We start from the raw sequence: 104,351 nt of genomic DNA, 5'->3' as shown, positions 1-104,351 counted from the left end.
CAACCAACTAGCTTAGTTATCTCTCGTTTTTACTGTTTTTGGTTTATTCAACCGTTCTTAAAAATGTAAAGAATTTTCGAGAATCGTATGTGTTTCACTGTTTAGTTATCAAGGTTGTCTGCCTTGCGGCAGCTTGTTTATTTTATCATGTTGTTTTCGACTTGTCAAGAACTTTTTTAAGTTTTTTCAAATCTTTTTTCAACTGATTCATTGTCCGTTGACAGCTTGTTTACTTTATCATAGTTCCAAGCGTTTGTCAATATCTTTTTTTATTTTTTTGAAAAAGTATTTTTTCAAAAAAATAAAGCGGAGAAGGAGGGATTTGAACCCTCGCGCCGCGTTAGCGACCTATACCCTTAGCAGGGGCACCTCTTCGGCCTCTTGAGTACTTCTCCAGACTCCGAACTAATAGTTCAATATTAAATTCGAATGCACTTTGGTATTTCCCGAAGCGCATTTGTAATTATATGTAAAAAAACCTGTTTTGTCAACAGGTTTTTTTACTTTTTTCAATATTTTTTATTTTTACACTATTATATACTATTTTAAAGCATTATGCATACTGTGAAATTGTAGCTTCGATACGTCTTTTCACCTCTGCTGCAATCTCTGTTGTCTTCATATCTTTATACTCTTCATAGTATATAGGTTCCAGGAAATGTACCTGTACTGTAAGTGGTTTGATAGAACCTGTATCAAATGCCTTATAAGAATCGATCAACGCTACTGGTACGATCGGGCATTTTGACTTGGTTGCCGCTTTGAAGCTTCCGCCTTTGAATTCCTGTGGATGATTTCCGTCTTTGCTTCTAGTTCCCTCTGCAAAGATCAGATAGTTTCGTCCTGCCTTTACTTCTTTGATAACATTAATGATCACCTGCATAGACTGCTTGACATCCTCACGGTCGATCATAAAAGCTTTCATAATTGCAAATACCTGTTTCAGGAACGGTACGTTTGTCAGCTCTTTCTTCGCTACTACTGAAAAAGGCACCGGGCACACCTGTATGATCGCAAGTACGTCAAAAAGACCCTGATGATTTGGAAAGAACATAAATCCGTTCTCTTTTGGAATGTTTTCTATTCCATGACCATCGATCACAAGATTACCACCGCGTACTGCTCTGTTATCTACATACTTAAGGAGCTGATATCTCTCCTCTTCGCTGTAACGGTCTGCATGTGATGCATACCAGCATAATTTGAACCATCCATATGGAACAAAAAAGAGATTTCTAAATACCATCAATAATATTCTTTTCATTTATTTTTGTCCTCAATATATCATGATCCTATTTTTTCCGAAATCTTATCTTCATATCCCGGATTTTTCTTGATAAATGTATCGTATGCTTTGGTATAAGTCTTGTAAGCGTCTGTCTTCATAAAGTTGGCATAGTCTGTGGCTGCCTGTGTTCTCATATCATCTGTAATCTGTGATGATGACATAATATAGTAAGTTTTATCCTGTTTTCCTACCATATAGGTTCCTACACATGGATATTCCTGGTCATCCTCAAGGATCAGATTATAGGTTATATATACATATGTATAATTATCATTCTGAGAAAGTACCTGGCAGTCCTGAATAGATACTTTCTTTGGATTATGTGCCTCAAAATACTTCAGCGTTGCTGTGATCTCTGTCTGGAGATCTGCTTCTGTATTATCTTTCTGATTGTAGCAGTCTTTTACTTTGTTTTCTTTTCCGTCAACATAGGACTGAATCAGTTCCTCTGTAACTTTTTCCGGTGATTTGTGGCTTACACCCCCACATCCTGCCACACAGAGTGTCAGTAATACCAACACTCCTGCTGCAAGATATCTGTACCATTTTTTCATGGTTATTCCTCTTCTCCTGTGTTCTCACTCTGTGCATCCTGATCTAAAGTCTGATCAGACTCTTCAGTTACTATCTGTGCATCATCTGCAGTTTCTCCTGCTGCCGACTGCGCATTTGCGTCTTTTTCTTCTTTATCTCTTACCTTGGCTACACTTGCTACAGTGACACCATCTGTAAGATTGATCAGTTTTACACCTGATGTGATTCTTCCAAGAATGGAAATATCAGAGCATGCGATCCTGATAATGATACCTTCCGTTGTGATCAACATGACTTCATTATCTTCATTTACAGCTCTCGCTCCAATTACATCACCGGTTTTCTCTGTGATCTTATAGCACTTCACACCTTTTCCGCCACGGTTCTGGCATGAAAATTCTGCCATTGCAGTGCGTTTACCCATACCATTTGCAGATACGATCAGCAGGCAGTCTCCCTGAGAATTCAGCTGCATTGCTACAACTTCATCACCATCGTCAAGGTTCATACCTCGTACACCCATGGAAGTTCTGCCGGTGCTTCTTACATCTGTCTCTTTGAAACGGATACACATACCGTCTTTTGTTACCAGGATCACGTCTTTCTTATCGTCTGTAAGCTTAACCTCGATCAGCTCGTCATCGTCACGTAAAGTAATCGCTGCCAGTCCGTTCTTACGCACATTTGCATATTCATGGATCGGAGTTTTCTTTACAAGACCGTTCTTTGTCGCCATCATGAGATAATTGCCGTCCTCAAATTTGCGGATTGGAATGACTGCTGTGACAAATTCTCCCGGCATCAGCTGTAAAAGATTGATGATCGCAGTTCCTCTTGCAGTACGTCCTGCTTCCGGGATCTCATATGCTTTCAGGCGGTATACTCGTCCTGTATTTGTAAAGAACATCAGATAATGATGAGTAGTGGTCATCAGAAGTTCTTCGATGTAATCGTCCTCAAGAGTCTGCATGCCCTTGATTCCTCTTCCACCTCTGTTCTGGCTTCTGAAATTGTCTACTGTCATTCTCTTAATGTATCCAAGTTTGGTCATTGTGATTACGGTATTCTCTCTTGGAATCAGATCTTCTGTAGAAATATCGTATACATCATATCCGATGGAAGTCTTTCTTTCATCGCCGTATTTCTCAGCAATCGCAAGGATTTCCTCACGGATCACGCGCAGAAGAAGATTTCTGTCTGCAAGGATTGCTTCATATTTACGGATCTTCTCCATTAAGTCAGCATATTCTGCTTCCAGTTTCTCTCTTTCCAGACCTGTCAGAGCACGCAGACGCATATCTACGATTGCCTGTGCCTGGACATCTGTCAGCTCGAAACGCTCCATTAATTCCTGTTTCGCGATCTGCACGTTCTGGGAAGCTCTGATAATACGGATCACTTCGTCGATATTATCAAGGGCTTTCAGCAGTCCCTCTAAGATATGGGCACGTTCTCTTGCTTTATTCAGGTCATATTTTGTTCTTCTGGTCACTACATCTTCCTGATGTGCCAGATAGTATTCCAGCATCTGTTTCAGATTTAATACCTTCGGCTCAAGGCTTCCGTTATTTGGGATAAGGGAAAGCATATTTACGCCAAAAGTATCCTGAAGCTGGGTATGCTTGTACAGTAAATTCAGAACTACATTTGCATTTGCATCTTTTCGCAGATCAATACAGATTCTCATTCCCTCACGGCTGGAATGATCATTCAGGTCTGTGATTCCATCAATCTTTTTATCTCTTACAAGTTCTGCAATCTTGGAAATCAAACGTGCCTTATTTACCAGATATGGAAGCTCTGTAACGATAATTCTGGACTTTCCGTTTGGAAGTGTCTCGATGTTTGTTACGGCACGTACACGGATCTTTCCACGGCCTGTTCTGTAGGCTTCTTCAATTCCTCTTCTGCCAAGGATCGTGGCACCTGTCGGGAAGTCTGGACCTTTTACAATGTCCAGGATCTCTTCCATTGTGGTTTCACGCTGTTCTTCGATGATGTTATCAATGATCTTGACAACCGCATCTACGACCTCTCCCAGATTATGAGGAGGGATATTTGTTGCCATACCTACTGCTATACCAGAAGTTCCGTTTACCAGAAGATTCGGGTAACGGGACGGCAGTACAACAGGTTCTCTCTCTGTCTCATCAAAGTTTGGCTGGAAGTCAACGGTATCTTTATTGATATCTGCCAACATTTCCATGGAAATCTTGCTCAGACGTGCCTCGGTGTATCGCATGGCTGCTGCCCCGTCACCGTCCACGGAACCAAAGTTTCCATGTCCGTCTACCAGCGGATATCTGGTAGACCATTCCTGTGCCATATTTACAAGTGCGCCATAGATAGAACTGTCACCGTGCGGGTGATATTTACCCATTGTATCACCGACAATACGCGCACATTTACGATGCGGCTTGTCAGGACCATTGTTTAACTCTATCATGGAATACAGTACACGACGCTGAACCGGTTTCAGACCATCTCTTACATCAGGTAATGCTCGGGAAGCGATAACGCTCATAGCATAATCGATGTAGGAGTCCTTCATGGTCTTCTCCAGATCCACCTCGTGGACTTTGTCAAAAATATTATCTTCCATTTATCTATTCTCCCTATTATCAGATATCCAGATTCTTTACAAATCTTGCATTCTCTTCAATAAATTCACGTCTTGGCTCTACCTTATCGCCCATCAGTGTAGTAAATGTCAGGTCAATCTCAGATGTAGCTGCTTCGTCCATGGTAACCTTGAGCAGGATTCGTTTCTCAGGGTCCATTGTTGTCTCCCAGAGCTGGTCTGCATCCATCTCTCCAAGACCTTTGTAGCGCTGGATCTTGTTATTTCCGTCACGGCCGATTTCTGTCAGGATCTGATTCAGTTCATCGTCGTCGTATGCATACCATACTTTCTTGTTCTTCTCAACCTTGTATAACGGAGGCTGCGCAAGGTATACATATCCCTGTTTGATCAGTTCCGGCATGAAACGGTACAGGAAAGTCAGCAGCAGGGTGGCAATGTGCGCACCATCAACATCGGCATCGGTCATGATGATGATCTTGTGATAACGAAGCTTGCTGATATCAAAATCCTCATGGATTCCCGTTCCAAATGCTGTGATCATAGCTTTGATCTCGGCATTTGCATAAATTTTATCCAGACGTGCTTTCTCTACGTTCAGGATCTTACCTCTCAAAGGCAGGATAGCCTGTGTCACACGGTTTCTGGCAGTCTTTGCGGAACCACCGGCGGAATCTCCCTCTACGATGTAGATCTCGCAGTTCTCAGGATTCTTGTCTGAGCAATCTGCAAGTTTTCCAGGAAGAGACATATTGTCAAGGGCTGATTTTCTTCTGGTGAGGTCACGGGCCTTACGGGCTGCCTCACGGGCTCTCTGTGCAAGAACAGATTTCTCTACAGTAGCTTTTGCTACAGTCGGATTCTGTTCAAGAAAGATTTCAAGCTGTTTGCTTACTACACTGTCAACAGCACCTCTTGCTTCGCTGTTTCCGAGTTTCTGTTTAGTCTGTCCCTCAAACTGAGGATTCTCGATCTTAACACTGACAATTGCAGTCAGACCCTCTCGGATATCATCTCCGCTTAAGTTCGGCTCGCTGTCTTTGAGCAGTTTATTCTTTCTTGCATAATCGTTGAAAGTTTTTGTCAGAGCATTTCTGAAACCTACGATATGAGTACCGCCCTCTGGTGTATTGATGTTATTTACAAATCCATAACAGTTCTCTGTATAAGAGTCATTATGCTGCATGGCAACCTCTACAGATACTCCGTTTACCTGTCCCTCGCAGTAAATGATCTCCGGGTAGAGCGCTTCTTTACTTCTGTTAAGGTAAGTTACGAATTCGCGGATACCACCCTCGTAATGGAAAATTTTCTCTCTTTCCATTCCTTCTCTGGTATCTTTGAGACAGATCTTCAGACCTTTTGTCAGGAATGCCATCTCTCTCAGACGCTGTTTCAGGATATCATAGTCGTATACAGTTTCTTCGAAAATATCTTTATCCGGCAGGAATACAACTGTTGTTCCAGACAGTTCCGGGTCGCAGTCGCCTACAACTTTCAGAGGATACATGGTCTTGCCTCGTTCGTATCTCTGCTGATAAATTTTTCCCTCATGATAGATTTTTACTTCAAGCCAGGTAGAAAGTGCGTTTACTACAGATGCACCTACTCCGTGGAGTCCGCCTGATACCTTGTACCCTCCACCACCGAATTTGCCGCCGGCATGAAGAATGGTAAATACAACTTCTACAGCAGGGATTCCTGCTTTATGGTTAATGCCTACCGGAATACCACGTCCGTTATCGACAACTGTGATAGAGTTATCCGAATTGATCACTACCTGAATTTCCGTACAAAATCCAGCAAGAGCTTCATCAACTGCATTGTCTACGATCTCATAAACCAAGTGATGAAGACCTCTGCTGGATGTACTTCCGATATACATACCTGGTCTCTTTCGTACGGCTTCCAAACCTTCCAGAATCTGGATTTGATCCGCTCCGTATTCTGTATTTTCTCCGCCCATTTTATTCCTCCTGTTATCTATTGATCATAACCAGAATATATCTGAAAACCCTTGCGGGTTTACCATAAACAGGTTTTCAAATATATTCTGGTATTTGGACATAATAATACAAATTTATTATAGCACAAAAGCCTATATCTTGCCACATTCATCACCAAAAAAACATTAAATACTATTACATTTTCTTTGGATTATTCCCCAAAAATCATTGTATTTCGTACAATGCAAAAAGAATCCCCGCGCACGGGAATTCTTCTGCCTGTTTCTCTTATTCTTCGCTTTTGTTAATGAGATACTGGTACACATCTCTCTTGGTCATTCCTCGGTCGTTTGCTACCAATTTCATGGCTTCTTTTCTGGAATGGCCCTGGTTTTCGTAGATTTCCATGTGTTCTTCTATGGTGATTTTTTCCCAGGAAGCTTTCTGTTCTTCTTCCATTTCCTTTCTGCTTCTTCCCTCGATCACAAGGACACATTCACCCAGTGGTTTCTCTGTCTGGTAATAGAGAATCAGGTCCTCGATGGTTGTATGGAAAGCTGTCTCGTGTTTCTTTGTCAGCTCTCTGCATAAAGTCATCCTGCGGTTTCCCAGAGTTTCTTTTAACTCCTCCAGAGTTCTTACCAATCTGTGTGGTGCTTCGTAGAGAATAATGGTTCTTGTTTCATTTTTCAGTTCTTCCAGGATTACTTTTCTCTCTTTTTTATCTGCAGGAAGAAAGGCTTCAAATGCGAATCTTCTTGTTGGCAGACCGGAAAGAGTTAAGGCTGTGATACAGGCAGCAGGTCCCGGAAGTGAGGTTACTTCAATCCCAGCTTCATAGCACATTGCTGCCAGTTCTTCACCCGGATCGGAGATTCCCGGAGTTCCGGCATCTGTGATCAGAGCTATGTTCTGACCTTCCTGCATTTTGCTGATCAGGACGTATGCCTTGTCGATCTTATTATACTCATGATAACTGGTCATGGGTGTTTTAATGTCAAAATGGTTCAACAGTTTGATACTGTTTCTGGTATCTTCTGCTGCTATAAGATCTACTTCTTTTAATGTGCGGAGTACCCGGAGTGTAATGTCCTCCAGATTTCCTATGGGTGTTGCGCACAAATACAATTTACCACTCATAATTGATTCCTCTCATAATGCTTTGCAAAAAATTTAGATCATATCATAAATCTTCAATATACTCTCTGTATAAACTCCCGGCTCTTTATATACGATCAGCGGCGGTTCCACGGTCACTCTGGAATTTCCGCCCTTTAATGCTTCGATCAGTACCATATTCGGTTCTCTGTCTATGTATGGATACACAAGCTGCATTCTCTTCGGCTCCAGACGGTATTTTGTCAGAACATTCATGATCTCTGTCAGTCTGAACGGTCTGTGCACCATATAAAATCTGCCCCGTTCTTTCAATACTTTTGCCGCCTGGCTGACCACATCCTCCAGATTACATAGTACCTCATGTCTGGCGATTGCTTTCGGCATGTCCGGATTGCGCAGTCCATGCTGCCCGATCATATAAGGTGGATTGCTCGTCACTACATCAAAAGAGGCTGCCCCAAAAATTTCGGCCGCCTCCTTAATGTCACCCTGTACGATATCAATATCGTTCTCCAGATGATTATACCTGACACTGCGTCCGGCCATGTCTGCGCATTCCTGCTGAATCTCAAGACCTGTAAAATGTTCTCCATTTGTCTTTGCCTTAAGCAGAATCGGAATGATTCCCGTTCCTGTTCCCATGTCCAGAGCAGTCTCACCTTTTTTTACTTTTGCAAAGCCGGAAAGAAGAACCGCGTCCATTCCAAAACAGAATTTCTCAGGATCCTGGATCACATAATATCCATTCTGGAGGTCATCTACTCGTTCTTTATCTCTTACCAGCTGATCAGTCATTTAATTTGGAATCTCCTTTTTTATCTTCCAGATTTCCAAGTTCCTTTAACTCTTTGTCAGAGACTTTAACTTTCTTCTTTCTTGGTCTGAATTTCAGTTCATCCACCGGGAATTCCTGAATTTCTTTTTCGTCATTAATCTCAACAATTACCTTTACACGCTGACGGAGTACATTTACGCTGTGTACCGTTCCCTGAAGTCCGTCCGGAGTTGTAACAGAGTCCCCCAGTCCCGGAAGCTTCTTGTTCAGTTCCTCGTATGTCTCCTGCTCATTCTTCAGACAGCACATCAGTCTTCCGCATACGCCGGAAATCTTTGTCTGGTTCAGAGACAGGTTCTGCTCTTTTGCCATCTTGATGGATACTGGTGCAAATTCAGACAGATAAGTATGGCAGCATAAACATCTGCCGCAGATACCAATTCCGCCGAGGATCTTTGTCTCATCGCGGACACCGATCTGACGGAGTTCAATACGTGTTTTGAAAATCGCTGCCAGGTCTTTTACAAGCTGACGGAAGTCGATTCTGCCGTCTGCTGTAAAATAAAACAGTACTTTGTTATTGTCAAATGTATATTCTGCATCTATCAGCTTCATTTCCAGACCGTGTTCACGGATCTTCTTCTGACAGATTTTGAATGCATCTCTTTCTCTGAGTCTGTTCTGCGCTTCTCTCTCATCGTCCTCCTTTGTTGCTACGCGGAGCACTTCTTTGAGAGGATGCACGACGTCTTCCTCACCTACTTCTCTTGGTGCAAGTACAACTTTCCCGTATTCAATTCCACGGGCAGTCTCTACGATCACATGATCGCCTGTTTTGATCTCGTAATCCTTAGGGCTGAAATAATAAATCTTGCCTACATTACGAAATCTCACGCCTACTACTTTTGTCATTCTATTTCTCCCTGATCGTCAGGAACAGTAATTCAAATGCCAGGTCAAAATTAACATTTGCTTTCAGACGTACCTTGGTCTTCTGGATGGAATCCAGAATGTTCTCCAGATTCTCATAGGAACGCTGTTTCGCCTGCTCTCTGATAAAATTAATTTCCTGCTTAAATACCAGATTGTCGACCTCCTGGGTTGCCTTAAACATCAGGACATCTCTGAACCAGAACTGGAAAATATCCAGATAATCGTTGATATTCTGCTTCTCACCGGAAAGGCTCTTGATCGTATCTGACAGCTCATATACTTCCATAGTATTTGCATATTTGAGAATCTTCAGTGCATTCTGAGTCATCTCTGCAAATTCCTGTGAAGTAGCTGCTTCTTTTGCTCTTCCGATACTGCCCTGTGCAAAGGATGCATCAATCTCTGCCTGATAATCCGGCACGTGGAGATGCTCCATCAGGTATTTCTTTACAAGACCGTCATCTACTACCTTAAGGTCAAGACGAACACATCTTGACAGGATCGTCGGCAGCAGTCCGCCGATATTATTGGTCAGCAAAAGGATCACTGCATATTCCGGCGGCTCTTCGATTGTTTTAAGAAGAGCGTTCTGAGCCTGCGGTGTCATAAGATCTGCATCTGCAATAATATAAATCTTGTAAGGACTGTAATATGGTCTGATATCTACATCATGAATGACCTGATCTCTGATCTCATCAATTGAAATCGTTCCCGGTTTCTCATGTGTAACCATAATAATATCCGGATGATTCTTGCCTATCGCTTTTTTGCAGGAGTCGCATTTCTGGCACGGCTCTGTACCGCCGGCTTCGCACTGAAGTGTTGCCGCAAAAGTTCCTGCAAGAAGTTTCTTACCAGAACCTGGTTCGCCGGTAAAAATATAAGAATGCGATATTTTTCCTGATTCTATTGCATTTTTTAAGTGTCCGATAATCTCGTCATGTCCGATAATGTTGTTAAATCCCATCATAAGAATCACCTCACCAGTCCGTTTTGTAAGATATTATACCATAAAAGCAGATCTATTGCATAGATTTTATATAATTTACGATTTCTTTCACACATTCGTCGAGATCTGTATTCTGAAAACGTTTCCATATCCCTGCATCCAGAATATTCTCCTCTGAGAAGTCTGACTGGTCTGCAATAAATCTCCTGCACATTTCCTCGTATTTCGGATTTGCCTGTTCCCGTTCTCTCTTAAGAGCACGGCTGAGTCTTTCTCCGTCTTCCACCTGGATATAAACAGGACAGACTGCTTCGTCACCGTAATATTTACGCATTTTCTTAAAAGACTCCAGTGTACCGATTCCCAGATAATCAGAATCTGCCAGATCTACCTGTCCGTCATCTGCTGTAAAGTAAGTCCAGATCCCGTGAACTGTATGGTAAGCTCTCGCTTCGATCAGATTTCCATTCTTACGGAATTCTTTCAGTTTGTTATCATCTACAAAGTAGTAATTCTTTCCGTCCTCCTCCCCGGCTCTGATCGGCCGGGTAGTATACAGGACAAGTGTTTTTAAATTCAGTTCTTTATGTGCCGCCAGAAGTGAATAAATCCTGTCTTTCCCTGACGCACTCTTTCCCATAATATAAAAAATCTTTCCCATGTCTGCTATGTTATTCCTTTGCCGGACTGTCTTCTTCCTGACCGGATTCATTCCGGGCAGCTGCGCAGATGGTCTCTGCAGATGTGTCGCTGAGTCCCTGCACTTCCAGTCCCTGTTCCATGTATCTTCTCACATTTCGCACGAATTGTCCAGTAATCTGCTCACCCGGCACAATGATCGGAATTCCTGGCGGATACAGATAGGCAAACTCTGCGCTGACTTTTCCGATGCTCTCTTCCAGAGGGTATCGTCTCTGCTGTGCATCCATTGCCTGAGCAATGGTCATAAGCTGTTTCATTCTTGCATGGGAAGTGTTCTCCTGTGATTCTACTGCTTCAGATACCAGTTCTGTCTCTGCATCAATTTCTTCAATCGCAGCACATAATCTGTCAAATCCCTCTTCCGTATCTCCCACTGCTGCAATTCCAAGAACATATTTCTCTGCTTCCATCTCCATCTCGATATGATATCTGTCGCGAAGCATTTCATGAAGCTGATGTCCATTAATGGAAGTTCCAACTGTGGAAAACAGTAACTTGGATCGGTCAAAATCATAGATTCCTGTTCCCTGAAGCATAGACGCTTCGATCAGCTTTATCTTCTCACATTTTGAAAGGCGCTCTCTGGCTTTTTCCAGATTGTAGGTAAATTCGCGAAACATCTGCTGCCCGTCTTTCTGCAGCTTATCCATACATGCATCCATACTTGCCATCAGAATATAGGACGGACTGCTGGTCTGGTAGATTCCCATGAAGCGTTTGATCTTCCCCACATCTACCCTGTCGCTGCAGATATGAAGTACCGCTGTCTGTGTCATAGACGGCAAAGTCTTGTGAAAACTCTGGATCACGATATCTGCTCCCAGTTCTGCTGCCGAAATCGGAAAATAATCTGAGAACCGGAAATGTGCACCATGTGCTTCGTCCACGATCAGAGGGATTTCATGTCTGTGTACCACCTCTGCTATCTCTTTTATGTCGGATACAACTCCGTCATATGTAGGCGATGTGATCAAAACTGCCTGCACATCCTGATTTTCCTCCAGATATCTTTCCACACTTCTGGCTGAAATGCCGCCGTTTATCCCCAGTCTCTTATCTTCGTGTGGATAAACATAAACCGGCAGCAGGTCACGCAAATAGAGTGCATGATAGACAGCTTTGTGGCAGTTTCTTGCCACCAGGATTCTACCGCCCTTGTTTACTGATGCACTGACTGCTGCCAGCAGCGCTGCTGTACTTCCGTTTACACTGAAAAAGCACTTCTTTGTGCCGTAAATCTGTGCTGCATTCTCCTGTGCTTCTTTCAGGATTCCCTCCGCATGATGGAGATTATCAAATCCGGAAATCTCTGTGATGTCTCTCTCAAACGTGAAGTCCCCTGCTGAAGATGCCTTGTTACGTTTATGTCCCGGCATATGAAACGGATAATAGTCGGACTTGCTGTAGCTTTCTAATTTTTTATATAATCTTTCCATATTTTCCCTTTTTTATACATAGTGAATCATAAACTTGTCGATACACGAGTCTCCAAACATTGCTTATTACTTTTTGCAATTGAAGCATTAGACCTACCTGATCTGGTCAACTCAGGAGACTTACATAATTGAATAAACAATCAGTTTATAAAACATCGGTTATCCTCAAACGTCCTGACAGATAAATTTCTGCCAGGACGCCTGATTCAGTTACACCTTAAATCTGTAGCCTACACCCCAAATTGTTTCAATATACTGCGGCTTGGCTGTATTAAATTCAATTTTCTCACGGATTTTCTTGATATGGACAGTAACCGTAGCAATGTCTCCCACGGATTCCATATCCCAGATTTCTCTGAAAAGTTCTTCTTTGGTAAATACTCTGTTCGGATTCTCTGCAAGGAATGTGAGCAGATCATACTCCTTGGATGTAAAGGTTGTCTCTTCTCCGTTTACCCATACACGACGTGCAGTCTTGTCGATCTTGATTCCTCGGATCTCTACAATATCATTCTTCTGCACGTTGGAACCGATCAGACGATTGTATCTGTCCATATGTGCCTTAACTCTGGCTACCAGTTCACTCGGGCTGAACGGCTTTGTCATGTAATCATCTGCTCCAAGTCCCAGACCTCTGATCTTGTCGATGTCATCTTTCTTTGCAGACACCATGATGATCGGAGTGTTTTTCTCCTGGCGCACCTGTCTGCAGATATCGAAACCGTCCACTTCCGGAAGCATCAGATCCAGAATGATCAGATCAAATTCCTCGTTCATTGCACGTGTCAGTCCTGTATCTCCTCTGTTGCATATCTCAACCTCAAACCCGGAGAGTTCCAGATAGTCCTTCTCCAGATCTGCGATTGCTTCTTCATCTTCTATGATTAAAATTCTACTCATTCATTGGTACCTCCTGATACTTTCTAAGTACAAAATACATGATCGTGCCGATTCCCAGTCTGCTGGTTGCCCAGACCTTTCCTCCGTGATCCTCCAGGATCTTCTTTACGATGGATAGTCCAATTCCGCTTCCTCCCTTGGAAGAATTTCTCGACACATCTGTTCTGTAAAAACGGTCAAAAATGGATGGCAGGTCTTTTGCTGCGATTCCTTTTCCGTTATCTTCGATTTCTACCTGAATAAAATCACCGACATCCTTTACACGGATCTGAATGATTCCTTTTGGCTTGTCCATATATTTGATGGCATTACTGATAATGTTGTGAATAACACGACGAATCTGTTCGCCATCTGCGATTACCTGTACACCGCTCTCTACATAATTGGCATATACCAGCTCGATTCCTCTGGTCTCCAGTTCCAGTCCTACTTCCTCTGCGCAATCGCTGAAATAGTCTTCTACATTCAGTTTACTGAATGTGTATGGAATTCTATTTGTATCAATTTTAGAGTAGAAAGTCAGCTCATTGATCAGGTGATCCATCTCGTTTGTTTTGTTGTAGATGGTCTTTACGTAGCGGTCCATTTTTTCCGGTGTATCTGCCACTCCGTCCATGATTCCCTCTACATATCCTTTTACTGCTGTGATCGGTGTCTTGAGGTCATGAGAAATATTACTGATGAGTTCCTTGTTCTCTTTATCCAGGAGAACTTTCTCTTCTGCCGATTCCTTGAGCCTCTTTCTCATCTCTTCGAAATCCCGGCAGAGTTCCGAGAATTCATCGTCACCCTCTACCTCCAGAACAAAATCCAGATTGCCCTCCTTGATATTCTGCGTAGCTTTCTTCAGCTTTACCAGAGGTGTAGCAATACTTCTGTAGATCCACAAACCAATGGACAGTGCCGTAAATACCAGAATAACCGTTGCCGTAAATAGCACATCTTTTGCAATGAGTCTTACCTGTGTCTGGCTGTTGGCGGATTCCCCGACGGAAATGTCATATACAACTTCTGTCGAATCCTTTACCTGCTGCGCAAGCTTTGTATGGCTTAATCCATATAAGGTTGCCGAAAAAAGAAGCAGCGGAACCAGAATGCTCATGCCGAATCCTATCACGATTCTTGTCTTTAACTTCATTTGAATCATCCTTTATCTTTTATTTTTTGTTTTCCTCTCTATCTCATTCCCTGAACATTACTTTTCGTTTATGTCTTTCAGAAATATTCTCTGAGTTTATCACTCTGTCACCCTCAATGTCTTAGATTTATTATATCATAAAGTTCAATTTCCATATCTAAATTTTCTATAAAATACAATCTCATTGTCACACTTCTGAGTATACAAATACCCATTTTATCACTATAAATCAAATTAAGCGCAATGCAATTATTGGGAATATTCTTATTCCGAGGAATTAAAAAACAGGAACTATCCGTATTTCAATTCCAGATAATTCCTGTTTTCTCTTCACACTGTATATTTCAATTGTAAATTGTTCAGCTGCTCTCCAGCTTCTACAATTCTTTTAATTATGCAAGGTATTTCTTAAGATCTTCAACTTTGTCCAGGTGCTCCCATGGAAGATCTACATCTGTACGTCCGAAGTGTCCGTAAGCTGCTGTCTGTTTGTAGATAGGTCTTCTCAGGTCAAGCATCTTGATGATTCCTGCCGGGCGAAGGTCAAAGTTCTCGCGAATGATCTCAACCAGTTTTGTATCGGAGAGTTTGCCTGTTCCGAAGGTATCAACATGAATAGATGTCGGATGAGCAACACCGATTGCATAGGAAAGCTGGATCTCGCACTTGTCAGCAAGTCCTGCTGCTACGATATTCTTTGCTACATAACGAGCTGCATATGCTGCAGAACGGTCAACCTTTGTGCAGTCTTTTCCGGAGAAAGCTCCGCCGCCGTGACGACCTGCTCCACCGTAAGTATCAACGATGATCTTACGTCCTGTAAGTCCGCTGTCACCGTGAGGTCCACCGATTACGAAACGTCCTGTCGGGTTGATAAAGTACTGTGTATTCTCATCTACCATATCTGCAGGGATGATCTCATCAAATACATATTTCTTGATGTCCTCATGAATCTGCTCCTGAGTTACATCCGGATCATGCTGTGTAGAGCATACAACTGCATCGATACGGCATGGTTTTCCAGCTTCATCATATTCTACAGTAACCTGTGTTTTTCCATCTGGTCTTAAGTATTTTAATGTTCCGTCTTTACGAACTTTTGTTAACTGACGTGCAAGTTTATGTGCCATGTTGATCGCATATGGCATATACTCTTCTGTTTCATTGGAAGCATAACCAAACTGAATTCCCTGGTCACCTGCTCCGATTGCATCGATCTCTTCTTCGCCCATCTTAGCTTCCAGTGCTTTGTCTACACCAAGAGCGATATCTGCAGACTGTTTGTCCAGAGCTGTGATAACTGCACATGTATCTGCATCGAATCCGTATTTGCCACGGTCATATCCGATCTCACGAACAGTATCTCTTACGATCTGCTGAATATCAATGTTTGCTGTTGTTGTAATCTCGCCCATTACCAGTACAAGACCTGTTGTTGTAGCTGTTTCGCATGCAACACGTCCCATTGGATCCTGTTCCATGATCGCGTCAAGAACTGCGTCAGAAATGGCATCACACATTTTGTCAGGATGGCCTTCAGTTACAGATTCGGATGTAAATAAAATTTTCTCCATTGTGTTCTCCTTTATTTGTTGTATATCACTATATGTACCGTACCAGCAGTCCGGCTCCCCCGCCGTCTTTTGTACAATAATCTGCTGATACTTTGCAGTTAACAAAAAGAAACAGCCCGAAGTAATCGGACTGTTTGATTATCTAAACAATCCTCTTATTGTTCGATCACTCGCTCAGGTTGGCACCTTCCTCTACAGACAGGGGTTGCCGTGGCTTCGCAGATCCTTTGTATCTCCACCACTCTGAATAAAAGGCTATTACTAATTATTAACTTTCATTAATATTGCTGCACACCATACAATATACTTAACCCTAAAAAATGTCAAGATATTTTTTGATGTTTTTTTCTCATCCGTTATATCATCCTACTCTTAAGCGGAATTTCTGGATTTCTTTTTCGCTGGATACTCGTTCGATTTCAGCGCCAAGGGATCTGAGTTTCTCCTCGAAATTCTCATATCCTCTCTGGATATATACAATATCATCAACAACAGTGATTCCGTCTGCTGCCAGTCCTGCGATAACCAGGGCTGCACCTGCACGTAAATCCGGTGCACTTACTCTCGCACCAGTGAGCTTCTTCACACCATCAATAATCGCGGAATTGCCCTCAACCTTGATGCTGGCTCCCATACGTGAAAGTTCATCTGCATATTTAAATCTGTTCTCGAAGATACTCTCTGTTACAATACTGGTTCCCTCTGCAAGTGCCAGAGTTACTGCAATCTGTGGCTGCATATCTGTCGGATATCCCGGATACGGGAGAGTCTTTACATGAGTACGGTGAAGCTTTCCTGTAGAACGTACACGGACTGCATCGTCAAACTCTTCAACTTCACATCCAATCTCTTCAAGCTTGGCTGTAGTTGCCTCCAGATGTTTCGGAATTACATTCTTAACTGTAACGTCTCCGCCTGTTGCTGCTGCCGCAAACATAAATGTACCGGCTTCGATCTGATCCGGAATAATGGAATATTCTGTACGGTGAAGTTTCTCTACACCTTTAATACGGATCACATCAGTGCCTGCACCTTTAATGTTAGCTCCCATACTATTCAGGAAGTTGGCTACATCAACTACGTGTGGCTCTCTTGCTGCATTCTCCAGAATTGTACGTCCCGGTGCAAGGGATGCTGCCATCATAATATTAATTGTTGCACCTACAGAAACAACATCAAGGAAAATATGGCTTCCATGAAGTTCATCTGCTTTCGCAACGATCGCACCATGCATAATATCAACATCCGCGCCAAGTGCTCTGAATCCCTTCAGATGCTGGTCGATCGGGCGGCTTCCAATGTTACATCCACCAGGAAGTGGTACTTCTGCATGTTTGTATTTACCAAGAAGTGCTCCCAGCAGATAGTAGGAAGCTCTGATCTTCTTGATATACTCATAATCAACACTTACATCTCCAATTGTAGATCCGTTAATCTTTACAGTAGATTTATCAATACGGTCTACCTGTGCTCCAATACCAGCGATTGCTTCAAGCAATACATTGATATCCCTTACATCCGGCAGATTCTCTATCAGAATCGTCTCATCAGTCATTATGGCTGCTGCAAGAATCGCAAGTGCCGCATTCTTGGCACCGGCAATCTCCACCTCACCGACCAAAGGGTTGCCTCCTTTTATAACATACTGTTCCATATCACACCTCTTATTTATTTTCACTCCATGAGCAGAATTAAAGTACATCCCTTTCAGACTACCGTAAAATCCGGCTTTTCTGTGCGTTTTATAAAGGTGTACCTCTTATTTCAAATGAATATATGATTATACAAATCGGTCATCTTATTTTAAAGTCAGTTGTATATTATAGCATATATTTGTCATTTGTAAACAAAAAGTTATTTACCACGGAACACTTCATGTTCTGTAATAACTACTTTCCCTGCTCTCTGATATGTATTATCTCCAGAATTGCTCTGAGACTTTCATCCAAATCTTTCCCATCTTCATCAATGGTAATATCTGCATATTTTTCGTATAAAGGTACGCGTTCCTCATACAGGTCTTTCAATGTCTGTCCGTCTTTTAACAGAACTCCGCGGCCTTTCAGATCGCCAAGTCTTTTGGATAAAGATTCCAGAGATAATTTAAGATAGATAATATTTCCAATAGACTTCAGATGCTCCATTGCTTCCTCGCAGTAAATAACACTGCCTCCTGGTGCAATGACTGTATCTGTTACACGAATATCTGCATTGACCTGATTCTCGATTTCCTTAAAGCGTTCCGGTCCATCCTGCGCTATGATCTCAGAAAGTTTTCTTTTTTCCTGTTTCTGTATCAGAAGATCAGAATCCAGAAACTCATATCTCAAAGCTTTTGCAAGAATAACTCCAATTGTACTTTTCCCTGAACCGGGCATTCCTATTAATGTCACATTATTCATGTTTATGTCCTTTCATTCTATCACACATTACCTGCATCTGCAAACAATACGCACTTGGTTACTGTTCAATCTGCTTCTATTATGTTGCTGTTACTCCGTCCTGACAACCTGCTTACTTCTTTTTTCCTGAAGCCTTTTTCTTCTTTTTTACGCTATATCCAAAAGTTCCCAGTTTCTTACCAACTCCCAGATACTCACCGTGTGAATATACCAGCGGCTTCGCATCATTGAGATGAAATTTCTTTTTCTCATCCATATACTGTGGATCAGCATGAACTGCAAGCACATCTGCCACAAACATGTGATGTGAACCAAGTTCCAGAACCTGCTTCACTCTGCACTCAATACTTACCGGAGATTCTGCGATCATCGGCACATTGACAAAATCTGCCTTCTCTTTTGTAAGTTTCATTTCTTTGAATTTGTCAACGTCACGTCCAGAACGCACACCACAATAGTCAGTCGCATATGCCAGCTTTTCTGTTGTCAGATTTATTACAAACTCTCCGGTCTTTTTGATCATATCGTAAGAAAAACGGGATGGTCTTACGGAGATGGAGACCATCGGCGGATTGGTGCAGACAGTTCCTGCCCACGCCACTGTAATAATGTTGTCATTTCCCTCTCCGTCCGAAACGCTTACCATTACTGCCGGGAGCGGATACAGCATGTTTCCTGCTTTCCAGGTTTCTTTTGCCATTCTTTGATATCCTTAGCTATTTTATTTTTTAATTTTTCTGCTGCCTATCAGCTGTAATCATTCTGTCCTGCCTGAGCAGCTTCCATAAGTGCCGGAATCAGCTGTTTCTTACGTGAAACCACACCTTTCAGATCAAATACCCCATCTTTCGGCTCCATATGGAACGCAATGCGGGCCATTTCTTCACTTCCCTCACCATAGTAAAGAAGTTCTGTAGACTCCTCAATAATATTGGTAAGCATAAAGAATACACGGGTAACACCGTGACGGCCACACTCGCTGACCATAAACGGAACCAGACGCTCTTTGATTTCTACCAGCTCATCGCTGTCCATAGAACTGATCTGTCCAACACCAAAGTTGACATCATCCTCAGCAATAAATTTCTTGTAATCCTGATAGAAGATTTCTTCCGGTGATTTATCTTTCAGATTACTTCCTGCCTTAAACATCTCTCTGGCAAACTGCTCAATATTAATTCCTGCAATCAGCGCCAGTGCACCTGCTGCCATTTTGTCTGATAAAGTACAAGTCGGTGAACGGAACATTAATGTATCTGAAATGATCGCAGCGCAGAGAAGTCCCGCAATGTTCGGGGAAATCTCAAGTTTCTGCTCACCGTACATTTCATACAGGATTGTTGCAGTACATCCAACCGGCTGATTTCTGAAAGAAATCGGAGCCATGGTTTCCAGAGAACCAAGTTTATGATGGTCAATAATCTCCACAATCTCTGCCTTGTCGATATTATCTACTGCCTGGTCTTTTTCATTGTGGTCCACAAGAGCAACTTTCTTCTTATGCATATCGAGGAAATTTCTTCGGGAAATTGTTCCGATACATTTTCCCTTTTTATTAATTACAGGGAATGCACGATGACGGTGTTTGATCATCTCATTCTGGATATCATCTGTGAAATCCTCTGTGCTGAAAGTAACCAGATTCTCTGTTTTCATAATATATCTGACAGGAATACTCTGGTTGATCAGACGAGCGATCGTAAAGGTATCGTACGGAGACATAATGATAGCGATTTCTTTTTCATGAGCAAGCTTGATAACTTTCTCACTTACTTCAATTCCCATACCAACAATAATACAGCTTACATTTTGTGAGATTGCCTGAAGATGATCCTCTTCTCTGTCTCCCATGATGATCAGATCATCTTCTTCAATATAGGCTTTGAGCATTTCCGGATTTGCAGTTCCTACCAGAACCTTACCCTTTGTGAAATATCCATGCTCATTTCCTTCGATCACTGTACCTGCAATAGTTTCAGCAATTCTTTTATACTGTGTTTTTGCTCTGGAAAGAAGGTAGCTGTCTGTTGTATCCATGTAAGTTTTGGCAATATCTCCGATTGTGATCAGACCCTCAAGCTGTCCTTCTTTATCCCTGATCGGCAGAGAAACAATACTCTTCTCCATCATCAGATCCCATGCATTCTTCAGTGATATACTCTTGTCTGCCTCCGGACTCATACGGATATCCATATCCTTTACCTGTGTTCCGATATTTGACAAATATCCCGGTGGCTGCATACCGAAACGATTTAATACATATTCGGTTTCTTCGTTGATCTGACCTGCACGCTTAGCAACATACTTTACTTTCTGAGAGGTTCTGTTCTTAATGTCCGCATAAGCAATTGCAGAACAGATAGAATCCGTGTCAGGATTCTTGTGACCGATTACAAATATTTTTTCCTGATTTTTCATACAGAATTTAACCTCAATCTATTAGTCTAATTTTATGTTTGCAAAAAGTGATCCAAGAGAAGTAGATGCCTCTTCTTTGGAATCCGGAAGTTCGAAAACTTCTTCCTCAATCTCTTTAGCCATCATATCTGTTGCTTCTTTAATGCTCAGGCTTAATTTTCCATCTTTGACTGCCGTTACTTTGACTTTAACCTTATCGCCCACTGCCAGAACTTCAGATGGCTTCTTGATCCTCTTCTCGCAAATCTGAGAAATATGAACCAGTCCTGATAAACCATTTCCAAGATCTACAAAAGCACCATATGGCTGCAGACTCTCAACTACGCCTTCTATTACAAGACCTACCTGCACATTGGAAATTTTTGTTTTTCTTTCCTCTTCCGCTTTCTCTCTTAATATTTCCTTTGCAGAGAGAATTAATCTGCCTTTTTCTTTATCAATGTCAAAAACCTGAACCTGAACAGGTTTATTCAGATATTCATTTGTATCTTCTACATAATTTAAAGCCAGTTTGGATGCCGGGATAAATCCGCGCACGCCTTCTACATAAGCGATCACGCCGCCATTCACGATTCCCTTTACCACAACATCAAGAACTTCTCCTGACTCTTTTAATTCTTTCAGCTTGTCCCATGCAAGTACATCTGTAGCCTCTACTCTGGACAGAAGAATGTTTCCGTTTCCATCATCTTTTTTCACAACAGTCGCAGATACTTCATCTCCTGCATGTACTTCTTCCTTTAATGAAAATCCCGGTTCTCTGCTGTAGTCCTCTGCCGGGATGATTCCCTCTGCATAATATTTAAGGTCAATCACAACCTCTTTCTCATCTACACTGATCACAGTTCCTGTAAGAATATCGCCTTCTTCAATCTTCTTAAAAGAAGCTTCCAGCTCTTTTTCATAATCTTTCATTGATTCTGCCATTATCTGATCTCCTTTGCCTGGAATAATTATATAATGTCAACTTTTTGCCAACATTATAGCATAATAAATATCAGAATGGAAATCTGAATTTACTTATGATTCTTACACAAATCAGTACTTATATGGTATAATAATTTTATTGTTCATCAAAAAAAACAAATGGAATAATACTATGCTTCTTCATGACATAGATGAAAGGATATTATATATGAATTATGATTCCGTCCCATTAAGGGACTTTAAAGAACTGAACGACTGGGATACTGTTATTTTTGTTTACAAATCTGCCCTAAAGCAGGTTCGAACAAAAATCGATATTCTCAATGATGAGTTTCAGCACAGACATAAATACAACCCGATCGAACATATCAAATACAGGATCAAAACTCCTGAGAGTATTGTTAAAAAACTGAAACGACATGGCTATGACTCCAGCATAGAAAACATGGTCCGCTATGTAAACGATATTGCCGGCATCCGTATCAGTTGTTCTTTTACGTCTGATATTTATCTGATCGCAGATATGCTTTCCAAACAGAATGACCTGACAATCCTTGCCAGACGTGACTATATGAAGAATCCGAAGAGAAGCGGATACCGAAGCTATCATATGCTGGTCACCACACCAGTCTTTCTTTCAGACAGTATTATCGATACAAAAGTAGAGATACAGATCCGTACTGTTGCACAGGATTTCTGGGCAACGCTGGAGCATAAAATGCACTATAAATTCGAGGGCGATGGTCCTGACTATATCACGAAAGAATTACGCGAATGTGCCCGCTATGTGGCAGAACTGGATGCCCGCATGGAAGAATTGAATAATGAAATTCAGAAATATGGAAAATTAACAGACAAAAAAATGCCGCAGTAATAAGCTGCGGCATAATTACTCAAAAATCAAAATCACTACAGAGCTTCCCTAAATATTACATCATCCACAATCTCTGCAAAACATCCCCATAAAACGAGGAGTGCCCCGGCAGTGGTTTACCGGGGCTATTATTATGAAAAAAATTTATGTGTAATGATAACACATTACAACGTCTTTCGTAGGTTCTTTCGAACTGTTTATATAATAGCAATCAGTTATGAACAAAATATGAACTTGCAGTTAACTTTTCGTTTATTTGCACAATTAATTTTGTTTTTTTATACTTTTTTTAGAGAAATAATACATATATTTCATTCTTTCCTCAATCATCACTTGTATATCTTGTATATTTCTGTCACATTCATTTGTCCGTATCAGGCGGAAATATTTTAGTTAAAAAGGCTCTTTGCAAAATCCACCAGTTTATGCAGAATTCCCTTTACTTCTTCTTTTCCAATTCCCATTTCTTCTAACTTATCGTAAACCTTTGTCACTGTACTTCTGAGCTGTTCTTCATCAATATTCGAATCCTTGACCTGTTTCACGATCTTAACCACTTTGTTCTCTTCCTCGTCAGTCAGACTTACTCCCACTGTACTTTCTGCAGTCTGGATCAGTGACTTGATCTGTTCATCAGAAATATCCTGCTGTGCCATTGCATCTTTTACATTCATGATAATCTCTACTACTGCATCTGGATCTGATGCCAGAGAATCAATTGCATTATCTGTGATAACCTCCTGTACTGTAGCAGATGCATCGGATGCCATTGCAGGTATTGCCGGTGTTGTACACATAATTGCTCCAGCAAGAACAAGTGCACCAAATTTCTTTATTCTCATAATTGAATTACCTCCATAATCTCAGACAGCCTGCGGCTGTTGTTTCCATACACAGATACCGGACGTGTATACGATTTAGTCTGTCCATATCTGCGATTCTTTCTCATTTACCGGACCTATTATAGCATTCCTTTCTCTTGTTCTGTAAAATAAATGTTGCTACGTATTTCTCCCATTAGAAGTAATATAAAAAGCATCCGATGGCTAGACGGATGCTTTTTATATTACGTTCAAATTTATTTTTTAAAAGGAAGGAGAGTTAATTGCCTTTCCAGGCAATCAACATATGAAAAAGAAATTTTATAAAAATAATGTTGGCTTTATTATTTTTATGGTCATAGTATATCCTGCAATTATGATAGAATCATGTTTAACTTGTGAAAAATTTTTGAACAAATGTCAAATGATTTATGAAGGCAGTAAATAAATCTCTGATCACATCTGTATATTTAACTGTACTCCTTCTTTACAAACTGCTGAATGCATTTGCCAGCTGTGCAAACTGTTCCAAAGTTAACGCCTCTCCTCTGATATTCAGGGATAATCCACACATTCCCAGTGCTTCCTCAATCTGTTCTTTAGAAAATGGTACCTCAGGAGAATTCTTCAGACCATTAACCAGTGTCTTTCTTCTTTGATTGAAAGAAGCCCGGATAATACGGAACATCAATTTCTCATCCTTCACCTCAACCGGCGGCTCGGCATATCTTTCCAGACGGATCACTGCACTTCCGACTTTTGGTCTCGGCATGAAACAGTTCGGAGGTACATTCGCAACGATTTGAGGCTTTGCATAATACTGTACAGCCAGTGATAATGCACCATAGTCCTTCGTTCCCGGTCCTACCTGCATTCTGTCTGCAACCTCTTTCTGCACCATGATCGTGATCGAATCAATTGGAACCTGATTCTCAAACAGCCCCATGATAATAGGGGTAGTAATGTAATATGGCAAGTTTGCAACAACCTTGATCGGCCGACCCTGATTCTTCTCCAGCGCCAGCTGTCTGATATCCACCTTCAGGATATCGTTATTGATCACAGTTACATTATCCCAGTCCTTCAGTGTATCCTGCAGAATCGGGATCAGTGTTGTATCAATCTCAACAGCAGCCACCTCTCTTGCAGCTTCAGCCAGATACTGAGTCATAGTTCCAATTCCCGGCCCAATCTCCAATACAAAATCATCTTTTGTAATCTGTGCAGAGTCAATAATCTTGTCCAGAACATGGGTATCGATCAGAAAGTTCTGACCAAACCTCTTCTGAAATGCAAAATTATACTTCTGAAGCACTTCTATGGTATACTTTGGATCTCCTAAATACGGTCTGGTCATAATCTTAACTCCCTTTTCTTGTATTATTTACTGAAATCTTTCTCGTACAGAACAATATATCCATCTCTGTCCGTGCGCTTCTTTGATATGTTACGTTTAAACTTGCGAATTCCTCCCTGTGACTTCGCGATTGCTGCATCGATCAACTCTTTTACAGCACCGATATTCATCGGAGAATCCTCTTTCTGGTTGATACCGATCAGGTTATACAGTGCAAGCATTCCCATCTGATCAATGGTATAACCGTTCTCTTTTGTATAAACCCTTGCAAAATTGACAAGTTCATCATTCGTAAATACCGGAATATTGATCATAGATGTAAACTTCTTTGCAAATTTCGGATACCTGGCAATGAGCTTACGCATACCAATTTTCTCATCCTCAATGATCACAGTCAGTCCATCGGTATTTACTTCCATTGCTTTATCAATCATCTCAACTGTTTCCTGGGTCAGCTGGTTTGCATTCTCGATAACCAGGAAACCACCTGCCAGTTTGGCAAAGATTTTATAAATATTTTTACCATTGATCTGCTCAGCAAAGACATAAGCAACCTTAGATGCCTCCAGATTTAATTCCTTACAGATTGCCGGGATCAGACCTGAGATCAGTCGGGTCTTTCCGCATTCTTTGCCACCCATAACGATAATATTTCCTGTTTTGGATGTCTTATCGGCAGCAGCCATCTGTACATCACATAAAGTATCGATCAACTGTTCCTTCATTCCCGGAACTTTTACAAAATATGTAAACAGCTGCTTCTCATCATCTGTCAGTTCTTTCTCTCTTGGTACAATATCTCTTGGATCCCCAGCATCCTTAGTCTGAATAGACTCAATAAAGCGTTCCAACTGTTCTTCTTCTGTCAGTGGTTCTTCCGGCTCGGATGGTTCTGCTAATTCTTCTACTGCCGGCTCCTCAATGTCTTCCAGATTCAAATCTGCATTTCCTGCCGGTCCATGCAGAAATTCTTCTTCAGCTCTTCTGAGGTCTTCCTCTGTAACATTATCCTCATCATCTTCATCAAAAACAGGATTCTCTAAAACTGGTTTCTCTGCTTCAGTAACTAAAGCTTCATCAGATTCTGCAACCCCTGCTTCCTTCTCATCTACAATTGTCTCTTCTGGAATTTCTGCCTCATCTTCTGAGAGATCACCACTGAGAAAATCCGGTTCTACCAGCTCATCTGGAAGCTCCTGTGCTGCCGTTTTAACAACTTCTGTTTCTTCTTTTTCTTCTGTTGGAGATTCTTCTGTTTTTGGTTCTTCCTTCGGAATTTCAATTCCCTGTGCAGTTGCTGCTGCCAGAATTGTATCTTCCAGATTAAATTCTTTACCGTCAACTCCAAAAGAGTCCATAGACAGTTTTGTCTCTGCAACATCTTCTACTCTCGGAGCTTTACTCAGTTCCATATTCTTCATAGATGCCGGAATATTTAATTCTGGCATACGGATTGTTGCACCAAAGTCTGCAGGTTTCTCTTCCTTCTCAGGATTTACTGCTACCGGTGCCTCTCCTGGCTTCTTCGGTTCTTCTTCCAGTTCCGGTGCATCCTCAGGATCTTTTTCTGATGCATCATTCTTTATGATTTCTTCCGGAATCTCGTCCTCTTTCGTGATCCCGGCTTCATTAACCATATCCATGGATTCTTCTGTAAATTCTTCCTTCTCTTCCAGAGACTTGCCTCCGAAGATATCCCGGATGCTCTTAGAAATCTTCTCCTGAATACCTGCCATATTCAACTGAACCTCTGGTTCCTGTTCTGCAAATTCTTCACTCTCTGTACCTTCTTTATCTGCATTACCGGATGTCGGTTCAGTTATTTCCGTTTCCACTGTCTGCTCATGAACCACTTCGTTCTCTTCGCTTACAGTGTCTTCATTCTCTTCTTCCGCCTGTTTCGGAACCTCTTTTTCTGTTTTCTTCAGTTCCAGCTCTTTTGCCTGTTCTGGTGTAAGAAGTTTCGGAACAAACTGTTTTTCATATTTTGCTTTCTCAGCACCTGTCAGTTCTCCCATTCTCATCTTGAGATCATAGGCTTTCATGACATATTTTCCTTCACTGAACCAGAGAATAATCTCATTACATAAGTCCAGACATTTTTGTTTTTCACCGGTCTTATAATACAAAGTTGCCAGTTCATATGACCATTTCTCTGTAAATTCCTGTTCTTTATATTCCTCCAGAATTCTGATCTGTTCATTTAATGAAGAATTCTTTGCTCTGGCAATTTTATATTGCAGAATATACTGTGTACTGTCATTGGAAGCTACCTGTTTATATTCTTCGAAAAACTCTTCAGCTTCATCAATATCTTTCATTCTCAAAGAGATTTCTACTAAACGATACAGAATGTTCTTGCCAATAGATGCTTTGTGATATGCCAGCAGAAAAATCTCTTTACTGTCTTCATATCTGCCATTCGCCGCATAAATTTCACCGACAACACATAAAGTACGAACATTCTTTACACGTCTCCAGTCAATACTGTCTACGATATTCATGGCGCCTTTATAGTCTTTATCCTGAACCAGTTTATTGATCTCTTCCAGTTTTATCCGAAATTCTTCTTTGTCCAATGTATTCACCAACTTTCCATAATTATGTCCAGTGTATCATAAGCCCATATCCTTGTCAAAAGATTACGTTACTGCGCCCTGAACTACCTGAAACACCTTATTTATCTGGAACTGATGACTGATAAAATCATCCAGTCCCGTACACGTGATCAATGTCTGAATATCACTGATACTATCCAGAAGATAATTCTGTCTGCTGCTGTCCAACTCAGAAAGAACATCATCCAGAAACAGGATCGGCGTATCCTTTATTTTTCTTTTTACAATATAAATCTCTGATAATTTAAGTGAAAGCGCAGCGGTTCTCTGCTGTCCCTGGGAACCATATCTGCGAATATCAATTCCATTTGCCATGACACAGAGATCATCCCTGTGTGGTCCCACAGAAGTCAGCTTCATTCTCATATCCCGTTCCCTGCTGTCCCTTATCGCATTCTCCAGATCATCAGCTGCCGCACTTGGTTCATAAATTACTTCAAGTTCTTCCAGACCTCCTGTAAGGTTATGATGAATCTGTCTTACCGTCTCATTTAATTCATCAATAAACTCACTGCGTTTATGAATGATCCGCCGGCCATACTCTGCCATCTGCATATCCCAGATCTCAAGAGTATCTTTCAGAGAAGGCTGGACATAAATATCTTTCAACAGCTTATTTCTCTGGTTAACAATATGATTATAAGATGCAATATCTGTAAGATAAATCTTATCCAGCTGGCATAATTCCAGATCAAGAAACCTTCTTCTCTCTCCTGGCCCGTTTTTTATAATATTCAGATCCTCGGGAGAAAAGAACACCAGATTAACAACTCCGAACAATTCCCCAGCCTTTCTGATAGGTAGCCCGTTGATTGCTACACCTTTTGCTTTATTCTTCCTCAGGTGCATATCAATCTTATAAGAAAGCTCATCTCGGTTCACCATCATTCGGATGTGAGCTTCATCCTCACCAAACCGGATCATATCTTTGTCCTTGCTTCCTTTATGTGACTTAGTTGTTCCACACAAATAAAGTGCTTCCAGAATATTCGTCTTTCCCTGGGCATTATTTCCATAAAAAATATTCGTTCCCGGTGCCAGCTCAAGTTCCAGAGATTCATAATTCCTGAAATTTTTTAACTGAACGGATTCAATATACATTCGCTCACCTGATCACTTTGATTTCTTTTCCATCATAAGAAACAACATCACCTTCGTACACTTTACGTCCGCGACGCTCATCTACTTCACCATTAACTTTTACCAGCCCGTCACTGATCACATATTTCGCTTCTACCCCGTCCTGAACGAGATCTGCAAGTTTCAGCAACTGCCCCAATTTTATAAATTCGTCTCTGATCTTAATTTCTTCCATTGTCATTTACTCCCTTATCTTGTCTGATTCTGGTTGATATTTACAGGCAGAATCAAATATGTGTAATTCTCCTCATCATCTCTGATAAAGCATGGTGCTTTTGGATTTACGAGGTAGATACTGATTGTTTCATCGTCAATTACTTTAAGTGCATCGATCAGGAATCTCGGGTTAAAACCAATCAGAATATCCTTGCCCTCCTTACTGATATCAATATTTTCATTCATGGAACCCATTGCAGAATCAATACGTAATTCCATAGAATTATCAGTAATTTCAATAATGATCGGTTTCTTTTCTCCCTCTCTTACCAACAATGTAGCACGGTCAATACAATCCAGGAATTCTTTCTTATTAATCTCGATCTTAGTTTCATAATCACTGGAAAGCATCTGTTCGATACGGAAATATTCACCGTCGATCAGTCTGGATACAACGATTGTCTGATCAAACTCAAATAAAATATGGTTCTTTGAGAAATAGATATTTACAATATCATCAATTTCACCAGAAAGGATCTTACTGATCTCATTCAGAGTCTTGCCAGGTACGACAACCTTACGGTCAGCATAGTCTTTCTTCAGTTCCATACGTCTGATCGCGATACGATGTCCATCCAGGGATACAATCTTCAGGTAGTTATCTTTAATCTCAAATAATTCACCAGTCATTAATTTGTTTGTTTCATTAGAAGCAATTGAAAAAATTGTCTGTCTAATCATTTCTTTAAGAGTAAACTGTGAGATAGTAAGGCTTTTTTCTCTTTCAATAATTGGGAGATACGCAAAATCTTCTCCAGATTTACCAGGAATTGTGAATTTTGCTTTTTCACAGGTAATGGTGGCAGTAAGTTTCTCATCTGTTTTAATAGTTACCTCATTATCTGGCAGTCGACGAATGATTTCATAGAAGATTTTTGCATCCAATGCAATAATACCCTTTTCTTCAATGACTCCATCAACGATTGTTTCAATACCAAGTTCCATATCATTGGTAGTAAATTTAATCTGGTTAGTAGTGGCATCTATTAAAATGCATTCAAGAATTGGCATGGTAGTTTTTGATGGAACTGCTTTGAGTGAGATACTGACACTTTTGAGCAGGTTATTTTTCTGGCAAATAATTTTCATAATGTGTATAACTTCCTTTCTGGGTGATGTGGTTTTTTTATAGATAAATATATAAAAGGAATCCGTCGTCGCCGCCGTAGGGGGTGTGAATATGTGAAAAACTCTACTCGAGGCTGATTTTTCAAGGGTTTCGAATATGGATAACTTCGTGTAAAGAGGTGCTTAAAGTATGTGTATAACTTGTGTACAAATTTACCGCCAAAAAAGGGGCAGAAAGTTATACACACTTATACACATTCTATCAACATCTTATACACAAGTTATACAGTCAGTTATCCTCATCCCTGTGGATTAATCTTTTTCTTTAAGGTATCAATTGTGTTTTTAAGGTTTTCGTCGTTTGAAATTTCTTTTTCAATCTTGTCAATGCCGTGCATAACTGTAGTATGGTCACGGTTTCCGAGACATTTTCCGATAGATTTCAAAGGAGTTGAGATAATTTCTCTGCACAGATACATAGCAATCTGACGAGGGGTTACGATTTTGGAGTTACGTTTGTTTCCGCAAAGATCGTCTACTGAAACATCAAAATGTTCTGCAACCATGGAAATAATATATTCCGGCGTGATCACTTTCTTTTCATCTGGAGAAATAATATCTTTCAGTGCCTGTTCAGCAAGTTCAAGTGTAACTTCCTTCTTTTCAAGTTTGGCAAAAGCCATAACTTTATTGATCGCACCTTCCAGCTCTCGGATGTTGGATTTGATATTGTTTGCGATATATTTGATTACTTCTTCATTAATATCATAGCCATCCATTTCTTCTTTTTTATGAAGAATTGCCATTCTGGTTTCATAATCAGGCAAAGTGATGTCAGCGATCAGCCCCCATTCGAATCGTGAACGGAAACGTTCTTCCAGGATTTCCATATCTTTTGGCGGTTTATCTGAGGAAATGATGATCTGCTTTTTCGCACTGTGCAGACTGTTGAAAGTATGGAAAAATTCCTCCTGTGTAGATTCCTTTCCTATAATAAACTGAATATCATCGACCAGAAGAACATCAATATTTCTGTATTTTTCACGGAATTTGGTCATTGCTGAGTTATTTCCGTTTCGGATTGTTTCAATCAGCTCGTTTGTAAATTCCTCACTGGTAACATAGAGCACCTTACTGTTCTCATCGTGATCAATGATAAAATGTGCGATAGAATGCATAAGGTGAGTCTTACCCAGACCTGCACCACCGTAGATAAACAGTGGATTATAGGTATCTCCAGGAGATTCGGCAACTGCAAGGGCTGCTGCCTGGGCGAATTTGTTGTTACTTCCGACTACGAAAGTGTCAAAAGTATATTTGGGATTCAGGTGTGCCTCCTCGCAGCGGGCATCCTGAGACTGTGCTTTCTGTGAAACAGTCTCTTTTTTGGGAACATCCTCCGGTAATATGAAATTAATATCACAGTTTTCCATTCCGGTAACCTCACTGATCGTTACCTGGAGCGGAAGTTTGTACTTCTTACTTATATAATTGAGACCAACCTGCTCAGATGGCACGATAATCGTGACTACATTGTCAACAACTTCATAAACTGTCAATGGTTTCAGCCAAGTGTTGAAAGAAACGTCAGACAGATCATGTTCAGTTTTGACGATCTGCAGGATTTCATCCCATTTTTCCACAACTTTGTTCATTTTTTGGTTCTCCCGGTTCGTTTTACTTCTATATTTAAGGGTATTTGGAGCGTGTGAACAGTAATGTTTTCCACAAACTCCGGCCGTATTCTTTAAAAAAGACATAAATATCCTTATATATATTATAATAAAACAGGTGTTTTCGCAATGAATATTTGATGGAAATGTGGAAAAAAAGTTATCCCCATTTTTTATGTGGATTAGTGTGGATAACAGTGGATAAGGATATATTGATTAACATAATTCGGCACCGTATACTTGAAATCCACAAAAATATGTGTATAATTTTATGCACTGTCGAAAATACCGAAATAAAAGTAATTTTTTCTGGATATGTGTAAAATTCAGGGATAGAAAGTGGATAGTTTTCCAGGTATTCCACAAGTTATCCACAAGTTATCCACAAATTGTGGATAATATTACGTAAACCAATTTAGTAATCCACAATTCATAAAAATCCAGACAAAATCTTTGTGTAAATAATACTTGACGAATCCGCCCTTTATGAATATAATTGAAATGATGTTCTAATAAGTGAAGTAAGCAGGGATTTTGGAGTCGAAATTCAGGTTCCCTGACTACTGAGAAGTTACAAAATTTAACATGGATAATAGATAAAGGAGGTGCTTTACCTATGAAAATGACATTTCAGCCGAAAAAAAGATCTAGAGCGAAAGTTCATGGCTTCAGAGCTCGTATGAGCACAAAAGGTGGTCGTAAAGTATTAGCTGCCAGAAGATTAAAAGGAAGAAAGCATTTATCAGCCTAAGAATAAGACCGCAGTTATGTGGTCTTTTCTTCTCTTAAAAAAGAGATTATGAAAGGGGATTCTATGCAAAGATCAGAGTCCTTAAAAAAAAATCACGATTTTCAAAAAGTATACAAAAATGGAACATCAAAAGGTAATCGGTATCTGGTGATGTACGTACTGAAAAATCAGTACATGAAGAATCGTCTGGGAATATCAGTAAGTAAAAAAGTAGGGAATAGTGTGGTCCGCCACAGACTCACCAGATTGATAAGAGAGAGTTATCGGTTAAACGAAGCGGAATTTGAAAATGGTTTGGATATTGTAGTAGTTGCACGTCCGCAGGCAAAGGACAGAACCTATCATGAGATAGAGAGTGCCCTGATGCATCTAGCAGGCAAGCACTGCATAGCAGGTAAGAACAATGATAAAGAAGTTTCTGATCAGAATAATTAAACTCTATCAAAAGTATATATCACCGATGAAGAGAACAAAATGTCCTTATATTCCCACATGTTCTCAATATGGTTTAGAAGCAATCGAAAAATATGGTGCATTAAAGGGCAGTCTTCTTGCGGTATGGAGGATACTTCGCTGTAATCCTTTTTCCCATGGAGGCTATGACCCTGTACCGTAAAGACAGGAATGTACTTGAAAATTGAATATTGATCGATCGAAGGAACCTCCTGTCATTTATGGATTCTAGGAGGAAATGAACTTGGAAATGATTTTAGCGACAAAGAGCAGCACTCCCATCATTGGTCAGCTTGCGACCGTTATGGGGTGGATCATGGATGGTATTTACAAATTGCTGAATATCTTTGGAATTCAGAATATTGGTATTTGTATTATCATCTTCAGTATCCTTATTTATGCTCTTATGACCCCACTGCAGATCAAACAGCAGAAATTCTCTAAGCTGAGTGCGATCATGCAGCCGGAACTTCAGAAAATTCAGAAGAAGTACAAGGGAAAAAACAACGATACTGCTGCAATGCAGAAAATGCAGGAGGAAACACAGGCTGTATATCAGAAATACGGTGTATCTCCTACAGGAAGCTGTGTACAGCTTGCAATCCAGTTCCCTATTTTGATGGCATTATACCAGGTAATTTATAAAATTCCGGCATATGTAGGAAGTGTAAAGGATATCCTTGCATCTGCAGTTACCAGTATTACAGGTGTAAACGGATATACAGATATCCTTCAGCAGTTTATCACAGATAATAAGATGACAAGAGTTCAGCTTATTATGGATGGAAGTAAAGCTACAAGTAATTCAGTCACAGACTTTTTGTATGCATTATCACCTTCTCAGTGGAAAGCACTTGCTGAGACAAGCCAGTTTGCAGGATTTACTGATACACTGAACAGCACTGCAAAAGAGATTTCACATGTACAGAATTTCTTTGGTCTGAATATCGCTGATCAGCCACTGACTTATATTAAAGCAGCTTTTGTAGGTGGATCTGTTCTTCTTGCTATCGTTGCGATTCTTATCCCGATTCTTGCATGGGCTACACAGACACTCAGCATAAAGCTGATGCCTCAGGCAGCACAGCAGGGTGGTGATTCACAGCAGGACGCAATGATGAATTCCATGAAGACAATGAATATGGTAATGCCGCTGATGTCAGCAGTATTCTGTTTCACATTCCCGGTAGGTCTTGGTATTTACTGGGTAGCAAGTGCAGCAGTAAGAAGTGTGCAGCAGTTTGTTATCAATAAAAAGATGGATAAGATCCAGATTGAAGACCTGATCAGTGAGAATATGAAGAAGATGGAAAAGAAGCGTGAGAAAGCGGGACTTCCACCTCAGAAGATTACAAATCAGGCCCATCAGAGCGTCAAGAATATCAATAAGATTGAAAAAGGCAGCAGCAATACAAATGTTGAGACAAGAGCCAAAAAGGTTGAAGAAGCTTACAAAAACGCTGAGAATGCAAAATCTGGCAGCATTACTGCAAAGGCCAATCTGGTAAAAGCATTTGATGAGCGTAATAAGAAGAAGTAGTCAGGAACGGAGGGGTTGGCATGGAGGATTATATCCAGTTTTCAGCGAAAACAAAGAGTGAAGCAATTACAAAAGCATGTATCGAGCTTGGCGTATCCAGTGACCAGCTTGACATTCAGGTAATAACAGAGGGCAGCAACGGATTTTTTGGAATCGGAAGCAAGCCTGCAATTATCAAGGTTCGCAAGGTTGAACCGGTTTCTGAAGAGCAGGAAATGAAAGAAATCGTAGAGACAGTAAAGCTTGATTCTTTCAAAGAAGAAGCACTTGTTTCTGTAAAAGAAGAGAAGAAGCCGGAACCTGTAAAACAGGAAAAGAGAGAAACAAAACCTGTTTCTGAGAAACCAAGACAGCCGAAACCTGCAAAGGAGAAAGCTACAAAAGAAAAACAGCCAAGAGAACCAAAGAAAGATTTCAAAGAGTCAAAACAGATTAGAGAAAAAGCGGCAAAACCTGTAAAACCAGCGAAGCCGGTAGAGATCATCACTGATCCGGAAGAGATCAAAGAAGTAGAGAACAGAGCAAAGGAATTCCTGCGTGATGTATTTGCTTCTATGAATCTCGGAGAAGTAGAGATCACATCTGAATACAACACAACAGACGGAAGTCTGGAAGTTGATTTCGAGGGTGAGGACATGGGTATCCTCATCGGTAAGAGAGGTCAGACTCTTGATTCTCTTCAGTATCTGACAAGTCTTGTAGTAAACAAAGGAAAATCAAATTACATCCGTGTAAAACTTGATACCGAAGATTATCGCAAGCGCCGTAAAGAAACACTGGAGAACCTTGCAAGAGGTATCGCTTATAAAGTAAGAAAGACCCGTAAACCGGTCATTCTTGAGCCAATGAATCCTTATGAGAGAAGAATTATCCATTCAGCTCTTCAGGGAAACAAATTCGTTGAGACAGTAAGCGAGGGCGAAGAGCCATACCGCCATGTAGTGGTTAAATTGAAAAGAAATTAATAAATTAATAGCATAAGAGAAAAAAGAATGTTATTCTAGGTGAAAGCGTGAATAACACGTAGCTTTGCGTGTACACTTTTGCCTGGAGTAACATTTTTATTTTGTGAAAAATTCTAAAGGAAGTCAGGTAGAAATCCCTGGCGGATTGGGTTTTGTATGAATAACAGGGAGATTAATGATAGTTTGTAATGTTCCTGTTATTTATATAAAAAGATATCAGGAGCAAAAGTATTTTAGACCTGATATCATAAAAATATAGAAAAATAATGATGCTGTTTATTCTGTTATCAGTAATATTTTTCGCACTGTATATCTCAGGACAGCAGTGTATGAACAGTAATAAATAATATCTGAAAGTAGCAAGTATTTATCTTATTTGTTGATTTCTCGAATCAGTGAGGAGGAAAAATGGAAACAACAATAGCAGCAATTTCCACAGCCATGAGCGCATCCGGAATCGGGATCGTCCGCATCAGCGGAGAGAACGCCATGGATGTGATTTCCCGCGTTTACAGATCTAAAGGCGGAAAGAAAAATATAAAAGAAGTTCCGACTCATACCATCCACTATGGATACATTTATGATGGAGAGGAACTGATCGATGAAGTTCTGGTCATGATCATGCATGCACCGAGAACTTTTACAGGAGAAGACACCGTAGAGATCGACTGTCACGGTGGTGTTTATGCCATGCGCAGAGTTCTCGAAACTGTATTGAAAAATGGTGCGCAGATAGCAGAACCGGGAGAATTTACCAAGCGTGCATTTCTGAATGGTCGAATGGATCTGTCTCAGGCAGAAGCAGTCATGGATGTCATTCATGCAAAGAGCGAATATGCTCTGCGAAGCTCCATGGACCAGCTCAGAGGTTCCGTACAGAAAGCCATCCGCGAGATTAGGGAGAAACTGATCTACCATATTGCATATATCGAATCAGCGCTTGATGATCCGGAACACATCAGTCTGGACGGATATCCCCAGCAGCTTCTGGAAGTTGTGGATAACGAGCAGAAAGAAGTGAAGCGGCTGTTGAAAACTTCCTCCGACGGAAAGATGATCCAGGAGGGGATTCAGACAGTTATCCTTGGAAAGCCAAATGCCGGAAAATCATCTTTGCTGAATCTTCTGATCGGAGAGAACCGCGCGATTGTAACAGATATCGCCGGAACAACCAGAGATATCCTTGAAGAATATATTACACTTCATGGAATCTCTCTGAAGATCATCGATACAGCCGGAATCCGTGAGACTAAAGACATTGTGGAAAAAATCGGAGTAGACAGAGCCAGAGAAATGGCGCAGAATGCAGATCTGATCCTTTATGTGGTAGATTCTTCCGTGCCACTTGATGAAAATGACGAAGAAATAATGACTATGCTTACTGGAAAAAAAGCAATTATCCTGTATAATAAAACTGATCTTACTCCAGTGATCCAGCCGGAACTCCTGAAAGAAAAAACAGGACACCCTGTTATCCCGATTTCTGCAAAAGAAGAAAAAGGGATAACAGAACTGGAAGAGCAGATCAAAGAAATGTTCTTTGGTGGAGATCTGTCATTTAATGATGAAGTATATATCACAAATGCCCGTCACAAAGCAGCGTTGGAAGAGGCAGATAAGAGCCTTGATCTGGTGAGAAACAGTATTGAAATGGGCATGCCGGAGGATTTCTTCTCCATTGATTTAATGAATGCGTATGAGAATCTGGGTAAGATTCTTGGCGAGTCTGTCGGAGAAGACCTGGTTAATGAGATATTCAGTAAGTTCTGTATGGGTAAATGATAAGAATAATTGTAATTGTTCAGTACCTTCACAGTTATGAATAATTCAACAGGAAAAAATGTACTTTTGAAATATGTTTTCTGAACAGAATAATAAAAAAGATATTTTATGTAGAAAGAAATTTTGCAAAAAAATCGCCTGCGGCGATTTTTAAAGTAAGAGATCGTACCATAAGGTAAAAGGAGAAAAAATGAAAACTTTAGTAGAAGATTATGATATTGTCGTAGTCGGCGCCGGCCACGCCGGATGTGAGGCAGCTCTTGCAGGCGCGCGCCTCGGCCTGAACACGATCATGTTCACTGTAAGTGTAGACAGCATTGCATTAATGCCATGTAACCCAAACGTAGGCGGCAGCTCCAAAGGTCACCTGGTAAGAGAACTGGATGCCCTCGGCGGCGAAATGGGAAAGAATATTGATAAGACCTTTATCCAGTCCAAAATGCTCAACTGTTCTAAAGGTCCTGCAGTTCATTCTCTCCGCGCTCAGGCAGATAAACAGGCCTATAGCACCGAAATGAGAAAAACACTGGAAAATACTCCGAACCTTACTATCAAACAGGGTGAAGTAACAAAACTTCTTGTTGAAGACGGTAAGATCACAGGTGTAAAAACCTATTCCGGAGCTATTTATAACTGTAAAGCCGTAGTTCTCTGTACCGGAACCTACCTGAAAGCAAGATGTATCTACGGTGATGTAAGCAATTATACAGGTCCGAACGGACTTCAGGCAGCCAATTACCTTACAGATTCTCTGAAAGAACTGGGGATCGAAATGTTCCGTTTCAAAACAGGAACTCCGGCACGTATTGCAGGCAATACCATTGATTACAGCAAAATGGAAGAGCAGTTTGGTGATGAGAGAGTCGTACCATTCTCATTTTCAACCAATCCGGAAGACGTTCAGATCGAGCAGAAATCCTGCTGGTTAACTTATACAAATGAAAAAACACACGAAATCATCCGTGCAAACCTCGACCGTTCTCCATTATATTCCGGTATGATCGAGGGAACAGGCCCACGTTACTGTCCATCTATCGAGGATAAAGTAGTCCGTTTCGCAGATAAGAACCGTCATCAGGTATTCATCGAACCAGAGGGACTTTACACAAACGAAATGTATATTGGCGGAATGTCCAGTTCTCTTCCAGAGGATGTACAGGAAGAAATGTATCACTCCGTACCAGGTCTGGAACATGCTAAGATCGTAAAAAATGCCTATGCGATCGAATATGACTGCATCAATCCACGCCAGTTATATCCGACACTGGAATTTAAGAAGATTAAAGGTTTATTCAGCGGCGGACAGTTTAACGGAAGCTCAGGTTATGAAGAGGCAGCAGCACAGGGACTGATCGCAGGAATTAACGCAGCCATGGAAGTAAAAGGTCAGGAACAGCTTATTCTGGACCGTTCAGAGGCATATATCGGTGTTCTTATTGACGACCTTGTAACAAAAGAGAATCATGAGCCATATCGTATGATGACCAGCAGAGCTGAATACAGACTTCTTCTCCGTCAGGACAATGCGGACCTGAGACTTCGCAAGAAAGGTTATCAGGTAGGCCTTATCAGCGAAGAAGAATACCAGAAGATTCTTACCAAAGAGGAAGAGATTAAGAAAGAAATCGAACGAGTAGAACATACAAATATTGGCGCAAACAAAGAGGTTCAGGAACTTCTGGAAAGCTATAACAGCACTCCGTTAAAATCAGGAACTACACTGGCAGAGCTGATCCGTCGTCCGGAGCTGTCTTATGAAGCCATTAAACATCTCGATAAAAACCGCCCGGAACTTCCGTGGGACGTACAGGAACAGGTTGATATCAACATTAAATATGATGGCTATATCCGCAGACAGTTAAAGCAGGTAGAACAGTTTAAAAAGCTTGAAGCAAAGAAAATTCCGGCAGATATTGACTATGAAAAAGTGGGAAGTCTGCGAATAGAAGCACGTCAGAAACTGGAATTATACAGACCAATTTCCATCGGTCAGGCATCCCGAATTTCCGGTGTTTCTCCTGCGGATATTTCAGTTCTTCTGGTGTACCTTTCAAGTGCAAGATAAAGTTCAGCGGATAAAAACATCCGCTTTGCTACTTGCTCATAACAAAATAACTGCTTCTCAGTGATTTGGATAAAATACGAAATAAAATGCTTAAAAACGATATAAAAGTACGTAATATAGAACTCAAAACAATATAAAAGTTTCATTTTATGTACTTTATGTAAAAAAGAACGACAAAGAGAACGTAAAAGAACAGAAAAATATAGTGCAAAAAGTAAACAAAAAAGAGAGTAAGAAATATCCGAATAGAATAAAAGTGGAAGTAAAAATAGTTTAAAAAAACAGCAAAAAAGAACAGTAAAAGAAGCCGAAAAAGTGACAATAAAGTAGTAAAAATTATAGATAAAACTGCAATAAAAACAAACAAAAATCAGTGAAAAGATAACCGAAATTGCAGACAATAAAAACATAAAACAAGCAGAAAAGAGTGAATAAAAAAGTGAATAAAAAAGGAGAAAAACGACATGTCATATAATCTGTCAACACTGGAAAACGGATGCAGAGAACTGGGCATAGAGCTGAACGAAAAGCAGAAAAAACAGTTTATCCAGTTCTACGAATTTCTGGTAGAGAAGAATAAAGTCATGAACCTCACAGGAATCACAGAATTCGAGGAGGTACTCACAAAACATTTCCTGGACAGCCTTGCCTGCGTAAAAGCAGTCGACATGACAAAAGTAAAAACAATCATGGACATCGGTACAGGTGCCGGTTTCCCAGGAGTCCCGTTAAAGATTGCATTCCCACATCTGGAAGCGTGTCTGCTGGATTCCCTGAAGAAGAGAGTGAATTTCCTTGAAGAAAGTTTCCAGCTTCTCGGGTTAGAGGGAATCAAGGCTATCCACGGAAGAGCAGAAGAGTACGCAAAGAATAAAGAATACCGCGAGAAATATGATCTCTGCGTATCCAGAGCAGTATCAAACCTGGCAACTTTGTCAGAATATTGTCTTCCTTATGTAAAGACAGGCGGAACATTTATTTCCTACAAATCAGGAACTGTACAGGAAGAAGCAAAAGAAGCGGAGAAAGCAATTAAGATCCTTGGCGGACAACTGAAAGACATCACATACTTCCAGCTTCCGGATTCCGAGATCGACCGTTCTCTTGTCATTATAGATAAGAAGAAACCCACACCCGGAAAGTACCCGCGTAAAGCAGGAACACCTTTAAAAGAGCCATTATCATAGAAACATCACAGAATAATCACACTTTTATCCTAATTTCATCACAACTTCATCATAAACTCTTCTTATAGAGATGTCCTCGGGTTCCCCCATTCTCTGTTTCACCTGGGGACATTTTCTATTTATTTTTTGGCAAAAATTAAAAGGAGGAGAACACATTGATTGAAGTAAACAATCTGGTCAAACGATATGGTGACCATACGGCAGTTGACCACCTTTCCTTTAAGATAGAGAAAGGCAAAATCTACGGATTCCTTGGACCGAACGGTGCAGGAAAATCCACCACAATGAACATGATAACAGGATACATCGCATCCACGGAAGGGACAGTCAAGATTGACGGACACGATATCCTCGAAGAACCGGAAGCAGCAAAGAAATGTATCGGTTATCTGCCAGAGCAGCCGCCAGTCTATTTCGATATGACTGTCCTGGAATACATGAAATTTGTGGCAGATCTCAAGAAAATCCCAAAAGACAAGAAAGCAAACATGATCGAAGAAGTCATGGACATGGTAAAGATTTCCGATATGCGAAACCGTCTGATCAAGAACCTGTCAAAAGGTTACAGACAGAGAGTCGGTCTTGCAGAGGCAATCATGGGTTACCCGGAAGTGATCATTCTGGATGAGCCGACCGTAGGTCTTGACCCGAAACAGATCATCGAGATCCGAACCTTAATTAAAGAATTAAAAAAGAAACATACTGTTATCCTCAGCTCACATATACTTTCTGAAGTAAGTGCAGTGTGCGATTACGTGCTGATCATTTCTCATGGAAAACTGGTAGCCAGTGATACCCCTGAGAATCTTGGAAAACTGGCAGAGGGTTCCAATACACTGGAAATGCTCATTAAAGGTGAGAAATCACAGATTAAACAGGCTCTTGAAAATATTGAAGGAGTCAATAGCGTAACGATTGAGAAAGATGAGAAACAGAATCTCTGGAGTGCGAAAGTTTCCACAGAAGAGCAGAACGATATCAGAGAAAAAGTATTCTATAAGATGGCTGAGATCAACAGCCCGATTTATGAGATGAAGTCCAAGAAAGTATCGCTTGAGGAAATCTTCCTTGAACTTACTGCATCTGATAAACCGGTTTCTGCAGGAGAAGTTCAGAATACATCCGAAGATACTGATGCCGGTAAAGCAGATGAGACAAACGTGAAACAGACATCAGCAGAAACATCAGAACAACAGAATAATGATAAAGGGGGAGAAAAATAACCATGACAGCTATATATAAAAGAGAGCTGAAAAGTTACCTGACATCCATGGTAGGATATTTATTTATCTTTTTCATCCTTGTACTGGGCGGAATTTATTTTTCAGCATATCAGCTCACGGCAGCATATCCGAAATTTGAATATACTTTAAGTGCGATTACCTTTGTGTTCCTGATCGGAGTACCGATCCTGACTATGCGTGTACTTGCAGAAGAGAGAAAACAGAAAACAGACCAGCTGCTTCTGACAGCACCTGTTTCTGTAGGCGGTATTGTAATTGGTAAATATCTTGCGCTGACAACTGTATTTGCTATTCCAATGGCAGTTATGTGTACTTATCCGCTGATCATGTCCAAGTTTGGTGCGGTAGAGTTTGCATCTGCTTATACAGCTGTTCTGGGCTTTTTCCTTCTTGGATGTGCAAACATTGCAATCGGCGTATTTATGTCCGCTTTAACTGAGAGTCAGGTGATTGCAGCAGTACTTACATTCGTTCTCTTATTTGCATTTTACATGATGAACGGTATTTCCTCATTCTTCTCCCAGACATCCATGTCTACATGTGTGGCATTTGGATTACTGATTCTGGCAGCAGCGATCATTATCTATACAATGATCAAGAATGTTCTGATCTCAGCAGTGATCGGCGTGATCGGGGAAGTGGCACTGGTTATCGTTTATGTAGTAAAATCCAGCATTTTTGAGGGCGGTATTCAGAAAGTTCTGGATGTATTTAACCTGAGTGGACACTTCGATAATTTTACAAGCAACATCTTTGATATAAAAGGAATTGTATATTTTCTTTCCGTGATCGCAGTATGCTTGTTCCTTACAACACAGTCTATTCTGAAGAGACGCTGGAATTAGTGGGGAGGTGAAAGAAAATGAAACTGAAAGAAAAGATGAAAAACAATAATCATAAGAAATTTGACAAAAAGAAACTGGTTGGTACCATCAGTAAGAAGCACATCAAAAACGGTTCTTACACAATGGTCATGTCAGTAATATTTATTGCAGTAGTTGTAGTGATCAACATGATCGTAAGTGCGATTCCAACCAAATATTCAGAAATTGATATCAGCAGCCAGAAACTCTACAGCATTGGCGATGATACCAAAGCAATGCTGAAAGATCTGGACAAAGATGTAACGATCTACCAGATCGCACAGAGCGGATCAGAAGATGAAACCATTGCAAATCTGCTTAAGAAATATGAAGATGAATCCAAACATATAAAAGTAGAGCAGAAAGACCCTGTAGTAAATCCTAAATTTGTAACTGAATATACAAGTGACAATCTTTCCTCAAACAGCCTGATCGTTGTATGCGGAGACAGAAGTAAAGTCATTGACTACAACAATATCTATGAGAGCACAATGGACTATCAGACTTACAGCTATCAGACCACTGGTTTTGACGGCGAAGGTCAGATCACAAGTGCGATTGGATATGTAACATCTGAAGATCTCCCAATCCTCTATACACTTGAAGGACACGGCGAGAAAGAGATGGATTCTACCATCAAAGAAGACATTGAGAAAGCAAACATGGATATTCAGTCCCTGAATCTCCTTACAGAAGGAAGCGTTCCGGATGACGCAGACTGCCTGTTTATTGATTCTCCATCCACAGATATTTCCGAGGATGAAAAGAATGCTATCATCGATTACCTTGAAAATGGTGGAAAGGCAATGATCTTCTCTGATTACGCAACAGAAGATCTGCCAAACTTTGACGCGGTTTTGGAGAACTATGGCGTTCAGAGAGCAGATGGAATCGTATTTGAAGGTGATAATCAGCATTATGCAATGCAGATGCCATATTACCTGGTTCCAACTATAAACAGCACAGATGCAAGCTCTGAGACAGCTTCCGGCGGATATTATGTACTTGCACCATATGCACAGGGAATCAAGAAGATGGATGATGTAAGAGATACCGTAACAATTAACAGTATTCTCACCACATCAGACCAGGCATATTCCAAGACAGACCTCAACAGTGATACTCTGGAGAAAGAGGACGGAGACGAGGATGGCCCGTTTGATCTGGGAGTAAGTATCACAGAGACTCTGGATGATGACAAAGAAACTCAGATTGTTTACTATTCAACTTCCAATCTGATGGAATCACAGGTGAACCAGATGGTATCCGGTGGAAACGAAAAGCTGATCATTGAGTCTCTGAAATGGATGACAGACACAGAAGACAGTGCAACAGTATCCATTCCATCCAAGAGCCTGTCCGTATCTTATCTGACACTTACAGATTATGACGCTGCATTCTGGAAGATCTGCACTATTGGTCTGATCCCTGGATTCTTCCTTGTTGTAGGATTTGTAGTCTGGATGAAGAGGAGAAAAGCTTAAATGAAGAATAAAACTGTAAAAATGATTCTTGCAGTTGCAGTTCTTGGTATCTGCTGCGGGGCTTACGCAGGTGTAAAAACCTACGTAGCCCATCAGGAGCAGAAAGAATCGGAGGAGGAATCCGAAGAAAGTACCACTGTATTTACTGCATCAACAGACGATATCAAATCTCTGGACTTCATGGTTGATGATACAGAGACGACATTTGAAAAAGATGATGACAGCTGGGTAAAAAAAGATGAAACAGATTTCCCGGTAAACCAGAGTACATTGGACAGCGCAGCATCCTCCGTTGCTTCCATCGACTCAGACAGAGTTCTGGAGGATGTAGATGACCTTGCAGAATACGGTCTGGATTCTCCGTCAAACACGATCAAGATCGTGACAAAATCCGATGAGGAAGACGGCGATGATACAACAACTACATTGTATGTGGGAGATGAAAACTCATCCACCAGTCAGTACTATGTAAGAAAAGACGATGATGAGAAAACGGTATATCTGGTAGATTCTTCCTGTGTAGAGCCATTTACCAAATCATTGAATGACTATGCTCAGATGGAAGACTTCCCTGCAATCTCCAGCACAGATACTATTACAAAGATTTCTGTAAAAGGAGATAAGTCCTACGAATTGACGAAAAATGCAGATACAAGCGTATGGTCAGTCAAAGGTGATGGTGATGAGGAAAAAGCGGATTCTGCTACTGCAAGTTCTCTGGTAACTTCATTTGGAAGCATGGCGTATAATTCTCTCGCAGACTATAATTGCAAAGACAAGAGCGAATATGGTTTGGATAAACCATATGCAACAATCACTGTAGACTATCAGGAAGAGGTTGCTGCTGATGACACGGACGAAGATACTCAGGACGATACAACAGACACAACAGATTCTGAGACAGCTGATTCTGGTGAGACAGTAGATGAAGATGTTTCATCTGCCGAAGAGACCAGTGATGATACTGAGCAGGATGCAGAAACTGCCGCAGAAGATGCAGATGAAAGCGTGAATGAAACTACGGATGAAACATCTGGGGAGGAAGATACTGACAGTGAAGATGCAGCAGTTGAAACATCAGAAGATACAGCTTCTGACAGTACAGAAGGCTCAGACAGCGCATCAGGGGACGAGGATTCTTCAGAAGAAAAGACCAAGATGGTAGACAAACAGCTTACAATTTTGGTAGGAAACGAAGCGGACGACAGCGACAGATATGTCATGGTAAATGACAGCAACGAAGTCTACACGATGTCAACAGATACCCTGTCAGCACTCATTGATAAATCAGAAGAAGACTTCTGGGATATGACAGTAAGTTATGTAGCTTTAAATAATCTCGGAAGCCTCAAAGTAAACTATCAGGGTAGCGATTATAAAGTAAATGTTTCACGTGAAACATCTACAGATGATGACGGAAATGATAAAGAAACAGTAATCTATAAACTCAATGGTTCTGATCTGGATGAAACAACATTTACAACATTCTACAACAAACTGATCAACATGACAGCTCAGAAACGTCTTACAGATGAATACGAACCTGACGGTGATGCAGAATTGACAGCTACATTTACAGAAGAAGACGGTGATACACTGGAAGTTTCATATTACAGCTATGACACAAACTATTACGCAGCAGTGGTAGATAAAAAAGCATATCTCGTAAATAAGATGAATGTAAAAGAACTGTTCACAGCATTTGAATCCGTTACCGGAGTAGAAAAAGACAGCTCAGATGAGACAGATTCAGAAGAAGCAACAACAGATGATACGAAATCGGATTCAACAGATACGTCAAGTGAGAGTGTAGAAGAAACAGAGGACAGTACATCTGAAACAACAGACACAACAAATGATTCTGATACATCCGAAGAGGAGAACGCAGATTCTCAGGAAACGGAAACGAACAATACAGAAGAGTAAAAGAAAAAACGAATCTATAAAAAGTGGAGCGACATATGGAAGTAAATTCTGTATGCCGCTCCACTTTTGTTTGATTAGTCTTAAATAATAGTTACATATAAGGATTAAAAGAAGATTTTAACCTGTTCAAGAAATGTCTCCGGTGCTTCCACATGTGGAAGATGCTTGGTTTCTTTAAGAACAGAAACTTCAACAGCCGGATTGGAAGCACAATAATCTTCAGTAATAGTCTTACCATTTGTTTCCGTTTCGCCCTCAACAATATAAATGCTGTTATCCAGTGCCTTGAGTGCGTGACTGATATTAATATTCATATACTTGGACGCAAGACTGGAATACAAAAATCTGGTATAGCATCCGCCCCTGTGAGCTGCCTCATAATAAGCATCTGTCATCTGAGTATCTACATGGAATGGATTATAATACATCTTTTCAATAAACAGATTATTTACGTTATCCCGTGAAACGATCATATGATAGATCAAGGTTCCGAAAATCGGAATTTCCAGGACTGCCTTTAACAGACGGTCTTTTCTGTTCGGCATCTGCTTTAACTGAGTCAGACTTGGTGGATTTACCAGCATAATCTTGTTAAAGAGTTCTTTCTCGTTATGACAGGCCATAATAACAAAAGAGCCTGAGAATCCGCTTGCGATCACATCTGTTTTCTGACCAATTACTTTTTTGATAAAATCACTGATCATCTGAACATGAACAAAATTTGTATAGGTAATGCTGGATTTATCAGAACGTCCGCATCCTAAGAGATCGATAGTATATACCGTATGCTCAGCAGTCAGTTCTTCTTCAATCTTGTTCCATTCATATCCGGAAGCCCCAGGCAAGGTATCATGGATCAAAAGAATTGGTGATCCGGTTCCTTTTTTTGTATAATAAATATTTCCGAAACGCCATTCAAAATAATTGTCATTGGAAATGTGAAGCATCTGTTTTAACTGTGCGGCAGCAGCAATCGTGTGGTTGATAAAATGAACAGCAACAGTTGCGCCTGTCATCAGAGCAGCAAATGTAAGAAATTTGTGCTTGTTTTTACTCATTTTCGGCCTCCTTTATTAAGCATAACAAGTGCGTAGCCTGCTAAAATTATATAAATGTATTATACCTCTATACCGCCTGTTTTACAAGAAAATATGCTGTGAATCTGGTGAAAGATGTTACTGTTCATTAGTAATACGAAATAGAACCGTATGGACTGTAAGGGCAAATAAAATATTAAAGGCTAAAAATTATACAATATTTACTCAAAAAATAATGTGTTTTTTTATGTTTCACGTGAAACATTATGTGGCATGATTAAAATAAAAGTGTTATAATAAATCTGCATATGACCTATTCAATAAAAAAGTACGGTCAAAAAATAAAAAAACTACAATTAAAACCTCATAAAGGAGGAATGAAGTTGGGGAGAATTATAGCAGTCGCTAATCAGAAAGGCGGAGTTGGGAAATCAACAACTGCAATTAATCTTTCAGCATGCCTCGCAGAAAAGGGGAAAAAAGTTCTTGCGATTGATATAGATCCGCAGGGAAATACAACCAGCGGACTTGGCGTTGATAAGAACGGAGTAGAGAATACTCTGTATGAACTTTTACTCGGAGAAGCAGAAGCAAAAGATACAATTGTGAAAGATGTTGTTGAGAACCTTGATCTGATCCCATCTAATATCAATCTTTCCGGCGCAGAAATTGAGCTGATAGGGATTGAAGATAAAGAATTTATCTTAAAAGGGATCACAGATAAACTTCGACGTAAGTATGATTATATAATACTTGACTGTCCGCCGTCACTGAATATGCTGACGATCAATGCACTGACAGCAGCGACATCTGTATTAGTACCGATTCAGTGTGAATATTATGCTCTGGAAGGACTTTCACAGCTGATCCACACCATTGATCTGGTAAAAGAAAGACTGAACAAACGTCTGAAGATGGAGGGCGTGGTGTTCACAATGTATGATGCAAGAACAAATCTGTCCTTGCAGGTAGTGGAGAATGTAAAAGAGAATCTGAATCAGAATATTTACAAAACAATTATTCCACGAAATGTAAGACTGGCAGAAGCTCCAAGTTATGGACAGCCGATAAACATTTATGACCCGAGATCATCAGGAGCCGAAAGTTACAGACTTTTGGCAGAAGAAGTAATCAACAGGGAGGATAATTGATGGCAGGCAGGAAAAACGGTCTTGGCAGAGGCTTAGATGCATTCTTTCCGGACAGAACGTCTGCGGTCAAAGAATCTACCAGAAAGACAACAACCAAAACAGTTAAAGCAGAGAAGAAAACTGGCGAGACGGAAAAAGAAGCAGGTAATACTGTTGCTGCAAAAAGAAAAACTGCAGGATCAAAAAGCGGTGCGATGTTTGTAAAGATTTCAAGCGTAGAGCCGAATATCAATCAGCCACGTAAACAGTTTGATGAAGATGCACTGTTAGAATTATCTGAGTCCGTTAAACAGTATGGAATACTCCAACCGCTGCTTGTGTCCGATAAAAAGGACTATTATGAAATAATTGCAGGTGAAAGACGCTGGAGAGCAGCTAAACTTGCAGGACTGAAAGAAGTTCCTGTAATCGTAAAGGAATTTACAGATCAGGAATTAGTTGAGATTTCCCTGATCGAGAATATTCAGCGGGAAGATCTGAATCCTGTCGAGGAAGCGATGGCGTATAAACGCCTGATCGATGAGTTTCATCTGAAACAGGATGAAGTTGCAGAACGTGTTGGCAAGAGCAGAACTGCAGTAACAAACTCTATGAGATTACTGAAACTCAGCGAGAAAGTACAGCAGATGTTGATCGATGAAATGATCACAGCAGGACATGCAAGGGCAATTCTTGCAATATCAGATAAAGAAAAACAGGAAACTGTTGCAATGAAAGTTTTTGACGAGAAATTAAGCGTCCGTGAGACAGAAGCACTGGTAAAACGTATGCTTGAGCCGCCAAAAACAGAAAAGAAGAGTAAATTTACCACTGCAGAAGATGCAATCTACGAGAGTCTGGAAGAAAAGATGAAGAGCATCATGGGAACCAGAGTCCAGATTCATCGAAAGAAGAATGACAAAGGCAAAATTGAAATTGAGTATTATTCCAAGGATGAATTAGAAAGAATCATAGATCTTTTTGAATCCATTGGTTAGGAGTGACAGTAATATGAGTGGCATTTTTGAAAGTCTTGGGATTGATTCCGGGATCATCATTATTATACTGCTGATTCTTACTATCTTCCTGCTGGTAAGGAATATCAGTATGAACATGCGCCTGAGCCGTCTGGAACGTAAATACAAGACGTTTATGAAAGGCTCGGATGCACAGTCTCTGGAAAAAGTCTTCGTAAGAAAATTTGCTCAGATAGACAAACTCTACGAGGCAAAAGAAGAACATGATCACGATATCCTTTTTATTAAAAAGAATGTTGATAAGATGTTCAACAAGTATGGTATAGAGAAGTATGACGCATTTGACGATGTAGGCGGTAAATTAAGCTTTGCACTGGCTCTGCTGGACAAAGACAATACAGGTCTTATCTTAAACGCCGTACACAGCCGTGACAACTGCTTTCTGTACATGAAAGAAATTGTAAAGGGTGAATCCTACGTTATGCTCAGCCAAGAGGAAGTCGAAGCGCTTCGAAAAGCTGTTAATTTCGGACTCGATAATCTTGAGGAAGAGTAGACAGTTTGTCCAGCTGCTTTCTGTAGGACAATAGAGCGTAAGCAGTTAAAAAGTAAAACTGTTTAAAATTGGCAAAATTGAGCATACTTTTAAAGAAAGAATCTATTTTGCACAGGAATGTGCTTGATATGATAAGGTGTTGCCGGACACGGAGTGAACAGTAACACAAAAAATCTGCCGGACAAAATATGTGTTTTACCTGTTGACTTTTGATGTAAGGCACGATATTTTGAACAGTAGAAGAATATTATAACTGTTGGCAGTCCACAGTGAAGAGACGGAACAGTTATGAAATATTTTACATAATGGTAACAACATTTCAGGAGGAACAAGATGTTAGACATTAAATTTGTGAGAGAAAACCCGGAAGTTGTAAAACAGAACATCCGTAACAAATTTCAGGACAACAAACTGGAATTAGTAGACAAAGTTCTGGAACTGGACAAAGAGAACAGAGAGATCAAACAGGAAGTAGAAGCTCTTCGTGCAGAGAGAAACAAAATTTCCAAACAGATTGGTGCTCTTATGGGACAGGGCAAGAGAGAAGAAGCAGAAGAAGTTAAGAAACAGGTAGCTGCTTCCGGAACTCGCATTGAGGAACTTTCCGCAAGAGAAAAAGAAGTAGAAGAAGAACTTCTCAAGAACATGATGGTTATCCCGAACATCATTGATCCATCTGTACCGATCGGTAAAGATGACAGCGAAAACGTAGAGATCGAGAAATTTGGTGAGCCGGTTGTTCCGGACTTCGAAGTTCCATATCATACAGATATCATGGAAAGCTTTGACGGAATCGACCTCGACAGCGCAAGACGTGTTGCAGGAAACGGTTTCTACTACTTAATGGGCGATATCGCAAGACTTCACTCTGCAGTAATCTCTTATGCACGTGATTTCATGATCAACAGAGGATTTACTTACTGTGTACCTCCTTTCATGATCAGAAGTAACGTTGTAACAGGTGTTATGAGCTTCGCGGAAATGGACGCTATGATGTACAAGATTGAAGGCGAAGACTTATACCTGATCGGTACAAGTGAACACTCCATGATCGGTAAATTTATTGACCAGATCATTCCGGAAGAGGAACTTCCAAAGACTCTCACAAGTTATTCTCCATGTTTCCGTAAGGAAAAAGGAGCTCACGGACTTGAGGAGAGAGGTGTTTATCGTATCCATCAGTTTGAAAAACAGGAAATGATCGTTGTCTGCAAACCGGAAGAGAGCCCAATGTGGTTCGATAAATTATGGCAGAACACAGTAGATCTGTTCCGTTCTCTTGATATTCCGGTTCGTACGCTTGAGTGCTGCTCCGGTGACCTGGCAGATCTGAAAGTAAAATCTCTTGACGTAGAAGCATGGTCTCCACGTCAGAAGAAATATTTCGAAGTAGGAAGCTGCTCCAACCTTGGTGATGCACAGGCTCGTCGTCTGAAAATCCGTGTAAACGGCAAAGATGGCAAATACCTTGCACATACATTAAACAATACTGTTGTAGCACCGCCTAGAATGCTGATCGCATTCCTGGAAAACAACCTGAACGCAGACGGATCCGTAAGCATTCCGAAAGCTCTGCAGCCATACATGGGCGGCATGACAAAGATTGAGAAAAAGCACGCTTAATGGAGAACGGGCTTTTTCAGGGAGGTGTTCTTATGCACAGTTATCTGAGGGCAGTTGGTTTTTCTAAGATCACCAAAAGAAGCAGTATCAGGCAGATCATCACGGATGTGGTGGAAACCTATGACAAGAAGATCGTGATAGAGGATCACCCGGATGGTGTATTTGCTGAATTTTCCAAGAATTATGGATGCGATTGTGGAATCACTGTCTGTGGACAGTATGATGAAAACAACGTATTTTATCCAGACTATTATTTTCCCTTTTTTTGCGGAACAGGTATTACGACTCAGGAGAGAGTCGTGATTGAGAGACATGCAGAGAAGGAATCTTTTGCAGGTGCCTGTGACGATCTGAGAATAGGCGTTACATTAATTTTTTATCTTCAGAATGCTGCTGAATATCTGCAGGAAAGCAGAAAAAGCGGTATGCTTCCAGGCGGCCAGCCCTTAACCCTTTCCGGGCTGGCCAAGGAAGGAAAAATTCTTTTTCCTGTAGAGAAGGATAAAGAAGCAGTAAAAGCAGCACGTGAACTGACCAAGAACAGAAATCATCTCATTGCAGCCGCCAGAAACGGGGATGAGGAGGCAATGGAAAGTCTTACAATGGACGATATGGATACATATTCCATGATTTCTCAACGAATTGTTACAGACGATATTTTATCTATAGTGGATTCCTATTTCATGCCATATGGAATTGAATGTGATCAATATAGTGTCATGGGTGAGATTCTGGATTTTATGACATTCAAGAACATTATTACAGGAGAAGAAATCTGCCAGCTTACATTAGACTGCAATGACATGCAGTTTGATGTCTGTATCAATAAAAATGATATGTTAGGGGAGCCGAAGATCGGACGTAGATTCAAAGGAATCATATGGCTCCAGGGACAGTTACACTATTAGGATATATGATGAGAATGATGGCATGGGCGAATATTTTGCCCATGCCATTTTTTGTAGTTTTACAGAATATGTTTCACGTGAAACATATTCTGTAAAACACATTTCACGCCGGATATCTGCAATTCATTCCATGAATAAAAAAGAGGTTATTTCTTATGATACAATTAAAACAGTTAAGCTGGAAAATGGCAAAAAGGAGGTACTGGTTATATGAAAAATAAATTATGGAAACAGTGGATGATGAGTGGATTGCTGGTTTCTGCAATGGTCGTATCATGTGGAGCATCTGTATGTGTACAGGCAGAGGAAACAACAGATGCAGAGGAAACAGCTTCTTCTGAGAATGGAGATGATCTGCAGATTCTTTTTGATCAGGCAGTAGAAGATGCAATGATTGCCGAGGATGGTGAGATTCTTCCGGTAGTAAGTCTGGACGAGGGAGAGCCTTATGCGGTTTATGATGACGAGGGAAGAGTTCTTCTGTATACTTTCCATAAATATCCGGACAGTTACCCGGATGGTGCTGATGTGAAGCTGGAATGGGGGAATGTATGGACATTTACAGGCGGTGAACTGGAAGACTGGTATCAGGAAAATAAAGAAGGCGTAACAGACTGGCAGGCGAGAATGAAAGAATTGCTTGGTCTGACTCCTGATAATGAATCAAATTATGTTACAGCTATGTGGGCCAAACCGGAAGATGTTTTCCGTCCGGCATACGTTTCAGATATCGGAACTGTAGAAATGACAGATTCTTTTGCTGATGATGTGGATGAAGATTATAAGGCATGGTTTGACGCGAACATCATTTCCAGTTATTATGACGGAGAATATCCATGGACAAGACTTGGATATACCTATGACTGGGCAGATAATGGACAAACATACGGTCTGTCTGAGTTTATCGTTAAACAGGACAGTGATGTAAAAGTAGCATATACCGTTGAGCTGGATGAGATGATCCAGAAACTGGAAGACAATACCTGGAATCCGAAAGCAGAAGAGAATTAAAAGAAGAAAAAACAGATTGCGCTTGTAATTCTCTTTGAAATATAGTAGTATTATAAACGTGGTTTAAATGTCCTCGTAGCTCAGCTGGATAGAGCACTCGCCTCCTAAGCGAGGGGTCGGAGGTTCAAATCCTCTCGGGGACGCCAGGAAATAATGCTGTAAACCTTTTATGAAAAGTAAGAGGTTTACAGCTTTTTTTGCATTTCATGCCAGAAGCGTGTAATTCATTCCATGAGAAAGAAAAAAAGGAAGTCCTTGTGATATACTTCATTCATCTTAAAAGCCAAGAATAAATAGTGGAAAGAAGTCATATAGTAAATTTGGTGATAAAAAGGAGGACTTGCAGATGAAGAGAAAAGTAGCAGCTACTGTTTTAAGCGTATTATTGGCGACATCAATGATGCCAGTATCAGCTTTTGCAGAAAACGATCTGAGCAACGAGAAAAAAGGTGCGACAGAGATTACGAAACAAATAAATGAAAACGTTTATCAGCTTCTGGATTTTGATGATAAACAGGAAGAAGAATTTGCGACAAAAGGATTTATAGCAGCACCGGAAACACTGACAATAAAGGATGATAATGATACTACAATCTTTGATCAGACTGTTTATGATTTCGTAAAAGATACAGATGCACCGGATTCTGCTAATCCAAGTCTCTGGAGAAATACACAGCTTAATGCCAATTATGGATTATTCCAGGTATCAGATGATATTTATCAGGTACGAGGCTATGATATTTCCAATATGACTTTTGTGCGAAGCGATAGCGGATGGATCATTCTGGACTGTATGGCAAGTGAAACAACTGCAAAAGCAGCGTTGGATCTGTTTAAATCTGAGATGGGAGATGTACATGTTTCGGCGGTGATCATCAGTCACGCGCATGTAGATCATTATGGTGGAATTCAGGGAATACTTACTGCAGATGAACTGGCAGATCCGACACTTTCTCTTGAAGAACAGATCGCATCCGGAAAAACTGCAATTATCGTACCTGAGGGATTCAAGGAAGCGGTTATGTCAGAGAATGTTTTTGTGGGAACTGCAATGAAACGCAGATCTATATATCAGTACGGATCAGTGATACCGGCAGGAGAACAGGGCAGACTTTCTGTAGGAATCGGACTTGCGGTAGCACAGACTGGTGTTACATATCTGGAGCCAACGTTTAACGTGACAGAAGAAGTCTTTGAGACAACTATCGACGGTGTAAAAACAATATTCCAGCTTACACCTGATACAGAATCTCCGGCAGAAATGAATACATATTTTCCAGATATGAAAGCACTCTGGATGGCAGAAAACTGTACAGGAACCATGCATAACCTCTATACGCTCCGCGGTGCACAGGTTCGTGATGCCAATGCGTGGGCACGATATATTACAGAAGCACAGAGCCTTTTTGGAAACGATGCGGAGGTGATTTTCCAGTCACATAACTGGCCGCATTGGGGCAATGACGTGATCCAGGAGTATATGACAAATACAGCAGCAGTTTATAAGTTTATACATGACCAGACACTTCTGTATATTAATGAGGGTTATACATCGACAGAGATTGCATCCATGATCGAATTGCCGGAAGCATTAAATAAAGTGTGGTATACACGTCAGTATTATGGAACACTGAAACATAATGTAAAGGCAGTTTATCAGAAATATATGGGATGGTACGACGCAAATCCGGTACATCTGGATGAACTGGAACCGTCCGCATATGCACAGAAACTGGTGGAATATCTGGGAGATACTGATAAAGTTTTGGAAATGGCAAAAGAGGACTATGAGAAAGGCGAATATCAGTGGGTAGCACAGATCACAAATACACTGGTATATGCAGATCCTGAAAATGAGCAGGCAAAATTTCTCTGTGCAGATGCATTGGAACAGCTTGGCTATCAGGCAGAGTCCGGTGCATGGAGAAATGCTTATCTGGTAGCTGCTTTAGAACTTAGAAATGGAACGGACTGGTATCCGGAAGGAACAACAACAGGAGTTGGTTCTACAGCTCAGAATATGGATACGCAGACCATGCTGGATTACATGGGAATCATGCTTGACAGTACGAAGCTGGCAGATAAATCATTTACTGTAAACCTTCAGGTTACAGATGAGCAGAATTATCTTCTGAAAGTACATCATGGTGTATTGCTGTATTACCTGGGAGAAGAAGATGAAAATGCAGATCTGACAATTAAGACAAAGAGAACAGGTATCCTTGCAATAGCGGCGCGTAATGAAGAAGGTATGAGCAAACTTATTGAATCAGTAGAGGGGGATCAGGAACTTTATAAAGCATTCTGTGACAGTATGGCATCCCTGAAGCTGTATTTCAATATTGTGGAACCGTAATATCATTAAGGGTAGGAGTATTTTAAAAGAAGAATGTTTATAAAAGAAAAATATTTACAGAAGCTCAATAATATAACTGTAATAAATACATATTTTATACAGGGGATTGGGTAAGATTCATTCAAAAGAAGCTGTCACATATAGGTGGCGGCTTTTTTTGAAAATAAGAGAACAGTGCGGAGAATATAAAAGAGAAAAGGGGAAAACAATGAAAATAATACTTTATGGTTACAAAACAACTTGTGAGTTATTTCAGATGCTTTTACCAGGGTATGATACAGAAATTCTGACGACACAGGAGGTGTTGATCCCGGCATTAATGGACGATGAGCCATCTGCAGTTTTTGTTCTTATGGATAATGCTGCCGGGATGGAAGGCGTTATTGCAATCAGACGAATTTATCCAGAACTTCCGATTGCATGGTTTTCCAGTGACCGTGATTTTGCACCACAGGCATTCAGACTGAATGTGGAATACTTTACAACTATGCCGATAAGTGTGGATAAAGTCGAGAAAGCTCTCAAAAAATGTGGATTTTAAGTTTGAGTATTGGTAAAATATAATAAATTTATAGCAAATAGAGTATAACAAGAGAAGGTGAAGAAAGTGCAGGAAGTTATAAGAGTTGCGGTCTGTGACGACATAAAAGAAGACAGGAACGCACTCATAAAGATTCTTTCAGACTATCTGGACAAAAATAATCTTTATGTGGAAATAGATGAATTTCCATCCGGCGAAGCTTTTCTCGCATCAGATACAACGAGATATCAGCTTGTTTTCATGGATATATTCATGGACAAACTAAATGGAATGGAGACAGCGAAGAAACTGATACGGGATAATAATAAAGTACAGATTGTTTTTGCAAGTACAAGTATTGATTTTGCAGCGGAAGCATTTACGATAGAGGCACTTCATTACATTGTGAAGCCTATAGAAGAAACACAGGTATATGGTGTTTTGGATAAGTTTTTTGACAGCTTTTATTCTATAAAAACGATAGAAGTAAAGGTAGGACGAATGGAGGAGAGCATCTATATTTCGGATATTTTGTATATAGAGGCAAAAGGCAAAAAAACGATCATACATATGAAATACGGCACTCTGGAGGCATCTCAGTCTCTTTCTGAGATGTCTCAGATCGTTCCTCAGGGAGAATTCTGTATGCCGATCCGCTGGGCACTTGTTTCTATGCGGGAAATTACGTCTATGCCGACAAATGTGCTGAAATTATCGGATCAGACAGAAATTCCTATCAGCCGTGGAAAGCGGGAAGAAATCAAAAGCGTATTTGCTGATTTCAGATGGGCACAGATGAGACGGAGAATGAGGGGCAGGTGAAAATAAATGACAAATATTATGGTGAGCTTGTTATGTATATTGGCTCATATACCGAGTCTTGTTTTACGATGTATTCCATTTAAAGAACTTGTGTCAAAATGGCAGAGAAATTGGATATGGTCAGTTTATGGAGTGGGACTTCTGGCAGATTTTATGTTATGTCTGTGGATGGCTCAGAGAAACTACATATCAATAAGCTTCTACAAGATCAATTTGTTACTGTTCTGTGTGCTCATGGGAGTAGTTAATATTGTAGTTATCCGGGGGCATCTGAAAGAACATCTATTTACGTTCGGGCTTACAGCAGTAATTGTATGGATTGTTCTGGCAATTGCGGCATATATTACCGGAAGGATTGGATATCAGACGATAGAACAGGGACTGATCATTGAGAACATACTTGGAATTCTGATGTATGCAGCACTTTATCCGTGTTTCAGGAAGCTTATGATACATACTGTAAAACCTTTTCTGGGGATTGAAAGTGAGAATTATTGGAATACAGTATGGTTTATTCCGATTGCACTGTTCTTGAGCGGTATTTTGTCTCATGGACCGGAGGAATATACGGCGACTTTTCTGCAGGTGATAAGCAGAATTCTGATAGGGATCGCTGCTCTTTTTATCTGCCATAATATTGCGATGGATTATCGGCGGATCCAGGAAAAGAATCAGATGAACCAGCAGATCGAGATGCAGAAAAAATATTATCAGGCACTGACAACAGCAGTGGAGACAGAACGGGAAGTACGCCATAATTTTAAACACCAGCTTGCTGTGATAAAAAGATTCCAGGAAACCGGAAACAGCGCAGAATTAAAAGAATACTGTGACAGCCTGGAACTTAATCTTGCGGATATTACAGAGATTCCTTACACGGGAAATGTGGCAGCTGACGGCGTATTGTATCATTACGCATGTGTGGCAAAGGAAAGACGGATTTCTTTTACAGTATGCTGTAAATTAAATGGATTACCGATAGCTGATGCAGATTTGTGCTGTATCCTTGGTAATGCGCTGGATAATGCAGTAACTGCCTGTGAAAAATATGATGGAAAACGATATATTTCAATAGCAGCACAGAGAGAAAATAAATTATTGCTGTTGACAATAGATAATTCATTTGACGGAGTTTTACTGCAGAAAGAAGGAAAAATACTGTCGAAGAAACGGAAGGATGAAGAGGGGATTGGTATCCGTTACATGAAGCAGATTTGTGAGAAATATGGAGGAACAAGTCGGTTCCAGGCAGATGGAAGTCGGTTTGAAGCCAGCTTTATGTTGCCGTTATAAAATGGTTTTGTAATTAAAAATAGAATGTACCAGACTAAAACGAGCGAGAGCATCCAATATGCAGGATGCTCTCGCTTTTTTAGACCTTATTTTTTATGAAAAACAATAGCTCTGTCATAGATGATCTCGTAATAAGACGGACCTATATTCGTTTCGTCAAGATAAGCTCTGAATGCCAGCAGAAGATTACTTTCATTATCTACACCATTCCTGCAGCAAGAAAACCGGCTAAAATAGTTGCAAATAATTTTTTTCTCTTCATATAAACGCCTCTTTTCTATCTTGATTTCGAGATAAACTTTTCATTTATCGATCATATTGCCAGTGTAACATATGAAAAATGTAGTTCTGTTTCCGGGGAATGAAATGCAAAAGTCCTATATGGTTGATTTCCCTGCTTTGTGCATATTTGCTGATTTTATGGTCGAAAAAGGACTTGAGTCTGTTTTTGAGAAATAAAAGCATAAAATAATAAACAAAAATAACAAAAAGAAACTGGAAATTTTTTACAAAATAAGTAAAAATCACCAGAAAAGGACTCGAGTCCTGTTTTATGTTTGGGACATATGTCATTATCATTGCATCAAACACGACAAAAATTGTGCAAAAGGAGAAAAAGAAATCATGAAAAAAAGAGTGGCAGCAGCGGTACTTGCAGGTTTAATGGTATTTTCACTTACAGCATGTGGAGGTAGTTCTGACAGCAAGACAGAAACAAACACAGAAAGCAAATCAGAAGAAAAAGCAGACAATGATACGGACAAGAGCGGCGAAGAAGAGACAAGCGACGCATCTGATATGAAAGTAGCGATGGTTACAGACTCCGGTGATATCACAGACCAGAGTTTCAACCAGACAACCTATGAAACATGTAAAGCATGGGGATCCGAAAACAATGTAGAATTCAACTACTACAAACCGGAAAGCGACTCTGATGAAGCAAGAAGCGCAAGTGTGGACCAGGCAGCAGCAGACGGAGCAAACGTAATCGTACTTCCTGGATACATGTTTGCATCTGCAGTAGTAGAACAGTCTGAAATGTATCCGGACATCAAGTTCATAGCACTTGATGTAAGTGCCGGCGATATCTGCGAAAAAGGTGTGGGTGAAGGATACAGCTACAATCCTGATGAATATGATGTGACAGAGTACTATAATACGGACAATGTTTACTGCTGTACTTATCAGGAAGAACTTTCCGGATATATGGCAGGATATGCAGCTGTAAAACTTGGATATCATCACCTTGGATTCCTTGGCGGAATGTCCGTACCGGCAGTTACACGTTTTGGATATGGATACGTTCAGGGTGCAGACGAAGCTGCAAAAGAACTTGATATCGTAGATGACGTAGCAGTTGAGTACGTATGTGGCGGACAGTTCTATGGCGATGCAGACATCACAGCATACATGGATACATGGTATGGAAGTAAAGGTGTAGAAGCTGTATTTGCATGCGGCGGCGGTATCTATACATCAGCAGCAGAAGCAGCTACCAAGACAGGCGGCAAAGTAATCGGTGTTGACTCCGATCAGTCCGGAATCATCGGCGAAGACTTAACTATCACATCTGCAATGAAAGGTCTTGCTCCGACAATTAATGACGTTCTCGATGCGATCAAAGCAGACAACTGGAAAGATTACGCAGGAAAGATCGATAACCTGGGTCTTGTATCAGAGAATCCTGAAGACAATTTCGTTCAGCTCCCTGTAGAAACCACACAGTGGTCTGATGATTTCACAGAAGATGATTACAAAGACCTTGTAAAGAGAATGTATGACGGAGAACTTACAATAAGCGGTGATATCACAGCATTACCGGAAACTGAGATTAAAGTAGAAGACTACGGCAGCATTAAATAATTAAGACTTCGTGCAGACAGAGAATGGCCTGAGAGAGGGGAGTGAACATGCAGATGTTCAGTACTCCCTTTTCTTTAACGCCAAAATCAGTATTTTTTGCTGTTATTCTGCAATATTTCCGGCAAATAGATGCATTGGAAATGCTACAGAATAACAGCAAAAATGGAAGCGTGATTGACAGGATCAGGTATATAAAATCAATTCTTTTGTAGTCTGGTCTGATTCAATACAGAAATAATAGTTTATCTGGAATCCAATAACACGATAACAAAACTCTGCATGAGAAAAAAGGAGAAAGAAAAATGAGTGAATATGCAATTGAAATGCTCGGGATCACCAAACGATTCCCGGGAATCATAGCAAATGACAATATAACACTTCAGTTGAAAAAAGGTGAGATCCACGCGCTTCTGGGAGAAAACGGAGCCGGAAAATCCACACTGATGAGCGTTCTCTTCGGTTTATACCAGCCGGAAGAGGGCGAGATCCACAAAGACGGCAAAAAAGTAGAGATCAACAACCCAAACGATGCCAACGATCTCGGAATCGGAATGGTACATCAGCATTTCAAACTGGTAGAATGCTTCAGTATCCTTGACAACATCATCCTCGGTGTAGAGACAACAAAAGGCGGCTTCCTCCAGAAAGACAGCGCCAGAAAGAAAGTCGTAGAGCTGTCTGAGAAATACGGACTTGCCGTAGATCCGGATGCCATTATCGAAGACACAACGGTAGGCATGCAGCAGAGAACAGAAATCCTGAAAATGCTCTATCGTGACAACGAAATCCTGATCTTCGACGAACCGACTGCAGTTCTTACTCCTCAGGAAATCCAGGAACTAATGCAGATCATGCAGAACCTTGCAGCAGAGGGCAAGAGCATCCTGTTTATCACTCACAAACTTGCAGAGATCATGCAGGTAGCAGACAGATGCAGCGTTCTCAGAAAAGGCAAATACATCGGAACTGTAGACATTAAAGACACTACACCGGAAAAACTTTCCGCCATGATGGTAGGACGAGATGTCAATTTTATAGTAGACAAAGAGCCTGCAAAACCAGGCGAGGTAGTTCTTGATATCCAGAATATGTCTGTTGCATCCAAACGTCACAAAAATAACGCAGTAAACAACGTTTCCATGCAGGTACACAGAGGCGAGATCGTATGTATGGCAGGAATTGACGGAAACGGTCAGACAGAGTTTGTCTATGGACTTTCCGGTCTGGAACCATTAACAGGTGGAAAAATCGTTATGAACGGTCAGGATATCACAGAGATGTCAATCCGTAAACGATTGACATCAGGACTGAGCCATATTCCGGAAGACCGTCATAAACACGGTCTGGTACTTGACTATTCACTGGAAAATAACATTGTTCTCCAGAGATATTTCGAACCACAGTTTACCAATAAATTCGGATTCCTGAAACGAAAAGAGATCAGAAAATATGCAAAAAGACTGATTGAAGAATATGACATCCGTTCCGGACAGGGGCCGATCACAAAGACAAGATCCATGTCAGGAGGAAACCAGCAGAAAGCAATCATTGCACGCGAGATCGACAAAGATCCTGAACTTCTGATTGCAGTACAGCCGACCCGGGGTCTGGACGTAGGTGCGATCGAGAACGTACATAAGCAGCTTGTACAGGCCAGAGATGCCGGAAAAGGTGTTCTTCTCGTAAGTCTGGAGCTGGATGAAGTAATGAATGTATCAGACAGAATCCTTGTAATGTATGAAGGTGAAATCGTAGGAGAATTTGATCCGAAGAAAGTAACTGTAGAAGAACTGGGACTTTACATGGCCGGTTCAAAGAGAAAGGAGACAAAGGGCAATGAATAAAGAAACAAAGAAAAAAGAAAGCATTCTCAGAAATAATGCAGTCCAGACCATCCTTGCGTCTCTGCTCTGCATTGTTGTGGGACTTCTGATCGGATATGTGGTACTTCTGATCATTAATCCAAAAGGTGCATCAGGGGCTATTGTATCGATCTTAAAGAACTATCTGTATTATCCGAGCTCAGTGGCAGTTATGAAATATTGCGGAACAACACTGGTAAAAGCGTCAGCACTTTTATTATGTTCCTTATCCGTTTTATTTGCATACAAAGTAGGCCTCTTTAACATCGGGGCAGCCGGACAGTATGTGATCGGAGCAGGAGCAGCCCTGTACTTTGCACTGAAATTCGGAATGCCGTGGTATGTATGTCTGATCGCAGCAGTTGTACTGGCAGCATTGGTGGGCGGACTTTCCGGATTCCTGAAAGCGTATTTCAACGTAAACGAAGTTATTTCCTGTATCATGCTCAACTGGATCTCCCTGTATGGAGTAAACATGCTCCTTTCACAGGTAAAAGCAGAGTCCACACCATATACCATCGATCTTTCAAGCGGAAATAAAAGCGCACTTATGCCAAATGCAGGACTTGATCAGATTTTCTCAGGAAATAAGTTTGTGACTATCGGATTACCGCTTGCAGTGATCATGGCAGTGGTTGTATGGGGTGTCCTTGAGAAAACCAAATTTGGTTTCGAATTAAAAGCAACCGGTATGAACAAGAATGCCGCAAAATATTGCGGTATGAAAGAGAAGAGAAACACCATTGTAACAATGATGATCGCCGGAGGCCTTTCCGGACTCGGAGCTGCTGTTTTCTATTTAAGTGGCATTGAAACCTGGATGGTCCAGCAGACAACTGTTCCGGGAATGGGATTCAACGGAATCGCAGCAGCATTCCTTGGAGGTCTGAATCCGATCGGCACGATCTTTTCCTCTTATTTTATCCAGCACATTACAAGTGGTGGAAGCTATGTAGACAAAACAATGTACTGTACACAGATCTCTGATCTGATCTCAGCATTTATCATTTACCTTTGCGGATTTGTATTCTTCTTCAAACTCTGGCTTAACCGTTATCTGGACAAAAGAGATGAGAAAAACGCCGCAAAACAGGTGAAAGGAGGAGAAAAATAATGGTTTTATTACTCCAATATACATTAATATTTGCATCTGTTCTGATCCTTGTAGCACTTGGCGGATGTTTCTCCGAACACAGTGGTGTAGTAAATATCGGTCTTGAGGGAATCATGGTTATGGGAGCACTCGGAGGAGCTCTGATGATGAAGTATCTTCCGTCAACAATGGCAGCGCCTCTGGTGATCCTGTTTGTAATTCTTGGCAGTGTGATCGTGGGAATGGTATTTTCCCTTTTCCTTGGTGTTGCGGCAATTCATTTTAACGCAGACCAGACACTTGTAGGAACAGCACTGAATCTGCTGGGACCTGCAGCAGCAGTAGTAATCGTAAGAGCCATCAATATGTCCGAAAGTATTGATAATGTCTCCTCTACAGTTGCTTACAAAGAAGCAAAGAAAGCGTTCCTCGTAAACATCGGAAAATTTGAGTTCAGTTGGTTTATGCTTTTGGCATTGCTGATTCTTATTGCATCATATATCATATTATATAAGACTAAGTTTGGTCTCCGTCTTATGGCATGTGGAGAGCATCCGCAGGCAGCAGACTCCGTGGGAATCAACGTTTACAAAATGCGTTATGCAGGTGTTCTGATTTCCGGAGCATTGGGCGGACTTGGCGGACTGGTTTATATTACAGCCGGTGTCAGTGAATGGAAATTTGAGAACGGCGTTGCCGGATTCGGATTCCTTGCACTTGCAGTTATGATCTTCGGTCAGTGGAAACCGGTAAATATTGGACTTGCAGCACTTTTGTTTGGTCTGTTCCGTGCACTTTCCAATGTTTATACAGGATTTGACGTACTGGTAGCATTAAAGCTTCCAAGTACCTTATATAACATGTTCCCGTATATTATTTCTCTGATCGTTCTTGTATTCGTATCCAAGAACTCCAGAGCACCGAAAGCAGAGGGTATTCCGTACGATAAGGGACAGAGATAAGGCCAGAAACGTATAAAACAATAACATAAGATGTGAAAATGTTTCACGTGAAAAATTCAGGTAAAGGATGGAAAGATCATGAAAAATTATTCAGAAGATGCAAGCAGACAGTATCATATTCAGGTAGCAAAAGGTGAAGTAGGACGTTATGTGATCCTGCCGGGAGATCCAAAAAGATGTGCAAAAATCGCGCAGTATTTCGATGCTCCGGTACTGATCGCAGACAACAGAGAATATGTCACATATACAGGAACACTCGATGGCGTAAAGGTAAGCGTAACCTCAACAGGAATCGGCGGTCCGTCCGCATCCATCGCAATGGAAGAACTATACCGCTGCGGTGCAGACACATTCGTAAGAATCGGTACATGTGGAGGAATGCAGCCGGAAGTAAAGAGTGGTGACGTAGTGATCGCTACAGGTGCGGTTCGTATGGAGGGAACAACCAGAGAATACGCACCGATCGAATATCCAGCAGTAGCAAACCTCGATGTGATCAATGCTCTTGTAAACGTTGCAAAAGAAAAAGGATTCCCGTGCCACACAGGTGTTGTACAGTGTAAAGATGCATTCTACGGTCAGCATGAGCCGGAAGAAATGCCTGTAAGCTATGAACTGCTCAATAAATGGGAAGCATGGAAGAGAATGGGATGCCTTGCATCAGAAATGGAATCCGCAGCTCTCTTTATCGTAGCTGGCAAACTTCGAGTAAGAGCAGGTTCCTGCTTCCTGGTAGTTGCAAATCAGGAAAGAGAGAAACTCGGCCTGGAGAATCCGGTAGTCCACGATACAGATATGGCTATTCGTGTAGCTGTAGAAGCCATCAGAAAAATGATCAGAGAAGATCAGGCTAAACAGTAGTAATAAGCGAAACTGACAGCGGCAGAAAGAAAAGAGGACGAGCAAAAATGGAAATCAAAGAAATCTTAAAACATGTAGATCATACACTTCTTCTTCAGCCATCCACATGGGAAGAAATCAAACAGATCTGCGACGACGCAATGAAATATGGAACTGCATCTGTATGCATCCCTCCATGCTATGTAAAAGAAGCAGCAGAATATATGGATGGGAAAATGGCAGTATGCACAGTTATTGGTTTCCCAAACGGAAACACAACTACAGCAACAAAAGAATTTGAAACAAAAGATGCCATTGCAAACGGTGCATCTGAAATCGATATGGTGATCAATATCGGATGGTTAAAAGATAAGAAATACGATCTGATCGAGAACGAGATCAGAACTCTCAAAGCAGCATGCGGGGAAAAAATTCTCAAAGTTATTATTGAAACCTGTTTCCTTACAACAGAAGAAAAGATTAAAATGTGCGAAATCGTAACAGCAGCAGGAGCTGATTATATCAAAACATCTACAGGTTTCGGTGGCGGTGGCGCAACATTTGAAGATATCGAACTTTTCTCCAAACATATCGGATCAAACGTAAAAATGAAAGCAGCCGGCGGTATTTCTTCTCTGGATGACGCTGAGAAATTCCTTTCTCTGGGTGCAGACAGACTGGGAACAAGCAGAATCATTAAGATTGTAAAGAATGAAGAAGCAAGTGGATATTGATCATCTGTTATTATCGGCAGTCTGAAAATAGTCTGTCAGTAACAGGGATTGCAGTAATGAGCAAAAGGGTGAAAATAACGGAGGTGTAATATTATGCAGAACTTAGACAAAATAATGATTGACAAACTGATCGAGACAGCAATTGAGCAATTGAAATTTTCCTATACACCATATTCTAATTTCAAAGTCGGCGCAGCACTGCTTGCAAAGAACGGAGAAATCTACACAGGGTGTAACATTGAGAATGCAGCATACACACCTACCAACTGTGCCGAAAGAACAGCGTTCTTTAAGGCCGTAAGCGAAGGAATAAAAGAATTTGATGCAATCTGTATCGTAGGCGGAAAAGACGGCGTATTGACCGAATATGCGGCTCCATGCGGCGTGTGCCGTCAGGTAATGATGGAATTCTGTAACCCGGAGACCTTTAAGATCATTCTGGCAGTGGATAAAGATCATTACGATGTTTATACATTAAAAGAGCTCTTACCACAGGGATTCGGACCGCTGAATTTAGCATGAAACCAGTTTACATCAGGCTATATTTCTGGAAAAATCCAGAAGTTTGACTGATAGATAAAGTATTATACGAAGCAAAAAATGGAGAAACATCATGACACAGGAACAACTGATCACATTACCGAAAATAGAACTGCATTGCCACCTGGATGGATCACTCAGTCGTGAATTTATAGAGAAGCGCCTGGGAAGAAAGGTGCTTCAGGAGGAACTGAGTGTATCAGACGACTGTACCAGCCTTGCAGAATATCTGGAAAAATTCACATTGCCTGGACAGTGCATTATGGATGAAAAAGGACTGGAAGAAGCCGGATACGATGTGCTCAGAAGCATGAGCAGAGAGAATGTCTGCTATGCAGAAATCCGCTTTGCACCTCTATTGTCGGTGACAGAAGAGATGAACTGCAAAAAGGTCATCGAAGCGCTGTTGAAAGGTCTGGAACGGGGCAAAGACGATTTCGGAGTAGAATTCGGTGTGATTACCTGCGCCATGAGATACCACAGCGAAGAAGAAAACAGCAAAATGATAATGACTGCCCGTGAATACTTAGGCTTTGGCGTATGTGCTGCAGATCTTGCAGGTGCAGAAGCCTCATATCCCATGACTGAATTTATGAATCTGTTTCACAATACACATAAGATTGGAATGCCATTTACAATTCATGCAGGGGAATGCGGAAATGCACAGAATATTGCAGATGCAGTAAGCGCCGGAGCAGGCAGGATTGGTCATGGAATTGCAATGAGAGGAAACAAAGAACTTCAGCAGGAACTGGCCGCCAGAAAGATCGGTATCGAAATGTGCCCGATCAGTAATCTCCAGACAAAAGCGGTCCAAAGTACTGCCGAATATCCTCTCAGAGAATTTCTGGACGCAGGCCTGAGAGTTACTATCAATACAGATAACAGAACTGTCAGTAACACAACATTAACAAAAGAACTGGAATTTGTTCAAAAACAATACGGAATCCGGGATGAGGAGGTCCTGCTTCTGATGAAGAATGCAGTAGATGCGGCCTTTGCAGTAGAAGCTGTAAAAGAAAGGTTGTACCGGAGCATAACAGCAAAATATAAGAGATGAGGTAAGGAAACATGAAAAATTATGAAAGAATTTTTGTAATTGTACTTGATTCTCTGGGAATCGGGGCAATGCCGGATTCAGCAAATTTTGGTGACACCGGAGTAGACACTTTTGGACATATTCTTGAGAAAATGGGTTCTCTTGATATCCCAAATCTCGCAAAACTCGGAATGCTGAATCTCCATCCGGCCGGAAATATGACAGGCGTGGAAAATCCGATCGGACGCTATACTCGTCTGAGTGAAGCCAGCAACGGTAAGGATACTATGACCGGACACTGGGAGATGATGGGAATCAAGACAGAAAAACCATTTAAAACCTTTACAGAAACAGGTTTCCCGCCGGAACTGATCGCTGAACTGGAGAAACAGTGCGGTAAGAAAGTAATCGGAAACAAAAGTGCAAGTGGGACTGAGATCATTGAGGAACTGGGAGAAGAGGAAATCGAGACAGGTGCAATGATCGTCTATACATCTGCGGATTCCGTACTTCAGATCTGCGGAAACGAGGAAACATTTGATCTTCAGAATTTGTATCGCTGCTGCGAGATCGCCAGAGAGATTACATTGAAGGACGAATGGAGAGTTGGAAGAGTCATTGCAAGACCGTATGTTGGAAAGAAAAAAGGCGAATTTAAACGTACCAGCAACCGTCATGATTACGCTCTGAAACCTACAGGACTTACTGCTTTAAATGCACTTAAGGACAAAGGCCTCGACGTGATCGGTGTAGGAAAGATCAACGATATTTTCTGCGGAGAGGGAATCACAGAGACACATCATTCAGACAGTTCTGTACACGGAATGGAGCAGACAATTGACATATGCAAAAAAGATTTCAAAGGATTGTGCTTCGTTAATCTTGTAGACTTCGACGCATTATGGGGACACAGAAGAAACGTAGAAGGATACGGAAGAGAAATTGAGAAATTTGATAAGAATTTGGGTGTCCTGTTAGAAGAAATGAAAGAAAATGATCTGCTTATCATCACAGCAGACCACGGAAACGACCCAACATATACAGGAACAGACCATACCAGAGAACATGTGCCATTTATTGCTTACTCCAAGAGCATGAAAAACGGCGGCGAGATTAAAAACGAAGATACATTCGCAGTGATCGGAGCTTCCATAGCAGATAACTTTGGTGTAGAAATGCCAGAGGGAACGATCGGACATTCTATTTTAAATGAATTAGTGTAAGAACGCTTACAGGGAAAAATGGTTTTGGAGTTGGTTTATCGGGAGAAAATCATATTTTCCGGTAAACCGCACGGTAGATGAAAAACACAGAAAGTATAGGAACCGCATATGAAGCACAAATATTTACAAGACGCATTGCCGTTTCTGAAAGAAGTGGATAAAGAAAGACAAAGGCAATTTGAATTTTATTTCCGCAATGCACCATTGTGGGTTATGGACCTGCTTCAGAGCGAAGAACTGGAGCAGGGGACCACTTTTATCAGAGAGAATGAACCGGCAGATACGATTTTCTTTATTGGAAGAGGCAGAGCGAAAGCTACGGATTATCGGATTTCCGGGATCGCATACGATTTCATGAAACCGAAAGATCTGATCGCGCTGGGTGGAATGGAAGTGATCATGGAACTTGAAAATTACCAGACTACCTGGGAAACAGAGACGAAATGCACAGTTGTGAAGCTGCCAAGAGCTAAATATGAAAAATGGATTTACGCAGACACAGATATTTTCCGACTGGAATCAAAAATCACCTGCGAATCCCTGCTAGAAGAGAGCAGAAGAAACAGACTGTATCTTTTCCTCCAGGGTGCAGACAGACTGGCACTTCTTCTTGTTGAATGGTTTGAGAAATTCAACAGAAATGGCGAACTCTGCATCAATGAAAGCAGACAGAGCATTGCGGACGAGACAGGTCTTTGTCTCAAAAGCGTTAGCAGGGGAATAAAGAAATTCGCCGGAGATGGCCTGATCACCAAGAAAGGGAATCAGATATTGATCGACCAGGAACAATATGAAGGTCTGAGAAAGATTGTCAATGAAAATATGGACAGCTTCTCAGGATAAGAATCATGCAAAGATTGTTTCACGTGATACATTTAATAAAGGAGATTCAGCAGTAAATGAGTAAATTATATGAGAAACTGGAGACTTGCCTTGCAAGTGTACGCCAGAAAACAGATTTCAAACCAGAAGTAGCACTGATCCTGGGCTCAGGACTTGGTGACTATGCAGATGAGATTAAGATTGAAACAACCATTGATTATACAGATATCGAGGACTTTCCGACCTCAACAGTAGCAGGCCACAAAGGGAGATTTGTATTTGGATATGTTGGAAATGTTCCGGTAGTGATCATGCAGGGAAGAGTTCACTATTATGAAGGATACCCGATGACAGATGTTGTACTTCCGACAAGATTGATGGGGATGATGGGAGCAAAGAAACTCATCCTGACAAATGCAGCAGGTGGTGCAAATCCGGAATATAAACCGGGAGACTTTATGATGATTACAGACCACATTACAACAGGAGTACCAAGCCCGCTAATTGGGGAAAATATCTATGAACTTGGTGCAAGATTCCCTGATATGAGCGAAGTATATAGTCTCCGTTTACAGGATGTCATCAGAAAATGCGCAGACAGATGCGGTATTAGGCTTCAGGAAGGGGTATACGTTCAATTTACCGGTCCGAACTATGAAACTCCCGCAGAAGTAAGACTGGCACAGTGGTGGGGCGGAGATGCAGTAGGGATGAGTACAGCATGCGAAGCTATGGCGGCTCGCCACATGGGACTTGAAATTTGCGGAATCTCCTGCATTACCAACATGGCAGCGGGAATTTCCAAAGAAGAACTCAACCACAAAGAAGTCCAGGAAACCGCTGACCGCGTGGCAAAATCATTTAAAGAGCTGATCACTGAGATTGTGGTAAATATGTAAAATTACAGCATATATGTTGTAAAAATAATGAATTAAAGAAAAAAGATCTTTGCAGATAGAAAGCAGAGATCTTTTTTTCTTTTAAAAATGTTTGATGAACAAGACAATTGGTATATGTTTAAACTCTTTTACATGAGAGTAAGTCCTCATTTACGGCGTATGCTTTTCACAATTAAATCAAGGCGACTTATCATCAGCTATTATCACACGAGGTTAAGAATAGATTTAGCGTGGTATTATAAAAAAGACAGGAATATTGAAAACAGGCGTTTTCAACCTCCTGTCTTTTGTGCTAAAATAGGAAAAGAATTTATCTGAATAAATCGCTAAAGAGAGATAAATTATTAAAACATAAAACAATACAGAAAGGAAACTGGTTTTTATGGAAACAGGAACAATTTTTAAATTTCATAACGATCTGGATACAGACCAGATCATAGCATCACAGTATCTGTTACTTCCGAATCTGGATGAGATGAAAGGCCACGCCTTTGAATCACTGGATCCGGATTTTTCTAAGAAAGTAAAACCTGGGGATTTCGTAGTAGGCGGGGAGAACTTTGGATGCGGCTCCTCCAGAGAGCAGGCACCTGGCGTATTAAAAGCATTAGGTGTACAGGCAGTCGTAGCGAAATCTTTCGCACGAATCTTCTACAGAAACTCTATCAATATCGGCTTACCGGTAATTGTCTGTAAAGATCTTCCGGACGAAGTAAATACCGGAGACCAGATGGTTCTTCACATGTCCGAGGGAACTGTAGAAGCCAACGGAAAAACATATTCCTGTACAAAACTTCCGGAATACATGCAGAACATTTTAAATCAGGGCGGCCTGATCGCATCTCTGAACAAGGAGGAAAAGTAAAATGGGAATGACAATTGCAGAAAAGATTATCGCTGCAGCAGCAGGAGTAGACAGTGTAAAACCTGGAGATATCCATACAGTCAAACTTGACCGTCTGATGAGTAACGATGGAACCACACATCTTACTGTTGATATGTACAATAACAAATTAAAGAATCCGCACATTGCAGATACAAGCAAGCTTGTGTTTATCGTGGATCATAATGTACCGTCTGACAGCCCGAAAACAGCAGCATCCCAGAAGAAAATGAGAGATTTCGCAAAAGAAAACAATATTGATTTCTGGGAAGGCAAAGGTGTGTGCCATCAGGTTATGATCGAGAATTATGTCCGCCCGGGTGAACTGATCTTCGGCGCAGACAGCCATACATGCTCCTACGGTGCATTAGGCGCATTTGGAACAGGTGTAGGATGCACAGACTTCCTGTACGGAATGGTTACAGGAACATCCTGGGTACTGGTTCCTGAGAGCGTGAAATTCAATCTTGTAGGCAAACTTCCTGAGGGTGTTTATGCAAGAGACCTGATCCTTACAATTATCGGAGAAATTGGTGCAAACGGATGTAATTATCAGGCAATGGAATTTACAGGAGAGGGTGCAAAAACACTCAGCATCAGTGACCGTATGGCGCTCTGCAACATGGCAGTAGAGGCAGGTGCTAAGACTGGTATCTTTGAAGCAGACGAAAAGGCTATCGAATACCTGAAAGAACACGGACGTGAACCAAAAGCTGTATTCCACAGTGATCCAGATGCTATTTATGCAAGAGAATATACATTTGATTTATCAAAAGTCCGTCCTGTAGTTGCTAAACCTGACTTTGTAGATAATGTAGTTCCTGCAGAAGAAACCTGCGGAATTGAGATCAATGAAGCATTCCTTGGCTCCTGCAACAACGGACGTATTGAAGATCTCCGTGTCGGCGCTGAGATCATTAAGGGCAGGAAGGTCGCTGAGGGCGTCAGATTCCTCGTTGTACCTGCAAGCCAGACAATTTACCGCCAGGCATTAAAAGAAGGTCTTATAGACACCTTTATGGACGCTGGAGCCATTGTTATGAATCCGAACTGCAGCGTATGCTGGGGAAGCTGCCAGGGTGTTATCGGTGAAAACGAAGTCCTCATCAGCACAGGAACACGTAACTTCAAAGGCCGTGCAGGACATCCGAGCTCCAAAGTATATCTGGGATCAGCAGCTACTGTTACAGCATCTGCTATTGCAGGAAAGATTGCGCTGGCAAGTGAAGTATAAATTACATAAATAAGATAGTGAAACCGAGATGTGGGAAGCAGTGCTCCTGGTTTCACGTGATGTTAAACACAGCTGTTTCACGTGAAACATGAAACATTTTGTTGAGAAACTATAGATTCTGCATATATTTCGTTTACATTTGGAATGTAAGCTCAATACATATGCAGACGTAGATATAAAGAGGTAAAATTATGGAAAAATTCACAGGAAAAGTGTGGGTACTTGGCGATGATATCGATACAGATATCATTATCCCGACAGAATACCTCGCACTGAAAACAATCGACGATATGAAACAGTATGGCTTTTGTCCGCTGCGCCCGGAACTGGCAGGACAGATTCAGCCAGGTGACATTATTGTTGCAGGAAAGAACTTCGGATGCGGATCTTCCAGAGAACAGGCACCGGAAATCATCAAAGCACTGGGAATCCAGTGTGTAATTGCCAAATCTTTTGCAAGAATTTTCTTCAGAAACTCTATTAACAACGGACTTCTCCTGATCGAACAGCCAAATCTCCATGATGACATCAAAGAGGGCGACGAAATAACCGTAGTGATGAACGAACATGTAGATTACAATGGAAAACAGTACCCGATCGCTTCTCTGCCGGAGAATCTGATGAGTATTATCCAGGCAGGCGGACTTGTAAAAGCCATGCGTAAATTAAACGGTCTGGATTAATGGGAAAGGAGAAGCAAATGGGCGAGACAGTTATTGAGAAAATCATTAGAAACAATGTTGGAAAAACAGTAAAGCCAGGAGACATCGTAACGGTCAATGTAGACAGAGTTATGATCCATGATATATTTATCCCGTTCGTAGCAGAAAAGTTCGAGGAAATGGGCTTTACGAAGCTCTGGGACCCGGATAAAGTAGTTTTGATCTACGATCATCTGGTTCCTGCAAGTCAGTTAGATGATACCAGACATTTCCATACAGGAGATGCTTTTGCAAAGAAATACGGCATGAAAAACGTCCACAGAAGTGACGGAATCTGCCATCAGTTAATGACTGAAGCGGGCTACGTGAAACCAGGCAATATTGTATTCGGTACAGACAGCCATACAACTACTTACGGATGTGTAGGTGCATTCTCTTCTGGTATCGGATATACAGAAATGGCAAGTATCCTGGGAACAGGAACGATGTGGATCAAAGTTCCGGAGACAATTAAAGTCGTGATCGAGGGAGAACTTCCGGAAAACGTTATGTCCAAAGACATTATCCTGCGTCTGATCGGTGATCTGGGCGCTGATGGAGCTACATACAGAGCACTTGAATTCACAGGCAGCACAATAAAGAATATGACGGTAGCAAGCCGTATGACCATGGCAAACATGGCAATCGAGGCCGGTGCGAAATGTGCATTATTCACACCGGATGAAAAGACCGCAGAATACTGCGAAATCGAGTTAAATGACTTCCAGAAGAGCCTTGTAGGCGATGAGGATGCAACATATATGAAGACTATTACATATCGCGCAGAAGACTTCGTACCGGTTATGGCATGCCCGTCTCAGGTAGATAAGATCAGAAATGTAAGCGAACTCGAAGGAACAGAAATCGATCAGGTATTCATCGGATCTTGTACAAATGGTCGTCTGGAGGACCTGAAAGCCGCTGCAGAGGTCTTAAAAGGCAAAAAGGTAGCAGATTACGTGAAATTAATCGTAACCCCTGCAAGCCGTAAAATATATCGTCAGGCAATCGAACTGGGAATCCTGGACACTTTAGCAGAGGCAGGAGCCATGATCACACATCCTGGATGTGGATTATGCTGTGGACGTGCAGGCGGAATTCTTACAGACGGTGAACGTGTAGTAGCTACAAATAATAGAAACTTCCTTGGCCGCATGGGAACTTCCAAGGTAGAAATCTACCTTGCATCTCCGAAAACAGCAGCTGCATGTGCAGTAGCTGGTAAAATCGTAAGTCCAGAGAAATAAATTGGACAATAAATTTAATGTGACATAAATCGTACTAATAAGCAATAAAACAAGAAACTAACAGATAAGTCCACTGTATTATTTATAAAAAGAGTAAGCAGTGGGCTTATTTTATGTTATAAAATGATACGGAGACGTATTTCATATCGCATAATAGAGTATCTGACTGGATAATACAGTAAAGAAAGGGTGTATTTGATGATAAATAGGGGAAGAAAAGATACATATGGAATTTCTGACAGGTTTGCAGAATTTCTATATGTATTTTTTTATGTTATAGCAAATAAAATGTTAATATTCTTATGTTATAAGAGCAAAAAAGTTCTTCAGAATTGTCTAATAGAAGGAATGTACGATATACAATGGAATATTTGTTATAGGACAAAAAGATGTAACAAAACTTCGATTTTATAAAATACTCAATACAGTGTTTGAAGAAGAATACCACCTGGAATCTGTTTTTAGAAAACAAAAATAGAATTTTATAATACATTGTAGTGTTGATATATATGAACTTTTGTCTACATATAATAAGACGTAGATGTAAGTGTGATAAATCAGCTGACTGTATTTTATCAGATATTAATAAATGCTATGTAGATTAACAGCCAGGATTTATTGGACTAGAGCGTGTTTGAAAAATCATTCCCGCAATCTGTACGCCCCACTTTGCGGTATATTTTGCCCGAATTCGGTTGTCGTGGTCCGGTGGTAGCCCGCTGCGACGCCCTCATCCGAACGAAACCTCCCACAAATTGTGACGCACATCCTGCAGAAAGCCCTTTTCAAACACGCTCTAATCTTATTTAGGGTTTCGTATATAGTTTGAGATTGATTATAGAGGCAATGCGGAGCAAGAGATTCGGCATAGAAATGGTTATTTTGCCATGAGTAGGCATGAAAGAGGATAATTTTATCTTCCTGGTCCAAAATAGTAATAAAATATATGCTATTTTGAACTTAAAATAAAACAAATGGGATATATGAAATGATACAAAAACCGCGTAAATAAAGGATTTTTTAAAGATATTGAACATAAAAGTGAACTAATATTGAACCAAAATGAAGAAAGTTTAATATTGGTTCAATAAACAGTTCAAAATAATAAATTAAACTAATTGAACCGAAATAACAAAATGATTAATAAGTTCAATATAGTTCAAAATAAAAATGAACCACGAACTGAACTGAATGTTGAACTTTGTTAATAAAATTGAAAATAATGAAATTTACCGTTGAATTATCAGTTCAATTATAGTATAATAGCAAAGAAAAAAACTTGAAAAAGCTGATAAAATGCGGGTTTTAAAAATGAACAGAACATATGTTTACATATAAGACCAGAAGAAATATATTTGAACTTGATTAATGTTTGTATGTATTTTCATTCCCGTATAAACGATATAACATACCTGTTCTTTCTATAATAATATATGTAAAAGAGTTAGGAAGTATACCAACATTCCATTAATTAGAACGGGTTAATTTGTTTCTTACAAAGAACGGAGATTGTATTTATGAATAATATATTTGCTGAACGATTAAAAATAGCGATGGAACAGAAGAATATGAAGCAGATTGACCTTGTAAAGAAGGCGGCAGAGCAGGGAGTAAAACTTGGAAAGAGCCATGTGAGTCAGTATCTGAGCGGCAAAACAACTCCCAGATCTGAAATCCTCCATTTCCTTGCGAATACATTAGAGGTAGAAGCGGATTGGTTAAAAGGAAATGATACAGCAGTAGAACCACTAAAGAAAGACACAAATGAGGCAAGAGTTCAGATGGAAAATATGAAATTTGATTATAATTACAATAATAATATGAAAGAAAACGAGAATAATACAGTAGAAGAAGCACAGGTTCGCGAATTTAAAAAGTCATCAAAGCTGGATAATGTGTTATATGATGTAAGAGGACCTGTTGTTGAGGAAGCTGCACGTATGGAGGATGCAGGAACTCAGGTTCTGAAGCTGAATATCGGAAACCCGGCACCGTTTGGATTCAGAACACCGGATGAAGTAATCTATGATATGAGACAGCAGCTGACAGAATGTGAGGGATATTCCCCTGCAAAAGGTTTATTCTCTGCCAGAAAGGCAATTATGCAGTATGCGCAGCTGAAAAAACTTCCTAATGTATCTATTGAGGATATTTATACAGGAAATGGTGTCAGCGAGCTGATCAACCTTAGTATGTCAGCTTTATTAGATAATGGAGATGAAATTTTAATTCCATCCCCGGATTACCCATTATGGACAGCATGTGCAACTCTTGCCGGAGGTAAAGCAGTACATTATATCTGTGATGAACAGGCAGAGTGGTATCCAGATATGGATGATATACGAAGAAAAATTAACAGCAGAACAAAAGCAATCGTTATTATAAATCCGAATAACCCGACTGGTGCGCTGTATCCGAAAGAAGTATTACAGCAAATAGTAGATATTGCCAGAGAACATCATCTGATCATTTTCTCTGATGAGATCTATGATCGTCTGGTAATGGATGGTGAAGAACATATTTCTATTGCTTCTATGGCTCCTGATTTATTCTGTGTAACATTTAGTGGTCTGTCAAAATCACATATGATCGCAGGATTCAGAATTGGATGGATGATCCTGAGCGGTAATAAAGCAATTGCCAGAGACTATATCGAAGGAATTAAGATGCTTTCCAATATGAGACTTTGTTCTAATGTACCGGCACAGTCAATTGTTCAGACTGCATTGGGTGGACATCAGAGTGTGGAGAGTTATATTGTTCCTGGTGGACGTATTTATGAGCAGAGAGAGTTTATTTATAATGCATTGACAGATATTCCGGGAATTACTGCTGTGAAACCGAAAGCAGCATTCTATATGTTTCCTAAGATTGATACAAAGAAATTTAATATTGTAAATGATGAGAAATTTGCATTGGATTTGTTAAAAGAAAAGAAGATTTTGCTGGTACATGGCGGTGGATTTAACTGGCATCAGCCAGATCACTTCAGAGTAGTTTATTTACCTAGAATAGAAGTACTGAAAGAAGCAGCCGGAAAGATCAGAGATTTTCTGGAGTATTATCAGCAGGAAATCTAAGATTTTACTTGTTAGAGTAGAAAAAAGCGTATATGTTTCACGTGAAACATAACGCTTTTTCTTTTATAAGATAAAGTATTCTATAAAAAAGATGAAGTGAAAAGCAATATATGATACTGAAGATAAAACTATAGTATAAAAAAGGTTATAGAAATAGCAGAATAATATTTTTGTAATAAAAGAGACATTGTTTCACGTGAAACATTCACAACGATTTTATAAAAAATTAAGTGGTGAAGCAAGCACAGATGTGATAAACTATATTCAACGTATTCTTTGCAAAACAGTTATTACATGATCCTGAAAGATACATGATATACTTATCTGCAAAGATGTATTGGCACAAATTGGAGGTACGACAGAAGATGGAAAATGAGGAAAAAAACCAGACAGAACAGCAAAGTAAAAGCCAGTCAGTCTGGAAAGAAGTATGGGACTATGCAAAGATCATTATTGCTGTTTTCGTCATAGCATTTCTGCTTGGACACTTCGTATATATTAATGCGAGAGTACCATCAGGATCTATGGAAGAGACGATTATGACAGGCGACAGAGTATTTGGAAATCGTCTGGCATATATAAAAGATGATCCAGAGAGATTTGATATCGTAATATTCAAATATCCGGATGACCCATCTCAGCTTTTTGTAAAAAGAGTAATCGGCCTGCCTGGAGAAACCGTAAATATTGTGGATGGAAAAGTATATATCAATGATTCTGAAGAACCATTAGATGACAGCTTTTGCCCGGAAACACCGGAGGGAAGTTTTGGACCATATACGGTTCCTGAGGGATGCTATTTCATGTTAGGAGATAACAGAAACCACAGTATGGATTCCCGTTATTGGCAGAATACCTTTGTAGAAAAAGATGCAATTGAGGCACAGGTGGCAGTTCGTTACTGGCCATTAAATAAGATTGGAACTGTGAAATAAAAAAGTACATGAGAGACCGTTAGATCAGCAGGAAAGAGTTGATTTAACGGTCTTTTTTGTTGTCGGAGGATTTTGCAGATGCTATACTAAATAGAGACATTGTAGTTGTTCAGCAGGACTCTGGTTTGAGAGGTTTCAGTCAAAATTTTTCCACCAAAGATAAATTAACCTTGAAGCTACTGGACAATTACGAAACAGTTACTGAAAAGTGCAGACAGGTATGAAATAAGAGAAGGAGAAGAATATGAATAAATGGAAGAAGTTCATGGCAATAGGACTGGCAGTATCTATGCTCGCGTCCTCCTGTATACCACAGACATTATGGGCAGCGGAATTTTCTGCCGACGGAAATATAATTGTACACGAAGAATTTGAAGACGAGGCAGAAGAGGAACTGCCAACTGAGAAAGACGATAAAGAGGTATTTGGGACAGGAGAATCGGAGCCTGATAATGAGGCGGAAACATCTTCAGATGATATGGATCATCCTAAACAGCCAGAGCCAGGGGACGCGGATACAGCTCAGGCAGCAGAAGGATATATCATACAGCTCTATAGTGAGGGAAAACTGCAAAAGTCATATGTGATCCCATATGCAGACATTGAGACTGCGAAAGCACCGGCAGCATTAAATGGAAAAGCTGGTTATACATTTAAAGAATGGAATACAAAAGAAGATGGTACTGGTAATGCGTACAAACCAGGAGACTCGATCAGAAACTTACTGATATCAGTCAATTCAGAAGTGCAGACACAGGGAGAAAATGAGCAGAATACCGTTCAGACTGCAGCAACAGAAGGAAATATGGAGACTTCTCAACTGTCAGGTATAAACACAATAGTAAATGAAAATGGAACAGCGAATACTGCAGTACAGCAATCTGAAAATACAGAAGAAATATTGGATGTAGCAAACGTAGTTGCGACAGAAAGCACAGATGATGCAGAAATTGCAACTAATGCAAAACAGATTGCGGATACACAACAGGCGGTAGATACACAACAGCCAATTGTTTCAGAAGAACCATCCGATACAGAAGAACCAGCAGGTACATCATCTGAAGTATCAACTACAGAGAATAAAGATACAGTAACCTTATACGCTATCTGGGAAAAAGCTTCTGCGTATAAGATTACATACAAACTTAATAAGGGAAAAAATAATTCATCCAATCCGAAGACCTACACAGTAGAAGATGAGATTAAATTAAAAAATCCAACACGTTCCGGATATCATTTTGTAGGATGGTATACAGACAGCAAGTACAAAAAGAAGATAAGCGTGATCGAGAAGGGGACGGAAGGTGAACTTACTTTATATGCAAAGTGGACAAAGGAAATCAGTCCATCGGCAAAAGCGGCTACATTGACCTCTATAAAAGGAACAAAAGCAAAGACCATCACAGCCTCTGCAACTGTCTCCAATTACGTAAAAAGTACAGACAGTTATTATTATCTGGTGTATGTAGATTCTAATACAGGCAAGGTAAAGAAAGCAGCAGCGAAGGTAAATAAGCCAGAAACAGCAAATGGAAAAATTACATTTAAACTGGATATTTCTGGACATCCGGAATATGCACAGGGAAAATTCGCAGTAGGAGTAAAGAAATCCAAGACTATATATACAGTGATCAGTTCGAAAAGTTATGTCAGCAATCCGGAAAAACTCAGTTCAAATACAGCAACATATTTTGTACCAAAAACGAAAAAAGGGATACAGTCCACGACTTTCAGTGAAGTAACCGATACAAAATCCAAGACTATATTTTTCAACTTATATATTTCAGATCTAATGAGAAAAGACAGTGGGGTGGAAACGTATAAGTATAATGGAAAGACGTATCATTTTAATGGTTTATATGGATATATGAATCTGGTTCAGCAGTGCAATGCAAAAGGAATTCAGGTGACTGCACAGATAAGTATTGATAAGAATGCAAGTACCCAGAGTTTTACCACGGGAAACAGTCCATATGCGGAAACTGCTTACTATGGATGGAATACAGATAACAGTACAACGAGACAGACTATGGAGGCAATATTTGCATATCTGGGAGAGAAGTTTGGAAGCAATAATTGCTATATCAGTAACTGGATTCTTGGAAATGAAGTAAATACTATGAGTGGATATTATTACGTAGGAAACGTCAGTTTCTCCAAATTTATTTCCATGTACAGTGAAGCATTCCGCTGTCTGTACAATGCAGTACGCAGCAGCCGGGCAAGTTCCAAAGTATTTATTTGCCTGGATAACTGCTGGAACCAGAAAAATGCATTTACAGTCTGCTACAGTGCAAAATCAACGTTAGACAGTTTTGCATCTAAGATTTCCAGTATGCAGAAAGGTGTTAACTGGAATCTTGCATATCATGCCTATAATCAGCCGCTTTCAGACTCTCAGTTCTGGTCAGGAGCAAATGCATCTATGTTTACCAGTGATGCAAATTCAACAACATTTATTACAATGCGAAATATTGAGACATTGACAAACTATGTAAAAAGTAAATATGGATCAAATACAAGGATTATTCTTTCTGAACAGGGATTCTCTTCTGCATCCGGAGGACAGGCAAACCAGGCGGCAGCACTGGCACTGGCATATTACAAGGCAGCATGCAATCCAATGATTGATGCGTTTATTATAAGAAGCTACAAAGACGAAGCTCATGAGGTTGCGCAGGGACTAGCGATGGGATTGAAGGATGCAAATGGCAAAAAGAAAACAGCATTTAATGTTTTTGCCAATATGGATGGTTCTAATTCACTGAAATATACAGAGAAAGTATTGAACAGTCAGGTAGGAAACTGGAAAGCACAGGTTCCAGGGTATACCGCGAAGAGAATTTTCAATATGTATAGGAGTTAGGGAGATCATGTGTGGAGATGAATATTTCTATGAAAATCATGTTGATGATTGAACAAACGGAAAATCATCACAAATTAAACACATTTTTCCCACACAAAGAACACAAATCATTTCTATACTTAGAAGCATCAAAAGGAAACAGAGATAAATAAACATGAAGCAATACTTAAAAGATTCATTTCAGATTGCTTTATGAAATTGACATAGATCCAGGGAGGGACTTTATTATGATGAATAAAGATAACAGAAATGATAAAATTAGAAAAATCGCAAAGAAAGGTCTTACACTTAGCCTGTGTGCAGTACTTGCAGGCGGATTGGCAGCAGGAAGCTTTGAAGGAATCAATAAGATTACAGGAACAACAACAGTAGAAGCAGCAAATAAAGATGAAACAACTTTGACATTTGCAAAATCTGAGAAGAAAGCAGACGACAGTGATTCTGCAACAGATGACAGCACAGAAGCAAAAGACAGCACAGCAAAAGGTAGCCTTGATATATCTGATATTGCATCAGAAGCACTTCCGTCTATCGTATCTATCACAACAAAATCTGTTCAGGAAGTACAGAACTACTATGGAATATATGGAATGTACGGATATGCTCCACAGCAGCAGGAACAGGAAGTGGAAGGTAGTGGTTCAGGTATCATTGTTGGTAAGAATGATGATGAACTTCTGATCGCTACAAATTATCACGTAGTAGAAGGTGCAGATACATTGTCAGTAGCATTTGTAGATGGAAATGCAGTAGAAGCATCTGTAAAAGGATTTGATGAAGAGAGAGACCTTGCAGTTGTATCTGTAGCTCTGGATGATATTGACAGTGACACAATGGACGCTATTTCCGTTGCAAAGATTGGCAGCTCCGATGATCTGAAAGTTGGTGAGCAGGTAGTTGCTATTGGTAATGCTCTTGGATATGGTCAGTCTGTTACAACCGGTATTGTAAGTGCTAAGAACCGTAGAATGGATTCTGATAACAATACAGTAACAGATGGAAGTGATGACAGCAGTGCAGGTGTAAACCTGATCCAGACAGATGCAGCTATCAACCCTGGTAACAGTGGTGGTGCTCTTCTGAATATGGAAGGTGAGGTTGTAGGTATCAACTCTGCAAAACTTGCATCTACAGAAGTTGAAGGTATGGGTTATGCAATCGCAATCTCTGATGTAACAGACATTCTTCAGAACCTGATGAATGAGACTTCCAGAGATAAACTGGATGATTCTGAGCATGGTGTAATTGGAATTAAATGCACTTCTGTAAGTTCTGAAGCAGTTCAGATGTATGGAATTCCAGCAGGTGTATTTGTATCAAAAGTAACAGATGGCGGTGCAGCAGATAAAGCAGGTCTGAAAGCAAACAGTGTTATTACAGAATTCAATGGAAAATCTGTTTCAAGTGCAGATCAGTTGATTGAATATCTTTCCTACTATGAACCAGGTGAAGATGTAGATCTGACAGTTCAGGTTCCTAGTGGAAATGGTTATAAAGAAGAAACGATCACAGTGACTCTGGATGAAAATACAAATGCTGATGACAGCAAGAGCGATAGCAGCAAGGACAGTAAAAAAGATAAAAAGGATAAAGGAGACTCAAAGTCAGATAACAACGAAGATGCTGACAGCGAAGACAACAGCGATTCCGATGAGAATGACAACGAAAATCCGTTTATCGAATATTTCCAGAATCAGGGATTTTTCAGATAAGCTGAATGTTAAACAGTAAATAAGGTTTATATATGTTTGGCAGCAGGGATTAATACTTATAAAAATATGATTTGTATCAGCACTTTCATATGTGACAGACACTTGCATATGAAAGTGCTTTTTTGGGGATGAATTAACTATTTTTCGTGCGATTTTTCGCGATTCTTTTTTGTAAGAATACTTGTGAATGGCTACATGGTGTGATAAAATAATCATATTGCAAAAACAGGCGAATTATAGGAAATACTGGTACTGCATGAATTGGTATAGCGATAAATTGGAAGGTTGTTAACGTAAATAAAGAGGAGATAGATATGACAGTAAAAGAATGTTATGAACAGATGGGTGCGGATTATGAAGGTGTTCTGGGAAGACTGAGAAGTGAAGGTCTGATTAAGAAATTTGCGAAGAAGTTTCTGGATGACGGAAGTTTCCAGAGCCTGAAAGATAATCTGGCACAGAGAAATGGTGAGGAAGCATTTCGGGCTGCTCACACATTAAAAGGTGTATGCCAGAATCTTGGATTTGACAATCTGTATAAACCAAGCTTTGATATTACAGAGCAGCTCAGAGGCAGAAACACAGAAGGTTGTGAAGAACTTTTTGCAAAGGTAGAAGAGCAGTACAAGAAGACAACTGATGCGATTCAGATGATGGACGATTGATTTTGTAGTAATGGCATCAGATGAGCAGCGAGGAAGCTGCATAAAAAGGTAAAGAATAATGAGTGATATTACTGAAGTTCAGGCATGTATTTTTGATGTAGATGGGACATTACTGGATTCTATGCCCGTGTGGGATGATATCGGAGAACGCTACCTGACAAGTCTTGGAATTTCGGCGAGAGAAGGACTTCATGACGTGCTGAATACTATGAGTCTGGAACAGGGAGCAGCTTATCTGAAGGAAGAATATCAGATTGATAAACCGATTCCACAGATTGTAAAAGAAGTTCTGAAAATTGTAAGTGATTTTTATCGGTTTGAAGCACCATTGAAATCAGGTGTGAAAGAAACGCTGGAATGGTTGAGTGAGAAGAAAATTAAAATGGTAATTGCCACTTCCAGTAATAAAGAACTGGTGGAAGCAGCGCTGGAAAGAAACGGTGTTCTGCAATACTTTGAGCAAATTTATACATGCACAGAGGTAGGTGCAGGGAAAGATGAACCAAAGATTTATCGGGAAGCAGCAGAATTCCTGCAGACAAAGCCAGAGAATACAGCGGTATTTGAAGATGCTATCCATGCTGCAGAGACGGCAAAGGAGGCAGGTTTCGTAGTTGTTGGTGTTTATGATGCAAGCAACGAGGAGAATCTTTCCAGAATGAAAGAAGTTTGCGATTATTATTATGAAAGAATGGATGAAGTAATACAAGCTGATAACTAATGTACCGAAGGCTGGTATACTGTATTTTGAAAATCAAAAAGAACAATATATACAAAGAAAGAATAAGAAGAGTTTCTGTAAAAGGGGAAAACGACAGAAACTCTTTTTGATTAAATAGACTCTTTTAAGATATGGATTATCCACGTTTTGGATGTGAAGATATAAACGGTGACAAGATTCCAGAATTGTTTATTTTTAGGAATTATTATAAGAATTTTATTGGAGGATATGATATTTATACATATAAAAATGGAAAACCCCAATATGTATCTAAAATAACAGGGGGAAGCAGAATTATGTATACTAGTAAAATGGTTATATGTAAAAACGCGGATGAGCTTACTGTATATAAGTGGAAAAGTAATAAATTAGTAAAAGATAAAAGGTATGTTTATTCTGTCAAAAATCCTAAAAAATTTGCAAATGCAGTTTATAAGTATGTGGGAAAAGTAGTAAATATATATAGCAGTAAAAATAAAACAAAACAGTTGAATTATCTGAAAAAATGCTTGAAGAAATATTAAATGTGAGATGATGTTAGGATAAAAATAGTCAGAATGGGACGTTGAAAATATAAAAAATTAGAAAGTGATTTTTATTAACTGTCTGGATTAAAGAATATAAATCCAGACAGTTTTTAGGTTTTAATACCAACGTGTCATTGGCAATTCATTATTAATGCCCTTAGTCATAAGAATCTGATGAAGATCAATAATTCCGTTATGGAAGGTAGCGGCACATGCAGATAAGTAGAGATCCCACATACGCAGGAATGTTTCATCAAACATAGTTCTTTCTTTTTCGATATTATCCCGGAAATTCTTTTCCCAGTGAAGAAGTGTCTTGTTATAGTGGAGACGAAGATTTTCAATATCCAGAGTATGGAAGTTATCTTCTGCCATATGATTCAGAATTTCTCTGAGACTTGGAACTGTTCCACCTGGAAAGATATATTTTTTAACCCATGGATCACCCGGATGTTCTTTGAGAGCGCTGATAAAGTGAAGCAGGAATAATCCACCTGGTTTCAGAATTTTTTCTACACAGTCAAGGAAGAGCTGATAATTGTCACGACCCACATGCTCCAGCATACCGACACTGACAACTCGGTCAAACTGGTAATCATGTTTCGGCAGATCACGGTAATCCATCAGTTCAACCGTAAGATAATCTTCCAGTTTCTGTTCTTTAATACGTTTCTGGAATTCTGCATACTGTTCATGGCTCAAAGTAATTCCAGTGCCGTGAACTTTATATTTCTTTGCAGCTTCAATTAACAGGAATCCCCATCCGCAACCGATATCCAGAAGACTCATTCCCTCTTCAAGATGTAATTTCTTAAGAATATAATCAACTTTATTTACCTGTGCCTGATACAGAGTATCATCTTCATGAATGAAATAACCACAGGAATAACTCATAGTTTCGTCCAGCCATAATTTATAGAAATCATTTCCAATGTCATAGTGACTGGTTACTTCTTTTTCCTGGTTCTTTTTAGAAGTGGAGCTGAACATGATCTTTTTCAGAGCAGATTCATTGGTAGAGAATTTACCCATCTGTCCCAGAAAATGATCCAGTGCTTCGTAAAGATTTCCATCGACTTCAAGGTCACCACGCATATAAGCTTCACCCAATGCCAGTGAAGTACTCTTGACCAGATCTGCGAGAGGAATTGCTTTCTTGAAATTAACTGTAAATGTAGGTTCTCCTTCTCCGATATGATATTCGGAATTCTTAAACTTTACCAGAAACGGATAATCTGTAAAGCGTTCAAGGAACTGCACCATTGCTTTCTCTTCTGTCTTTTCTCCTAATGTCTCAAACATAATAGTTTACCTCCTTTAACACAGGGTTATGATACACCTTAGAGGGGCGTTTACGTCAAGGGGCGAATTACACAAAGATGGGGAGAAAAACAAGAAATCTTGTGGCAAGATTTTGTATGAAATATGTGGACAGTAAATAAAATAATGTTCTCCACAAAGTAAGCCACATATTGTGTGGATAGATAGGAAATGTTAAGATTATTTTGTGGAACTGTAGGTTAAATTGGATTTAGAAGAATAGATTGATGAAAGGAAAAAGATAAAATTTTATGAGAAAGAAATTCAAATTATGGATGACAGTTGTTTTTGCAATTATTTTGTCAATTATTGTTGTGCCTATGTATTCAGCAAAAGCAAACACACTATCAATTAAACTTAATAAAAAAAGTATCACATTAAAAATTGGTGAAACATATCAACTAAAATCAAATTTTTCAGAATCTGTGTCATGTACATGGAAGTCCAGTAATAAATCTATTGTAACTGTTTCTACAACTGGAAAGCTTCGTGCAAAGAAAGCCGGAAGTGCCACAGTGACAGCAAATATTAACGGAAAAACAGCAAAATGCAAAGTTACAGTAGCAAAAGCTCCGGCATGGAGCCGAAAAACATGGAAGAATAAAGTAAGTGACTGGACAATGGAATTCAGTTCTCAATATACAACTGTTTTCAAATCGAATGGAACAGTGTGTCAGATTGGATGGAGAAATAAGGATACCGGATATTATAGGGTTCTTAGTGGGAATAAGATAAAAGCATATTATACAGATAATTATGTAAGCTGGGCTGGGAGTACTACACCACAGAAGGTAAAAGGATATACGTATACTGTATTGTATACGTATAATAAAAATACAAAAACAGTAACTGCGAAATATTCTTCAGGATTTTACAAACAAATGCTTAGTAATGCTCAGGATGGCGTGTTGTACAGTAATTAAAATTCATATATCATATGATAAAAGAAAGAGGGAAAAGTACATGAAGAAAAAAGCGATATCTATCATTTTAGCAGCTATGATGGCAGTGACACCAATGTCCGTGAGTGCGCAGGATGTATTTACATCAGAGAGCACACTGGCAGTTGAAACAAGTGCAGAGTTGGAAGCAGGAACGAGCTCGGGGGAGAAGAAGTATCAGGGATTTACATATAAGGAAGAAAACGGTGCGATTGTTATCACTGGTTACAGTGGAAATGCAAAAGATATAAAGATTCCCGAATCTATAAATGGTAAAAAGTTTTGTATGTTCGTGGTATGAATGCATTTAGCAGTCCGAAGATCAGAAGTGTTTCTATGCCAAGTGTTGTAGAAGTAGGAACTCTTACTTTTTCAGGATGCAATAATCTGGCGAGTGTATATATGCCGAAAGTAAGAAGTATTGGACTTTCTGCGTTTTCAGGTAGTGAATTAACGAGTGTTAAATTACCGGCTGTAGAAACAATTTCTAAAATTCAGTTCAGGGCATTTGCAAACTGTGGACTTACATCCATTAAACTGCAGGATTTATATGGAGATGTATCGATAGAAAGAACTGCATTGGGGTATAAGATTGGTGCCAATGGTTCTGAAACGAAGATTAATGGTTTTAAAATTTATGGAAATCCGGGCACAAGTGTCGAAAAATATGCCAGAGAGAACGGTTTCGAGTTTATCAGTTCCAAGCCAAAGGCAGAACGTTTCACTCTGAAATTGGCGTCAGAAACAATGGACTATACAGGCAAAGCTGTGAAGCCAAAGATTACAGTAACATACAAAGGAAAGAAAGTAGCTGCAAAAAATTATACTGTAAAATATTCTAATAATAAAGAAACAGAAACTGCCACAATTGAATGGTAGAACATCTAGGATGAGCAAAACCAAAACAGTAGTTGTGAAGTAGCAAAAACCACTGCCGGACTTCCCGAAATATGGAAAATCCGGCAGTTTTTGTATAAAAAAGTCGTTCGATGAATTGAAAAGACACGGCCAATATACTATAATTGCAATATAAAAACGCAAAGGAGGACAACTTTAAATACGATACAGTATGAGGAGGAAAAACTGATGAAAAGAAAGAGAAATTCATCTGCGCTGAAAGTTACATTTGCAGCCGTGATGATGACAGCAGCACTTACATTTGGAGCGGGGAGTGCTTATGCTGCAGAGAATACAAATGAACCCACAGTTACTGTAACACCGTCACCGGAAGTAACACCTGAGGTACCATTACCAACTGTAACACCAACACCAGCGCCCAAAAAAGGTTTGCTGAAGGAAGGCAAAATATATCGCTATTACGTAAATAATAAGCCAATCCGAAATAAATGGAAGAAGGTCAACGGCAAATATTATTGGTTTAAATCAAATGGTGTTGCCGCCCATGATGGTCATTACAAAATTAATGGTGTCTTCTATGTATTTGACAAAAATGCACAGAGATTAATGCCTGGTAAGAATACAGTTGTAAAGGTTAATGGCGTGAAATATTTCGTTGATGCCAAGGGAAGAGCCATTACAGGTTGGAATGAACTAAATGGTAAAATGTACTATGTGCATAAGAACGGTAAATGCGCAACAAATGAGACGGTAGGCGGAATTAAATTTAACAAGAACGGATATGCGTCAAATCTGACACAGGCGAGATGCAAGCTTGCAGCGAGAAACTTTATCGCACGTCACAGCAATGCAAATTCAAGCAATTATGAGAAATTCCGTTCCTGTTTCCGCTATATCATGGCCTATACAAACTTCGTAGGAAATATGGACCCGACACCACAGGAATTTAAGACAAAAGACTGGGTTTATAAATATGCCCTTCAGATGTTCCAGAATGGTCTGACAGGAAATTGTTATGGAATTGCCAGCAGTGTTGCAGCAATTGCGAAGGAGCTGGGATATGAACCATATGTCATTACAATTCCAGATGGACACAGTTTTGTTATGATCAATGGTCTTTACTACGATAACATGTACGGAACCTTATTTGGTGCGTATACACGTCCTGCATATACAATTGAGTACAAAATTAAATTTTAAAAAAGGAGAATGAAGATGAAACAGACAAAGAGATTTCTGGCAGTCGTACTTTGCATGCTTCTTATGCTGACACCGTTAGCTACTGTAGCTGAAACAGTACATGCAGCAAGCCCACAGACTGTCAAAGTAAAACTGGACAAGAAAACAGGTAAAAGATATGGTTATGATGCGAACAACCAGAAAGTTACTAACAACTGGGGAGTAACTTCCAGCGGTTTCCGCTATTATTTCGACAAAAAGGGTGCTGCTTATCAGGCGGATAAAGATACTGTTGGAAAATATGGCATTCTGATGAAAAAGATTGGTACTAAATATTATGGCTTTGATGTGAATGGTCATACAGTACAGGGAATCCGTGTAGGAAGCCCGAATATCTATGATATTCCGAAGCTGTATTACTTCAATCCGAAAACAGGAGCTGTAGATACCAAGAAGACAACTTTATACAGAAAATATGCAGCAACTTCTACTCTTGGAAAACTGAACAATGCATCAAAAATCAAGAAAGTTCTTGGAAAATATAAAAAATGCACAATAAGCAAGAGCAATACATGTATGCTGGATGGAAACGGCAAGGATGTTACTTATACTTATGATTATGTACAGTTAAATGTTGTACGCCCGACTGGAAAAGGAAGCAGCGCAGAGGTAGTTGCAAGTATTACCGTAAGACGGTAGTTTAAGTGAACCAGTTATTTACGAAACGATGTACTAGTGAATTGCAAATAATAAATTGACTAAGAAGAGAGGATCAGAATATGAACAGAAAAAAGATTACAGCATTATTACTTAGTTCAGTAATGGCATTTACACCGGTGATGCCGGTTATGGCAGAGCAGTCAACTGTTATTGATTATGTAGATGGAACAGTTGAGACACCTGATGTAACACCAACTCCGAAAGTAAAGAGCGGATGGAAAACGGTCAAAGGAGTTAAATATTATTACGAAAATGGTAAAAAGGTTACAAATAAGGCAAAAAAAATTGGAAAATACACATATTGTTTTGATAAAAACGGAAAACTTGTAACCAACAAACCGTACTATAAAGTTAGTAGGAATGCTTATTATAAAATTAAAAAGAATGGCCGGGCAACAAAGTTGTCGGATGTTGAGACTATGGCAGCGAATGTACTTGAGAGAAATAAAGGTAATTTGAAAAAAGCATTTAATTGGTCTGCATCCCTTACATATGATGGAAATACAAAATTTGCAAAAAATACACCTGCAGAATATGGCGTATTTGGGTTTAAAACAGGAGCAGGTGATTGTTATGTAATGGCAGCTACTTTTTACTGGATGGCTAAAGTTGCAGGATACGACGCTCACTTTGTAAAGGGTTATGCTTTAACTAAAAAAGGTAAAAACTCTCATGCATGGGTTGAGATTGATCAGAAAGTTGGCGGTAAAACAAAGACTTATGTGTACGATCCAAACTTCCAGCATGAATATGGTCCAAAGGGATACAATGGATATAAAATTACATATGGCGCTAAGGGTACTTTGAAATATGTGAATTATAAGAGAGTAAACTAAAGCAGTAAAAAACTATAAAGAACGACTAGAAAGGACTCAAATTATGAAAAGAAAAATCGTAACAGCATTTATGATGGCTGCACTTGGAAGCAGTCTTGTATTTACTCAGGCAGCTATGGCAGCAGATACTACAGCAAAAACAGAAACATCAGATGATGCAGACAAGGATGCAGCAGACACAGAGAATAAAGAAGCAGATGATACAGAAGCTGCAGATGACGAAGCAAAGGATGAAGATTTAAAGACCATCGGTGAGAAACCGGAAGAGGATACAGAAGGTGTTCTCTCTGTAAAGTTAAAAAATCTTACAGGTAAAGTTATCACAGGTGTTGCTGTTAAGAATGAAAAAGACGAAGAATATCCGGACAATTTCCTGAAAGAGGAAGATAAGTTCGAAGCAGATGAAGAAAGAGTGCTCTGGTTTGATCCGAATGCTAAAGATAAAGTAGACGAAGAGAACAAAGATGCAGCAGATGACAGCAAGGACGCTACAGAAACAGAAGAAACCAAAGAAGATGCAAAAACAGAGGAAACAGCTGACGGAGAAGAGAAAGACGATGCTGAGAAAGAAGTTCCAAAATACAACATTCAGTTAACTTTCGAAGATGGAACAACAGCTGAAATTCATACTTTCCCATTTGGTGATACAGAAGAAGCAGAGCTTCATCTGGAAGATGAAGTAGCATATCTGGTATTTGACAGTATTAGTCAGAAGAAGGAATACAATACTCTGCAGACAGAGAAAGATCTGCTTCCGAAACCAACAGAGACACCTGCACAGACAACTTCTCAGTCAACAGAGAGCTATGACAACAGCAGTGATTATGATTACAGTAATGATTACGATTATAACAACGACTATGATTACAGCAATGATTATGACTACGATTATGATGACTCTGACGATTACGACTATGACGGATCTGATGACAGTGGTTCCGATGATGGTGGAAACGGATGCCTGGATGATGGATTATTAAATTAATCAGATCAGACAAAGATGAGATAAATGTGAAAGTTCCATTGATCTGAAATTGACAGTTTTGAATTTTTACAGATAAATATCTATAGAAATCATAAATCAAAAATAAGAATAATAAAAACAGGGCGCTGCATTATCTGAGGTAATAACATAGTGCAGTGCCCTTGTTAAGTACAGTGGGAAATATATGGTTACTGTTTACAGAATGAAGATTAGTATCAGAATAACTGCTTATATGCAGTAAAAGATGTTTGATCTGGATGAGTGATGTATAAGAGGAACATATAAGAAAGTTGTACATATTTAGGGAGAAAGATCATGTCATTAGTTTCAAACTTGTTTTTACTGTTTGTGGCGGTGAGTGTATTTGTTTATTATATTGTACCGCACAAACTCCAGTGGCTGGTTCTGTTATGTTTCAGCTACATTTATTATCTGGCTGGTGGTGTCCGTTATGTGGGCTTCATCCTCTTTTCTACACTGGTTACCTGGGGCATTGCACTTGCAGTTGAGAAGACGGAAGCAGGCGGAAGCCACAAAGGTGCCAGAAACCTTCTGGTTCTCGGACTGATATTGAATTTCGGTATGCTTGGAGTTGTGAAGTATACGAATTTCGCTATCGAGAATCTTAATGCTTTATTCCATATGAATTTAAGAGGAATGGAAATTCTGCTTCCACTTGGAATTTCTTTTTATACTTTCCAGTCATCCGGATATTTGCTGGATGTGTACTGGAAACGCTGTGAAGCAGAGAAGAATCCTGTAAAATATGCATTGTTTGTTTCCTTCTTTCCGCAGATCCTTCAGGGACCAATCGGAAGATACAGCCGTCTGGCACATCAGCTTTATGAGCCGCATAAGTTCGAGGGTAAGAATATTGCCAGAGGATTTGAACGTATTCTCTGGGGCTTCTTTAAGAAGATGATCCTGGCAGACTGGGCAGCAGTGTTTGTAGATGCGATTTTTGATAATCCGGATCAGTACAGCGGACTTGCTATCTTTGGCGTTTTATTTTACACAGTTCAGCTGTATGCAGACTTTTCCGGTGGAATGGATGTAGTAATCGGTATTGCGTCTATGTTTGGAATTGAACTGGATGAGAACTTCAAGCGTCCATTCTTCTCCATTTCCATTACAGACTTCTGGCACCGCTGGCATATCACACTCGGTACCTGGATGAAGGATTATGTGTTCTATCCGGTGACCTTATCCAAATGGATGGGTAAATTCGGCAAATGGGGCAAGAAAGTATTTGGCAAAAAGACCGGACGTACATTGCCAATCTGTCTGGCTAACCTGATCGTATTCTTTGTGGTTGGTGTGTGGCATGGTGCAGCATGGAAGTACATTGTGTACGGTATGTACAATGGTATTATCATTGCTTTCAGCGGACTTATGGCAGAACATTACAGAAACTGGAAAAAGAAATTCAACATCACTGGAAAAGAGAACTGGTATCATGTATTTATGATCATACGTACTTTTATCCTGGTAAATATCAGCTGGTTCTTTGACAGAGCGGACACAGTGGGACAGGCTTTTCATATGATGAAGCTCTCTGTTACAAAGTTTGCACCGTCACAGTTACTGCTGATCCCGGCCGGTAAAGAGGGAACTGCTTTTACTCCTTATGCACTGGCAATCCTGGCAGTAGGCTGCATTATTCTGTTTATCGTAAGTGTCCTTCAGGAACGTGGCATGAAGATAAGAGAATCACTTGCAGGACTGAGTCTGCCAATTACTGTAGCAATTTATTTTTGTCTGCTGGCATCCATCGGTTTCTTTGGATCAACAGCAGTAGCGAGAGGATTTATTTATGCGCAATTTTAAAAAAGTTTTAAAAACGTTCCTGGTACTGGTCGTGTGTGTGGCTCTTCTGGCAGCACTTGACCTGGCACTTTATCCATGTACATTTATGAGAAATGATGTGCATGCAGTTGTGACACAGCAGTTTGACGATATTATTGTTGGAACTTCCCATGGAAAAATGGATATTAATCCGGATGTGATGGAGGAAGTTACGGGACGCAGCGGACATAATCTCTGTGTCGGCGGCGAGTATGGAATTGATGCATATTATCTGGTCAAACTGATCAAAGAGAAACAGAATCCAAAGAGAATTATCTACGAGGTTGACCCGGGATATTTTGTATCAGAGAAGGAAGAAGGAAATAACTATCTGCTTTTCTATCATGAATTCCCGATCTCAAAAGCAAAGGTGGAGTACTTCTGGAATTCTATTGCAAAATGTAATTTCCGTACTGTGCTTTTTCCGTGGTATGAATATTCTCTCAGCTATGAATTGCCGAAGGTAAAGGATACATTCACCCAGAAAGTATCCGGCGATTATGATGTATCTCATCTGAAGAGTGATTCTCAGGAATATCATGAGAGCGGATTTATCGAGAGATATCCGGTGGACGTGACGAAGCTTAAGAAGTCTGAACCGAAGCTCTATGAAGAGGGTCAGGTAAATGAAGAAAACATGGAATATCTGAAAAAGCTGATCGCATACTGCAAAGAAAATGATATTGAATTTGTGGCAGTAACAACACCGATTCCGATTAATACACTGAAGGATTACAGCGATAATTACAATGCTGCATGGAAATATTTCGGCCAGTTCTTTGAGGAACAGGGTGTGGAGTATCTGAACTTTAACACAGAATATTTCAAGACATTTACACATGACCTGAAAGCTTATACAGACTATGACGGACATATGAATGGAGATGCGGCAGAAGCATATTCAAAGGTTCTTGCACAGGTTCTGGATAGCGTCGGACAGAAAAATTGATTAGTTAAATATTAGTTACTGATTATGGTTACTGGTAATTGAAGCAGGAACTTACCTGATTTAGTTTGAATGAATCAAAAAAGTTTCCTGCTTTAATTGTAAATATTTACTTGTTGATATTGTGAAAATAGGACAGACAGTAGTAAAATGAATAAAAACCTTGTGAAGTACAGAGGGGAGGAATTACATATGAAAACAAGTATTCTGGAATATCTGGAAGAATCCGCACGGAAATATCCGGATAAGACAGCTTTTGCAGATGAACATACATCCTGCACATTTAAGGAACTGGAACAGACCGCACGCAGAACAGGAACTGCACTTGCGAAACATTTCACGCCAAGAAACCCGGTACCTGTATTTATGGAGAAGAGTGTAGAAACCATTGGAGTTTTTATGGGCGCTGTCTATGCGGGATGCTTCTACGTACTGATGGATACCAAGCAGCCGGCGAGCAGACTGCAGCAGATTCTTGGAATTCTGGACAGTGATGTGATCGTTACATCTGAGAAATATCTGAAGGATCTGGAGAAACTTGAATTTAAAGGAACGGTTCTGATGGCACCGGATCTGGCAGCAGAACCGGAGAATGAGACAGTACTGAAGGAGATCAGAGAACAGGCATTGGATGTGGATCCGCTGTATGGAATCTTTACTTCCGGTTCTACGGGAGTTCCGAAGGGAGTTGTGGTAGGACATCGTTCTGTACTTGACTTTATCGACTGTTTTACAGAACTTTTTGATATCACTGAGAAAGATGTTATGGGAAACCAGGCTCCGTGGGATTTCGATGTATCTGTGAAAGATATTTACTCCGGACTGAAAACGGGTGCGACAGTTCAGATCATTCCGAAGCAGCTGTTCTCTTTCCCGATGAAATTGATCGATTATCTGATCGAGAGAGAAGTGACAACACTGGTTTGGGCGGTATCTGCGCTGTGCATTATTTCAACGCTGAATGGGTTTGAGTATAAAGTGCCGGATAAGATTAAGAAGATTCTTTTCTCCGGTGAGGCAATGCCTGTGAAACATCTGAATATCTGGAGAAAATATCTGCCGGATGTTATGTATGTAAATATTTATGGACCGACAGAGATCACATGCAACTGTACTTACTATATTGTGGATAGAGAGTTTCAGCCAGGAGATGTACTTCCTATGGGTAAAGCATTTCCGAATGAGAAAGTTTTCCTTCTGGATGAAGAGGATAAGCTGGTTACAGAGAAGAATAAAAATGGTGAACTTTGTGTAACAGGAAGCGCACTTGCATTGGGTTACTACAAAAACAGAGAACAGACAGCGAAGGCATTTGTCCAGAATCCGTTGAATGACAGATACCTGGAACCAATGTACAGAACCGGTGATCTTGCTTATTATAATGAGCTTGGTGAGCTGTGTTTTGCAACACGTAAGGATTTCCAGATCAAGCATATGGGACATCGTATTGAGCTTGGCGAGATTGAAGCTGCTATGGATAAAGTTCCGGAGATTGTGAGAAGCTGTTGTATCTTTGATACAGCTAAAAGTAAGATCGTAGCTTTCTACGAAGGTGATATCGAGAGAAGACCGCTGGCAAAAGCACTGGGACAGTATGTACCTGCATTTATGGTTCCGAATGTATTCCGTCAGGTGGAAAGTATGCCGCTTACAAAGAACGGAAAGATTGACAGAAAAGCGCTTACAGCTATGTATCAGGAGGAAAAGAAGAAATGAGTTCCTATAAATTTATGAAAGACCTGATTGAGAAAGAGCATACTCCGACACCATCTTATGTTTTTGATCTGGACAAGATGAAGGATTTTGTAAAAAAAGTGCAGAGCTGTCTTGGAGAGAGCGCACAGTTATGTTATGCTATGAAGGCAAACCCTTTTCTTACAGGCCCGATGATGGATGTGGTTCCGTCATTTGAAGTGTGCTCACCGGGTGAATTTCGAATCTGTGAGCGCGTCGGTGTGCCGATGGAGAGAATTGTTCTTTCCGGTGTGTATAAGAATCCGGAAGATGTGGAATATGTACTTTCTACATATGGCGGAAAGGGTGTGTATACCGTAGAGTCTCTGCAGCATTTACAGATTCTGAATGAAACTGCAGTGAGACTTGGCATGAAGATTACGGTGCTGATCCGTGTGACAAGTGGGAATCAGTTTGGTGTAGATGAAGCGGATATCAGGCAGATTATTTCCAATAGAACAGATTATCCGGGGGTTGAGATAGAAGGTCTTCAGTTTTATTCAGGAACGCAGAAGAAAGACCTCAGCCAGATGAAAACAGAGCTGGAGCATCTGGATGAATTTATCGGGGCGCTGAAATCTGAAAGCGGATTTGAAGCACAAGTGCTTGAGTATGGTCCGGGATTTTTTGTTCCGTATTTTAAGAAGGATAAGAGTGAGGATGTGGAGAGTGTTCTGAGCGAATTCAGAGCACTTCTGGAAGGACTTAACTTCAAGGGTAAGGTTGTTCTTGAGATGGGAAGATTTCTGGCAGCAGCCTGCGGATATTACGTGACATCAATCGTGGATATGAAGATAAATAAAGAACAGCCGTATGTGATCATGGACGGAGGGATCAATCACCTGAATTACTATGGTCAGGCAATGGCGATGAAGCAGCCATACTGCACACAGCTTGATGCAGAAGGAAACGAGAAAACAGAAGGTGAAGAAGAATCCTGGAATCTCTGCGGAGCACTCTGCACAGTCAGTGATGTAGTTGTAAAGCGTTTTCCACTTCACAAACCGCAGCTTCATGATATACTGGTATTTGAACGGGTAGGTGCTTATTCCGTGACAGAAGGAATCTATTTATTCCTCAGCCGTCCGCTTCCGAGAATCTATTTCTGGACAGAGGAAGAAGGACTGCGCATGGTGCGGGATGGTGTACATACAGATCTTTTAAACTCAGAAAAATAAGAAAACAGGGAGAGAATACGATGGAAGAATTAATCGAATTACTGGAAGAAATCCAGCCGGATGCAGACTTTGAAAACTGCGATACTTTAATTGATGACGGAATCCTTGATTCCTTTGCAATCCTGTCAATTGTCAGTGAACTGCAGGATACTTATGACATCACAATCACTCCGGCAGATATCATCCCGGAGAACTTCAACTCTGCAAAAGCACTGTGGGATATGGTGTGCAGACTGAAAGATTGATTAACTGAATAAGATATTGATGTAGGGTGCCACTTTTGGATCATAAATCTGAAAGCGGCACTCTTTTTTTGCTCAGAACAGGTCATTTGTCGGTTAAATATGCTGTTCGTCAGCAATTGAATGCAAATGAGACTTTGTATGGTAATCTAACATCATCAACAAGAGATACATAAAATCAGATAGAAAGAAAAGGGGAATGAAAAATGAAAAAGGAAAAGAAAAGAATGAAAAAAGCAGCTTGTTTATTATTATGTATGATGTTATCTTGTGGGGTCGCAAGTGCAGAAGTACCAGCAGCACAAACAACAAATGCCGTAACAGTTTATCAGGGAACACACACAGATTCATCTGATGCAAAGATGTTTTCGTTTTTGAATTTCACCAGTGTGAGTATTAATAAAGGTTGTTCAAAGAGACTGCCAAAAGCAATCTGGATGACAGGAACAAGAATCAGTTATAGCTCATCTGATAATAAGGTGGTAAGCGTAAATTCCAAAGGTGTGATAAGAGGTAATAAAACTGGAAAAGCGGTGATAACCATTAAAGTTATGCGAGGAACGAAGGTAACATATGTGAAAGTTAGAGTTAGTGTATGTGATGGGCATGTGAAGGGACGTAGATAAGAAATTAAAGAATAATAAAATACTGACTGAAAAATTGCGCGTCGCATTCTTGCTACTTAGTGCTGAGTTAGACGCGCAAATTTTTTATATAGAAATAAAAATATAAACCATATACAGAAAGGACAAAAAAATAAGATGAAAAAAAGAACAGCAGTATCAGTTATTTTAGCCGCAACTATGATGGTTTCCACAGGAATCCCGGCAATGGGAGCGGAGTTTACAAGCGGAGAACAGGCGGAAGCATCAGCAGAGTTTACAGACCAGAGTGAAGAGGAACAGATAGCTGGATTTTCTGAAAATGCAGAAGAAGTACCAGTAGCGCAAAGCTATGAAGATGACGACGAAGACAATGAAAATGCGGTACCTGAGAGTATTTCCATTGTGAAGGAACCAAAGAGAAGCAATGTCTGGTACAGGCTGGAAGATTACCCAGACGAAGGCTTGGATTTCTGGGGTATGTGTTTTGAGATTACTTATACAAACGGAGAGAAATCTCAGGTAGAAATAGACTGGGAATCTAACGCTTACGTAGCGAGGGATGAATATTACAATGTATATGATATTTGTCTGTTGGACAAAAGCGGACAGAGAGTAACTGGCGAAGTGCAGCCTGGAGATTATGAGTGTGTGATCAGATACAAAGATATCCAGAGTAATTCAATTCCAATCCAGGTACTGCATCCAGACCAGGCAACTGAATTGAAGCAGGATATTTCCAATCCATGTACAACTGAAGTAAAAGTAATCGGTAATAAAGCCGTTGTGAAATTTATTCCACAGTATGATACTCCTTGCAGGATCACATCGCCGGATGATGTGTCAATTAATGTTTCGGATGCAGATTTTAATAATGACACTTCAGAAAAATTTGAAAAAGGGAAGACCTATTATATATGGACGTATAACACAAGTCTCAAAAAAGTAAATTTCAAACTGGAATATGAAAGTGAGATTACATCTGTAAAACTTATTAAGGAACCGGAAATTAAATATACTTACGAAGGAACAGCCAGATACTATGAAATGTATTTAAGAGGCGGAAAAATCGAAGTTACCTATGCAAACGGAACTACTCAGGTGCTTCCTACAGATTACTGGTGTAGAACCAAGACGGGGAAAGAATTGATTGCGAAATGTGATTATGAAGGTTCTTATGATATGTGGCGGTATGATCCGGTTCCGGTAGGAACTTATGATGTATATTTTACGATAAAAGATACTGAGCAGAAAGTATGCGTAAAAAATGTAGAAGTGAAGCCGCTTACATCTATGCCTACAATTAACGGAAGTGGTACAGTTACGGTTGACAATATAGGAAGAAATGAAGCGTGGCTTCGTCTGAAAACCGGAAACAGCGAAGAGTATGTGATAGAAGCACTGGATAAAGTAAAGTATCTGGACGTTTATAAATATGATGCCGAGACAAAGAATATGGAAGAATGTGGCGGAAACGAATCCGGAGAAACTTTCAGACTTAATCCGAATACAGAATACTATATCAGACCGGAATCAGCAACAAGTGAAAAGATTACATTTAAAGTAACTGAGCTGGGCGTACAGGATACAGTAAAAATGCCAAATTGTAGCATTTCCATGCCGAACAAATATACATATAAAGGTAAGGCAGTTGTTCCGAAGGTAAAGATTACATATAAAGGCAAGGAACTGGTCAAGGATAAAGACTATACCATTTCCTGTAAATCTAATACCAAAATCGGAACTGCTTCTGTAACAATTACAGGAAAAGGAAATTATACAGGATCGGTCAAAAAGACATATCAGATCACATTAGGAACTCCAACTGTAACATCTGCCAAAACTTCCGGTAAAGATGCAGTGAAACTCACCTGGAAAAAGGCTGCAGGAGCGACAAAATATCTGGTATACAGATATGACGGCAAAACCTGGAAAAAAGCAGGAACCACTGCATCAATAACCTTTACAGACAGAAAACTGAAAAAAGGTATGACCTATAAATATAAAGTACGCGCAGTATGCCAGAATAATGGAAAGAATGTTTATAGCTCTTATTCAGTTGTGAAAAGCGTTAAGAGATAAATGGTGTTAAGATGCTGTAATAATGGAAATGAAAGCCAGCAGTTGTTGTAAAATATAAGTATTGTATTCGAAGGCAGAGTGTGGATATCTGTCTGGCTAACGAAGAGATTATGATTCAATTTGTGAATGATAGTCTCTTTGTTTTATTATGTCATAGTCTATGACATAATAAAGCCTTCCTGAGGATAATTCTTTCTTGTACTGATTATGGTTATTCATTAGAAAAAACAAGCATTTCATCATGATTCTAATTTATTTCGATCAATTATTGATATTGTAAATTTGTCAAAATAATAAAAGTCAGGAGGAATTGATTATGACAAAAAGAAAGACGAAATGGATGCTGATGTTTTGCTGTTTAATATGTATGGTGTTCTTTAGTGGTCCGGTAAAGGTAAAAGCAGCAAAAACATCAGAAGTACCTTACCCAGAGGTTGTCAGGATTGGAAGTAAGAGATATATGACTCTGGAAAAAGCCGTAAAAGCAGTAAAAAAAGGACAGACTATTGTATATCGGAAGGGAGACTGTTATGAACAGGCGGTAGTATTAGAAAAAGATACCAGCTATACAATTGATTTCAAAAACTTTCAGACTTTTTCCATGAAAGATGCTTTGCATGGGCTAATTATTGTAAAGAAGGGAACTGTAACCGTCAAGAACGGAAATGGAACTTCTTTTATTGTAGAGCCAGGTGCAACATTGATCATGAAAAAAGGAAAATTTGGAAGTATCAGAAATAATGGAAGGACAATTTTAAGAGGCGCACAACTGTGTGGAATGTATAATGATGCGGGGACTCTGGAAAGTGAAAATGCAACGGTAAATGGCAATATGCTTATTAAAGGGGGAAAAACAGTTATTCATAAAGGAACTTATAATATTTTATCTTATTTTGAGATAGTGAATGGTACCGTTTTCCTGAAAGGAGGAACATATAGGACAAAGAACACAGCTATTTACAATCGTAGTGGAGAAGTTACGATCACGGGTGGAACTTATACAGGAGGTTCAGTTGGGATACGTAATAACGGGAAAATGACGATAGAAGGTGGTACGATAACAGGTAGTGCATATGCAATTTCAAATGTTCTGAGTGGTGAAATTTTTATAAAAGGGGGAGTAATAACAGGTGGTTCATATGCTTTATGTTGTGGAGGCAAGGGATCTACAGATATTATAGGTGGAACGTTTATCAGTAAAAAAGCGGCTCCAATTATGATTGTACAGGTAGAAAATAACGGTCATGTTTCAATAAGAGAAGCTGTTTTAAAAACAAAACCGGGATATGAACATGGTGCAATATGGGTGCCGCGCAAAAATAAAAATATTTATATTTCAAAAGCAAACATTACTTACTATGGAACTTCGAGACTAATTTGCGAATAATTCGGGAGTATAATTTCTTTTTTACATTAATTTGGGTTATTCATCTTTCCAAAGCTACGTTTCATCATAAAATCTACATATTGGGATGAAATTTGTTATTTTAGACTTATCAGAAGTGACAAAGAACAGAGAGAATGCTGGTAATGAGAAAAATACATGATGGAGGAGAAAATACATATGTTGAAAAAAGTTTTAAGGAAGTTAGTAACTTTAACAGTTACAGTTGCTACTGTAGCAACCATGGCAGCCCCAGTCAGTGCCGCTACTTTAACACCAAAAAAATCACACAGTAAAGCAGAAATTACTGAATATGTGGATTATCTTAATGATATCACTGATTCATGGACATTTCGTGCAGATGGGTATGTGCCTGCATTTTCTGTTTCAGATGAGGATGATTCAGCTGAAGAAAAATTTTCAGCAGAGCCAGGTTCTATACCGTATTGTTTTTGGCAAATGTCAGAATTGCTTCAGAACACACCAGGTATCGATGATGAGCAGAAAGCAAAATATGGTAGTACTATTTTCAGCGGCAGTTCTCCTACTCCTGCCGGTGCAAGATTTGATATGTATATCACAAGTATGTTTTACAAGCAAAAAATGGATTCCACACCTTGGCTGGGGCATAGTAAATCTTGTTCTACGAATATTGATGATTATGGTGATAAATATGATTATCAATGGAAAGTACTTAAATATCATACATTTGATTTCAGCCCAAATGGAGCATCTGAACTAGCTGGAAAACATATTAGGAAATATGGGACCTGGTAAATCCTATATTATAACCAAATAAACTGCGGAGAAGTTATTTGGTTATGAGCAAGTAGCGAAGCAGATGATTTTATCCGCTTGACTCAGGACAGGGAATGAAAATTGAAACAGAGTGTAATCCAGACTTTAATAGGGTGCACTCTGTTTTTGTAAAGATAAAATGCCATTTTTCACAAAAACCTGGTCATTCGTCAGCAGAAGAACAATTTAGAAAAAATCTGCAGTAATATAACAGCAAGGTAAGCAAAACATAAGAAAAAATATAACGTAGATCAAAAGGAGGATGCAATATTTTTGTGTTTTACAACAACTGTACCAACGATGGCGGCGTCATCTGTATATAATGCCGCAGTAGCAAGCTATATGAATTATATGAAAGGAAAAAGCGGATATTACAAAATTATAGATGTAGATGGAAATGGGATACCTGAGTTACTTATGAATAACAGAACACAGGGATATTGCTATAATGAGATTAGAACATATAATCCAAGAACGAGAAGAAATATGAATGTAGCTGTTATTGGATATGGAAAAGGATATAATATGTCGTTTAGAGTTTCAAAGACTTGTCATACAGTAATGTTACCTAATGGAAACACAGGGGGAATGTCGTATACTATATTTAAAATTAGTGGGACAAGTGCAAGAAAAATTGTACAGGCAGAGAAGTTTAATGGGAAGTTTGAAAAGGGATATGCGATTAATGGTAAGAAGGTAAGCAAGTCTAAATATGATAATACTATTGCTAAATATATGAAAAATAGTATTGAAGTTAAAATTAAATAATAAACAAAAAAACAATTAAATACAAAAAGCAAAGAGATTATAATTTGATGATTTATAAATTATAGTCTCTTTTTCTTATATTCATTTGGTCGTTCAGCAGGCTAATCATGCGTTTCGTCACGAAATCTGCATATTCATCAGAAATCTGATATATTTAACTTATCAGAAATAAGTTAGGCAAGGAAAGGACGGGGAATGAAAATGAAAAAGGGAGAAAAGAAATGGACGAGAGTGCTTTGTTTTTTATTATGTATGATATTGACTTGTGGTATATTCACTACGGGAGCATCAGCAGCAGAAATAAAAAACTCACAGCAGATAAGCAACCTTAATTTGACAGTAGGAAAATTACTTTCGCAGAAGATGTTCAGCACAACAATGGAAAAAGGACAGGTAGCAAATTTACTGAATTTAAAAGGAATGACGGGAGTGAAATTTACTTGCAGATCATCAAACAATAAAATCGTTTCAGTAAGTTCTAAAGGAATTATAAAAGGAGTAAAGTCAGGAAATGCAGTTGTATATGTTAATGTAATTAAGGGCAGTAATATCTATAAGGTACAGATTAAAGTGAAAGTAAGTAATAACGTAGAAAACAAATATAAAGAGTTTTTAAGACAGAATAAGGGTAAATATAAATACTACACAATAAAAACAGTAAAAGGATCTAAATATCCGGTTTTACTTGCTACAAATAGTTTATATGATCCATATAATCCAAGTGATCCTTTAAAGAGAGGAAAAATGATGGCAAATCAGTGTACAGTGTTTATTTATTCTGGAAATCAAGTAAACGAGTTGGAAGAAATTGCTTGTAGAGCGTGTGAGTGTCTTAAATATGAAAATAATACATTATATAGTGTTCGACATAATTGTATTGACAGTTACGTTATAAAGAATGACAAAATTATTAATATTGGAGAAGGGCCTTCGCATCTGTATAAAGATTCCTCTAAATATATTAAATTTAAACAAAATAATTTTTAAATCAAAATAGAACAGAGTGTAATCCAAACTTTGATGGAATACACTCTGTTTTCTTATGCTTACTTGTTACCGAAAATCGACGTTAATTTAAGGATAAAATGCTATTCGTCACAAAAAACTGGTCATTCGTCAGCATAGGAACACTTCCGGGAAAAGCTGCTGTAATATAACAGTACAAGGTAAGCAAAACAAAAACATAGAAAAAATATACCGCAGATCAAAAGGAGGATGTCTTATGAGAAAAGAACGAATTAATTTAGCAGAGAGATTTAACTGGAAATGGATGATGATGGTTATAATGGCATTTGTATTGTCATTACCGGTTAGTGCAAAGTTATGTCATGCCTGCCCGGAGGAATCTTACAGAGTTAATGTGGCAAGCGGATATCTGGCACTTCGTAATGCACAGTGCTATGATGACAGCAATATTATTGGAAAACTGTACAATACTGATACAGTAGATGTAGTAAATTATTCAGGAACATACTGGTATGTATCAATGTCATTAACTTAGCAATTTGCCAATACTGCATTGATGAAAATATCAGCAGAAGGATTTGATTATGATAAAAAATGGGATATTGATGGATCAAGATACAACGTCTTACTAAAATTT

Annotated in this window: 93 protein-coding genes, 2 tRNA genes, 2 pseudogenes and 1 riboswitch; of the genes and pseudogenes, 68 read left to right on the top strand and 29 right to left on the bottom strand. The window is 39.9% G+C overall.

What is annotated here, in order from left to right:
- Positions 1-307: 307 nt before the first annotated feature.
- The 19 genes from KQI87_RS02535 to KQI87_RS02445 form a co-directional block, all read right to left on the bottom strand.
- A tRNA-Ser gene (locus KQI87_RS02535) sits at positions 308-395 on the bottom strand.
- A gap of 158 nt (positions 396-553) precedes the next feature.
- Positions 554-1,264: a lysophospholipid acyltransferase family protein gene (locus KQI87_RS02530; protein WP_216458783.1), complete on the bottom strand. Its 711-nt coding sequence runs from the start codon at positions 1,262-1,264 to the stop codon at positions 554-556.
- A 20-nt stretch (positions 1,265-1,284) separates the two neighbouring features.
- A complete protein-coding gene (locus tag KQI87_RS02525) occupies positions 1,285-1,842 on the bottom strand; it encodes a hypothetical protein (RefSeq protein ID WP_216458782.1) in 558 nt (185 codons plus the stop codon).
- Positions 1,843-1,844: 2 nt separating this feature from the next.
- Entirely contained in the window at positions 1,845-4,424 is a 2,580-nt protein-coding gene (gyrA, locus tag KQI87_RS02520; RefSeq protein ID WP_216458781.1) for a DNA gyrase subunit A, read from the bottom strand.
- Between the two features lie 19 nt (positions 4,425-4,443).
- Complete coding sequence (gyrB, locus tag KQI87_RS02515) at positions 4,444-6,369, bottom strand: DNA topoisomerase (ATP-hydrolyzing) subunit B (RefSeq protein ID WP_216458780.1); 1,926 nt, start codon at positions 6,367-6,369, stop codon at positions 4,444-4,446.
- 268 nt (positions 6,370-6,637) lie between these two features.
- Complete coding sequence (gene rsmI, locus KQI87_RS02510; protein ID WP_216458779.1) at positions 6,638-7,489, bottom strand: 16S rRNA (cytidine(1402)-2'-O)-methyltransferase; 852 nt, start codon at positions 7,487-7,489, stop codon at positions 6,638-6,640.
- Between the two features lie 33 nt (positions 7,490-7,522).
- Entirely contained in the window at positions 7,523-8,263 is a 741-nt protein-coding gene (locus KQI87_RS02505; protein ID WP_216458778.1) for a tRNA1(Val) (adenine(37)-N6)-methyltransferase, read from the bottom strand.
- Entirely contained in the window at positions 8,256-9,155 is a 900-nt protein-coding gene (locus tag KQI87_RS02500) for a PSP1 domain-containing protein (RefSeq protein WP_216458777.1), read from the bottom strand. Before KQI87_RS02500 ends, KQI87_RS02505 begins: the two co-directional genes overlap by 8 nt.
- A gap of 1 nt (position 9,156) precedes the next feature.
- Positions 9,157-10,146, bottom strand: a complete 990-nt coding sequence (gene holB / locus KQI87_RS02495) for a DNA polymerase III subunit delta' (RefSeq protein WP_216458776.1) — start codon at positions 10,144-10,146, stop codon at positions 9,157-9,159.
- A 52-nt stretch (positions 10,147-10,198) separates the two neighbouring features.
- Positions 10,199-10,786, bottom strand: a complete 588-nt coding sequence (locus KQI87_RS02490; RefSeq protein ID WP_216458775.1) for a guanylate kinase — start codon at positions 10,784-10,786, stop codon at positions 10,199-10,201.
- Between the two features lie 10 nt (positions 10,787-10,796).
- Positions 10,797-12,263, bottom strand: a complete 1,467-nt coding sequence (locus tag KQI87_RS02485) for an aminotransferase class I/II-fold pyridoxal phosphate-dependent enzyme (protein WP_216458774.1) — start codon at positions 12,261-12,263, stop codon at positions 10,797-10,799.
- A 210-nt stretch (positions 12,264-12,473) separates the two neighbouring features.
- Positions 12,474-13,163, bottom strand: coding sequence for a response regulator transcription factor (locus KQI87_RS02480; RefSeq protein ID WP_216458773.1), 690 nt, complete (start codon positions 13,161-13,163; stop codon positions 12,474-12,476).
- A complete protein-coding gene (locus KQI87_RS02475; protein ID WP_216458772.1) occupies positions 13,156-14,301 on the bottom strand; it encodes a sensor histidine kinase in 1,146 nt (381 codons plus the stop codon). Before KQI87_RS02475 ends, KQI87_RS02480 begins: the two co-directional genes overlap by 8 nt.
- 392 nt (positions 14,302-14,693) lie before the next feature.
- A complete protein-coding gene (metK, locus tag KQI87_RS02470; protein ID WP_216458771.1) occupies positions 14,694-15,875 on the bottom strand; it encodes a methionine adenosyltransferase in 1,182 nt (393 codons plus the stop codon).
- A gap of 152 nt (positions 15,876-16,027) precedes the next feature.
- A riboswitch (SAM riboswitch) is annotated at positions 16,028-16,129 on the bottom strand.
- Between the two features lie 107 nt (positions 16,130-16,236).
- Positions 16,237-17,529: a UDP-N-acetylglucosamine 1-carboxyvinyltransferase gene (locus KQI87_RS02465; RefSeq protein ID WP_216458770.1), complete on the bottom strand. Its 1,293-nt coding sequence runs from the start codon at positions 17,527-17,529 to the stop codon at positions 16,237-16,239.
- Positions 17,530-17,764: 235 nt separating this feature from the next.
- Positions 17,765-18,277, bottom strand: a complete 513-nt coding sequence (locus tag KQI87_RS02460; protein WP_216458769.1) for a shikimate kinase — start codon at positions 18,275-18,277, stop codon at positions 17,765-17,767.
- A gap of 112 nt (positions 18,278-18,389) precedes the next feature.
- The gene (locus tag KQI87_RS02455) at positions 18,390-18,977 is read right to left on the bottom strand and encodes a flavin reductase family protein (protein WP_216458768.1); all 588 of its coding nucleotides are present in this window, start codon (positions 18,975-18,977) and stop codon (positions 18,390-18,392) included.
- Positions 18,978-19,024: 47 nt separating this feature from the next.
- Positions 19,025-20,695: a putative manganese-dependent inorganic diphosphatase gene (locus tag KQI87_RS02450; RefSeq protein ID WP_216458767.1), complete on the bottom strand. Its 1,671-nt coding sequence runs from the start codon at positions 20,693-20,695 to the stop codon at positions 19,025-19,027.
- 21 nt (positions 20,696-20,716) lie between these two features.
- Positions 20,717-21,622 carry a S1 RNA-binding domain-containing protein gene (locus KQI87_RS02445; protein ID WP_216458766.1) on the bottom strand — a complete coding sequence of 302 codons (906 nt, stop codon included), beginning with the start codon at positions 21,620-21,622 and terminating at the stop codon, positions 20,717-20,719.
- Positions 21,623-21,830: 208 nt separating this feature from the next.
- Between KQI87_RS02445 and KQI87_RS02440 the strand changes: the two genes are divergently transcribed.
- Entirely contained in the window at positions 21,831-22,496 is a 666-nt protein-coding gene (locus KQI87_RS02440) for a GTP pyrophosphokinase (protein ID WP_216458765.1), read from the top strand.
- 389 nt (positions 22,497-22,885) lie between these two features.
- Here KQI87_RS02440 and KQI87_RS02435 read toward each other — a convergent pair whose 3' ends face one another.
- The 7 genes from KQI87_RS02435 to dnaA all read right to left on the bottom strand — a co-directional run bounded on the left by KQI87_RS02435 (position 22,886) and on the right by dnaA (position 31,371).
- On the bottom strand, positions 22,886-23,338 hold the full coding sequence (locus KQI87_RS02435) for a DUF1002 domain-containing protein (protein ID WP_216458764.1): 453 nt from the start codon (positions 23,336-23,338) through the stop codon (positions 22,886-22,888).
- A 466-nt stretch (positions 23,339-23,804) separates the two neighbouring features.
- Positions 23,805-24,674 (bottom strand): 16S rRNA (adenine(1518)-N(6)/adenine(1519)-N(6))-dimethyltransferase RsmA, encoded by an 870-nt coding sequence (rsmA, locus tag KQI87_RS02430; protein ID WP_216458763.1) that lies wholly within the window; start codon positions 24,672-24,674, stop codon positions 23,805-23,807.
- A gap of 23 nt (positions 24,675-24,697) precedes the next feature.
- A complete protein-coding gene (locus tag KQI87_RS02425; protein ID WP_330655654.1) occupies positions 24,698-27,262 on the bottom strand; it encodes a tetratricopeptide repeat protein in 2,565 nt (854 codons plus the stop codon).
- A 54-nt stretch (positions 27,263-27,316) separates the two neighbouring features.
- Positions 27,317-28,393, bottom strand: a complete 1,077-nt coding sequence (gene recF, locus KQI87_RS02420; protein WP_216458761.1) for a DNA replication/repair protein RecF — start codon at positions 28,391-28,393, stop codon at positions 27,317-27,319.
- Between the two features lie 4 nt (positions 28,394-28,397).
- Positions 28,398-28,607, bottom strand: a complete 210-nt coding sequence (locus tag KQI87_RS02415; RefSeq protein ID WP_216458760.1) for an RNA-binding S4 domain-containing protein — start codon at positions 28,605-28,607, stop codon at positions 28,398-28,400.
- A gap of 14 nt (positions 28,608-28,621) precedes the next feature.
- The gene (gene dnaN / locus KQI87_RS02410; protein WP_216458759.1) at positions 28,622-29,737 is read right to left on the bottom strand and encodes a DNA polymerase III subunit beta; all 1,116 of its coding nucleotides are present in this window, start codon (positions 29,735-29,737) and stop codon (positions 28,622-28,624) included.
- Positions 29,738-30,015: 278 nt separating this feature from the next.
- Positions 30,016-31,371 (bottom strand): chromosomal replication initiator protein DnaA, encoded by a 1,356-nt coding sequence (gene dnaA, locus KQI87_RS02405; RefSeq protein ID WP_216458758.1) that lies wholly within the window; start codon positions 31,369-31,371, stop codon positions 30,016-30,018.
- Between the two features lie 634 nt (positions 31,372-32,005).
- Between dnaA and rpmH the strand changes: the two genes are divergently transcribed.
- The 12 genes from rpmH to KQI87_RS02345 all read left to right on the top strand — a co-directional run bounded on the left by rpmH (position 32,006) and on the right by KQI87_RS02345 (position 45,649).
- Complete coding sequence (rpmH, locus tag KQI87_RS02400) at positions 32,006-32,140, top strand: 50S ribosomal protein L34 (RefSeq protein ID WP_008708004.1); 135 nt, start codon at positions 32,006-32,008, stop codon at positions 32,138-32,140.
- A gap of 63 nt (positions 32,141-32,203) precedes the next feature.
- A complete protein-coding gene (rnpA, locus tag KQI87_RS02395; RefSeq protein ID WP_216458757.1) occupies positions 32,204-32,575 on the top strand; it encodes a ribonuclease P protein component in 372 nt (123 codons plus the stop codon).
- The gene (gene yidD, locus KQI87_RS02390) at positions 32,544-32,756 is read left to right on the top strand and encodes a membrane protein insertion efficiency factor YidD (protein ID WP_216458756.1); all 213 of its coding nucleotides are present in this window, start codon (positions 32,544-32,546) and stop codon (positions 32,754-32,756) included. The genes rnpA and yidD overlap by 32 nt, the downstream gene beginning before the upstream one ends.
- Positions 32,757-32,831: 75 nt before the next feature.
- On the top strand, positions 32,832-34,133 hold the full coding sequence (locus KQI87_RS02385) for a YidC/Oxa1 family membrane protein insertase (protein WP_334300714.1): 1,302 nt from the start codon (positions 32,832-32,834) through the stop codon (positions 34,131-34,133).
- A gap of 20 nt (positions 34,134-34,153) precedes the next feature.
- Positions 34,154-35,098, top strand: coding sequence for an RNA-binding cell elongation regulator Jag/EloR (jag, locus tag KQI87_RS02380; protein WP_216458755.1), 945 nt, complete (start codon positions 34,154-34,156; stop codon positions 35,096-35,098).
- Between the two features lie 408 nt (positions 35,099-35,506).
- Positions 35,507-36,880, top strand: coding sequence for a tRNA uridine-5-carboxymethylaminomethyl(34) synthesis GTPase MnmE (gene mnmE / locus KQI87_RS02375; RefSeq protein ID WP_216458754.1), 1,374 nt, complete (start codon positions 35,507-35,509; stop codon positions 36,878-36,880).
- Positions 36,881-37,070: 190 nt separating this feature from the next.
- A complete protein-coding gene (mnmG, locus tag KQI87_RS02370; RefSeq protein WP_216458753.1) occupies positions 37,071-38,945 on the top strand; it encodes a tRNA uridine-5-carboxymethylaminomethyl(34) synthesis enzyme MnmG in 1,875 nt (624 codons plus the stop codon).
- A 464-nt stretch (positions 38,946-39,409) separates the two neighbouring features.
- Complete coding sequence (gene rsmG, locus KQI87_RS02365) at positions 39,410-40,132, top strand: 16S rRNA (guanine(527)-N(7))-methyltransferase RsmG (RefSeq protein ID WP_216458752.1); 723 nt, start codon at positions 39,410-39,412, stop codon at positions 40,130-40,132.
- A 155-nt stretch (positions 40,133-40,287) separates the two neighbouring features.
- A complete protein-coding gene (locus KQI87_RS02360; protein WP_216458751.1) occupies positions 40,288-41,355 on the top strand; it encodes an ABC transporter ATP-binding protein in 1,068 nt (355 codons plus the stop codon).
- Between the two features lie 2 nt (positions 41,356-41,357).
- On the top strand, positions 41,358-42,221 hold the full coding sequence (locus KQI87_RS02355) for an ABC transporter permease (RefSeq protein WP_216458750.1): 864 nt from the start codon (positions 41,358-41,360) through the stop codon (positions 42,219-42,221).
- A gap of 17 nt (positions 42,222-42,238) precedes the next feature.
- Positions 42,239-43,723, top strand: a complete 1,485-nt coding sequence (locus tag KQI87_RS02350; RefSeq protein WP_216458749.1) for a GldG family protein — start codon at positions 42,239-42,241, stop codon at positions 43,721-43,723.
- Positions 43,724-45,649: a DUF4340 domain-containing protein gene (locus tag KQI87_RS02345; RefSeq protein ID WP_253292337.1), complete on the top strand. Its 1,926-nt coding sequence runs from the start codon at positions 43,724-43,726 to the stop codon at positions 45,647-45,649.
- 104 nt (positions 45,650-45,753) lie between these two features.
- Here KQI87_RS02345 and KQI87_RS02340 read toward each other — a convergent pair whose 3' ends face one another.
- Complete coding sequence (locus KQI87_RS02340; RefSeq protein ID WP_216458748.1) at positions 45,754-46,707, bottom strand: alpha/beta fold hydrolase; 954 nt, start codon at positions 46,705-46,707, stop codon at positions 45,754-45,756.
- A gap of 362 nt (positions 46,708-47,069) precedes the next feature.
- Between KQI87_RS02340 and KQI87_RS02335 the strand changes: the two genes are divergently transcribed.
- The 27 genes from KQI87_RS02335 to KQI87_RS02205 all read left to right on the top strand — a co-directional run bounded on the left by KQI87_RS02335 (position 47,070) and on the right by KQI87_RS02205 (position 73,824).
- Positions 47,070-47,837 carry a ParA family protein gene (locus KQI87_RS02335; RefSeq protein WP_216458747.1) on the top strand — a complete coding sequence of 256 codons (768 nt, stop codon included), beginning with the start codon at positions 47,070-47,072 and terminating at the stop codon, positions 47,835-47,837.
- Positions 47,837-48,814 (top strand): ParB/RepB/Spo0J family partition protein, encoded by a 978-nt coding sequence (locus KQI87_RS02330; RefSeq protein ID WP_216458746.1) that lies wholly within the window; start codon positions 47,837-47,839, stop codon positions 48,812-48,814. The genes KQI87_RS02335 and KQI87_RS02330 overlap by 1 nt, the downstream gene beginning before the upstream one ends.
- A gap of 13 nt (positions 48,815-48,827) precedes the next feature.
- Positions 48,828-49,349, top strand: coding sequence for a DUF4446 family protein (locus tag KQI87_RS02325; protein ID WP_216458745.1), 522 nt, complete (start codon positions 48,828-48,830; stop codon positions 49,347-49,349).
- Between the two features lie 333 nt (positions 49,350-49,682).
- Positions 49,683-50,972, top strand: a complete 1,290-nt coding sequence (gene serS / locus KQI87_RS02320; protein ID WP_216458744.1) for a serine--tRNA ligase — start codon at positions 49,683-49,685, stop codon at positions 50,970-50,972.
- Positions 50,973-51,004: 32 nt separating this feature from the next.
- Entirely contained in the window at positions 51,005-51,880 is an 876-nt protein-coding gene (locus KQI87_RS02315; protein WP_216458743.1) for a DUF3881 family protein, read from the top strand.
- Positions 51,881-51,902: 22 nt separating this feature from the next.
- On the top strand, positions 51,903-52,094 hold the full coding sequence (locus tag KQI87_RS02310; protein ID WP_216458742.1) for a hypothetical protein: 192 nt from the start codon (positions 51,903-51,905) through the stop codon (positions 52,092-52,094).
- On the top strand, positions 52,091-52,891 hold the full coding sequence (locus KQI87_RS02305) for a hypothetical protein (RefSeq protein ID WP_216458741.1): 801 nt from the start codon (positions 52,091-52,093) through the stop codon (positions 52,889-52,891). The genes KQI87_RS02310 and KQI87_RS02305 overlap by 4 nt, the downstream gene beginning before the upstream one ends.
- Before the next feature lie 69 nt (positions 52,892-52,960).
- Positions 52,961-53,037, top strand: a tRNA-Arg gene (locus KQI87_RS02300).
- 200 nt (positions 53,038-53,237) lie between these two features.
- Positions 53,238-55,247 carry an alkyl/aryl-sulfatase gene (locus tag KQI87_RS02295; RefSeq protein WP_216458740.1) on the top strand — a complete coding sequence of 670 codons (2,010 nt, stop codon included), beginning with the start codon at positions 53,238-53,240 and terminating at the stop codon, positions 55,245-55,247.
- A 208-nt stretch (positions 55,248-55,455) separates the two neighbouring features.
- Positions 55,456-55,788 carry a hypothetical protein gene (locus KQI87_RS02290; RefSeq protein WP_216458739.1) on the top strand — a complete coding sequence of 111 codons (333 nt, stop codon included), beginning with the start codon at positions 55,456-55,458 and terminating at the stop codon, positions 55,786-55,788.
- Between the two features lie 66 nt (positions 55,789-55,854).
- The gene (locus tag KQI87_RS16910) at positions 55,855-56,589 is read left to right on the top strand and encodes a LytR/AlgR family response regulator transcription factor (RefSeq protein WP_216458738.1); all 735 of its coding nucleotides are present in this window, start codon (positions 55,855-55,857) and stop codon (positions 56,587-56,589) included.
- Positions 56,590-56,595: 6 nt separating this feature from the next.
- On the top strand, positions 56,596-57,882 hold the full coding sequence (locus KQI87_RS02280; protein ID WP_216458737.1) for a sensor histidine kinase: 1,287 nt from the start codon (positions 56,596-56,598) through the stop codon (positions 57,880-57,882).
- Between the two features lie 624 nt (positions 57,883-58,506).
- The gene (locus tag KQI87_RS02275) at positions 58,507-59,745 is read left to right on the top strand and encodes a BMP family lipoprotein (RefSeq protein ID WP_216458736.1); all 1,239 of its coding nucleotides are present in this window, start codon (positions 58,507-58,509) and stop codon (positions 59,743-59,745) included.
- Positions 59,746-60,047: 302 nt separating this feature from the next.
- The gene (locus tag KQI87_RS02270) at positions 60,048-61,589 is read left to right on the top strand and encodes an ABC transporter ATP-binding protein (protein ID WP_216458735.1); all 1,542 of its coding nucleotides are present in this window, start codon (positions 60,048-60,050) and stop codon (positions 61,587-61,589) included.
- Positions 61,582-62,721, top strand: coding sequence for an ABC transporter permease (locus KQI87_RS02265; protein WP_216458734.1), 1,140 nt, complete (start codon positions 61,582-61,584; stop codon positions 62,719-62,721). Before KQI87_RS02270 ends, KQI87_RS02265 begins: the two co-directional genes overlap by 8 nt.
- A complete protein-coding gene (locus tag KQI87_RS02260; RefSeq protein WP_216458733.1) occupies positions 62,721-63,662 on the top strand; it encodes an ABC transporter permease in 942 nt (313 codons plus the stop codon). The genes KQI87_RS02265 and KQI87_RS02260 overlap by 1 nt, the downstream gene beginning before the upstream one ends.
- Positions 63,663-63,740: 78 nt before the next feature.
- On the top strand, positions 63,741-64,523 hold the full coding sequence (gene udp, locus KQI87_RS02255) for a uridine phosphorylase (protein WP_216458732.1): 783 nt from the start codon (positions 63,741-63,743) through the stop codon (positions 64,521-64,523).
- A gap of 47 nt (positions 64,524-64,570) precedes the next feature.
- Positions 64,571-65,236, top strand: a complete 666-nt coding sequence (gene deoC / locus KQI87_RS02250) for a deoxyribose-phosphate aldolase (protein WP_216458731.1) — start codon at positions 64,571-64,573, stop codon at positions 65,234-65,236.
- 93 nt (positions 65,237-65,329) lie between these two features.
- Complete coding sequence (locus KQI87_RS02245; RefSeq protein ID WP_216458730.1) at positions 65,330-65,758, top strand: cytidine deaminase; 429 nt, start codon at positions 65,330-65,332, stop codon at positions 65,756-65,758.
- 91 nt (positions 65,759-65,849) lie between these two features.
- Positions 65,850-66,836, top strand: a complete 987-nt coding sequence (add, locus tag KQI87_RS02240; RefSeq protein WP_216458729.1) for an adenosine deaminase — start codon at positions 65,850-65,852, stop codon at positions 66,834-66,836.
- A gap of 11 nt (positions 66,837-66,847) precedes the next feature.
- The gene (locus KQI87_RS02235) at positions 66,848-68,038 is read left to right on the top strand and encodes a phosphopentomutase (protein WP_216458728.1); all 1,191 of its coding nucleotides are present in this window, start codon (positions 66,848-66,850) and stop codon (positions 68,036-68,038) included.
- Between the two features lie 108 nt (positions 68,039-68,146).
- Positions 68,147-68,881 carry a Crp/Fnr family transcriptional regulator gene (locus KQI87_RS02230; RefSeq protein WP_216458727.1) on the top strand — a complete coding sequence of 245 codons (735 nt, stop codon included), beginning with the start codon at positions 68,147-68,149 and terminating at the stop codon, positions 68,879-68,881.
- Positions 68,882-68,937: 56 nt separating this feature from the next.
- Positions 68,938-69,759 carry a purine-nucleoside phosphorylase gene (locus KQI87_RS02225; RefSeq protein WP_216458726.1) on the top strand — a complete coding sequence of 274 codons (822 nt, stop codon included), beginning with the start codon at positions 68,938-68,940 and terminating at the stop codon, positions 69,757-69,759.
- Positions 69,760-70,141: 382 nt separating this feature from the next.
- The gene (locus tag KQI87_RS02220; protein WP_216458725.1) at positions 70,142-70,624 is read left to right on the top strand and encodes a LeuD/DmdB family oxidoreductase small subunit; all 483 of its coding nucleotides are present in this window, start codon (positions 70,142-70,144) and stop codon (positions 70,622-70,624) included.
- Position 70,625: 1 nt separating this feature from the next.
- Complete coding sequence (locus KQI87_RS02215) at positions 70,626-71,876, top strand: 3-isopropylmalate dehydratase large subunit (RefSeq protein ID WP_216458724.1); 1,251 nt, start codon at positions 70,626-70,628, stop codon at positions 71,874-71,876.
- A 191-nt stretch (positions 71,877-72,067) separates the two neighbouring features.
- Positions 72,068-72,559: a LeuD/DmdB family oxidoreductase small subunit gene (locus KQI87_RS02210; protein WP_216458723.1), complete on the top strand. Its 492-nt coding sequence runs from the start codon at positions 72,068-72,070 to the stop codon at positions 72,557-72,559.
- A 17-nt stretch (positions 72,560-72,576) separates the two neighbouring features.
- Positions 72,577-73,824 carry a 3-isopropylmalate dehydratase large subunit gene (locus KQI87_RS02205; RefSeq protein WP_216458722.1) on the top strand — a complete coding sequence of 416 codons (1,248 nt, stop codon included), beginning with the start codon at positions 72,577-72,579 and terminating at the stop codon, positions 73,822-73,824.
- Between the two features lie 601 nt (positions 73,825-74,425).
- Here the strand turns inward: KQI87_RS02205 and KQI87_RS17110 are convergent.
- Positions 74,426-74,488, bottom strand: a pseudogene (locus KQI87_RS17110) (DUF6783 domain-containing protein); the annotation flags it as partial.
- On the opposite strand from KQI87_RS17110, the gene KQI87_RS17455 reads away from it, so the two are divergent.
- The 9 genes and pseudogenes from KQI87_RS17455 (at position 74,480) to KQI87_RS02170 (ending at position 84,327) form a co-directional block, all read left to right on the top strand.
- Positions 74,480-74,539, top strand: a complete 60-nt coding sequence (locus tag KQI87_RS17455) for a DUF6783 domain-containing protein (protein WP_441038637.1) — start codon at positions 74,480-74,482, stop codon at positions 74,537-74,539. The pseudogene KQI87_RS17110 and the gene KQI87_RS17455 sit on opposite strands and share 9 nt — an antisense overlap.
- Before the next feature lie 44 nt (positions 74,540-74,583).
- Positions 74,584-74,634: pseudogene (locus tag KQI87_RS17100) on the top strand (hypothetical protein); the annotation flags it as partial.
- A gap of 707 nt (positions 74,635-75,341) precedes the next feature.
- Positions 75,342-76,904 carry an aminotransferase class I/II-fold pyridoxal phosphate-dependent enzyme gene (locus KQI87_RS02200; protein WP_216458721.1) on the top strand — a complete coding sequence of 521 codons (1,563 nt, stop codon included), beginning with the start codon at positions 75,342-75,344 and terminating at the stop codon, positions 76,902-76,904.
- A 365-nt stretch (positions 76,905-77,269) separates the two neighbouring features.
- Entirely contained in the window at positions 77,270-77,839 is a 570-nt protein-coding gene (gene lepB, locus KQI87_RS02195) for a signal peptidase I (RefSeq protein WP_216458720.1), read from the top strand.
- A 244-nt stretch (positions 77,840-78,083) separates the two neighbouring features.
- Positions 78,084-80,705, top strand: a complete 2,622-nt coding sequence (locus KQI87_RS02190; protein WP_216458719.1) for a DUF5722 domain-containing protein — start codon at positions 78,084-78,086, stop codon at positions 80,703-80,705.
- A 227-nt stretch (positions 80,706-80,932) separates the two neighbouring features.
- A complete protein-coding gene (locus KQI87_RS02185; protein ID WP_216458718.1) occupies positions 80,933-82,417 on the top strand; it encodes a S1C family serine protease in 1,485 nt (494 codons plus the stop codon).
- A 314-nt stretch (positions 82,418-82,731) separates the two neighbouring features.
- Positions 82,732-83,082 (top strand): Hpt domain-containing protein, encoded by a 351-nt coding sequence (locus tag KQI87_RS02180; protein ID WP_216458717.1) that lies wholly within the window; start codon positions 82,732-82,734, stop codon positions 83,080-83,082.
- Between the two features lie 58 nt (positions 83,083-83,140).
- The gene (locus tag KQI87_RS02175) at positions 83,141-83,803 is read left to right on the top strand and encodes an HAD family hydrolase (RefSeq protein WP_216458716.1); all 663 of its coding nucleotides are present in this window, start codon (positions 83,141-83,143) and stop codon (positions 83,801-83,803) included.
- 131 nt (positions 83,804-83,934) lie between these two features.
- Positions 83,935-84,327, top strand: coding sequence for a hypothetical protein (locus tag KQI87_RS02170; RefSeq protein ID WP_216458715.1), 393 nt, complete (start codon positions 83,935-83,937; stop codon positions 84,325-84,327).
- 120 nt (positions 84,328-84,447) lie between these two features.
- Here KQI87_RS02170 and KQI87_RS02165 read toward each other — a convergent pair whose 3' ends face one another.
- Positions 84,448-85,632, bottom strand: a complete 1,185-nt coding sequence (locus KQI87_RS02165; RefSeq protein ID WP_216458714.1) for an SAM-dependent methyltransferase — start codon at positions 85,630-85,632, stop codon at positions 84,448-84,450.
- A gap of 269 nt (positions 85,633-85,901) precedes the next feature.
- Here KQI87_RS02165 and KQI87_RS02160 point away from each other — a divergent pair, with 269 nt between their 5' ends.
- The 19 genes from KQI87_RS02160 to KQI87_RS02070 all read left to right on the top strand — a co-directional run bounded on the left by KQI87_RS02160 (position 85,902) and on the right by KQI87_RS02070 (position 104,249).
- On the top strand, positions 85,902-86,573 hold the full coding sequence (locus KQI87_RS02160; protein ID WP_216458713.1) for an Ig-like domain-containing protein: 672 nt from the start codon (positions 85,902-85,904) through the stop codon (positions 86,571-86,573).
- Between the two features lie 40 nt (positions 86,574-86,613).
- Positions 86,614-86,892: a hypothetical protein gene (locus tag KQI87_RS02155; protein WP_216458712.1), complete on the top strand. Its 279-nt coding sequence runs from the start codon at positions 86,614-86,616 to the stop codon at positions 86,890-86,892.
- On the top strand, positions 86,889-87,470 hold the full coding sequence (locus tag KQI87_RS02150; RefSeq protein WP_330655653.1) for a leucine-rich repeat domain-containing protein: 582 nt from the start codon (positions 86,889-86,891) through the stop codon (positions 87,468-87,470). The genes KQI87_RS02155 and KQI87_RS02150 overlap by 4 nt, the downstream gene beginning before the upstream one ends.
- A gap of 207 nt (positions 87,471-87,677) precedes the next feature.
- Positions 87,678-88,649, top strand: coding sequence for a hypothetical protein (locus KQI87_RS02145; protein ID WP_253292336.1), 972 nt, complete (start codon positions 87,678-87,680; stop codon positions 88,647-88,649).
- Between the two features lie 15 nt (positions 88,650-88,664).
- Positions 88,665-89,327 carry a hypothetical protein gene (locus KQI87_RS02140; protein WP_216458710.1) on the top strand — a complete coding sequence of 221 codons (663 nt, stop codon included), beginning with the start codon at positions 88,665-88,667 and terminating at the stop codon, positions 89,325-89,327.
- An 80-nt stretch (positions 89,328-89,407) separates the two neighbouring features.
- A complete protein-coding gene (locus tag KQI87_RS02135; RefSeq protein WP_216458709.1) occupies positions 89,408-90,184 on the top strand; it encodes a transglutaminase domain-containing protein in 777 nt (258 codons plus the stop codon).
- Positions 90,185-90,227: 43 nt separating this feature from the next.
- Positions 90,228-91,169: a hypothetical protein gene (locus KQI87_RS02130; protein WP_216458708.1), complete on the top strand. Its 942-nt coding sequence runs from the start codon at positions 90,228-90,230 to the stop codon at positions 91,167-91,169.
- Positions 91,170-91,484: 315 nt separating this feature from the next.
- Positions 91,485-92,996 carry an MBOAT family O-acyltransferase gene (locus KQI87_RS02125; protein ID WP_216458707.1) on the top strand — a complete coding sequence of 504 codons (1,512 nt, stop codon included), beginning with the start codon at positions 91,485-91,487 and terminating at the stop codon, positions 92,994-92,996.
- Positions 92,983-93,963, top strand: coding sequence for a hypothetical protein (locus KQI87_RS02120; protein ID WP_216458706.1), 981 nt, complete (start codon positions 92,983-92,985; stop codon positions 93,961-93,963). The genes KQI87_RS02125 and KQI87_RS02120 overlap by 14 nt, the downstream gene beginning before the upstream one ends.
- Before the next feature lie 189 nt (positions 93,964-94,152).
- Positions 94,153-95,676 (top strand): amino acid adenylation domain-containing protein, encoded by a 1,524-nt coding sequence (locus KQI87_RS02115; protein WP_216458705.1) that lies wholly within the window; start codon positions 94,153-94,155, stop codon positions 95,674-95,676.
- On the top strand, positions 95,673-96,872 hold the full coding sequence (locus KQI87_RS02110; RefSeq protein WP_216458704.1) for a diaminopimelate decarboxylase family protein: 1,200 nt from the start codon (positions 95,673-95,675) through the stop codon (positions 96,870-96,872). The genes KQI87_RS02115 and KQI87_RS02110 overlap by 4 nt, the downstream gene beginning before the upstream one ends.
- Before the next feature lie 20 nt (positions 96,873-96,892).
- Positions 96,893-97,117 (top strand): acyl carrier protein, encoded by a 225-nt coding sequence (locus KQI87_RS02105; protein WP_117676612.1) that lies wholly within the window; start codon positions 96,893-96,895, stop codon positions 97,115-97,117.
- A 203-nt stretch (positions 97,118-97,320) separates the two neighbouring features.
- Positions 97,321-97,740 (top strand): Ig-like domain-containing protein, encoded by a 420-nt coding sequence (locus KQI87_RS02100; RefSeq protein ID WP_216458703.1) that lies wholly within the window; start codon positions 97,321-97,323, stop codon positions 97,738-97,740.
- A gap of 135 nt (positions 97,741-97,875) precedes the next feature.
- Positions 97,876-99,798 carry a hypothetical protein gene (locus KQI87_RS02095; protein ID WP_216458702.1) on the top strand — a complete coding sequence of 641 codons (1,923 nt, stop codon included), beginning with the start codon at positions 97,876-97,878 and terminating at the stop codon, positions 99,796-99,798.
- A gap of 316 nt (positions 99,799-100,114) precedes the next feature.
- Positions 100,115-101,185, top strand: coding sequence for a hypothetical protein (locus KQI87_RS02090; protein WP_216458701.1), 1,071 nt, complete (start codon positions 100,115-100,117; stop codon positions 101,183-101,185).
- A gap of 177 nt (positions 101,186-101,362) precedes the next feature.
- On the top strand, positions 101,363-101,959 hold the full coding sequence (locus KQI87_RS02085; RefSeq protein ID WP_216458700.1) for a hypothetical protein: 597 nt from the start codon (positions 101,363-101,365) through the stop codon (positions 101,957-101,959).
- Between the two features lie 294 nt (positions 101,960-102,253).
- Positions 102,254-102,748, top strand: coding sequence for a hypothetical protein (locus KQI87_RS02080; protein WP_216458699.1), 495 nt, complete (start codon positions 102,254-102,256; stop codon positions 102,746-102,748).
- 195 nt (positions 102,749-102,943) lie between these two features.
- Positions 102,944-103,735 carry an Ig-like domain-containing protein gene (locus KQI87_RS02075; RefSeq protein WP_216458698.1) on the top strand — a complete coding sequence of 264 codons (792 nt, stop codon included), beginning with the start codon at positions 102,944-102,946 and terminating at the stop codon, positions 103,733-103,735.
- A gap of 235 nt (positions 103,736-103,970) precedes the next feature.
- On the top strand, positions 103,971-104,249 hold the full coding sequence (locus KQI87_RS02070) for a hypothetical protein (RefSeq protein ID WP_216458697.1): 279 nt from the start codon (positions 103,971-103,973) through the stop codon (positions 104,247-104,249).
- Positions 104,250-104,351 lie beyond the last annotated feature (102 nt).

Origin of the sequence: Blautia sp. MSJ-9 (genome assembly GCF_018919065.1) — a bacterium.
Taxonomy (GTDB): Bacteria; Bacillota; Clostridia; order Lachnospirales; family Lachnospiraceae; genus Blautia_A.
This window is presented reverse-complemented; position numbering and strand designations above follow the sequence as displayed.

Coding starts and splice junctions, on each gene's coding strand:
- dnaN (WP_216458759.1), bottom strand. CDS start 29,737: ATGAAAATTATTTGCCAGAAAAATAACCTGCTCAAAAGTGTCAGTATC.
- KQI87_RS02270 (WP_216458735.1), top strand. CDS start 60,048: ATGAGTGAATATGCAATTGAAATGCTCGGGATCACCAAACGATTCCCG.
- KQI87_RS02305 (WP_216458741.1), top strand. CDS start 52,091: ATGAAAAATAAATTATGGAAACAGTGGATGATGAGTGGATTGCTGGTT.
- rpmH (WP_008708004.1), top strand. CDS start 32,006: ATGAAAATGACATTTCAGCCGAAAAAAAGATCTAGAGCGAAAGTTCAT.
- udp (WP_216458732.1), top strand. CDS start 63,741: ATGAAAAATTATTCAGAAGATGCAAGCAGACAGTATCATATTCAGGTA.
- rsmA (WP_216458763.1), bottom strand. CDS start 24,674: ATGACCAGACCGTATTTAGGAGATCCAAAGTATACCATAGAAGTGCTT.
- KQI87_RS02155 (WP_216458712.1), top strand. CDS start 86,614: ATGAAGAAAAAAGCGATATCTATCATTTTAGCAGCTATGATGGCAGTG.
- rnpA (WP_216458757.1), top strand. CDS start 32,204: ATGCAAAGATCAGAGTCCTTAAAAAAAAATCACGATTTTCAAAAAGTA.
- KQI87_RS02100 (WP_216458703.1), top strand. CDS start 97,321: ATGAAAAAGGAAAAGAAAAGAATGAAAAAAGCAGCTTGTTTATTATTA.
- KQI87_RS02355 (WP_216458750.1), top strand. CDS start 41,358: ATGACAGCTATATATAAAAGAGAGCTGAAAAGTTACCTGACATCCATG.
- KQI87_RS02230 (WP_216458727.1), top strand. CDS start 68,147: ATGAAGCACAAATATTTACAAGACGCATTGCCGTTTCTGAAAGAAGTG.
- jag (WP_216458755.1), top strand. CDS start 34,154: ATGGAGGATTATATCCAGTTTTCAGCGAAAACAAAGAGTGAAGCAATT.
- lepB (WP_216458720.1), top strand. CDS start 77,270: ATGGAAAATGAGGAAAAAAACCAGACAGAACAGCAAAGTAAAAGCCAG.
- KQI87_RS02505 (WP_216458778.1), bottom strand. CDS start 8,263: ATGACTGATCAGCTGGTAAGAGATAAAGAACGAGTAGATGACCTCCAG.
- KQI87_RS02530 (WP_216458783.1), bottom strand. CDS start 1,264: ATGAAAAGAATATTATTGATGGTATTTAGAAATCTCTTTTTTGTTCCA.
- KQI87_RS02330 (WP_216458746.1), top strand. CDS start 47,837: ATGGCAGGCAGGAAAAACGGTCTTGGCAGAGGCTTAGATGCATTCTTT.
- mnmE (WP_216458754.1), top strand. CDS start 35,507: ATGGAAACAACAATAGCAGCAATTTCCACAGCCATGAGCGCATCCGGA.
- gyrB (WP_216458780.1), bottom strand. CDS start 6,369: ATGGGCGGAGAAAATACAGAATACGGAGCGGATCAAATCCAGATTCTG.
- metK (WP_216458771.1), bottom strand. CDS start 15,875: ATGGAGAAAATTTTATTTACATCCGAATCTGTAACTGAAGGCCATCCT.
- deoC (WP_216458731.1), top strand. CDS start 64,571: ATGGAAATCAAAGAAATCTTAAAACATGTAGATCATACACTTCTTCTT.
- KQI87_RS02480 (WP_216458773.1), bottom strand. CDS start 13,163: ATGAGTAGAATTTTAATCATAGAAGATGAAGAAGCAATCGCAGATCTG.
- KQI87_RS02295 (WP_216458740.1), top strand. CDS start 53,238: ATGAAGAGAAAAGTAGCAGCTACTGTTTTAAGCGTATTATTGGCGACA.
- KQI87_RS02260 (WP_216458733.1), top strand. CDS start 62,721: ATGGTTTTATTACTCCAATATACATTAATATTTGCATCTGTTCTGATC.
- KQI87_RS02310 (WP_216458742.1), top strand. CDS start 51,903: ATGGGCGAATATTTTGCCCATGCCATTTTTTGTAGTTTTACAGAATAT.
- KQI87_RS02140 (WP_216458710.1), top strand. CDS start 88,665: ATGAAACAGACAAAGAGATTTCTGGCAGTCGTACTTTGCATGCTTCTT.
- KQI87_RS02265 (WP_216458734.1), top strand. CDS start 61,582: ATGAATAAAGAAACAAAGAAAAAAGAAAGCATTCTCAGAAATAATGCA.
- KQI87_RS02465 (WP_216458770.1), bottom strand. CDS start 17,529: ATGGAACAGTATGTTATAAAAGGAGGCAACCCTTTGGTCGGTGAGGTG.
- KQI87_RS02415 (WP_216458760.1), bottom strand. CDS start 28,607: ATGGAAGAAATTAAGATCAGAGACGAATTTATAAAATTGGGGCAGTTG.
- serS (WP_216458744.1), top strand. CDS start 49,683: ATGTTAGACATTAAATTTGTGAGAGAAAACCCGGAAGTTGTAAAACAG.
- KQI87_RS02085 (WP_216458700.1), top strand. CDS start 101,363: ATGTTGAAAAAAGTTTTAAGGAAGTTAGTAACTTTAACAGTTACAGTT.
- KQI87_RS02175 (WP_216458716.1), top strand. CDS start 83,141: ATGAGTGATATTACTGAAGTTCAGGCATGTATTTTTGATGTAGATGGG.
- recF (WP_216458761.1), bottom strand. CDS start 28,393: ATGTATATTGAATCCGTTCAGTTAAAAAATTTCAGGAATTATGAATCT.
- KQI87_RS02090 (WP_216458701.1), top strand. CDS start 100,115: ATGACAAAAAGAAAGACGAAATGGATGCTGATGTTTTGCTGTTTAATA.
- KQI87_RS02340 (WP_216458748.1), bottom strand. CDS start 46,707: ATGAGTAAAAACAAGCACAAATTTCTTACATTTGCTGCTCTGATGACA.
- KQI87_RS02280 (WP_216458737.1), top strand. CDS start 56,596: ATGACAAATATTATGGTGAGCTTGTTATGTATATTGGCTCATATACCG.
- KQI87_RS02315 (WP_216458743.1), top strand. CDS start 51,005: ATGCACAGTTATCTGAGGGCAGTTGGTTTTTCTAAGATCACCAAAAGA.
- dnaA (WP_216458758.1), bottom strand. CDS start 31,371: ATGAACAAAGTTGTGGAAAAATGGGATGAAATCCTGCAGATCGTCAAA.
- KQI87_RS02115 (WP_216458705.1), top strand. CDS start 94,153: ATGAAAACAAGTATTCTGGAATATCTGGAAGAATCCGCACGGAAATAT.
- KQI87_RS02190 (WP_216458719.1), top strand. CDS start 78,084: ATGAATAAATGGAAGAAGTTCATGGCAATAGGACTGGCAGTATCTATG.
- KQI87_RS02130 (WP_216458708.1), top strand. CDS start 90,228: ATGAAAAGAAAAATCGTAACAGCATTTATGATGGCTGCACTTGGAAGC.
- KQI87_RS02290 (WP_216458739.1), top strand. CDS start 55,456: ATGAAAATAATACTTTATGGTTACAAAACAACTTGTGAGTTATTTCAG.
- KQI87_RS02135 (WP_216458709.1), top strand. CDS start 89,408: ATGAACAGAAAAAAGATTACAGCATTATTACTTAGTTCAGTAATGGCA.
- KQI87_RS02120 (WP_216458706.1), top strand. CDS start 92,983: ATGCGCAATTTTAAAAAAGTTTTAAAAACGTTCCTGGTACTGGTCGTG.
- KQI87_RS02350 (WP_216458749.1), top strand. CDS start 42,239: ATGAAACTGAAAGAAAAGATGAAAAACAATAATCATAAGAAATTTGAC.
- KQI87_RS02435 (WP_216458764.1), bottom strand. CDS start 23,338: ATGAGAATAAAGAAATTTGGTGCACTTGTTCTTGCTGGAGCAATTATG.
- KQI87_RS02125 (WP_216458707.1), top strand. CDS start 91,485: ATGTCATTAGTTTCAAACTTGTTTTTACTGTTTGTGGCGGTGAGTGTA.
- KQI87_RS02110 (WP_216458704.1), top strand. CDS start 95,673: ATGAGTTCCTATAAATTTATGAAAGACCTGATTGAGAAAGAGCATACT.
- KQI87_RS02075 (WP_216458698.1), top strand. CDS start 102,944: ATGAAAATGAAAAAGGGAGAAAAGAAATGGACGAGAGTGCTTTGTTTT.
- KQI87_RS02440 (WP_216458765.1), top strand. CDS start 21,831: ATGAATTATGATTCCGTCCCATTAAGGGACTTTAAAGAACTGAACGAC.
- KQI87_RS02225 (WP_216458726.1), top strand. CDS start 68,938: ATGAGTAAATTATATGAGAAACTGGAGACTTGCCTTGCAAGTGTACGC.
- KQI87_RS02385 (WP_334300714.1), top strand. CDS start 32,832: ATGAACTTGGAAATGATTTTAGCGACAAAGAGCAGCACTCCCATCATT.
- KQI87_RS02220 (WP_216458725.1), top strand. CDS start 70,142: ATGGAAACAGGAACAATTTTTAAATTTCATAACGATCTGGATACAGAC.
- KQI87_RS02210 (WP_216458723.1), top strand. CDS start 72,068: ATGGAAAAATTCACAGGAAAAGTGTGGGTACTTGGCGATGATATCGAT.
- KQI87_RS02475 (WP_216458772.1), bottom strand. CDS start 14,301: ATGAAGTTAAAGACAAGAATCGTGATAGGATTCGGCATGAGCATTCTG.
- mnmG (WP_216458753.1), top strand. CDS start 37,071: ATGAAAACTTTAGTAGAAGATTATGATATTGTCGTAGTCGGCGCCGGC.
- KQI87_RS02185 (WP_216458718.1), top strand. CDS start 80,933: ATGATGAATAAAGATAACAGAAATGATAAAATTAGAAAAATCGCAAAG.
- KQI87_RS02455 (WP_216458768.1), bottom strand. CDS start 18,977: ATGGCAAAAGAAACCTGGAAAGCAGGAAACATGCTGTATCCGCTCCCG.
- KQI87_RS02485 (WP_216458774.1), bottom strand. CDS start 12,263: ATGGAAAGATTATATAAAAAATTAGAAAGCTACAGCAAGTCCGACTAT.
- KQI87_RS02345 (WP_253292337.1), top strand. CDS start 43,724: ATGAAGAATAAAACTGTAAAAATGATTCTTGCAGTTGCAGTTCTTGGT.
- KQI87_RS02160 (WP_216458713.1), top strand. CDS start 85,902: ATGAGAAAGAAATTCAAATTATGGATGACAGTTGTTTTTGCAATTATT.
- gyrA (WP_216458781.1), bottom strand. CDS start 4,424: ATGGAAGATAATATTTTTGACAAAGTCCACGAGGTGGATCTGGAGAAG.
- KQI87_RS02200 (WP_216458721.1), top strand. CDS start 75,342: ATGAATAATATATTTGCTGAACGATTAAAAATAGCGATGGAACAGAAG.
- KQI87_RS02325 (WP_216458745.1), top strand. CDS start 48,828: ATGAGTGGCATTTTTGAAAGTCTTGGGATTGATTCCGGGATCATCATT.
- KQI87_RS02235 (WP_216458728.1), top strand. CDS start 66,848: ATGAAAAATTATGAAAGAATTTTTGTAATTGTACTTGATTCTCTGGGA.
- KQI87_RS02215 (WP_216458724.1), top strand. CDS start 70,626: ATGGGAATGACAATTGCAGAAAAGATTATCGCTGCAGCAGCAGGAGTA.
- KQI87_RS02245 (WP_216458730.1), top strand. CDS start 65,330: ATGCAGAACTTAGACAAAATAATGATTGACAAACTGATCGAGACAGCA.
- rsmI (WP_216458779.1), bottom strand. CDS start 7,489: ATGAGTGGTAAATTGTATTTGTGCGCAACACCCATAGGAAATCTGGAG.
- KQI87_RS02490 (WP_216458775.1), bottom strand. CDS start 10,786: ATGGGAAAGATTTTTTATATTATGGGAAAGAGTGCGTCAGGGAAAGAC.
- holB (WP_216458776.1), bottom strand. CDS start 10,146: ATGATGGGATTTAACAACATTATCGGACATGACGAGATTATCGGACAC.
- KQI87_RS02170 (WP_216458715.1), top strand. CDS start 83,935: ATGGATTATCCACGTTTTGGATGTGAAGATATAAACGGTGACAAGATT.
- KQI87_RS02180 (WP_216458717.1), top strand. CDS start 82,732: ATGACAGTAAAAGAATGTTATGAACAGATGGGTGCGGATTATGAAGGT.
- KQI87_RS02500 (WP_216458777.1), bottom strand. CDS start 9,155: ATGACAAAAGTAGTAGGCGTGAGATTTCGTAATGTAGGCAAGATTTAT.
- KQI87_RS02525 (WP_216458782.1), bottom strand. CDS start 1,842: ATGAAAAAATGGTACAGATATCTTGCAGCAGGAGTGTTGGTATTACTG.
- KQI87_RS02095 (WP_216458702.1), top strand. CDS start 97,876: ATGAAAAAAAGAACAGCAGTATCAGTTATTTTAGCCGCAACTATGATG.
- KQI87_RS02450 (WP_216458767.1), bottom strand. CDS start 20,695: ATGAAAAATCAGGAAAAAATATTTGTAATCGGTCACAAGAATCCTGAC.
- KQI87_RS02460 (WP_216458769.1), bottom strand. CDS start 18,277: ATGAATAATGTGACATTAATAGGAATGCCCGGTTCAGGGAAAAGTACA.
- yidD (WP_216458756.1), top strand. CDS start 32,544: ATGATAAAGAAGTTTCTGATCAGAATAATTAAACTCTATCAAAAGTAT.
- KQI87_RS02105 (WP_117676612.1), top strand. CDS start 96,893: ATGGAAGAATTAATCGAATTACTGGAAGAAATCCAGCCGGATGCAGAC.
- KQI87_RS02205 (WP_216458722.1), top strand. CDS start 72,577: ATGGGCGAGACAGTTATTGAGAAAATCATTAGAAACAATGTTGGAAAA.
- add (WP_216458729.1), top strand. CDS start 65,850: ATGACACAGGAACAACTGATCACATTACCGAAAATAGAACTGCATTGC.
- KQI87_RS02445 (WP_216458766.1), bottom strand. CDS start 21,622: ATGGCAGAATCAATGAAAGATTATGAAAAAGAGCTGGAAGCTTCTTTT.
- KQI87_RS02150 (WP_330655653.1), top strand. CDS start 86,889: ATGAATGCATTTAGCAGTCCGAAGATCAGAAGTGTTTCTATGCCAAGT.
- rsmG (WP_216458752.1), top strand. CDS start 39,410: ATGTCATATAATCTGTCAACACTGGAAAACGGATGCAGAGAACTGGGC.
- KQI87_RS02165 (WP_216458714.1), bottom strand. CDS start 85,632: ATGTTTGAGACATTAGGAGAAAAGACAGAAGAGAAAGCAATGGTGCAG.
- KQI87_RS02275 (WP_216458736.1), top strand. CDS start 58,507: ATGAAAAAAAGAGTGGCAGCAGCGGTACTTGCAGGTTTAATGGTATTT.
- KQI87_RS02070 (WP_216458697.1), top strand. CDS start 103,971: ATGAGAAAAGAACGAATTAATTTAGCAGAGAGATTTAACTGGAAATGG.
- KQI87_RS02145 (WP_253292336.1), top strand. CDS start 87,678: ATGAAAAGAAAGAGAAATTCATCTGCGCTGAAAGTTACATTTGCAGCC.